This window comes from Alcaligenes aquatilis (assembly GCF_003076515.1).
In the GTDB taxonomy this organism is placed as follows: domain Bacteria; phylum Pseudomonadota; class Gammaproteobacteria; order Burkholderiales; family Burkholderiaceae_B; genus Alcaligenes; species Alcaligenes aquatilis.
In genome coordinates this window covers 1-115,343 of the sequence record NZ_CP022390.1, presented here as the reverse complement: position 1 = coordinate 115,343, position 115,343 = coordinate 1, and the positions used below count along the sequence as shown (strand labels likewise).

98 protein-coding genes, 3 tRNA genes and 1 pseudogene (1 of these 102 running past the window's edge) are annotated in these 115,343 nt (G+C 55.2%); 42 read left to right on the top strand and 60 right to left on the bottom strand.

The genetic code is table 11. From position 1 onward, the window contains the following. The 3 genes from CA948_RS00510 to CA948_RS00500 form a co-directional block, all read right to left on the bottom strand. On the bottom strand, nt 1-314 hold the 5' portion of the coding sequence (locus CA948_RS00510; RefSeq protein ID WP_094195179.1) for a TRAP transporter large permease. Its footprint begins 976 nt before the window's first position; only the first 314 of its 1,290 coding nucleotides appear in the window; its start codon is at nt 312-314; its stop codon lies off the left edge, out of view. 15 nt (nt 315-329) lie between these two features. After that, a complete protein-coding gene (locus CA948_RS00505; protein WP_094195178.1) occupies nt 330-833 on the bottom strand; it encodes a TRAP transporter small permease in 504 nt (167 codons plus the stop codon). Nucleotides 834-1,140: 307 nt separating this feature from the next. Continuing rightward, entirely contained in the window at nt 1,141-1,581 is a 441-nt protein-coding gene (locus CA948_RS00500) for a helix-turn-helix domain-containing protein (RefSeq protein ID WP_094195177.1), read from the bottom strand. A 68-nt stretch (nt 1,582-1,649) separates the two neighbouring features. On the opposite strand from CA948_RS00500, the gene CA948_RS00495 reads away from it, so the two are divergent. Next, entirely contained in the window at nt 1,650-3,071 is a 1,422-nt protein-coding gene (locus CA948_RS00495) for an MFS transporter (protein WP_108727032.1), read from the top strand. Nucleotides 3,072-3,109: 38 nt separating this feature from the next. Here CA948_RS00495 and CA948_RS00490 read toward each other — a convergent pair whose 3' ends face one another. The 16 genes from CA948_RS00490 to CA948_RS00415 form a co-directional block, all read right to left on the bottom strand. Beyond that, on the bottom strand, nt 3,110-3,841 hold the full coding sequence (locus tag CA948_RS00490) for an SDR family NAD(P)-dependent oxidoreductase (RefSeq protein ID WP_094195175.1): 732 nt from the start codon (nt 3,839-3,841) through the stop codon (nt 3,110-3,112). 21 nt (nt 3,842-3,862) lie between these two features. Beyond that, nucleotides 3,863-4,264 carry a Zn-ribbon domain-containing OB-fold protein gene (locus CA948_RS00485; RefSeq protein ID WP_108727031.1) on the bottom strand — a complete coding sequence of 134 codons (402 nt, stop codon included), beginning with the start codon at nt 4,262-4,264 and terminating at the stop codon, nt 3,863-3,865. After that, nucleotides 4,264-5,445, bottom strand: coding sequence for a thiolase family protein (locus CA948_RS00480; protein ID WP_108727030.1), 1,182 nt, complete (start codon nt 5,443-5,445; stop codon nt 4,264-4,266). The genes CA948_RS00485 and CA948_RS00480 overlap by 1 nt, the downstream gene beginning before the upstream one ends. Before the next feature lie 4 nt (nt 5,446-5,449). Next, nucleotides 5,450-7,081: an AMP-binding protein gene (locus CA948_RS00475; RefSeq protein WP_108727029.1), complete on the bottom strand. Its 1,632-nt coding sequence runs from the start codon at nt 7,079-7,081 to the stop codon at nt 5,450-5,452. Between the two features lie 19 nt (nt 7,082-7,100). Next, the gene (locus CA948_RS00470; RefSeq protein WP_094195171.1) at nt 7,101-7,583 is read right to left on the bottom strand and encodes an aromatic-ring-hydroxylating dioxygenase subunit beta; all 483 of its coding nucleotides are present in this window, start codon (nt 7,581-7,583) and stop codon (nt 7,101-7,103) included. 2 nt (nt 7,584-7,585) lie between these two features. Beyond that, nucleotides 7,586-8,920, bottom strand: coding sequence for an aromatic ring-hydroxylating dioxygenase subunit alpha (locus CA948_RS00465; protein ID WP_108727028.1), 1,335 nt, complete (start codon nt 8,918-8,920; stop codon nt 7,586-7,588). 23 nt (nt 8,921-8,943) lie between these two features. Continuing rightward, entirely contained in the window at nt 8,944-9,912 is a 969-nt protein-coding gene (locus CA948_RS00460; protein ID WP_108727027.1) for a PDR/VanB family oxidoreductase, read from the bottom strand. 329 nt (nt 9,913-10,241) lie between these two features. Further along, nucleotides 10,242-11,030: a cyclase family protein gene (locus CA948_RS00455; RefSeq protein ID WP_108727026.1), complete on the bottom strand. Its 789-nt coding sequence runs from the start codon at nt 11,028-11,030 to the stop codon at nt 10,242-10,244. A gap of 248 nt (nt 11,031-11,278) precedes the next feature. Then, nucleotides 11,279-12,307 (bottom strand): carbon-nitrogen hydrolase family protein, encoded by a 1,029-nt coding sequence (locus CA948_RS00450; protein ID WP_108727025.1) that lies wholly within the window; start codon nt 12,305-12,307, stop codon nt 11,279-11,281. A 15-nt stretch (nt 12,308-12,322) separates the two neighbouring features. Next, on the bottom strand, nt 12,323-13,246 hold the full coding sequence (locus CA948_RS00445; RefSeq protein ID WP_009463820.1) for a fumarylacetoacetate hydrolase family protein: 924 nt from the start codon (nt 13,244-13,246) through the stop codon (nt 12,323-12,325). A 95-nt stretch (nt 13,247-13,341) separates the two neighbouring features. Continuing rightward, nucleotides 13,342-14,466 carry a cupin domain-containing protein gene (locus CA948_RS00440; RefSeq protein WP_094195166.1) on the bottom strand — a complete coding sequence of 375 codons (1,125 nt, stop codon included), beginning with the start codon at nt 14,464-14,466 and terminating at the stop codon, nt 13,342-13,344. Nucleotides 14,467-14,487: 21 nt separating this feature from the next. Then, the gene (locus CA948_RS00435) at nt 14,488-16,824 is read right to left on the bottom strand and encodes a bifunctional salicylyl-CoA 5-hydroxylase/oxidoreductase (protein WP_094195165.1); all 2,337 of its coding nucleotides are present in this window, start codon (nt 16,822-16,824) and stop codon (nt 14,488-14,490) included. A gap of 130 nt (nt 16,825-16,954) precedes the next feature. Next, entirely contained in the window at nt 16,955-17,398 is a 444-nt protein-coding gene (locus CA948_RS00430) for an acyl-CoA thioesterase (RefSeq protein ID WP_094195164.1), read from the bottom strand. 95 nt (nt 17,399-17,493) lie between these two features. Continuing rightward, entirely contained in the window at nt 17,494-18,009 is a 516-nt protein-coding gene (locus tag CA948_RS00425; protein ID WP_009463824.1) for a MarR family winged helix-turn-helix transcriptional regulator, read from the bottom strand. 233 nt (nt 18,010-18,242) lie between these two features. After that, the gene (locus tag CA948_RS00420; protein ID WP_108727024.1) at nt 18,243-19,748 is read right to left on the bottom strand and encodes an indolepyruvate oxidoreductase subunit beta family protein; all 1,506 of its coding nucleotides are present in this window, start codon (nt 19,746-19,748) and stop codon (nt 18,243-18,245) included. Nucleotides 19,749-19,771: 23 nt separating this feature from the next. Beyond that, a complete protein-coding gene (locus CA948_RS00415) occupies nt 19,772-21,982 on the bottom strand; it encodes a thiamine pyrophosphate-dependent enzyme (protein WP_094195162.1) in 2,211 nt (736 codons plus the stop codon). A gap of 199 nt (nt 21,983-22,181) precedes the next feature. Between CA948_RS00415 and CA948_RS00410 the strand changes: the two genes are divergently transcribed. Continuing rightward, on the top strand, nt 22,182-22,640 hold the full coding sequence (locus CA948_RS00410) for a MarR family winged helix-turn-helix transcriptional regulator (protein ID WP_009463827.1): 459 nt from the start codon (nt 22,182-22,184) through the stop codon (nt 22,638-22,640). 217 nt (nt 22,641-22,857) lie between these two features. Here the strand turns inward: CA948_RS00410 and CA948_RS00405 are convergent, their stop codons facing one another. Together CA948_RS00405 and CA948_RS00400 are read right to left on the bottom strand one after the other, a co-directional pair. Continuing rightward, complete coding sequence (locus CA948_RS00405; RefSeq protein WP_094195161.1) at nt 22,858-23,841, bottom strand: Bug family tripartite tricarboxylate transporter substrate binding protein; 984 nt, start codon at nt 23,839-23,841, stop codon at nt 22,858-22,860. A 61-nt stretch (nt 23,842-23,902) separates the two neighbouring features. Beyond that, nucleotides 23,903-25,498, bottom strand: a complete 1,596-nt coding sequence (locus CA948_RS00400) for a sulfatase-like hydrolase/transferase (protein WP_108727023.1) — start codon at nt 25,496-25,498, stop codon at nt 23,903-23,905. Between the two features lie 252 nt (nt 25,499-25,750). Between CA948_RS00400 and CA948_RS00395 the strand changes: the two genes are divergently transcribed. Then, nucleotides 25,751-26,491: an IclR family transcriptional regulator gene (locus tag CA948_RS00395; RefSeq protein ID WP_094195159.1), complete on the top strand. Its 741-nt coding sequence runs from the start codon at nt 25,751-25,753 to the stop codon at nt 26,489-26,491. Nucleotides 26,492-26,625: 134 nt separating this feature from the next. On the opposite strand, the gene CA948_RS00390 is transcribed toward CA948_RS00395, so the two are convergent. Continuing rightward, a complete protein-coding gene (locus tag CA948_RS00390) occupies nt 26,626-27,621 on the bottom strand; it encodes a 5'-nucleotidase (RefSeq protein ID WP_094195158.1) in 996 nt (331 codons plus the stop codon). Nucleotides 27,622-27,837: 216 nt separating this feature from the next. Between CA948_RS00390 and CA948_RS00385 the strand changes: the two genes are divergently transcribed. The 3 genes from CA948_RS00385 to CA948_RS00375 all read left to right on the top strand — a co-directional run bounded on the left by CA948_RS00385 (nt 27,838) and on the right by CA948_RS00375 (nt 31,238). Beyond that, nucleotides 27,838-28,446: a glutathione S-transferase gene (locus CA948_RS00385; RefSeq protein ID WP_238988626.1), complete on the top strand. Its 609-nt coding sequence runs from the start codon at nt 27,838-27,840 to the stop codon at nt 28,444-28,446. Nucleotides 28,447-28,530: 84 nt separating this feature from the next. Continuing rightward, on the top strand, nt 28,531-30,051 hold the full coding sequence (locus tag CA948_RS00380) for an MFS transporter (RefSeq protein WP_238988625.1): 1,521 nt from the start codon (nt 28,531-28,533) through the stop codon (nt 30,049-30,051). Nucleotides 30,052-30,260: 209 nt separating this feature from the next. Continuing rightward, the gene (locus CA948_RS00375; RefSeq protein WP_094195156.1) at nt 30,261-31,238 is read left to right on the top strand and encodes a tripartite tricarboxylate transporter substrate binding protein BugD; all 978 of its coding nucleotides are present in this window, start codon (nt 30,261-30,263) and stop codon (nt 31,236-31,238) included. A 132-nt stretch (nt 31,239-31,370) separates the two neighbouring features. Here the strand turns inward: CA948_RS00375 and CA948_RS00370 are convergent, their stop codons facing one another. From CA948_RS00370 to CA948_RS00340, 7 genes are all read right to left on the bottom strand, one after another. Further along, on the bottom strand, nt 31,371-32,444 hold the full coding sequence (locus tag CA948_RS00370) for a zinc-dependent alcohol dehydrogenase family protein (RefSeq protein ID WP_108727022.1): 1,074 nt from the start codon (nt 32,442-32,444) through the stop codon (nt 31,371-31,373). A gap of 185 nt (nt 32,445-32,629) precedes the next feature. Beyond that, nucleotides 32,630-33,688 (bottom strand): CobW family GTP-binding protein, encoded by a 1,059-nt coding sequence (locus CA948_RS00365; RefSeq protein ID WP_108727021.1) that lies wholly within the window; start codon nt 33,686-33,688, stop codon nt 32,630-32,632. 68 nt (nt 33,689-33,756) lie between these two features. Next, nucleotides 33,757-34,581: a phosphonopyruvate hydrolase gene (locus CA948_RS00360; RefSeq protein ID WP_230019576.1), complete on the bottom strand. Its 825-nt coding sequence runs from the start codon at nt 34,579-34,581 to the stop codon at nt 33,757-33,759. Nucleotides 34,582-34,655: 74 nt separating this feature from the next. Further along, nucleotides 34,656-35,882, bottom strand: a complete 1,227-nt coding sequence (locus CA948_RS00355; protein WP_108727019.1) for a pyridoxal phosphate-dependent aminotransferase — start codon at nt 35,880-35,882, stop codon at nt 34,656-34,658. Next, a complete protein-coding gene (locus tag CA948_RS00350) occupies nt 35,879-37,537 on the bottom strand; it encodes an ABC transporter permease (protein WP_108727018.1) in 1,659 nt (552 codons plus the stop codon). Before CA948_RS00350 ends, CA948_RS00355 begins: the two co-directional genes overlap by 4 nt. Further along, entirely contained in the window at nt 37,534-38,598 is a 1,065-nt protein-coding gene (locus CA948_RS00345; protein ID WP_108727017.1) for an ABC transporter ATP-binding protein, read from the bottom strand. The genes CA948_RS00350 and CA948_RS00345 overlap by 4 nt, the downstream gene beginning before the upstream one ends. An 11-nt stretch (nt 38,599-38,609) precedes the next feature. After that, complete coding sequence (locus CA948_RS00340; RefSeq protein ID WP_108727016.1) at nt 38,610-39,593, bottom strand: ABC transporter substrate-binding protein; 984 nt, start codon at nt 39,591-39,593, stop codon at nt 38,610-38,612. 120 nt (nt 39,594-39,713) lie between these two features. On the opposite strand from CA948_RS00340, the gene CA948_RS00335 reads away from it, so the two are divergent. After that, entirely contained in the window at nt 39,714-40,595 is an 882-nt protein-coding gene (locus CA948_RS00335; RefSeq protein ID WP_108727015.1) for a LysR family transcriptional regulator, read from the top strand. A gap of 28 nt (nt 40,596-40,623) precedes the next feature. Here CA948_RS00335 and CA948_RS00330 read toward each other — a convergent pair whose 3' ends face one another. Further along, a complete protein-coding gene (locus CA948_RS00330; protein WP_108727014.1) occupies nt 40,624-41,550 on the bottom strand; it encodes a DMT family transporter in 927 nt (308 codons plus the stop codon). A 205-nt stretch (nt 41,551-41,755) separates the two neighbouring features. Between CA948_RS00330 and CA948_RS00325 the strand changes: the two genes are divergently transcribed. The 3 genes from CA948_RS00325 to CA948_RS00315 are packed head-to-tail and all read left to right on the top strand — an operon-like array spanning nt 41,756 to nt 44,275. Then, a complete protein-coding gene (locus CA948_RS00325) occupies nt 41,756-42,484 on the top strand; it encodes a GntR family transcriptional regulator (RefSeq protein ID WP_108727013.1) in 729 nt (242 codons plus the stop codon). A gap of 49 nt (nt 42,485-42,533) precedes the next feature. After that, entirely contained in the window at nt 42,534-43,502 is a 969-nt protein-coding gene (locus CA948_RS00320; RefSeq protein WP_108727012.1) for a Bug family tripartite tricarboxylate transporter substrate binding protein, read from the top strand. A 17-nt stretch (nt 43,503-43,519) separates the two neighbouring features. Continuing rightward, nucleotides 43,520-44,275, top strand: a complete 756-nt coding sequence (locus CA948_RS00315; RefSeq protein WP_108727011.1) for an arylmalonate decarboxylase — start codon at nt 43,520-43,522, stop codon at nt 44,273-44,275. A gap of 142 nt (nt 44,276-44,417) precedes the next feature. Here CA948_RS00315 and CA948_RS00310 read toward each other — a convergent pair whose 3' ends face one another. The 8 genes from CA948_RS00310 to CA948_RS00275 form a co-directional block, all read right to left on the bottom strand. Continuing rightward, a complete protein-coding gene (locus tag CA948_RS00310) occupies nt 44,418-45,185 on the bottom strand; it encodes a GntR family transcriptional regulator (protein WP_108727010.1) in 768 nt (255 codons plus the stop codon). Nucleotides 45,186-45,197: 12 nt separating this feature from the next. Next, nucleotides 45,198-45,605 (bottom strand): alpha/beta fold hydrolase, encoded by a 408-nt coding sequence (locus tag CA948_RS00305; protein WP_108727009.1) that lies wholly within the window; start codon nt 45,603-45,605, stop codon nt 45,198-45,200. A gap of 10 nt (nt 45,606-45,615) precedes the next feature. After that, nucleotides 45,616-47,211, bottom strand: coding sequence for an ATP-binding cassette domain-containing protein (locus CA948_RS00300; RefSeq protein WP_108727008.1), 1,596 nt, complete (start codon nt 47,209-47,211; stop codon nt 45,616-45,618). Then, nucleotides 47,208-48,188 carry a branched-chain amino acid ABC transporter permease gene (locus CA948_RS00295; RefSeq protein WP_108727007.1) on the bottom strand — a complete coding sequence of 327 codons (981 nt, stop codon included), beginning with the start codon at nt 48,186-48,188 and terminating at the stop codon, nt 47,208-47,210. The genes CA948_RS00300 and CA948_RS00295 overlap by 4 nt, the downstream gene beginning before the upstream one ends. Further along, nucleotides 48,185-49,042, bottom strand: coding sequence for a branched-chain amino acid ABC transporter permease (locus CA948_RS00290; RefSeq protein ID WP_108727006.1), 858 nt, complete (start codon nt 49,040-49,042; stop codon nt 48,185-48,187). The genes CA948_RS00295 and CA948_RS00290 overlap by 4 nt, the downstream gene beginning before the upstream one ends. Before the next feature lie 67 nt (nt 49,043-49,109). Then, complete coding sequence (locus CA948_RS00285; protein WP_108727005.1) at nt 49,110-50,267, bottom strand: ABC transporter substrate-binding protein; 1,158 nt, start codon at nt 50,265-50,267, stop codon at nt 49,110-49,112. Between the two features lie 391 nt (nt 50,268-50,658). Further along, on the bottom strand, nt 50,659-51,741 hold the full coding sequence (locus CA948_RS00280; protein ID WP_203226728.1) for a TRAP transporter substrate-binding protein: 1,083 nt from the start codon (nt 51,739-51,741) through the stop codon (nt 50,659-50,661). Nucleotides 51,742-51,815: 74 nt separating this feature from the next. After that, complete coding sequence (locus tag CA948_RS00275; protein ID WP_108727003.1) at nt 51,816-52,655, bottom strand: class II aldolase/adducin family protein; 840 nt, start codon at nt 52,653-52,655, stop codon at nt 51,816-51,818. A 169-nt stretch (nt 52,656-52,824) separates the two neighbouring features. Between CA948_RS00275 and CA948_RS00270 the strand changes: the two genes are divergently transcribed. The 7 genes from CA948_RS00270 (at nt 52,825) to CA948_RS00240 (ending at nt 60,742) form a co-directional block, all read left to right on the top strand. Beyond that, the gene (locus CA948_RS00270; protein ID WP_108727002.1) at nt 52,825-53,730 is read left to right on the top strand and encodes a LysR substrate-binding domain-containing protein; all 906 of its coding nucleotides are present in this window, start codon (nt 52,825-52,827) and stop codon (nt 53,728-53,730) included. A 119-nt stretch (nt 53,731-53,849) separates the two neighbouring features. Continuing rightward, the gene (gene ilvC, locus CA948_RS00265; protein ID WP_108727001.1) at nt 53,850-54,866 is read left to right on the top strand and encodes a ketol-acid reductoisomerase; all 1,017 of its coding nucleotides are present in this window, start codon (nt 53,850-53,852) and stop codon (nt 54,864-54,866) included. 34 nt (nt 54,867-54,900) lie between these two features. Further along, a complete protein-coding gene (locus CA948_RS00260) occupies nt 54,901-56,406 on the top strand; it encodes a Rieske 2Fe-2S domain-containing protein (RefSeq protein WP_094195131.1) in 1,506 nt (501 codons plus the stop codon). 51 nt (nt 56,407-56,457) lie between these two features. After that, nucleotides 56,458-57,468 carry a PDR/VanB family oxidoreductase gene (locus CA948_RS00255; protein WP_094195130.1) on the top strand — a complete coding sequence of 337 codons (1,011 nt, stop codon included), beginning with the start codon at nt 56,458-56,460 and terminating at the stop codon, nt 57,466-57,468. A 169-nt stretch (nt 57,469-57,637) separates the two neighbouring features. Continuing rightward, nucleotides 57,638-58,231: a TRAP transporter small permease subunit gene (locus CA948_RS00250; protein WP_108727000.1), complete on the top strand. Its 594-nt coding sequence runs from the start codon at nt 57,638-57,640 to the stop codon at nt 58,229-58,231. Next, nucleotides 58,228-59,997, top strand: a complete 1,770-nt coding sequence (locus tag CA948_RS00245; protein WP_108726999.1) for a TRAP transporter large permease — start codon at nt 58,228-58,230, stop codon at nt 59,995-59,997. The genes CA948_RS00250 and CA948_RS00245 overlap by 4 nt, the downstream gene beginning before the upstream one ends. A gap of 70 nt (nt 59,998-60,067) precedes the next feature. Next, entirely contained in the window at nt 60,068-60,742 is a 675-nt protein-coding gene (locus CA948_RS00240; protein ID WP_094195127.1) for a GntR family transcriptional regulator, read from the top strand. Between the two features lie 19 nt (nt 60,743-60,761). Here CA948_RS00240 and CA948_RS00235 read toward each other — a convergent pair whose 3' ends face one another. The 3 genes from CA948_RS00235 to CA948_RS00225 all read right to left on the bottom strand — a co-directional run bounded on the left by CA948_RS00235 (nt 60,762) and on the right by CA948_RS00225 (nt 63,145). Beyond that, entirely contained in the window at nt 60,762-61,229 is a 468-nt protein-coding gene (locus tag CA948_RS00235) for a GFA family protein (RefSeq protein ID WP_108726998.1), read from the bottom strand. Between the two features lie 79 nt (nt 61,230-61,308). Beyond that, complete coding sequence (locus CA948_RS00230) at nt 61,309-62,220, bottom strand: MBL fold metallo-hydrolase (protein ID WP_094195125.1); 912 nt, start codon at nt 62,218-62,220, stop codon at nt 61,309-61,311. Nucleotides 62,221-62,281: 61 nt separating this feature from the next. Next, the gene (locus CA948_RS00225; RefSeq protein WP_230019577.1) at nt 62,282-63,145 is read right to left on the bottom strand and encodes a tripartite tricarboxylate transporter substrate binding protein; all 864 of its coding nucleotides are present in this window, start codon (nt 63,143-63,145) and stop codon (nt 62,282-62,284) included. A gap of 670 nt (nt 63,146-63,815) precedes the next feature. Between CA948_RS00225 and CA948_RS00220 the strand changes: the two genes are divergently transcribed. The 3 genes from CA948_RS00220 to CA948_RS00210 are packed head-to-tail and all read left to right on the top strand — an operon-like array spanning nt 63,816 to nt 67,956. After that, on the top strand, nt 63,816-65,417 hold the full coding sequence (locus CA948_RS00220) for a GMC family oxidoreductase (protein ID WP_094195123.1): 1,602 nt from the start codon (nt 63,816-63,818) through the stop codon (nt 65,415-65,417). Nucleotides 65,418-65,443: 26 nt separating this feature from the next. Next, nucleotides 65,444-66,901 carry an aldehyde dehydrogenase family protein gene (locus CA948_RS00215; protein WP_108726997.1) on the top strand — a complete coding sequence of 486 codons (1,458 nt, stop codon included), beginning with the start codon at nt 65,444-65,446 and terminating at the stop codon, nt 66,899-66,901. Between the two features lie 47 nt (nt 66,902-66,948). Next, nucleotides 66,949-67,956: a Bug family tripartite tricarboxylate transporter substrate binding protein gene (locus tag CA948_RS00210; protein ID WP_094195121.1), complete on the top strand. Its 1,008-nt coding sequence runs from the start codon at nt 66,949-66,951 to the stop codon at nt 67,954-67,956. A gap of 61 nt (nt 67,957-68,017) precedes the next feature. Here CA948_RS00210 and CA948_RS00205 read toward each other — a convergent pair whose 3' ends face one another. The 5 genes from CA948_RS00205 to dnaA form a co-directional block, all read right to left on the bottom strand. Next, nucleotides 68,018-68,923: a LysR family transcriptional regulator gene (locus tag CA948_RS00205; RefSeq protein WP_094195120.1), complete on the bottom strand. Its 906-nt coding sequence runs from the start codon at nt 68,921-68,923 to the stop codon at nt 68,018-68,020. Nucleotides 68,924-69,302: 379 nt separating this feature from the next. Beyond that, a complete protein-coding gene (locus CA948_RS00200) occupies nt 69,303-70,004 on the bottom strand; it encodes a pseudouridine synthase (protein WP_060186789.1) in 702 nt (233 codons plus the stop codon). Nucleotides 70,005-70,446: 442 nt separating this feature from the next. Continuing rightward, the gene (gene gyrB, locus CA948_RS00195; RefSeq protein WP_108726996.1) at nt 70,447-72,900 is read right to left on the bottom strand and encodes a DNA topoisomerase (ATP-hydrolyzing) subunit B; all 2,454 of its coding nucleotides are present in this window, start codon (nt 72,898-72,900) and stop codon (nt 70,447-70,449) included. A 76-nt stretch (nt 72,901-72,976) separates the two neighbouring features. Continuing rightward, nucleotides 72,977-74,086, bottom strand: a complete 1,110-nt coding sequence (gene dnaN / locus CA948_RS00190) for a DNA polymerase III subunit beta (protein WP_162496888.1) — start codon at nt 74,084-74,086, stop codon at nt 72,977-72,979. A gap of 2 nt (nt 74,087-74,088) precedes the next feature. Beyond that, nucleotides 74,089-75,486, bottom strand: a complete 1,398-nt coding sequence (gene dnaA / locus CA948_RS00185; protein ID WP_094195116.1) for a chromosomal replication initiator protein DnaA — start codon at nt 75,484-75,486, stop codon at nt 74,089-74,091. Between the two features lie 224 nt (nt 75,487-75,710). Between dnaA and rpmH the strand changes: the two genes are divergently transcribed. The 6 genes from rpmH (at nt 75,711) to CA948_RS00155 (ending at nt 80,670) form a co-directional block, all read left to right on the top strand. Continuing rightward, nucleotides 75,711-75,845: a 50S ribosomal protein L34 gene (gene rpmH / locus CA948_RS00180; RefSeq protein ID WP_003800771.1), complete on the top strand. Its 135-nt coding sequence runs from the start codon at nt 75,711-75,713 to the stop codon at nt 75,843-75,845. 69 nt (nt 75,846-75,914) lie between these two features. Then, nucleotides 75,915-76,280 (top strand): ribonuclease P protein component, encoded by a 366-nt coding sequence (locus CA948_RS00175; RefSeq protein ID WP_094198220.1) that lies wholly within the window; start codon nt 75,915-75,917, stop codon nt 76,278-76,280. Further along, a complete protein-coding gene (gene yidD, locus CA948_RS00170) occupies nt 76,277-76,519 on the top strand; it encodes a membrane protein insertion efficiency factor YidD (RefSeq protein WP_021447161.1) in 243 nt (80 codons plus the stop codon). Before CA948_RS00175 ends, yidD begins: the two co-directional genes overlap by 4 nt. A gap of 107 nt (nt 76,520-76,626) precedes the next feature. Beyond that, nucleotides 76,627-78,294 carry a membrane protein insertase YidC gene (yidC, locus tag CA948_RS00165; protein WP_094198219.1) on the top strand — a complete coding sequence of 556 codons (1,668 nt, stop codon included), beginning with the start codon at nt 76,627-76,629 and terminating at the stop codon, nt 78,292-78,294. Nucleotides 78,295-78,733: 439 nt separating this feature from the next. Continuing rightward, nucleotides 78,734-80,176 (top strand): catalase, encoded by a 1,443-nt coding sequence (locus CA948_RS00160; RefSeq protein WP_094198218.1) that lies wholly within the window; start codon nt 78,734-78,736, stop codon nt 80,174-80,176. 104 nt (nt 80,177-80,280) lie between these two features. After that, nucleotides 80,281-80,670: a VOC family protein gene (locus CA948_RS00155; protein WP_108726995.1), complete on the top strand. Its 390-nt coding sequence runs from the start codon at nt 80,281-80,283 to the stop codon at nt 80,668-80,670. 97 nt (nt 80,671-80,767) lie between these two features. Here the strand turns inward: CA948_RS00155 and CA948_RS00150 are convergent, their stop codons facing one another. After that, nucleotides 80,768-81,280, bottom strand: a complete 513-nt coding sequence (locus CA948_RS00150) for an HPP family protein (protein WP_108726994.1) — start codon at nt 81,278-81,280, stop codon at nt 80,768-80,770. 107 nt (nt 81,281-81,387) lie between these two features. Here CA948_RS00150 and CA948_RS00145 point away from each other — a divergent pair, with 107 nt between their 5' ends. Next, nucleotides 81,388-81,942, top strand: coding sequence for a TetR/AcrR family transcriptional regulator (locus CA948_RS00145; RefSeq protein WP_108726993.1), 555 nt, complete (start codon nt 81,388-81,390; stop codon nt 81,940-81,942). A gap of 154 nt (nt 81,943-82,096) precedes the next feature. Here the strand turns inward: CA948_RS00145 and CA948_RS00140 are convergent, their stop codons facing one another. From CA948_RS00140 to argE, 4 genes are read right to left on the bottom strand one after another with little or no spacing between them, the layout of a single operon-like run. Continuing rightward, nucleotides 82,097-83,068 (bottom strand): tripartite tricarboxylate transporter substrate-binding protein, encoded by a 972-nt coding sequence (locus CA948_RS00140; protein ID WP_108726992.1) that lies wholly within the window; start codon nt 83,066-83,068, stop codon nt 82,097-82,099. Between the two features lie 30 nt (nt 83,069-83,098). Further along, the gene (locus tag CA948_RS00135) at nt 83,099-84,103 is read right to left on the bottom strand and encodes an ornithine cyclodeaminase family protein (protein ID WP_108726991.1); all 1,005 of its coding nucleotides are present in this window, start codon (nt 84,101-84,103) and stop codon (nt 83,099-83,101) included. Nucleotides 84,104-84,105: 2 nt separating this feature from the next. After that, the gene (locus tag CA948_RS00130; protein ID WP_108726990.1) at nt 84,106-85,080 is read right to left on the bottom strand and encodes a threonine ammonia-lyase; all 975 of its coding nucleotides are present in this window, start codon (nt 85,078-85,080) and stop codon (nt 84,106-84,108) included. A 30-nt stretch (nt 85,081-85,110) separates the two neighbouring features. After that, complete coding sequence (gene argE / locus CA948_RS00125; RefSeq protein WP_108726989.1) at nt 85,111-86,307, bottom strand: acetylornithine deacetylase; 1,197 nt, start codon at nt 86,305-86,307, stop codon at nt 85,111-85,113. Between the two features lie 160 nt (nt 86,308-86,467). On the opposite strand from argE, the gene CA948_RS00120 reads away from it, so the two are divergent. The 4 genes from CA948_RS00120 (at nt 86,468) to CA948_RS00105 (ending at nt 90,319) form a co-directional block, all read left to right on the top strand. Beyond that, a complete protein-coding gene (locus CA948_RS00120) occupies nt 86,468-87,019 on the top strand; it encodes a helix-turn-helix domain-containing protein (RefSeq protein ID WP_003800785.1) in 552 nt (183 codons plus the stop codon). 321 nt (nt 87,020-87,340) lie between these two features. Continuing rightward, a complete protein-coding gene (gene mnmE, locus CA948_RS00115; protein ID WP_108726988.1) occupies nt 87,341-88,714 on the top strand; it encodes a tRNA uridine-5-carboxymethylaminomethyl(34) synthesis GTPase MnmE in 1,374 nt (457 codons plus the stop codon). Nucleotides 88,715-88,864: 150 nt separating this feature from the next. Beyond that, nucleotides 88,865-89,794: a virulence RhuM family protein gene (locus CA948_RS00110; RefSeq protein WP_238988624.1), complete on the top strand. Its 930-nt coding sequence runs from the start codon at nt 88,865-88,867 to the stop codon at nt 89,792-89,794. A 135-nt stretch (nt 89,795-89,929) separates the two neighbouring features. Beyond that, a complete protein-coding gene (locus CA948_RS00105; protein WP_094198207.1) occupies nt 89,930-90,319 on the top strand; it encodes a DUF6180 family protein in 390 nt (129 codons plus the stop codon). Between the two features lie 130 nt (nt 90,320-90,449). Here the strand turns inward: CA948_RS00105 and CA948_RS00100 are convergent, their stop codons facing one another. After that, nucleotides 90,450-90,872 (bottom strand): hypothetical protein, encoded by a 423-nt coding sequence (locus CA948_RS00100; RefSeq protein WP_230019549.1) that lies wholly within the window; start codon nt 90,870-90,872, stop codon nt 90,450-90,452. A gap of 280 nt (nt 90,873-91,152) precedes the next feature. Here CA948_RS00100 and CA948_RS00095 point away from each other — a divergent pair, with 280 nt between their 5' ends. Continuing rightward, nucleotides 91,153-94,455, top strand: a complete 3,303-nt coding sequence (locus CA948_RS00095; RefSeq protein ID WP_108726986.1) for an autotransporter domain-containing protein — start codon at nt 91,153-91,155, stop codon at nt 94,453-94,455. 27 nt (nt 94,456-94,482) lie between these two features. Here the strand turns inward: CA948_RS00095 and CA948_RS00090 are convergent, their stop codons facing one another. The 4 genes from CA948_RS00090 to CA948_RS00075 all read right to left on the bottom strand — a co-directional run bounded on the left by CA948_RS00090 (nt 94,483) and on the right by CA948_RS00075 (nt 98,116). Further along, nucleotides 94,483-95,235: a DUF4880 domain-containing protein gene (locus CA948_RS00090; protein ID WP_094198204.1), complete on the bottom strand. Its 753-nt coding sequence runs from the start codon at nt 95,233-95,235 to the stop codon at nt 94,483-94,485. A 289-nt stretch (nt 95,236-95,524) separates the two neighbouring features. Further along, nucleotides 95,525-96,256: a hypothetical protein gene (locus CA948_RS00085; protein ID WP_238988623.1), complete on the bottom strand. Its 732-nt coding sequence runs from the start codon at nt 96,254-96,256 to the stop codon at nt 95,525-95,527. 459 nt (nt 96,257-96,715) lie between these two features. Continuing rightward, nucleotides 96,716-97,504: a PhzF family phenazine biosynthesis protein gene (locus CA948_RS00080; protein ID WP_108726984.1), complete on the bottom strand. Its 789-nt coding sequence runs from the start codon at nt 97,502-97,504 to the stop codon at nt 96,716-96,718. Nucleotides 97,505-97,762: 258 nt separating this feature from the next. Next, a complete protein-coding gene (locus CA948_RS00075) occupies nt 97,763-98,116 on the bottom strand; it encodes a MarR family transcriptional regulator (RefSeq protein ID WP_021447165.1) in 354 nt (117 codons plus the stop codon). Nucleotides 98,117-98,677: 561 nt separating this feature from the next. On the opposite strand from CA948_RS00075, the gene CA948_RS00070 reads away from it, so the two are divergent. Then, complete coding sequence (locus tag CA948_RS00070) at nt 98,678-99,595, top strand: pyridoxal-phosphate dependent enzyme (RefSeq protein WP_108726983.1); 918 nt, start codon at nt 98,678-98,680, stop codon at nt 99,593-99,595. A gap of 212 nt (nt 99,596-99,807) precedes the next feature. Here the strand turns inward: CA948_RS00070 and CA948_RS00065 are convergent, their stop codons facing one another. From CA948_RS00065 to CA948_RS00055, 3 genes are all read right to left on the bottom strand, one after another. Continuing rightward, nucleotides 99,808-100,809: an Lnb N-terminal periplasmic domain-containing protein gene (locus tag CA948_RS00065; RefSeq protein WP_234354363.1), complete on the bottom strand. Its 1,002-nt coding sequence runs from the start codon at nt 100,807-100,809 to the stop codon at nt 99,808-99,810. Between the two features lie 195 nt (nt 100,810-101,004). Next, the gene (asd, locus tag CA948_RS00060; RefSeq protein ID WP_108726982.1) at nt 101,005-101,853 is read right to left on the bottom strand and encodes an archaetidylserine decarboxylase; all 849 of its coding nucleotides are present in this window, start codon (nt 101,851-101,853) and stop codon (nt 101,005-101,007) included. A gap of 220 nt (nt 101,854-102,073) precedes the next feature. Beyond that, nucleotides 102,074-103,441, bottom strand: a complete 1,368-nt coding sequence (locus tag CA948_RS00055) for a diguanylate cyclase (protein ID WP_094198199.1) — start codon at nt 103,439-103,441, stop codon at nt 102,074-102,076. Nucleotides 103,442-104,907: 1,466 nt separating this feature from the next. Here CA948_RS00055 and CA948_RS00050 point away from each other — a divergent pair. Beyond that, nucleotides 104,908-105,966, top strand: a complete 1,059-nt coding sequence (locus CA948_RS00050; RefSeq protein WP_108726981.1) for a metallophosphoesterase — start codon at nt 104,908-104,910, stop codon at nt 105,964-105,966. A gap of 1,243 nt (nt 105,967-107,209) precedes the next feature. Here CA948_RS00050 and CA948_RS00045 read toward each other — a convergent pair. Further along, entirely contained in the window at nt 107,210-108,379 is a 1,170-nt protein-coding gene (locus CA948_RS00045) for a methionine aminotransferase (RefSeq protein ID WP_108726980.1), read from the bottom strand. Between the two features lie 855 nt (nt 108,380-109,234). On the opposite strand from CA948_RS00045, the gene mnmG reads away from it, so the two are divergent. The 8 genes and pseudogenes from mnmG to CA948_RS00005 all read left to right on the top strand — a co-directional run. Further along, entirely contained in the window at nt 109,235-111,151 is a 1,917-nt protein-coding gene (mnmG, locus tag CA948_RS00040; RefSeq protein WP_108726979.1) for a tRNA uridine-5-carboxymethylaminomethyl(34) synthesis enzyme MnmG, read from the top strand. Further along, nucleotides 111,148-111,819, top strand: coding sequence for a 16S rRNA (guanine(527)-N(7))-methyltransferase RsmG (gene rsmG, locus CA948_RS00035; RefSeq protein ID WP_108726978.1), 672 nt, complete (start codon nt 111,148-111,150; stop codon nt 111,817-111,819). Before mnmG ends, rsmG begins: the two co-directional genes overlap by 4 nt. Before the next feature lie 2 nt (nt 111,820-111,821). Continuing rightward, the gene (locus CA948_RS00030) at nt 111,822-112,637 is read left to right on the top strand and encodes a ParA family protein (protein ID WP_094198194.1); all 816 of its coding nucleotides are present in this window, start codon (nt 111,822-111,824) and stop codon (nt 112,635-112,637) included. Between the two features lie 29 nt (nt 112,638-112,666). Further along, a complete protein-coding gene (locus tag CA948_RS00025; RefSeq protein ID WP_108726977.1) occupies nt 112,667-113,605 on the top strand; it encodes a ParB/RepB/Spo0J family partition protein in 939 nt (312 codons plus the stop codon). Nucleotides 113,606-114,207: 602 nt separating this feature from the next. Continuing rightward, a tRNA-Tyr gene (locus tag CA948_RS00020) sits at nt 114,208-114,294 on the top strand. A gap of 56 nt (nt 114,295-114,350) precedes the next feature. Next, nucleotides 114,351-114,424, top strand: a tRNA-Gly gene (locus CA948_RS00015). A 38-nt stretch (nt 114,425-114,462) separates the two neighbouring features. Next, nucleotides 114,463-114,537 (top strand) — tRNA-Thr (locus tag CA948_RS00010). Between the two features lie 43 nt (nt 114,538-114,580). Further along, nucleotides 114,581-115,343: pseudogene (locus CA948_RS00005) on the top strand (elongation factor Tu); the annotation flags it as partial.

The window sequence follows — 115,343 nt, the reverse complement described above, 5'->3', positions numbered from 1 at the left end:
CCACAGGCAACAATCGTGGCCATCGCCAAACCACCACGCAAGTGGCCAATAAATGCATGGGCTGCTTTGTACAGGTCTTTGGACAGGCCCGACGCATTGACCAGATTACCCATCAGAATAAACAGCGGCAGCACCGTAAAGCTGTAGCTCATGGCAGTGTCAAAGCTGGTTTGCGCAGCCATGATCAGGGCCGCTTCCATGCCCGTGAACTGGGCAAAACCCACCGTTCCAACCAGCAGCATCCCCCACGCAATGGGCAAACCCATGAACAAGCTAGCCAACAGGACAAGCAGTCCGATAATAGAAATCAACATGAAACAACTCCGTCTTTATCGGCGAGGGGAGCGAAAAATCTGCAGCAAGGCAGCCAACGCTGCGATGCCGGTCATGATCGAGATGGCATAGGCAAACGGCGCAATAGGCACTTGCAGGGCATTGCTCATATCACCATATTCAGCCAGCTCATTGGCCCGGTGCCACAGATACACGGTCAGCACGGCCAACATGAGGGTAGAGAGAATATTGATCAGGCATTGCTGCACCCGTCGTGCCCACGGCCCCAGCCAGGCATCCAACAGACTGACAGTCAGGTGTTGCTGATGCCAGGTCACGCGGGGCAAGGCCGCAAAAATCAGCACGCCCAGCAAGATCTCGCTGGCCTCATAGGCTCCCAGCAAGGGGGCATGAAATACATACCGGCCAATCACGTCCACGGTCGTGACACCAGTCATCAGGATCAAGATGACCACACAGGCAGTATCCAGAATTGTCTCTACAACCCGTACTACTCCACGTGAACGCACCAGCTCCATTCCTGGCAGATCGTCGTTCATTACAGCTCCACTCTTTCTGGCCTGCGTAGGCCTGTTTTTTGGGTCATCATGCCCCCCGAAAAACCGGCGAGCATTGTTATATTTTTGTTCTAAATAGTTTATAGATGAACCAATGCAGGTAAATAGAAAGAAACCCTTAATTCCATCCAAAATCATGGATTTGGAGCGTCGGTCTCACATAGTAAGAAAGGTAGTCACAAACGAAAGCCCTTGTCCTGTGTAAAAACAAGGACTATCACGCTGGAAGTTAGATACCCATATCCCCCTTTTGAAGGGCCGGGCCAGATATTTTCAATAATGTGAAGGGTTACGCATCACTTTCTCTGACAGCGTGTCGCAACACGTCCCTGGCAGCCTCTGTAGGGCAAGCCGCGCGAAGCAACTTCTGAAATCTGGAGCACTCCAGATGAGATGGCTCGGGGCATTCTGCAACGTGCCGCAGCATGTTGCTCAAGGTCTTCAGTCTTTGTGCCTGACGATCGAGTTCATCGGCACGCTCACTCAATGTAGATCTGGGCAGGTTTGGCTTTCGATCCTTGTCAAACATGCTACCAATCTCTTCCAGCGAAAAACCCGCACTCTTGCCCAAGGCAATCAAAGCGAGCTGCACGAGTGTGTCCTCACGGTACTGCCGACGCAATCCGTTTCGGGTAACGGATCGGATCAGGCCGATTTCCTCGTAATAGCGCAGAGTCGATGTGGCGACACCACTGGTCTTTGAAAGTATGCCGATATCAATGAGGTTCATGCTTGACTTCAAGTTGACTTGAAGTTGGATACTAGCTGGCAACCAAGCCTAGATCAAGGGTCAGACACATGAAAGAACCGACGTTTCCACCTGGCAACAAGCTCGCTTTGGCCGCACTGGCGGGCTCCATTCTGCTAGCCTCACTGGGCATCAGTGTCACGACGGTGGCACTCCCAACATTGGCTTCCGTCTTCTCGGCCTCGGTACAACAGGTGCAATGGGTCGTGCTCGCCTATCTGGTTTCGCTGACGGTGGCTATCGTGTCCGCCGGACGCCTGGGAGATCTGTACGGAAGTCGCCGTGTACTGCTTTCCGGCCTGGTGCTCTTTGCCTTGGCCTCAATCACTTGTGCTGTAGCACCGAACCTGGGCTGGCTGTTCGCGGGCCGGGTGGGGCAAGGTCTGGCTGCTGCAGTCCTGATGGCATTACCCATGTCGCTTGCCAAAGCCCTGATCGCCAAAGAGCGCATGGGGGCGGTGATGGGGTTGCTAGGAACCATGTCGGCCATCGGGACCGCGCTGGGTCCTTCTCTTGGCGGCGGCTTGATTGAGCTTCTGGGTTGGCGCTCGGTCTTTGTTCTGTTGCTTGTGTGCGCCCTTGGCATGATCGCCATTACGGCGATCGGTATCCCCAAGCAGCAAGGACCGACCACCACGACGGCGCGTATGGACTGGATGGGCAGCCTCTGGCTGTGCCTGGCACTGCTGTTCTTCGCAATGTCCGCCACTGGCAGCAAGGTCGGAATGGCCATTCCGCTCTGGATGTTGCTCGCCGCAACTGCCATCGCGCTGACGGCCTTTGTCGGCTTCCAACGACGCGCCAGTCACCCACTGGTGCCCTTGGCCCTGTTGGGTAATCGAGTCCTTGCATCGTCACTGATCATGAACCTGATTGTCAGCGCCATCATGATGTCAACGCTGGTGGTTGGCCCCTTCTATCTGGCATTTGGCCTTGGCCTGAATGAACTGATGGCGGGCCTTGTAATGGCGGCCGGTCCTGCTGCCGCCGCGCTGTCCGGTGTACCCGCCGGCCAGCTCACGGACCGATTCGGCACCAATCGAATTGTGCTTGCTGGTCTGGTGCTTGCGACGGGCGGATTGATCTGCTTCGCACTGCTGCCCCTTCAAGTTGGAATTCCCGGCTACGTCATGGCACTGATACTAACAACGCCGGGCTTTCAACTGTTCTTGGCCGCCAACAACACCGCCACTATGGCAGCCGCTCCAGACGCTCAACGGGGCATGGTTTCCGGGCTGATAGGCCTGTCACGCAATCTTGGATTCATGACCGGCGCAGCACTGATGCCGCTACTTTTTGCCTCGCTCCTGGGTGATGAAGAGATGGCCTTAAGTTCCCGAGTCGCCATCGGCGAGGCCTTCTCCCACACGTTTCTCTTGGCAGCAGCCTCGTTCGGACTTGCCATGGTGACCTTCTTCGTGGGGAAGAAGCGACCGACATCCATCGCAATGTCATCAAAAGGTGAGCCATGACTGATGCAAGCGCAAGGGCGATCCGCGCTAGCCGACAATCAGATCGTCAACGTACCCACGCTGGCACCACCGCAAACATACAGGGTCTGGCCCGTAATGAAGCTGTTTTCAGGATCGGAGAAGAACAGGGTGGCGCGGCTGATGTCATCGGCACGGCCCAGGCGCTTCACAGGAATCGCCGCAGCCAACTTGGCTTCGCGCTCGCTACCGGCTTCAACCACGTCGTAGAACATATTGGTGGTGATGGGGCCAGGGGCAATCACGTTGACGGTTATGCCCTGATCAGCCAGTTCCAGCGCCCAGGTGCGGGCCATGCCCAACATGCCAGCCTTGGTCGCGGCATAGGCAGTACGGGTTTGCAGACCCAGCGCGCCCCGCGAGGACATCAGCACGATGCGACCAAAGTGGCGCTCGCGCATGCCAGGCACCACCGCCTGAGTAATCTGCAAGGCCGCGCCCAGATGGATCTGGGTCAGGCCCTGCAAGTCTTCCAGCTTGACCTCGTCCAGCAAGGCGGGCCAGATCACGCCTGCGTTGTGGATGAAGTGGGTCACTTCAAACCGTTCAGCAATATCCTTGGCGGCTTTCTCGGTTGCCGCCGCATCCAGCAAATCCACCTGCACGCAGTGCAGACGCTCGTGCGTCCAGGGCAGCACATTGCGCGCCATGCTGATCACGGTGTAACCCTGATCAAGCATCTTGCGGCAAATGTCTTCACCTATACCGGTGCTGCCGCCCGTCACAATGGCGGTGTAGTGAGCTTGTGTCATCTTGATTGTCTCCAGGCAAATTCAAGGCGCAGGGCGCGCCACCAGCACGGCTACGCCACCGGCATCCAGCTCCAGACTTAGGCGCACTTTCTCATCGGCCTGCCCGCCTTCGGGCAAGTGGGCGATGGCAAAAGGGCCGCAATCCAGTTGAACGGTGCCGATACGCCAGGGCAGTCGTGCCTGAAAATAGGGTTCGTTACTGTGATGCAGGGTCGTGGTGGCACGCAACACGCCTGTGTCCGCCACCGCCTTCCAGTTCAGCGTGGTGTGCAGGCAATGGCCGCACACATCGCGGGCGGGATACTGCACCGTGCCGCAGGACGGGCACACTTGCAGGGCAAACTCGCCGCGCTGGGCGGCCTCGGTCAGACCGGCTGCCGTGGCGCTGCGTGCGCCCGGTGGCAAGATTTGGGTATCGCTCATCACTGCCCCCGTTCCAGCAAGGCCGCGGCAGTACAAATGCCCCGGTCGTAATTAATCATGCCAAAGCCGGACACCAAACCGATGCGGGCATTGGCCACTTGCGTATCACCTGCGGTATCCGTCAGTTGGCGCAGCGCCTGGACCAGGCCCAGATAACCACCGGCTGCGCCGGCCTGGCCTACCGACAATTGGCCGCCGCTGGTGTTGAAAGGAAAAGTGCCATCCACGGTAAAGGTGTTCTTGCGAATGAACGCCGGGCCTTCGCCCTTGGCGCAGAATCCCAGGTCTTCAAACTGCAAGACGTTGATGACGGGGTAGTCATCGTAGGTTTCCATGAAATCCACGTCTGCCGGGGTAAGGCCCGCGTGTTCGTAGAACGCATCCTTGTCCATGGCCCAACCACCACGATGCTGTACCGCGTCTTCAGGGAAGGCATTGTGACGCTCGATAGTGGAGCGGATACGGGCATAAGGCAGGCCCAGTGCTTGGGCCTGTTCACGACGCATGACCAGATAGCCTTCGGCTCCGGCGCACGGCATCACGCAGTCAAACAAATGGATGGGGTCGGCAATGACGCGCGCCTCCATGTACTGTTCCAGCGTCAGCGGTTTTTTCATCAGGGCATGCGGATTGCGTAGCGCATTGTCGCGCTGGGCGACACACAGCTTGCCGAAGTCTTCACGCGTGGCACCGTAGTGGCGCATATAGTAGTCCGTCAGCAGCGCAAAGCTGGCGTTGGGGCCGCCGGCACCGTAAGGGTAGACGGCATCCTGCGAGAAACGCGAGAAGCCCGACACCGTGTTCTTGAAGGACTCACGGTGATTGGTATCGCCCGCAATACACGCCACGATGGACGCATCGCCACACTGCACCGCACGCGCCGCACGGCGCATGGCGACTACGCCGCTGGCCCCACCCATAGGGATGTGGTCCAGCCAGCGCGGGCTCATTTGAAAATGCTGCATCACACCGACAGCCGTGTCACTGCCCAGCGTAAAGCTGGACACACACACGCCATCGACATCGGCTTTTTTCAGGCCGGATTGGGCCAGCAACTGGCCCAATGCCGCACCCAGCCACCAATGCGCGGTCTGCTCGGAATGGCGCTCGTAGGCAATGGTCACCGGAGCAACCAGCACCACATCGTCATAGCCCTGGCGGGCTGCTTGCGGCAAGGCCATGGGTTCAGGCCTCCTGACGTTTTTTCAGGTGATTGGTGTTCACGCAGGCCGGGTTTTCCAAAGCGGCCAGAGCCACGGTTTTCAACTCACCGCGCTGAATCTTGTTGGTCGAGGTCAGCGGCAGGGCATCCACAAACAGAACGTAGCCGGGCACCTTGAAGTAGGCCAGTTGGGTCAGACCCCACTGCACCATTTCCTGGGCAGCCTGTTCGCGCTGTTCCTGGGTTTCGATGGGATTGTGCGGCACCACCAGCGCCATCACTTCGTCGCCACGGATGGCGTCGGGCACGGCCGCCACGGCAATGGAGCGCACCAGCGGGTGCTGCTGCATGATGTTTTCCACTTCCACGGCAGCGATATTCTCGCCACTGCGACGGATCACATTCTTTTTACGGTCCACAAAGTGCAGGTAGCCTTGTTCGTCACGGCAAACAATGTCGCCCGTGTGGAACCAGCCGCCTTCCCAGGCTTCATCAGTCGCCGCTGGATCTTTCCAGTAGCCGGAGAAAAAGCCGTAGCGTGGGTTGTCACCCGCCGAGCGCACCAGCAGCTCACCGTTTTCACCGGCCTGAGCAGGTTCGCCATCGTCCTTGCGCAGCAGCACTTCCACCACAGGCATTTCCTTGCCGAAGCAGGAAGTGCCAATAAAACGTGGCTCGTGATTGGCGATGATGCTGGCACCGGCGCCAGTTTCGGTCATGGCCCAGGCTTCCAGCAGCGGGAAACCAAAGCGTTCTTCAAACAGGGGATGCAGACCGCGATCCACACCGGCGCCAAAACCAAAGCGCACACTATGCTGACGATCTTTTTCGCTGGCCTCGGCCTTCATCAGAATGGCGGGCATCACGCCCAGGTAATGCACCACGGTTGCACCGGATTCGCGTACCGAATCCCACCAACTGCGTGGGTGGAAACGGTCCAGGGAGATCAGGCAACCGCCGGTCTTGATCATGGCCATGGTCGAGCAGGCCATCGCATTCATATGGAACAGGGGCAGCGGAGTCAGCATGCGCTCTTTGCCGTGCTCCAGCGAGGCCAGACCACCAATGTCGCGGTACCACTCACCGGCGTAGTGGAAGTACTGGTTGGCCAGCATGCAGCCTTTGGGGCGGCCTGTGGTGCCAGAGGTGTACAACAGGGCACATTCGCTGTTTTCATCAGGAATATCACAGGAGCGGCAAGCGGCGCGCTCTACCATCGGAGGCATGTCGCCATCGGCCATGATGGCAAAGGGCTGACCGGCTCGCTGAGCCGCTTCCAGCAGATCCTGGTGGCGGCTGGGCAGGGCAATGGCCATGATCATTTCCGAATGGCCGATCAGGTATTCCAGCTCGGCAGCGCGCAGGTCTGGATTGATCGGCACAATGGACACGCCCAGGCTGTTCAGTGCAAACCAGTGCAGGAAGAACACGGGGCGGTTCTCCAGCAGGATGCCGACGCGGTGACCGTGGCCGTAGCCAGCAACCGCGTAAGCACCGCGCAAGGCGTCGATACGCTCCAGCGCCTGACCATAAGTCAGCTCGCCCGCTTCAATACCGTAGATCTCAGCGGTCTCAGGCAGGGTACATACAAAGGGCTTGTCGCCCCATTTCTGGGCGGTGTCTCGAAAAGCCTGGTAGACCGTGGTGTTGGCCATCAAAAATTCTCCTGTCCTGTCACATAAACAACTGGATATTGCCGAAAGGCGCGTCGCAGTTAAGCAGATCCACTCGTTTCAGACGGATCTTCAAGGCGTCGTCCTGGCGCACCAGGGTGTAGGTATTCCAGCCTACGTAAATATCTTGGTTGTCGCCGCGCGTTTCCGTGTAATGGAAAGCGCAACGCACGGTGTATTCGCCTTTTTCCTCGTCCATGCTTTCCACGGTGGGTTGCTGGAGCAAGTGATGGCTGCGGCTCTTGGGCTGCTGGGAAAAGGTACGGCGGCCTGCCAGACGTTCCACACGGATACGCAGCAAGAGTTTGTCCTCGTGCATCAGGGACGCATGCAAACGAGCATCCTGCTGATCGTGAGCCAGAGGCATCCAGTAGTAGCCATCCTCGGTAAACAGGTCGAGCCACTGCTCGTAACGCTGTTCATCCAGCAGGCGGGCTTCCGCATACACAAAATCGATAAGGGCCTGACGGCTGATTTCGCTCATGGTTATTCCTCTTCTTGTTTGGCCTGCTGCTCGGGCAGCATGAACTTCAGCCAGGCACGGAACTGGGCGCGCATCTGCATTTCGCTGGTGCCGTTGATCACCACATTCTTTTGCTGGTCTTCGTCTTTTTCCACCAGACGGGCCAGATTCATCCAGTCGCGGCCACGCGACTGCAAGCCTTGCTGGGCACGCTCGTACATTTCCAGGTCATCGTGGCCGACCATGGAGGTCGGTGCGTTGATCAGGCGGTTGTACATCAGGGTGCGTTCCAGGAAGGTGTCAGGCGCACCCACCAGACGGAAGGTCCAGGACTCCACCAAGGTCTTGTCAGCGGCCAGCGGCTTGAACAAACGCAAGGTCTGGATCGGGCCCTTGACCATGATGTTGGGGAAGTAACAGGTGTTGTGACGCGTGTCGCCCAAAATAGCTTTGGCACGCTCTTCACCGTAGGCTTCGACCATCTGGTCCCAGTAGCCGGGGATCTCGGAGTAATCCGCATGGATGGAGTTGCTCACGCCGGTATGGCCGTGACCGTTTTCCCACACGCGAATACCCATGCCTTCGTAGAACTCGTAAGGCGACATGAACGGGGCGAACAGCTCAACCGCCATGGGCTTGGGCGTACCTGGAGGGGCCGCTTCCCAGGCTTTGACAGCCGTACCAGCCGAGGACTCGTGCGCCACCATGGGGTGACAGGTATCGGTCTGGTTATCGACCAGCATTTTCCAGTTGCACTGGTGCATGTAGCGCATTACGCCACCGGCCACTTCCAGACGACCTTCGGGGGAGCGATCCACCATATTGTCGATGGTGCTCAGGGACTCACCAAAAAAGTCCTCAAAGCTCACGCCTTCATCGGCCAGGCGACAGAACACGAAATCGCGGTACACCTTGACGTTCTGTACCGCCGCCATGCCCTTGCTGCCTTCGGTGCATTCAAAGCCGGTGTTTTCGTAGCCTTTCTTCAAAGGGATGGACAGCAACGAGCCGTCGGTCTTGAAGGTCCAGGCGTGGTAGGGGCAACGGAAGAATTTGCCCGTGTTGCCACAGGTCTCGCCCGCCACTTGCACGCCTTTGTGCGGGCAGCGGTTGTAGAGCACGCGGATGCTGTCATCGGTATGGCGCACCATGATGACGGACTCCGTACCGACCGTCGTGGTGTAGAAGTCGCCTTTATTGGGCACCTGACTGGCATGGCCAACGTAGACCCAGGTATTGACGAACAACTGCTCCATCTCCAGTTCAAACAGCTCCTGGTTGATGTACAAATCCTTGTGGACCTCGGCCTCGCGTACCAACTCGCGGATGGCCTGGGGATTATCACGATACTTTTCCATCATGTTCTCCGTCGCCCTTGGGCTTATAGATCCAGCACCAGACGCGGGGTCTTGGCGCGGGAAATACAGATCTGGATGACCTTGTTGCTGGCTTTTTCCGAGTCGCTCAGGAAGTAGTCACGGTGGTCAACCTCGCCTTCGATCACATCACAGGTACAGACGCCGCACTCGCCGCGCTTGCAGTCGATCATGGGGTCCAGGCCCTGCTCTTCCATCACGTCCACAATGGTCTTGTCGGCGGGAATGTGCAGGGTCACGCCAGTCTGGCGCAATTCCACTTCAAAAGGCTGGTCGCCTTCCTGGGGAGCGGCGGTAATGAACAGCTCGAAGTGAACATGGTCGCTAGGCCAGCCGCGTTGCTTGCAGGCTTCGATCACGGCATCAATCATGCCTTTGGGGCCGCAGACGTAAATGTGCTGGTCTTTGGACAGACCGTCGAGCAAAGTATTCAGGCAGAAACGGCCTTCGCTGTCATCCGCGTAGTGGCGCAGAGCCGGGCCGGACAGGGCCGTCAACTCGTCCAGAAAGGCCAGTTGTTCCACGCTGCGACCGGCATAGTGCAGTTGGTACGGGCGACCTTGATGATGCAAGGCAGCGGCCATGCTGGCAATGGGGGTGATACCGATACCACCGGCAATCAGCACGGTTTCGGTTTCGCCGGCAGCGGCAGCATGCAAGGGAAAATCGTTCTTGGGGCCAGCCACGCGCAGCGTATCGCCGACTTTGAGGCTGTGCATGAAGCGCGAACCACCCGAGCTGTTGTCCTCCAGGCGCACACCCAATCGGTAACAGGTCGGACCCTGTGCCGTGGCGGCGTCCAGCGAAATCAAGGAATAACAGCGGTGATCGTTCAGATCAGGGATCTGTACCTGCAGGTGCGAGCCCGGCGCAAACGCGGGCAGGGAACCGGCCTGGGCAGGCTCGAGCGTAAAACTGCGAATCAGCGGGGATGCGTTCTGGATGTCCCGGATGACGAGTTCAAAAGTATCCATCATGTGCCTACCATTGAGCATGACTACATCAATTACCCAGCCGAAAAGGCCAAGCCATGGCATCATGTAGCGCCGCAGGCGGCAATGGGACGGTATCTCGTAGCCGATCAAGGCTGCGTAAGGCTCGTCTACTGTCTCCGCTAAAACCGGCTGCCTGACATCCACACTGGCTGTACGGCTGGATCGCTATTCATTCTTTTGTGAATTTATTTTATTGATGAATAGTTTACGGATAAATATATACTGCCGAATATAATGGAAAACCACTAGGTGAGAAAACAGCAGAACCGTACTGTACACAATTCTGCCGTTGTCCCCCCTTTTTCTACTTATTGGGCAACCAGCGCAACGACGCGCAAGGGGCTGCCAGAGCCAGCTTCAATCTTCAAAGGGGCCGACATGATCAGCGCACCTTGAGGGGGCAGTTGATCCAGATTGCACAGACACTGCAGACCGTAGCGGTTGGCACCGTGCATCAGGGTGTGGCAAGGGTAGGCAATAGGCCAAGCGTAAGATTGACCTGCATCGGTGTTGATGGTTTCAACGCCAAAACCGTGAACCTTGCGCTCGTGAATCATCCACTCCACCGCTTCCTGTGCTGGGCCAGGCGTGTGAGCGCCGTCTTCACGCATGTTCAGGAACGCCTCGGCGTCGTTCACGCGCTTGGACCAGTCGGTGCGAAACAGTACCCAGGCGCCTTCAGGAATACGGCCATGCTTGGCTTCCCAATTCTGCAAAAACTCCGAGGTCAGGATGAAGTCTTCGTTCTGGGCCACTTCAGCAGAAGCATCCACCACCACGGCAGGGCGCAGGAAATTGTCCACCGGAATGGTATCGACGGTGTTGTCGGGATGATCCTTGCCGGAGATCCAGTGTGCTGGCGCGTCAAAGTGGGTACCTGTGTGTTCGCCACAGGTGAAGTTGTTCCAGTACCAGCCTGGGCCGTTTTCGTCGTATTGGCTGATGCGCTCAATCGAGAAGCCCACCGTCTGGCCAAACTGAGGGGGCAGTTGCAAGGCGGGGAAGCTGGGAGACAGAGTCTGGGTCAGATCCACGAAACGGACCTGCTTGCTGTCGATCGCCTGGATAAAGGCTGCCAATGGGTTCTTGTCGCTCATGTCATCTCCTACTTAGATCTTATGTCATCGTTATAAGTGCCTGCCCTGCAAGGCGCAGGATAGGGACCAGCCGTTAAAACAGCCCGCTCCTTCAGGCCCGGCGCTGCCCTTTTTTACAAAAGGCAGTGTGCATCTTGAACCGCTGCGGCCAGGCCACGGCGGTTTTTTTTGAGCCGGTCGCTTGAGCAAAGCGACCCGTCAAAAAACGGTCCCGATCCAATACTGGAAAGGGACCGTCTTGAACCTGCTTACACTTCCTTGTCGTCCAGAACGGAGAACTCGGCAGGATTCAGGTCTGGCTGGGACGCTGCATCGCCTTCGTAAAAGCGGGCAGGGGTCAGCGCCTTGCGATTCACACGCAGGTCAAACACGTCAAAACGGTTGTAGTGACCCGTGATGTCGTGCATTTGACGCGGCTGGATGCAGCGCGACAGATCGATGTCGGCGTAGGCAATGCCTTCCTTGTCGATCAGTGCTTCGCCCTGCACGCGGCCATCGGGACCAATAATGCCCGAGAACGCGCTGTTGGGACGAGCCAGCAGCTCACGTGCTTCTGGATGGCTGGCCGACATGGCTTCGATGATTTCCTCGGAAACCGTCGAGCAAGCCACCACCGTAAACACCTTGCCTTCAAAGCAGTGAGCCGCAGCCCGCAGGCGAATCGCTTCGGCCATGTCGTAGTCTTTTGGTGCCACGGGCAAGGCAATGTAGCTGGCAACGTGGACCAGTTCACCTTGCGACAACAGGCTGAAACGAGCCAGCGTGTTGGTGTTTTCACCGCAAGCCAAGGCACCCAGCGGGCCGATGGTAGTGTCATGCACACGCATCGAGGAGGCGTCACCGTTGGCCCAGGTCAGCTTTTCAGCCCAGGTTGGAACCAGTTTGCGGTGACGACCCAGAATGCGGCCATCGGCACCGATGGTGACCAGCGTGTTGTAAATGGTGCCGATGCCAACGGGACTGCGCTCGTTCACACCCAACACCACATTGACCTTGCGCTGGCGGCAAACCTGCGCAACCTTCTGGATCTCGGGACCGGGCACTTCGATGGCCGATTTGCACAGGCGCTCGAACCACGGGCTGCCCTCGATCGGGTTCATCACCCAGCTCCAGTAGGGGTAACCGGAGACGAACACCTCGGGAAAGGCGATCAGCTCGGCACCGTTGTCGGCTGCTTCATTGATCAGACGACATACTTTCTCGATGGTCGCATTCGTGTCCAGGAACACAGGCGCTGCCTGAACGGCGGCGGCCTTGAACTGACGCAATTCCAGCATCATGCTCTCCTTTACTTAGTTTTGGGGGGTCACGTCCACGATGGGGTGACGCAATTCGCCAATGCCTTCGACCACTGCGTGCACCACGTCACCAGGCCACATCCACTCTTGAGGATCACGGCCAGCGCCCACGCCTTCTGGGGTACCGGTAGCGATGATGTCACCGGGTTCCAGCGTGATACCGGCACTGATGTCTGCGATCAGGTCGTTCACGTTGAACAGCATGTGCTTGGTGTTGGAGCTTTGCTTGGTCACACCGTTGAGCGTCAGGCTCAGGTTCAGGTTGTGAGGATCGGTCAGCTCGTCGGCCGTCACGATCACGGGACCGAAAGGAGCGTAGGTGTCCTGGCCTTTGGAGTAAATCCACTGACCGGCACGACGGCAGTCGCGGGCGCTCACGTCGATCATGACGGAGTAACCGAACACGTACTTCAGGGCGTCCTCTTTAGCCACGCGCTGAGCACGGGTGCCCATGATCACGGCCAGTTCCACTTCCCAGTCCATTTGCTGAGTGATGTTCTTGTTGTGCTCGATAGCGTCGCCAGGGCCAACCACGGTGGTGGGTGGCTTGGAGAAAATCACGGGCTGTTTGGGCAGCTCTTTGGAGGTGTCCAGCGTACGGCTGGATTCGGCCACGTGTTCCACGTAGTTCAGACCGATACCAAAGATGTTCTTGCGTGGGCGTGGGATAGGAGCCAACAGCTTGACGTTGGCCAGGGGCAGCGCCACACCAAAAGGCATATCGTCGGCGTAGGTTTCCAGCAAGCGAGCCGTGGAAGTCACAGCGGCTGGGCCCAGGTCGATGAAATCGAGCATATTGTCAGGCAGCATGTGGCCTGTGGCGTCGCCCAGGTAACCCAGGTCAACCACCAGATCGCCCACAATGGCACCCAAGCGGCCAGCGGCAGCAACTTCACTACGGTACGTTACAAGACGCATTTCTATCTCCAGATTGGGCCATCTTGTGCAGATGGCTTGAATAAATCGGGTCGGCCCGCCTTGGCAGGCCGTCCAAATAAGTTAAACAAGTAGTCTTACAGCAGGACCTGGTGGCCGCCGTTCTCTGCCAGCGCTTCTTCGCGGTACAGATTCAGGGCGCGCATCACGGGCAGATCGTGGAACGAGAACAGGCAAGCGTCATCGGACGAGGAACCGTTCACGTGCTCGTGGAACATCCAGGAAGGTACGCAGAAAATGTCGCGTTCGCGCCAGTCAAAGCGTTTGCCATTGATGATGGAATACCCTTCACCTTTGGCGCATTGATACATGATGCTGCCCGTGTGACGGTGGGCCTTGGTGTGCTCGCCAGGACGCAGCATTTGCATGCTGGCGCCAATGGTAGACATGACAGGGCCGCCAGTCAGCGGGTTGATGTAGTCCATGATGACGCCATCAAACGGGCTGCCGTCCGTGACCTTGGCGTAGGCCGACAAGGCTTCGTAAGTAGGCTCCCACTCGTACTTGAGCAGGGGCGAGTACGGTTTTTGCCAGTCGTGCAAGGTTGGCTTCAGGCCACGGCCACCCCAGATACCCACCGCGTCATTGACGGGGTGCGTAATGGCTTGGGACAAGTCAGGGTGAACCGCGTAGAAACCGGCTTCCAGTGCGTTGACCAAGGGGATGTCCAGTCCGTCTTGCCAGATGCAAGGCAGGCCGTCCGCTTCAACGCCATGCTCGTGCCAGCAGCCGTTAGGCGTGAGCACGAAGTCATTGGCGCCCAGCGTCATCTTGTGGCCGTCCACGATGGTGTAGGCACCACGGCCTTCCATAATGAAACGCAGGGCCGAGGAGGAGTGAGCATGAGCGGAAGCCGCTTCGCCCGGTTTCATGACCTGCAAACCGGAGTACAGCCAACCCACCGCCGCCGAGACTTCCTGGCGACCGGGGTTGTTCAGGTAAATCACGCGACGACCGGCCTTTTCAGGGCTGACCAGATCGACCGAACGCAACACGTAGTCGCGCAGGTCGCGGTAGCGCCAGACCACTGGCACGGAGTCAGACTTGGGCTCCCAGGGCTCAATCTTGTTGGCCACGGTCCACAGGGCGCCGGCCTCAAACTGAGTCAAATCCTGGTAGTACTTCACCAATTCGGGCGTGTCCTCAACATCTGCACGACCGAGCACGCTTTCGCGGTGGGTGTCAAAACGTTCTTCCGACATGATGCTGTCTCCTTCTGTGTTTTATGACTTGGCAGGGCCGTCCTGGGCCACTGGCGCACGTTTGATTTGACGCTGCAACCAGTCCTTGCCCCATTCGTACTGAACGGGCCAGGCCAGGTCGGTGTAACCCAGCTCCGCAGCCTGACGCTGAGGCCAGTTTGCGTCGGCCAAAAAGCCACGCGACAGGGCACACAGGTCAGCACGGCCTGCAGCAATAATGCTGTTGGCGTGATCCGCTTCCATGATCGAACCCACCGCCATGGTGGCGATACCGGCTTCGTTACGGATACGGTCGGAGAATGGTGTCTGGTACATGCGGCCGTAAATTGGCTGCTGCTCCAGCACCACTTCACCCGAGGACACGTCGATCAGATCGGCACCGGCTTGCTTGAACAGGCGTGCAATTTCCACACCGTCGTCCGCCGTGTTGCCGCCTTCGGCCCAGTCGGTTGCCGAGATACGCACCATGATGGGCTTGTTCTCTGGCCAGACGGCGCGGATAGCCGCAAACACTTCCAGCGGGTAAGCCATGCGATTTTCCAGACTACCACCAAACTCGTCACTACGCTGATTCGTCAGCGGCGAGATGAAGCTGGACAAGAGGTAGCCGTGGGCCGCTTGCAATTCGATGCAGTCAAAACCGGCCTGATCGGCGCGCTTGGCCGCAGCCACAAAGGCGTCACGAATTTCGTCCATCTGGGCACGGGTAATCTCGGCAGGCACGGCAGTTACGCCCGCCTGATACGGCAGGGCGGAAGCCGACACCAAAGGCCAGTTGCCTTCAGCCAGCGGCTGATTGGCTTTTTCCCAGCCCAGTTGCGTCGAACCGCGACGGCCCGCATGGCCCAGTTGCACACCAATCTTGGCACCCTGTTCGTGGGCAAAAGCCACTACAGGTTTCCAGGCATTGGCCTGCTCGTCGTTCCACAGACCGGTACAACCGGGAGTGACACGGCCTTCAGGCGTCACCGCCGTCATTTCAGCCATGATCAGGCCAGCACCACCCATGGCGCGGCTGCCGTAATGCACTTGGTGCGTAGCACCGGGCATACCGTCCTTGGCGCTGTACATCAAGGTGGGCGAGAGCACGACACGGTTCTTCAACTGCATATCGCGCAGCTTGAAGGGCGTGAACATGGGCGAAGGGGCCTTTTCACCGTCGGCCAGCGTCATGCCGGCTTCGGTCGCCATCCAGCGCTCGTATTTTTCCAGCCAGGCGGCGTCACGCATGCGCATGTTCTCGTGCGAGATGCGCTGCGAGCGGGTCAGCATGGAGTAGGTGAACTGCTCGGGCTTCATATTGGCGTAACGGGCCACGTTCTCGAACCATTCGGTCGAGTTGCGGGCAGCATTCTGAATACGCAATACGTCCACGCTACGAGCGGCTTCGTAATCTTTCAGGGCCTCTTCCATGGACTCGTGGTCCATGTGCTGGGCCAGGGTGATGGCATCTTCCAGGGCCAGCTTGGTGCCGGAACCAATAGAAAAGTGAGCGGTGTGAGCAGCGTCGCCCATCAGCACCACAGGAACTTTCTTGCCGGTGCCGTAATCTTGCCAGTGCACCCACTTGTTGCAGATAACGCGTGGGAAACGGATCCAGATGGCCGAACCGCGCAGGTGGGTGGCATTGCTGATCAGCTTGTTGCCATCCAGATGATCGGCAAACAGCTTTTCGCAGTAGGCAATGGCATCTTCCTGCGACATTTCGCCAATACCGGCTTTCTGCCAGGTCTCTTCAGGCGTTTCCACGATGAACGTGGACAGGCCGTCCTGGAAGCGGTAGGCGTGAGCCTGGAACCAGCCGTGCTCGGTTTCAACAAAGATGAAGTTAAAGGCATCGAACACTTTTTCCGTACCCAACCACACAAAGCGGCAGTTACGGGTGTCGATATCAGGCTGAAACACGTCTTCGTAACGGGTACGCACAGCACTGTTGATGCCGTCAGAAGCGATCAGGATATCGGCGTTGTACTTGCGGGCCAATTCAGCTTCGTCCGTGACCACGGTCTCGAACACCAGCTTGACGCCCACTTCTTCACAGCGAGCTTGCAGGATGTTCAGCAGTTTCTTGCGACCAATCCCGATAAAGCCATGACCGCTGGAGCGCACGGCGCTACCTTTGAAATGGCACTCAATGTCGTCCCAGTGGTTGAACGCGTCACCGATGGTCTGCGCGGACACGGGGTCAGCTTCACGCAGGTTTTCCATGGTGGCGTCCGAGAACACCACACCCCAGCCAAAGGTGTCGTACGGTCGGTTGCGCTCGACAACAAAAACCTCGTTCTGAGGGTTTTGCAACTTCATCAGCAAACCGAAATACAAGCCGGCTGGGCCTCCGCCAATACATACGATATTCATGATATGTCCGTATGGTCTGAATACATGCTTTCGAGCATAGTATATTTATTAATAAATATTATACAAGTCAACTATTTAAATCAAAAAAAATAGCTGACCTGCACACTGCCTGCTACTACTTCAAACTAGATCAAGCCTTGCTGCTTTCTGGCTGGGCAATCACATACTCTTGCATGGGGTTGCGCAGAAAATCAGGGATAGAAATACCCAGGTGCGTCTCCAGCGAGGTGGTCACCACGGTCTGGCGCACTTGCATACGCAGCACACCATCTTTACCGATGCAACGCAACAGCAGCGTCAAGGAGCTATTGCCAATGCGTTCCACACCCAGGCTCATCACCACATCATCACCCATACGGCTGATGGACTTGAACTCGGCCTCAATATGCACCGAGGGCATGCCTACCCGTTTGCTGGCGATCATGTTGTGAAAACCCTCGGGGGTCATGGAGTCGATCCATGCTTCCATCAGGTCGTTAAACATCACAAAGTACTGCGGATAAAAAACGATACCCGCTGGATCGCATTCCGAAAAACGGATGCGATGTTCTTGTTCGTACAGCTTGGAAACCATGTTGTAGACACCTTTTTAGCAAGTGTTTTGTGCGCCTGTTCGTGACGCTATCCGCATCCTGCCCGGTTCACAGGCCTGGCAGGATGCACCTTATGCTAGCCAGCAGCGCTTTGCAGATGGACCCGCAACAGGCCCAGATGCTGATGGATGTGCACGACTTCCTCGGTACCCAGTCCTTCAAACATTTCTGCAATCCAGTCGCTGTGGGCCTGGGCCATCGCCTCAAAACTGCTTTTGCCCTTGGGGGTCAGTCGCAACACCCAGGCACGTCGATCTGTCGGGCTACTCTGACGAGACACCATGCCCTCGCGGGCCAGCTCGTCAGTCAGTCCGGTAATATTGCCGCCGGTCACCATCAGATAGCGCGACAACTCACCCATCTTCAGGCCCTGCGGGTAGCGGTACAACTGGGCCATATAGTCAAAACGGGCCAGCGAAATATCAAAATTCTGGCGCAGGCGGCGACGGATTTCGTCCTCGATCTGCTTGGTGCAGGTCAGCATGCGCAACCACAGTTTCAGGCTGGCCGGGTCCTTGGGACCGACGCGCCCTTCAAAACCGGCATCGGCCGGCTCTACCAAAAATTCGAGTGCTGCTTCGCTTTGATTCATATTGTTTTTCCCCCAAGCTTTGGCTAATTCAGTTTGACCAACAGGCGGGATATTCTTGCTTGAACAAGTGGCCAAGTAGACACAGGATCTATGGCTTTCAGGGCCTTGGTCACAGTGCCAATCCGAATTTATATTCTACTATGAATATTTTAGAAATAAAGTATTTGGGGGGTTAAATCCGTGTCCTCAAGGGTTTTCACCGAGGCCGCCCGAAAGCGGCCCGGTGTGACCCTTTACACCAGAGCGTACTGGCGCAGTGCCGCCTCCAGCTTGGTGCCGTGCTCGTCGGCCAATGCCGCATCACGCAAGGCACCCAAGATGGCAGGTGACAGGGTGCTGGGGTTACGCTCCAGCGCCGACATCACGGTCTGGTAATTACGCAAACCACGGGCATGCGTATCGCCATAACCTTTGACCAGACGCTGGCACTGAGCAATTTCCAGCGCCAAAGCCGGGTGGGCATCGGCAGCCTGTTCGATCTGCTTTAGCCAGCCTTCAATACGCTGCTGCTCGGCCTGGTAACGCAGCGTACGACGACGCCAACGCTTAAAGCCCGACAGTACGTACAAAGGAATGAAACCGCGCACCGAACTGGTTTGAATAACACGACCGGATTTGGTCTGCGACTTCACCAGCTTGTTGCCCCAGGTAGGACGCATCAACCAACGGCCCACACTGGCAAAAGGCAGGATTTCGCTGATTTCTTCCACACGGGGATGCATGTATTCATTGATCGCCACGATCTGGCCGTCAGTTGCACGCACTTCTTTATGTACACGATCAAAACGGCTGGAGCGGGTTTTCAGTTCGGCCACGCGAATGGCGTCCTCATAGGACATCCACAACGCCAGATAACGGCCTGTTTCACGGATCAGGGCCACATCGTCAGGACGGGCAAACTGGCTGATCTTTTTCAGGCGGTCCAGATACAGATTGGCGTAGGCCACGTCCTGGAAGTCCAGAACCCGACGCACCCCTTCCACCACGATAGGCTGGGCCTGCTCGGGCACTTCGGCACGGACACGGTCAATCAGCTTGGCCACTGCAGGATCGCGAGGGGCCAACGTAGCCATATCAACCGGCTTGGTTTCCGAATCGGATTTGCCTGCATCGCCTTCAGCAACACGGGCGTAAGCGGCACCAAAAGCCTTCAGGCTGGGTTTGACGCCCACACCACCGCGCTCGATGGTCTGCTCGAACTGCGAGCGGCTAAAGGGCAGCACGCCGGTGCTGGCCAAGGCGCCAAACAGCACGGCGGAAATCACGCTGCCCGAGTCCTCGGCCGCTTTTTCCATATTGAAGTACACAAAACGCTTGGCCGCCTGGCTTGCGTGCGCAATCAGAGCATTGTCGTCCACACGGCCATCGCCCATGGCCGATTTTTCGGCAATGGAATAGACACGGTGCGTAGAGGCAATCAGCGTGGTGCGGTCCTCGGTGACCAGCCCACGTTGTACAGCGCGACCGGCTTCCATCAGCTCGGAGGCCAGCACCACATCCACATCACCGGGCATAGGCATCAGGGCCAGCACCGGCTTTTTGCCATCCACAGCCGCCGAATGCGGGAACAGTTCCACGTAGTAAATCGTGGCGCCGGTACGCTGAGCCACGCCAGGCACCGAGGTGGTCTGTGCAAAGTAGCCGTTTTGTTCGCCCAGATTGACGATCCAGTCGGCCAACACGCCGCCACCTTCGCCACCCATGGCCAAAATAGCAATCTTGATTGGTTTGATCTGCATGATAAGAATCTCTACGGGTGTACTTAGAAGGCCAGACGATCACGACGAGCAGCGTCACGACGCTGCAACCAACCGATAAAGCCACGGCGGGTTTTTTCGCGGAACTTGTCCCAGCCTGTCGGGTTGCTGACCACTTGTGCACGGTAGAAAGACGGGCACAGAATCGCGGCGTGGGAAACCTCACCACACAGACCGCAACCCACACAACTGTTCATCACATTCGCTACGGGGTCCTGACGCAGGGCGTCCGGATTGGGGCGAATCGACAGCGAAGGGCAACCGGACAAACGAATGCAGGAGTGATCGCCGGTACATGTATCCGGGTCCACACCAAAGCGCTCGCGCACCACACGTTCGCCAGCAGCCACGGCTTTACGCACCTGGCCTTTTTCACGACGCTGACGGTTCAACATACATTCGCTTTGCGCCACCAGCACCTTGGGACCTTTTTCCTTGGTCGTCAGGGCTTCACGCAAGGTGGCCGTCATGGTCTTCAGGTCGTAGGTGCGACGAATCATGCGCAGCCATTCCACACCCACACCCCGCGCCGCTTTCTCGATCAGGTGACCGGTACTGCGGGTTTCGTTCTTGGCCTTGGAGGACAGAATATCCTGACCACCCGTGGCTGCGGTGTAGCTGTTGTCGATCACAATGGTCAGGTTGTCACTGCGGTTGAACACGGCGTTGGCAATACCGCTGGTCAAACCGTTGTGCCAGAAACCACCGTCACCCATGACCGAGATCGCGCGCTTGTCCGAATCCACATTCAAAGCAGCCGAACCGGCGCCACCCAGGCCGTAACCCATGGTGGTGTTACCCAGGTTGAAGGGCGGCAAAATGGAGAACAGGTGGCAACCAATGTCGGCCGACACGTGGTGTTCGCCCAATTCGCGCTCCACCAGCTTCAAGGCAGTAAAGATAGGACGCTCGGGACAGCCGGTACAAAACCCGGGGGGTCGGGCGTGGACGTTCTCGTCCAGGCTGCCCAAGGGTTTGATCTCAGCCGCTTCGACTTCCACCAGACTGGCTTGTTCAGCTTTAGGACGCTCCACGGTCTCGACTTTCATCGGAATCACGCGTGGCTTGCGAGGGGCCAGAGGCTCGACGCGGCCGTATTTTTCCATGAAGGCACGCAGGCCCTTCAACATGGTGGCAGTGTTGTACTCACCGGCCAATGGCAGCAGATCCTTGCCGTGCAGCGTCACATCCACATTGTGACGACGCACGATGTCGGAGATGTTCTGTTCCACAAAGTTGGGCTGACCTTCTTCCAGCACCAGCACCGCACGCTTGCCTTCACAAAAGCGAACGACTTCAGATTCAATCAAGGGGTAGGCCACGTTCATGACGTACATGGGCACTTTGGATTCGCCGAACACATCGGCCAGATCCAGATGCTCAAGCGCACGGATCACGGTGTTGTAGCCACCGCCCTGAACGATCAAGCCCACATCATCGGTGCCATCTGCAAAGAACTCGTTCAGCTGACGCTCTTCGATGAACTTGACGGCATTAGGCCAGCGCTGTTCGATCTTTTCTTTTTCGTGCATGAAGCTGGCAGGCGGCAACACAATGCGATTGATATCGCGTGTGGGTTGCTCCATGGCTTCTTTAATAGTGAACTTGGCGCGGCGGTTGTCCGAGGCCACAAACTGGCCATGCACGTGGCAGGCGCGAATCCGCAGCTGCAACATCACCGGGGTATTGGACGCTTCGGACAGATCAAAGCCGTCTTTAACCGCTTGCACAATACAGGGCAGGTTGGGGCGGGGATCGAGCATCCACATCTGGGATTTCATGGCAAAAGCGTGGCTACGCTCCTGCATGATGGACGAGCCTTCACCGTAGTCTTCGCCCACAATGATCAGCGCACCGCCCTTGACCCCACCCGAGGCCAGGTTGGCCAGCGCGTCCGAGGCCACGTTGGTGCCTACCGTTGCTTTGAAAGTAATGGCGCCACGCAGCGGGTAGTTGACCGACGCAGCCAGTGTTGCCGCCGCCGTCGCCTCGCTGGCGCTGTTTTCAAAACGGATTCCGTTCTCTTGCAAGATGTCCTGGGCATCGGCCAAGACGTCCATCAAGTGCGAGATAGGTGCACCCTGGTAACCGGCCACGTAGGACACGCCTGATTCCAGCAGGGCCTTGGTCACCGCCAGGATGCCTTCGCCACTGAATACGTCTCCATCACCCAGGCGCAGCTTTTTGACTTCTTCGACAAACGATCGCTCAGCCATTTTTCTTTCCTTACTTACCGCTCATTGTGAACATGGTATTTATTTTCATATGAATATGTTTATATCTCAACATATCCATCCTCATGGTTTTCCCTAGTAAAGTCAGCAAACTATTTGCGACACGCAAACGGACAGCTTGGTTATAGTGAGCCCTGTTGCCACCATGTGGCACCCACTAGCCCGTAATGACAATAAGCACATGAGCCCCACCGAACACGACACCGTCTTTGTCGAAAACTACCTGCCCGCCTTATTGGCCCAGGCCAGCCAACTGATCTCTGCCGAGTTCCACGAAGTGGTGCTAAGCAACGGTTTGTCCATTTCCGAGTGGCGTGTCCTGTCCACCCTGTCGGGCGCGGGCGAAGTCAGTATCGGCCACTTGGCTCGTATTGCAACGACCAAACAACCGACCGTCACCCGCTTGCTGGACAGACTGGAAAAACAGGGTTTGCTGCGCCGCGTGGCCCACGATGTGGACCGCCGTATCACGCTGGTCCGTATTACCGAAGAAGGCCAAACCCTGATCTCCGGTCTGATTGCCAAGGCCCGCCTGCACGAGCAGGAAGTGGTGCAGCGCCTGCAGCCACTGGATGTCGGTGCCCTCAAGACCACCTTGCGGCGCCTGATCTCCGAGCAGCACGACTACAACGATCAGTAAAACGCAGCGACACCCGTCACACTATTGGTTCAAACCCTGCAAGGGGCTGCTCTGACGGTTCGAGTCCGGTCTTTAACGGTCGCCAACGTCATGAAACACCACCCGCGCACCACTGGAACAGTGCGTGGGTGGTGTTTTTTTGTCCGCTCAAGCCATTCAGTCTCATCACACCCTGTCCGACCAACAGGCCGGCACAGGGTGCGATCAAACAACCCGCCTATTCAGGCTGAATACCCAGTGTAGGAATCAACTCAGCATAGACCTTGGAGTCATTTTGCACGCGCTCCAGAGTCTGGGCCGGGGTGGTGTAGAACTGGGCCAGTCCACGGCTCTTGAAAGCGGCCAGCATCTCGGGCGTTTTCAGGGCCGCATCGACCTGTTCCTGAATCTCCTTTACGGTGTCATCCGGTGTGGTACCAGGAGCGAACAGCGCAAAGGTGGTCGTGGGGATGCTGTTGGCATGACCGCCTGCTTCCTGCACCGTCGGCACGTTGGGCAGCAACTCCGTACGCTTGTCTGCCCCTACCGCCAGCACGCGCACCTTGCCACCATCCACGTGTTGCGAAGCCAGAATACCGCCAACCAGCATGGCATCGGTCTCACCGCCCAAAATGGCATTTGTGGCCGGGGCCATACCCTTATAGGGAATGTAGGTGAAGTTCACGCCTTCTTCACGGGCCAGCAAGCCCATACCCAGGTGCGTAACGTGTCCGCGACCACCTGTACCCACATTGGTATCACCATTGGCTTTCTTGGCCTGAGCAATGAACTCCTTGTAATCCTTGGCCGGGAAGTCATTACGCACCAGCAGGTACAGATTCACTCCGGCTACGGTGGTGACCGGCTTTAAGTCCTTTTCCCATTTGTAGGGCAGGTTACTGTAGAGCAGGGGATTGGTGGAGACCGCCAGACTGTCCACCATCAGCAAGGCAGAACCGTCACCCTTGGCTTTGGCAACATTATCAGTACCGATAATGGCATTGGCACCCGGGCGGTTTTCAATCACAAACACCTTGCCGGTGGCCTTGTTCAAATGCACACCCAGATCGCGGGCCAGAATGTCAGGCTCAGTGCCGGGTGGGTAAGGGACCACAATACGAACCTGATCCGTCGTCGGCCAGGCAGCCTGAGCCATCATCGGGGCCAAGGCCCCCACACCTGCCACCAACAGGGCCAGCGTCGTATTTTTAAGCTGCTTCATTGTCCACTCCTTATCGTTATTGATTGCGGTCCGCCACCCACTGGTAGCCCCCGCAGCGCATTTACCATCGTCCAATCAAGATATTCATCATGCGCTCGTGCGCATTGGTACGATCCTCTACCGCAGCCCAGCTCTCGCTGGCACGTCCTTTCAGGGTGTCGTGCCAGTCCAGCAGGCCTTCTTTCATACGCCGACAAACCGCTGCATACGCCGGGTCTGCGCCCAGATCGTGCAGCTCGTCAGGGTCTTGCCTCAAATCGAACAATTGTGGCCGGTAACCCTGCCAATGCATGTATTTATACTCGCCATCACGCAACATCAGGCCACGGCATTCGTCCACGCCACGACCCAGAATCTGGCGGGCTTCCCGATAGGCATAATCCAGGCTGGCCACGGTGTATTCACGTGCCCAGTCCGACTGACCGTGCAAAAGCGGAATCAGGGAGCGGCCCTCCACCCGGTGTTCCTGGGCGGGCAGATGCAAGGCATCCAGAATCGTGGGGGTGACATCCACACACTCCACAAAGGCATCGCTGCTTTGGCCGCGTGTGGCATTGGCCAAGGTCCGTGGGTCCACCACGATCAGCGGTACGCGAATGGCGTTTTCAAAGAAGTACTCTTTCTCGCCCAGCCAATGGTCGCCCAGTAAATCGCCATGATCGGAGCTAAAAATGATCAGCGTGTCTTTCAGGCGATCTTGCTGCTCGAGCATGTCCAGCAAACGGCCAACTTCATCATCAATCTGCTGGACCAGCCCCATATACACGGGCTTGATGGTGCGCCAGACCTCGTCCTGGGCAAAAGACTGGGACTCTTCATGCTGCTGATAGGCCGCATGCACCGGATGCGCATTCTGGCGCTCGTGTTCCGCACGCAAGGGGGTACAGGCGTCTTCCGGGCCGAAACAGTCGTGGTAGGGCGCCGGAGCTTTATAAGGCCAGTGCGGTTTAATGAAAGACAGGTGCAAGGCCCAGGGCTCTTCAGCTTTGGCCGTGATGAAATCCATGGCCCGCTGGGTGAAGTACGCGGTTTCAGAGTCCTGTGCCTGTACCCGTGCGGGCAGGCTGGCATTGCGCATGTACCAACCGGACGCAAACTGCCCCTGAGCATCCTGGCTGCCAATCACATAGTCTTCCCAGGGACGCTCGCTGTCGTAACCCTGGGCCTGCAAATACTGGCGATACTCGCTATCCGGGCCCATTTCAAAGTGGCCGTCATAACGCTCAATCGCGGTAAAACCACCTTGCCAGAAACGCTCGGCAGCCTCGGGCTGAACCTGAAAACGTCGAGCATTGGCGCCAGCTGGGTCCGGTACATGGTGCGTCTTGCCCAACAGATGGCAGTCCCTTCCCGACTGGGCCAGATAATCGCCCAGATACAGCTCGTCGATGGGGTGAGGGACGCGGTTCCAGGTGACCCGATGCGACAAGGGGTAGCGGCCGGTGTAGTACGAGGCGCGTGACGGTCCGCAGACAGCCGAGTTCACATAGGCGCGATCAAACCGCAGTCCCATCGCCGCCAAACGATCCAGATTCAGCGTCTTTAGCGCACCACCAGGGCGATAACAGGACAGATGATCGGCGCGTAACTGATCACACATGATGAACAGTACATTTTTAATTTCCAACGACACTTGGCTGTGCTGTGCCTGATCCATGTCCACCTCGTCAAACCGGGGCCGGGTCCATAAGGTGCCCAGCGTCACAAAAAGAGTAGGCCATGTGTAAGCAAATACAGAACAGACCCGCTTATATTCCCGATTATTACCGCAGTCTGAGAAAAATTTCCGAATAATCCGATTGTTTAGGTATAAACCAGTAGAGCGGAGTAAGGCTCGCTGTTGCTCCCCACTGACAGGCCTGAGCGTGGTTAGAATAGGGAATCAACCACTCCGTTTTTACGAGGGCACATGAATAGTCTACGACGCATGCTGCAAATTCTGGACTTGTACGGTGCACATACGCCGGTGCTGGATGTGGAGACCATCTGCACCCGCCTGGGCTACCCTCCCGCCACCACCTATCGCTATCTGAAAGAGCTGTGCAATAGCGGCCTGTTGATTCGCAGCCCAGAAGGCTACGCCCCTGGGCCACGGTTTATAGAAATGGATTTGCTGATCCGCGAATTTGATCCGCTGGTCAGCCGCTGTCGCCCCCTGTTGCGCTCGCTGGTCGAGCAAACCGGGCTGGACGTACTGATCGGCCAGCAATACGGCGAACGCATCTTGACCACCCATCAGGAAACCGGGCCGGGGCGTTTCGAGCTGCTGTTTGGCCGTGGCCGAACCATGGACATGTTCCGCAGTTCCACGGCGCGTATCGTTACCGCTTATCTGCCCACCCGCCACCTGCGTCGTCTGTACGAGAAAAATCAACATATTGACTATGTGCAAGGCCTGGGCAAGGAATGGCCGGTTTTTTCGGCCCATATGCAGGAGCTGCGCCGCGCGGGCTATTGCATTACCAAGGAGCAGATCAATCCGGGTATCGCCGGGATTTCCGCGCCTGTGTTTGACGATGCCAAACGAATCTTCGGCAGCCTGACCTTGCTGGGAAGCCTGGAGCGCTTTGAGGCCATCAATCCCGACGCCCTGGCCAGCCTGATTCAACCCGCTGCACGCGCTGTTAGCCGCGCTCTGGCCCAAGTCTGAGAACTGTGAGCCGACAAGAACCAAGCCGCGCCTGGTCCCGCATCAGCTCGCGGCTTTGTCTTGGGCGGTTTTAAAACCAAACGCACTTGGCACTAAGCCCGCTGCAGCCGCACTAGCCAATCACAGCACCTGATCTACGGCTTTGATTTCCGCTGCTCCTGTTTCCGACCCTTCTTTTTCTCCGGCTCCGCCACTTTCACCGGCGGATGGTTCACCACCCCAAACGGAATATGCACGGAGGGCAAGGTCTGCGCGGTCGGAATCAGGTGCGTGGTCTGATCATCAAAGAAGATATGCGGCTGCAAGACTTCCAGCACCCGCCGCTTTTCAATGCCGCCCAAAAAGAAAGCCTCGTTCACCTCAATGCCCCAGCTACGAATGGTATTGATGACGCGTTCATGGGCCGGGGCATTGCGCGCTGTCACAATCGCAATCCGCAAACGCGGCACATAGCTGGCATCCTGCTCCTGACGCTGCTGCTCCACTTCCTGAATATGCGCCAATTTCAGCAAAAACGCCTGCAACAGGCCCGGATTATGGGGCTTTTGCACCAAACGCACTTCGTGCTCGAAAAAGGCCGGTAGGCCGCCTTCTTGCTGATACACGCGCTCGGACTCGTCGTCCGCGATCACCCCGTCAAAGTCAAAGGCCACCCGGATAGGCTGGTCATCGTAGGCATCCTCGTAGGATGAATTCAACACTTGGCCTGCAGGATAACCTTGCTGCACCGCCCGGTGCACATCCTCCTGGTTGGCTGACAGAAACAGGCTAATGGACAGCGGCTGAATATAAGGGCTGGGGTCGCCCCCTTGCAAAAACACCGCCCGCGTAATGTCCAGATCATGATGGCGGATGGAATTCATAACCCGCAAACCGGTATTGGGATCGTTACGCGACAGCAACACGACCTCCACCAAGGGATCGTCGGGCGACAAATCATTCAAGGCCAGCAAACGCCGGATAAAGGAAAAGGCCACACCCGGCTTTAACGGTTCGTGCTCGCGTGCCAACTGGTAGTCGCGATAGGCCGCCTCCCCTTGCTCCAGAAAGACCTGATGAGACTGGCTCAGATCAAACAAGGCACTGGAGGCCAGGCCAATGACCAATCGTTTTTCCAGGTCATACGCCATGGACGACTCCACAAGTCAGTAAAAAAACCACGTACCAAAACGGCAAGACGGCGCCAGTACTACCCAAACAGATCAAAGCCAACTACAGTGCAACCACCATCCCCTTCGTAAACCCGTGCCACCATGCAAGCTTCCAGAAACTATACCCTTGTCCTGGGCAATCCCCACTACTCGTCCTGGTCTTTGAGACCCTGGTTATTAATGAGCCACTTGGGCATGGATTTTAACGTGCGCTGGTTCAACTTTGGCCATCCCTTTAGCACTGTGGCCTTTCACGAAATGGCCCCGACAGGCCAGGTCCCTGTGTTGCATACCAATGGGCAAACTATTTGGGACAGCCTGGCCATTGCTGAATATCTGGCCGAACAGCACCCCGGCGTCTGGCCGATTGACCCCATTGCACGCGCCTGGGCTCGCAGCGCCAGTGCAGAGATGCACGCCAATTTTTCCTCGCTACGTAATCTGTGTCCCTTTGCCGTTGCCTTGCGGGCCCATCACCATCAGCACGATATGCGCCTGCAAGGTGAACTGGATCGCCTGCAAACCCTCTGGCAAGAAGGTTTGAGCCGTTTTGGTGGCCCCTTCCTGGCCGGCGAGCGATTCAGCGCGGTCGATGCCTTTTACGCCCCCGTGGTATTTCGCTTGCAAACCTATGGTCTGACGCTGGACAAGACGTGCCAAAGCTACATGAGTCGCTTATTGGCACTGCCTGCCATGCAACACTGGCATCAAATGGCCTGTGAGGACACCTGGCGCGACCCGGACCACGAGGCCGAAGTCTTGCATGTGGCTGAGGTACATCTGGATTTGCGCCAGCCAACCTAGTGTCAGCTATTTGCCATGTAAGTACAGACACGAAAGAGTATCCTTGATGGTCCCGAATGATTTCGCTGTCAAGGATTGCGTCGCATGGGCGATACGTACTTTCGTACTACACACTACCATTTCACCGATTTGGATCTGCAAGCGCAGGATACCTATACAGGCTCGCTGGCTGAACAAGCCCGAGCCAACACCGCCTGTTTACGCTTCGATGTATTGCGCAAGGACCAGCCCCCCGGACACTGGGTGCTGCACGAAAGCTGGCAAGACGCCCAAAGCTGCAAGGACTTTCACGCCAGTGCCCCCGCCCAGACCCTGCAACAGGCACGAGTCGAACATCACCTGAACCACCCGAGCCAAGCAGCGGACGCTGACAAACCCGCAACGCCACGGCCCCCCTGCAAAAAAAACAAGTGGGACCCTTACGTGTGGATCAGTATCGCCATGTGTATCGGGGTAATGGGTACGGCCTTGGCCAGCCCGCTGTATCCGCTGTACCAGGATCGCTGGGATCTGAACGCCAGCCACATCACCCAACTCTACGTGGCGTATATGGCCTCCGGCTTGACGGGCCTGCTGTTTCTGGGCCGCTTAAGCGACATGAAAGGCTTTATGCCCGTGCTGCGTACCGGCTTGATTCTGGTCACCAGCGGCGTAACCCTGTCCGCCTTTGCCTGGGATGTGGGCAGCTTTCTATTCAGCCGCATCATGATCGGGATGGCCTCCAGCATGATTGTGACCTCGGCCTCCATCGGTCTGGGGCAATTTAACCGGGGCGGGGATGTGCAACGCGCTGCGGCCACTACCTCGCTGATGCTGGCCTTTGGATTTGGCCTGGGCCCAGTGGTAGGCGGCCTGATCGCACAATGGATACCGAACCCACTGTTCTCCAGCTATATCCCCTCCATGATCCTGGGCGTACTGGCCATCTATGCCCTGTTTCAAATCCGGCCCATTGCCAGCAAACAGCCTGTTCCGCAAAAGAACAGTTGGCGCACCTGGATGCCGCGCCTGACGCTGCCCGCCACCCATTTACGACGCCCCTATCTGATTGGCTGCTTGTCTGCCTGCTGCGCCTTTGCCATGTTCAGTCTGTTTGCCTCTCTGGCACCGAGCTTCATGGCGCAAATGGTGCCTTGGCACGGCCCGGCCACCAGCGGCTTTTCCATCGGGATTATTCTGTTTCTGTCCTCGGGTTTCCAGTTACTGATCCGCCGCTGGCCGGCCAAGCGCAGCGTCATTGTGGGGCTGCTGTCCTTCACCCTGGCCTGTATCGCCTTGCTGATCAATCTGTGGGCCAGCTCCTCGCTACTGTTCATTGTGTGCGTACTGCTGACCGCCTTTGGCCACGGCCTGTGCATGTACGGCGGCATGTCCATCGTGCAACGTGTCTCCCCCCCGCACCAGCGTGCCGGCCTGACCTCCACCTACCTGATCACGGGTTACCTGGGTGCCATTTTGCCTATTTTGGGCCTGGGCTGGCTGGCCGACCACTTGGGCCTGGATCAGGGTCTGATGATCTTTTGCAGCTTGGTCGCCACTGCCGCCCTGACGGTTGCCGTCATCGCCTACCTAACGCCGGTCCTGCATAAACCGACCTCTGCGTGACCCCGTCCCTGGACAAGCCACCGCCTTAGGTCGTGGCTTGTCCCCGTATATTCCCCTAGCCGATTTACGCCCCTTACTAGGGTTAGACCTGAACAAGAAACGCGTTTGCACTCAGTAGAATAAAGCCACTCCTGCAACGCTTCGCAACACCACGCGACCGGATCCAGGTATCTCCCAAAAGAATAAGCAATCCTTATCAAGGAGGCATTATGGCTGTTGCATTAAACAAGCTGTTTGTCAGTCTGGGCGCGGCCTTGGCCTGCTCGGTCACCGCGCAGGCAGCGGGTTATCCGGACCACCCCATCAATATGGTGGTCCCTTTTGCGGCGGGCGGCCCCACGGACAACGTGGCACGCGCTCTGGCCGAAGCCATGCGCCCAGCCTTGGGTGAAACCATCGTGGTCGAAAACAAGGGCGGTGCCGGGGGCTCCATTGGCACCTCCCAGGTCGCCCGTGCCAAACCGGACGGCTACAACATACTGCTGATGCACATCGGCTTTTCCACGGCTCCTTCGCTGTACAAGAAACCCGGCTACGACGCCATCAATGGTATGTCCCCCATCGGTCTGGTGGTCGACGTTCCCATGACCATCATTGCCCGCGAGGACTTCCCGCCCAACAACATTCAGGAACTGGTGCAGTACTTGAAGGACAACCAGGACAAGGTTTCCCTGGCCAACGCCGGGATTGGCGCAGCCAGCCACCTGTGCGGCACCATGCTCACCGAAGCGCTGGGTATCGAGCTGCTGACGGTCCCCTATAAAGGCACCGCCCCGGCCATTGCGGATTTGATGGGCAAGCAGGTGGACGTCATGTGTGACCAAACCACCAATACCACCCAACAAATCAAATCCGGCAAAGTGAAGGTCTATGCCGTGACCAGCCCGCAACGCGTCCCAACCTTACCGGACGTCCCCACCATGCAGGAGTCCGGTTTCAAGGACTTTGAAGTTGGTATCTGGCACGGTATGTGGGCACCGAAGGACACCCCCCAGCCTGTCGTGGATACCTTGGTGAAAGCCTTGCAGACCGGCATGGCCGACAAGGACTTCCGAAGCCGCATGTCCACCCTGGGAGCGACGGTCATGGACAAAGAAGCCAACCCGGCCGCCTTGCAAGCCAAAGTGGAACAACAGGTTCCCCAGTGGGCCGCCTTGTTCAAGAAAGTGGGCGTAGAGCCCCAATAACGTCTGTTAGCCCAACGGCTTTTGAAAAGGACGCTTAGGCGTCCTTTTTTTAAAACCTACCCCATCTGCATAACCACAAAAAAGCGCCTGCAATAAACAGGCGCTTTACGTGGCAGGGTCGGCATAAAACCGTCAGGCGAAGTCGACAATCACCTTCATTGCTTTTTCGTCAGCGGCATGTTTGAACACATCATAGGCTTTTTCAAGCTGATCAAACGTGAAGTGGTGGGTTGCCAGTTTCTCGATGGGCAACTTGCCCGAGCAGCATGTTTTGAGCAGCATGCCTGTCGTGTTGGCATTGACCAGACCGGTGGTAATGGTCAAATTTTTGATCCACAATTTTTCTAGCGAGAAATTCACCGATTTGCCATGCACACCCACATTGGCCAAATGACCACCTTCCTTGACCACTTGCTGGCACACATTCCAGGTCGCTTCAACGCCCACCGCTTCCATCGCGCAATCTACGCCGCGCTCATCGGTAATGGCCATAATACGAGCCACGGGGTCTTCCTTGGCCGAATTAATGATGTGCGTGGCACCGAGCTCTTTGGCCATAGCCAGTCGGTTCTCGTCCATGTCTACCACGATGATCTGGCTGGGCGAATACAACTGGGCGGTCAACAAGCACCCCATACCCACTGGGCCGGCTCCCACAATGGCAATGGTGTCACCCGGCTGCACATTGCCATACTGCACGCCAATTTCATGCGCAGTGGGCAAAGCATCGGATAGCAACACGGCCACATCTTCATTCAGTTCGGCAGGCAAAGGGTACAGGGACGTATCGGCAAAGGGGGTGCGCACGTATTCAGCCTGTGTACCGTCAATCATGTAGCCCAAAATCCAGCCGCCGTCATTGCGGCAGTGCGCGTACAGTTGTTTTTGGCAGTTCTCGCAGGTACCACAACGGCTCACGCACGACACAATGACCTTATCGCCCACTTTGACGTTTTTTACCGCTGAGCCAACCTGCTCAATAATGCCCACCCCTTCGTGCCCGAGAATACGGCCATTGAAACTGCCGGTTTTTTCTTCGGCCACACGACGGATTTCTGGATTTTTTCCCTTCCAAATACCCAGATCCGTACCACAAATTGTGGTTTTAACCATGCGAATAATGGCATCGGTAGGTGCTTGAAGGTCCGGTTTCTCCCGTTCTTCAAAGCGGATGTCATTTTCACCGTAATAAACCATTGCCTTCATGATCACTCCTTTCAAGGTGCTGGGCCGTTACAAGACAGGTGTATCGACTAAATGCATCTTAATCTTATTTTTATAAATAGAAATTACGGCACCCAGCCATATTCTTGGAAACACTGACGACCATCAAACTCACCAATCTCATGGGCTGTTTTCCATCAACGGCCAAAGAACGGGGAAAATGCACCTCACACCGCACGAACCGACGCATCCAACTGACACAGCCGCTGCCAAACTTGAGCTGGTTCCAGATCCTGCGTAATGAGTACAAGACGCCCTTGCCGTTGCGGCCAAGGCCACTGCGACAAGGATCCGAACGGGTAGACCCGATGCTGCACGGCATGCACTACCTGCGCCGTCTCCCGGCCCTGCACGGCCAAGACCGCTTTCAAACGCAACAAGCGCGGACCCGCCCAACGACACAGCTCATCAAGCCAATCCGACAGATGCTGCGCATTCAGTGCCTCCGGCACGGCTACGCTGATCGCACTGACAGCATGCCCATGCCGCGCTTGCCCGGACAGCGCACCACCGGCGCCATGGTCGTGATGATGGTCGTGATAATGCTCATGGAGACAATCATGGCTGGACGCCTCCCACGCAGCCCACTGGCCTTGCTGGTCGCCCAGTGCCAGCAAATAGGGCGCCATAGATTGCCCAACATCCAAAACCAGACGCTGAGCGGCCTGATTCAATCCAGCCAATTGCTGGCTGACCTCCTGCTCACGATCGGCATCGACGCAGTCGCGTTTGCTCAATACCAATAGATCGGCTAAGGCGACTTGCCGCCGGGCCAGCTCCTCGCGACGCAAGGTCTCGCTGGCATGCTCCAGGTCAACGACCGTGACCACCGCATCCAGACGATATTTGCCCGCCAATTGAGGCTCGCCCAGCAAGGTATGAATAATAGGGGCGGGATCAGCCAGCCCCGTTGTTTCAATGAACACCCGACTAAACTGTCGCTGACCCGCCCTGGAAAACCGCCAGGTAATATCGCGCAAGGTCTGCACCAGATCGCGCCGTATGGTGCAACACACGCAGCCATTGCCCATCTCCTGCACCAGATTTTCCTGGCTGTGCGCCACCAGCAGATGGTCCAGCGCCGTCTGCCCAAACTCATTGATGATGACCAGCGTGTCGGCCATCTGCGCTTCTTGCAAAGCGCGATTGATCAGGGTCGTTTTCCCACTGCCCAGAAAGCCGGTCAACAGCGTGACCGGGATAGGGCCTTGTGCAGATTGGGGCATCGCATTTATCCGGCTAAGGGCCCGCCATCGGGCCATCAGCCATTATACGAAGCCCAATGCTGCCCCTTCTAGCGCAGGAATCGGGCCTCGATCTGACGCATATGGGCATCACCTTGCAAACCAATAATGGTTTTGACGGAGGGCAGACTGGCATCCACATTCTGAATGCCGCCATCCTGGCGAATCTGGGCAAACACCGCTTGCATGGCCCCTACGGCCGCACGAATCGCATGATTGCCGTAAATCACCACGCCCACTTTGCCCAATTGGGCAATGTCGGCCTCAGTCAGTTGAGGGTAGGCCGTAGGCACCAACACCAACGGCACCTTGCCTGTCCAAGCTTCTACAAAAGACAGAATCTGATCTGGCGTGGCCTGTTTGGAGTGAATCAAAATGGCATCTGCACCCGCCTGCTCATACGCCAGGCCACGCTTCAGGGCCTCTTCTTGCCCCAGGCCGGCAATCAGGGCTTCTACCCGCGCAATAATCAGAAAATCCGGATCACGGCGTGCGGCACAAGCCGCTTCAATCTTGCCCTGGAACTCTTCAATTCGCACCAACTCCTGACGCCCATCCGCTCGCAAACTGGTGTCTTTCGGAAAGGTTTTATCCTCCATCACAATGGCACTGGCGCCCGCCGCCTCGTACTGCGGTATGACATAGCTGACATTCACTGCATTACCAAAACCAGTATCAATGTCGGCAATCAAAGGGATGTCCACGGTCGAGGCAATCGCCCGCATCATCTCCAAGTGCGTTCCCATCGACAGAATGTTGGCATCGGGCACGGCATAACTGGCAGACAACTCAAAACCGCTCCCCCAAATTGCCCCGAAACCGGCATCCTGAGCCAGACGAGCCGCCAACGGGTTATGAGCGGCCATTGCCGTCATCAATCGCCCTTGGGAGAAGGCTGCTTTCAACACCTGATTTTTTTTACTATTCACACTGTTTCTCCGTAAGGGGTTCAGCTCAGTCGAGCAATAGCTTGGGCAATGCGGCTCATGGCCTCTTCCAGCTCCTGGTCACTGGAGGCGTAAGACACCCGGAAGTGGCCAGGCAGTTCAAACGCCGAACCAGGCACAACGGCCACCCCAACACTACGCAGGAAATACATGCACAAGTCCTTATCCGTACTGATCAACTGACCTGACGGGTCCCGCAAACCCAATACGCCTTGGCAACTAGGGAACACATAGAACGCCCCCATAGGCAGATCACATTCAATGCCCGGCATCGCATTGAGCGCGGCCACCACCTTGTCGCGGCGGCGACGGAACGCTTCCACAAACTCAGGCAGAAAATCCATGGGGCCATCCAGTGCGGCCACCGCCGCCGCCTGGCTGATGGAACTGGTGTGTGAGGTTGCTTGCGACTGCACCAGATTCATGGCTTTGATCAGGTGCAGCGGACCCGCTGCAAAACCCACTCGCCAACCCGTCATTGCATAGGCCTTGGAGACACCATTGATGGTCAAGGTGCGCGCTGCCATGTGGGGCGACAAAGCAGCCGGCGTTGCAAAGGGTTCGTCGCTATAACGGATTTTTTCGTACACATCATCGGCCATCACCCAGACATGGGGGTGACGCAACAGCACTTGCTCCAGTGCTTCCAGCTCCTGACGCGAATACACCGCACCACTGGGGTTGGAGGGGGAGTTGAGCATCAGCCATTTGGTACGGGGGGTGATGGCCCGTTCCAATTGGTCAGCTTGCAGCTTGAAGCCGGCCTGTGCACTGCACCGCACAATGACCGGTTGGCCACCGGCCAACAGCACCATTTCAGGGTAAGACACCCAGGCGGGGGTAGGGATGATGACCTCGTCACCATCCTGTACCGTGGCCTGCAAGGCGTTGTACAAGGCTTGTTTGGCCCCGCAACCCACCTGGATCTGATCCGGGCTGAAGTGCAGGCCATTGTCGCGCTCGAATTTGCGCACCACAGCCTCACGCAAAGCCAGGGTGCCGGCTACTTCGGTATAGCGGGACTCATTGCGATCAATCGCTTCTTTGGCCGCCTGACGCACATGCTCGGGGGTCGCAAAATCCGGCTCGCCCTGGCTGAGGGTAATAACTGACTGCCCCTGTTGCCGCATTTGATTGGCCAGGCGTGTCATCTCTTTGGTGGCCGATGCCTTGGCTCCCAATACGCGCTGGGCCAGCGCGATCTCTTCCTGACATTGCACAGAGCTCATTGTGTCCATCCTACTTTTACTTTGAAAATGAAACGGGTCAGCAGCAGCGGCAAAAATATCGCCATCAACAGCACCAGGCTATACGCACTGGCCTGAGCCAAACGTCCACTGTCGACCAATTGAAAAACCTCGATAGGCAAGGTGCTCATCCCGCCGAAATACAGAACCACCGTGGCGGATAATTCCGACAAAGTCGTAATCCACATCAGTACCGTGGCCGCAATCACCGCGGGCCAGACCAGCGGCAAAATGACCTTCGCAAAAGTTGGCATCGGGGCCACGCCCAAACTGATGGAGGCCTCCTCGATGGAATTGCGCACGTTATGCAAAGGCCCCATGGCCGCCCGCACACTGGTGGGCACCCGGCGCAAAAAGTAGGCCAGCGCCATAATGACCCAACTGCCCGTCAGCACCAGCCAGCCGCTGTTAAACACGTTGATCAGGGCAATGCCCAGTACCGTGCCGGCAATCGTCAAAGGCAGCATGACCAGCGCGTCCAGACCTGCACTCAGTCCAGACGGACGTTTGACGATCAGATAGGCGGCCACGATAGAAAACACGGCACCCGCACTGGTTGCCGCTGCCCCCAGCAGCAAGGAGTTGTACAAAGGTCCAGGTGCCTGCACCAAGGCTTGCTGCATATGGCTTAAGGTAAAGCCGCCATACTTGAGAACCGGCCCGATAGAGGGCGTAAATGCGGTCACAATGACCACCAGCACCGGCAGTATCGACAAGACAACCAGGATCGACACCAGGGTGGCGCACACGGTTGCCTGCCACGCACGCAAAGGCACCCGCACAGGGGCCCGTCCGGACTCCATCTGGTAGGTGCGTCGGGCCACCACCCACTTTTGGATCAACAGCAAAACCAAACCCAGAAACACCAGCAAAGACGCCATGGTGGTCTGCATTTGCGGGTTACCGCCCATTTCACTGACAAACTCGTTATACGTCTTGACCGCCAACACGGGGGTACGGGCGCCCAGAATGGCTGGAACGCCAAAATCCCCGATAACGTGCATGAAAACCAGCACCGCAGCACCGCATAAAGCCGGCACCATCAGAGGGAAGGTCACAGTGCGCAACGTGCGCCCCGGTGAGCTGCCCAGACTGAGACCCGCCTCTTCCAGGTTGCGATCCATGGACTTCAAACCTACCAGCACAGCCACATAGGCATACACGTAGTTGTTCAAGGTCATCACAAAAACCAGACCCCACCAGGAGTACAAGGAAGGCAACTCCAGGCCAAAGGGAGCCAGCAGGCTATTGAGCACGCCTTGTTTACCCAACACCACAATCCAGGCCGCGGCCACCACCACATCCGGAATGACCAAGGTCAGCAAGGGCAACACACCCAGACAGGCGGCCAATGGGAAGGAAAAGCGCGCGGCTGCCAGGGCCAAACCGGCGCCCAGCACCAGACTGAGCAGGGTTACCGCACCGCCCAACCACAAGGTGTTGAACAGGCTCTCCCGGTACGCCGGTTCCGAAAAAAACTGCACGTAACCATGCAAACCAAACTGACCGTCCTGGTTGACCAGGGAACTGGCCAGCATGGACAAGACCGGCCACAGCAAAAAGTAGCCCAGCAAGGCCACGGCCCCCAGAGCCAGCATCAGCCAGGCTGGATCGCGTCGCAAAGAACCCAGCATCATGTCCGCTCCACCAAAAGAGCCGACTCGGGAACGCGCAAGACCACCGCATCCCCTCGCTCCCAACTCTGCACGGCGCCGGTGTTCCAAACCACCGCTTTCAGAAAACCAAATTCCGTGCGCAATTGATACGCCGTACTGGGGCCTCGGTAATCCACGCTTTCAATCCGCGCGGCAATGTCACCCTCATCCAGCGGACGCAAGGCATCCACACTCAGGGTTTCAGGCCGCACAGCCAACATCGTCTGCTCAGAAAAACGTCCGGCAGACTGGATACGCACTATGCAACCCGCTGTCCGGAAGCGGCGGCAGCCATCTGCAGCCTGACCGAGTTCCTCTTGAAGCTCGATCAGATTGGCCCCACCCACAAAATCGGCCACAAAGCTGTTGTCAGGGCAGCGGTAAATCTGCTCAGGCGTGCCGACCTGACGGACACATCCCCGGTCCATCACGGCAATGTAGTCAGACACGCTTAGCGCTTCTTCCTGATCATGCGTCACAAACACGGTGGTAATGCCGGCTTCCTGCTGCAAGTCCCGCAGCATTTCGCGCAAGTCCGTGCGCAGCTTTGCATCCAGGGCAGACAAGGGCTCGTCCAGCAAGAGCAGATCAGGCTTGATCACCAAGGCGCGTGCCATGGCCACTCGCTGTCGCTGCCCCCCGGACAGCGCGGACGGCAAGGCATCCGCTTTATCCTTCAAACCTACCCGCGCCAACATGTCCAAAGCGGGACCACGGGCTTGAGTGCGAGACTGACCACGCGCCAGCAAACCGTAGCTAACGTTATCAAGCACGCTGCGGTCCGGAAACAAGGCGTAATCCTGAAACACCATGCCCACATTGCGTTTGTGCACAGGCACCTGCGTCATCTCTTTCTGGCCGAACAGCACCTTGCCATGATCAGGGCGCACAAATCCGGCCAACATGCGTAGCAAGGTCGTCTTGCCACAACCCGACGGCCCCAACAGGGTAAACAAGGAGCCGCTGGGGATATTCAGATCCAAACCCTGAAACAAGGTCTGTGCGCCGTAGCTTTGCTGAATGCCTGATAAATGTATCTGCATAGGAGTCCTGCCTAGCGCTGCGAAACCAGATCACGCCAACGCGCCAGGAAAGCCTCACGATCGGCACCCATACGCTCATCGTCCAGTGCATGCACACGGATCTGATCCATGGCAGGCAGGCTTGTCAGCGTATTGACGGCAATATCGCTGCGTAAAGGACGGCGAAACGCACTTTTGAATACCTCTTCCTGTGCAGGACGCGAGGCCAGGAAGTCGTACAACTTGCGGGCAGACTCGGGATTACGCCCACCCTTAATCAAGGCCATCCCTTCCGGCGACAGGAAAGTGCCCTCTTTGGGGTAGACCAGATCAATCGTATCCAGCCCACCGGCCACATATTGATAGGCGGCATACTCCATCGTTACCGCAACCGCGAACTCGCCATTGGCAACGCCTTCGTAGGCGCCCGCTGTCGTGCCGACCACCACGGCATTGCGAGCCACTTTTTCAAACACGTCCTGACCCATCAACTCCTGCAAACCGTACAGGGCGACATAGGAGGAGCTGCTGCGTGCCGGATCAGGAATCACGATCTTGCCCTTCCAGGCAGGATCAGCCAGATCCGCCCAACTGGCAGGAGCCTGGAGTTTGCCCAACTGACGCTCATTGACCATCAACACCGTGACATGGGTATTGGTACCCAGCCAGCGTTGGTCTGGCCCCTGAAACTGGGCTCCTACCGCCGAGGCTTCAGGCGAGGAGTAGGGCGCCAGGTAATCGGCATACTGCGACAAGGTGGAAAACCCACCCGACCAGAACAAGTCACCCAAAGGTTGATCGGCCTCTGCCTTGATACGCTGCATCAAGGCACCGGAACCCGCCCGCACCACGGACACCGCTATCTCGGGATGAACCTGACGGAACTGCTCAATCACCGTGTTCACCACATCGATATTATTAGAGGAGTACAACACCACCTCATCGGCCTTGGCGGCGCCCGAAGCCAGGCAAGAAAGCATGAGCAAAGCGGATAGATAAGGAAAACGGTTTTGCATGATTATTTCCTGAAATTTAAATAAAATCGCATGGAAATCATGGTATTTATCGTAGATGACCGTTCTGTTACACCCTACCTCCACCCCCTATTAGTCGTGACCCTATCATGAGTTTTAATCATGCTTGAGACGGTTCCTCTGGTTCCACTGCGCGTATTTGTCGCCGTGGGCCGACAAGGCAATTTCACCCGTGCAGCCCAAAGCCTGGGGATCACCCAAAGCGCAGTCAGCCGACATATCGCCACCTTGGAAAAAGTCAGCAAACAGGCCCTGTTCATTCGACGAGGTCCCTATATTGAGCTGACGGCAGCCGGCCTGCAGTTGTATGACACGGTCAAAGATGCAATGGCCACCCTGGAGATGGCCATTCAGCAAATCGCCCATCAGCCGGATCAGCACGGACGGCTGCGAGTCCGCACGTCCATGCCCAGTTTTTCAATGACGGTGATGGTTCCCATGCTTGGCCAGTTCACCGCCCAGCACGCCATGCAGATTGATCTGATCACCAATCTATCGCCACCACGCCCTAATGAAGAATTCGATGTCCTGATCAGCCGGGATTTAAACCTGCCCGATAGCGAAAGCTGGGAGCTGACACGTGAAGAACTCGTCTGTGTGGCCGCACCGGCCTTGATTCAGCAACACAGCGGGCAAACGTGGGAGCACTGGCCTATGGTGACCGCGCGCTCACGCCCCGACATATTGGGTGTATGGGCTCTGGATCAGGGGATTGAGCCTTCGCGTCTGCTGATGAGCGCCACCTACGATCACCTGTTTTTCGCCATTGCCGGGGCCATTGCCGGATCAGGATTTCTGGTTGTGCCACGTTTACTGGTCATGGACCATCTACGCGATGGCGTCTTGCGGGAAGTGGGCCCTGGCCAGGTTGCCACAGGCGCAACCTACATGGCCTATGTCAACGCACAATCACCCCAACAACGTGATGCTCGCCAATTTTGCCGCTGGTTGAAAAGCAGCTTGCGGCAACGCCTTGCCCCTTAAGGGCGTTCGCATCGGATCGCTGACTCGCTCACGTTCTGCGACGTCGCAGCTGACTGATCCAGCTATAGGCACTGACCAGGGTAATGCCCATCAGCACCAGTAAAGCGCCCATCACAAAACGGGGTTCTATGGCTTCGCCCAGCAAGAAAGCACCAAATAACACACCGAACAGTGGAGTCGCAAAAGAGAACACCCCCAGGCGCGAGGCCTGATAATTACGCAGCAACCAGAACCAGACCAGAAAGCTTAGAAAAGCCACCACCACGGACTGAAATACCAGACTGGCGCCCAGCAAACCCGACCAATGCACCTGGGTTTGACCGCTGACCACCGCAGCCACCATCAGAATCACAAAAGCACTGAACAGTTGATACAGCAAGGCCTCCGAAGGCGGAACAGCAGACAGGCGCGTGCTGCGGATCAACACGGTGGTAAAGCCCCACAAGGCCCCGGCTGCCAAGGCCATCAAGTCCCCAATCAGCATGCGACCCAGATCAGTCCCATCCATGCTGGCCGGGCCTAAAAAGGTAATGGCGATACCCGCCACCGCCAGGCCGATGCCCACCCATTGCAGGCGGGCCAAACGCTCCGAAGGCAAAAGTATATGCAGACCCAAAGCCGCAAACACGGGCGCCGTGTATAGAAACACCACCACGTGCGCTGCCGAGGTAAAACGCAGGCTTTCGCCCAGCAGCAAATACTCCAGCGCAAACAGCAAACCGGCCATCAAGCCCGGCCTCCAGGCCCCTTCTGTAAAGGCCAGCTTGTGTGTCCGCACCAGAACCAGCAAAGCGACCAGCACGCAGGCCACGCCCGAGCGCAGACCAATCTGGAAGATGGGGGCCATGTCCTGTGCCGTCGCCTTGAGCAAGATCTGCTGAAAGCTCCAGATCAGGCACAACACCAGCATGGCACCACTGGCCAATGCGTCCAGTGGTTTACGTTCTTCGCTCATGGTTTTTTTATCCGAAAAATAGCGTGCTTTTCCCTATGACCGAACAGGGGCAGAGGGGGGCAAAAAATGATTATCCGCGAAATCAGCCCGAATCAAAACGGGACCACTCTTTCTTTACCCTCGGATAAGCCTTAATTGATATATCAAAAAGCCCTCCCTAGAATCATTTAAGCCTAAAAAATAGCAATAGGCATGGGAGACAGACATGACGCTTAGCAATACCGACCGGGTACGGATCGAACTGGAGCACCGCATTGCCAGCGGTGATCTGCCGCCAGGCAGCGCCATTGATGAATCCTTGCTGTGCACGTTTTTCCGGGTATCACGCACCCCGGTGCGCGAAGCCTTGCTGCAGTTGGCGGCCACCGGGCAAGTTCGCATCGCCCCCCGAGCTGGCATTTTTGTCACCCAGCACACCATTGAAGAACTGGAAGAAATGCTGGAAACCCTGGCCTTGCTGGAAGGCGCCTGTACCCAACTGGCGGCCTACCGCATCAGCAATGCGCAGATCCGCGAGCTGGAGCGTTTGCAAAAACGCGGTGCCAAGGCCCTGCAGGAAAAAAGCCTGGCTGACTACGCCACGTACAACGCCGAACTACACGCCCTGATTCACAGCATTGCCGGCAATACCTTCATGGTGCAGCAAATTGAACATCTGCGCCGTCTGACCAACCCTTACCGCCACCGCCATCTGGATCAGGAAAACCGCATGGAGCAGTCCTGGCATGAACATCAGGCCTTGACCCAGGCTCTGGCCCTGCGCGACGGCCCCAGCGCCATGCAGGCTGCGGCCAGCCATGTGCTGTCCGGTGCCGAATCCCTGCGCCGTGTCGCCCAAGCCCATCCCGAGAAATGGGAGTTCGACAAGCGCGAGCGTTATAGCTGGCTTCATGCCCAGCTCAACCCATTAGCCGGGTTCTATATGCGGCACTAAATAAATAATTCGCTAAAAAAACTACCACTCATACCGAGGAGACTTTCTCATGTTTGCAAGCCGTTTCACACGGCGTGCGCTGGCTGCGCTCGCCCTGACATTAACCCCTCTGGCTGCGGTACACGCGGCAGAACCTATTCGTCTGGTCGTGGGTTTTGCACCCGGCGGCGGGGTCGACACCCTGGCCCGCGTGACCGCCCAGGCGCTCAGCAAAGAGCTGGATCGCACCGTGATTGTGGAGAACAAATCCGGCGCCGGTGGCACCATTGCTGCCGACTACGTGTCCAAATCCCAGGCTGACGGCAACACGCTGCTATTTGCCGATACCTCCTTGCTGGTCGCTCCCTACATCTACCCGGCGCTGCGTTATGACTTGCAGCGCGATTTCACGTCGATTGGCATGGTGGGCCAGTCTGATCTGGCCCTGGCTGTTCCCGGTGACAGCCCCGTCAAGACCGTGGCCGAGCTCATCGAAGTGATCCGCAAGGCGCCCGCTCAAACTGAAACCTTTGCCTCGGTGGGTGTGGGCTCGGTACACCACCTGGGTGGCGAGTTGTTCGCCTTGAAAACCCAGACAGAACTGGTTCATGTCCCGTATCGTGGTGGCGCTCCCGCCAGTCAGGCTCTGGCCGCCGGTGAAGTATCCATGTCCTTTGCCAGCCTGGCCTCTTCAATTGGCCTGGCCAACTCCGGCCGCATCCGTCTGCTGGCCACCTTGTCCGAACGCCGCTTTCCCGGCATGCCCGATCTGCCCAGCGTCTCGGAAACCATTCCCGGCTACAGCGTGACACCGTCGCTGTTCATGCTGGCCCCCAAAAACGTAGACCCTGCCCTGGTCGCCACCGTCAGCAAGGCGCTGGAAAACAGCATGCAGCAAAAGCAGGTACAGGATGCTTTCCTGGCTCAAGGTTCAGTCGCCGGTTACCAGAATGCCCAGACCACCGAACAATGGCTGGGTGAAGAGACCGAACGCTGGGCCAACGTGATCAAAAGCGCCCAACTCGACTTTAAACAATGAAACAAGCAGTGACTGTTATGACGACTGACAACTCTGACACCAAACGCCCCGTCCTGGGCCTGATCGTGCCACCGGCCGCCGGTCTGGTGCCTCCGGAAGGCCCGGAAATGTACCCGGAAATTGACTTCATCGCCCAAGGTCTGGCGCTCAGTTCGGTAGACAAGGAGGGCTATGACCAGGTCATTGACCAGGTTGTACAAGCGGCTCAGCAACTGGCTGCCCGTGGCGCCCAGGCCGTGTCACTGATGGGCACCTCGCTCAGCTTTTACAGGGGCTCGGACTTTAACGACGAACTGGTCGCCCGCCTGCGTGAAGCCACGGGCCTGCCATGCTCCACCATGAGCCACGCCATCTTGCGCGGCCTGCGTGTCAGCGGTATCGAGCGGGTCGCAGTAGCCTCATCCTACATTGACGACGTGAACCAGCGTCTGGTCCGTTTTCTGGCACAAAACCAGATTCAAGCCGTGTGCGCTTATGGTCTGGGCGTCAATGACGTCACGGCCATGTCGCAAATCAGCACGCAGGAGTTGGTCAACCTTTGCCTGAAAACCTGGGACATCGCCCAAGAGCAGGCTCCCGGTCAAGCACAAGGCTTGCTGCTGTCATGCGGGGGGTTGGTGTCGCTGGAAGCCGTGCGTCAGGTGGAAGATAAATTGGGCGTCACCGTAGTCTCCAGTTCTCCCGCCGGCTTCTGGGATCTGGTGGCAACCGCTGGCCTGGATTTGTTTCCGACCAACATGGGACGTCTGGCACAAGCGCGCCAAACCGCCTGATACCAGGTAGAGGTGGCCCCTCTCCACAACGATGGAAGGGGCACCTGAGGCTCTGACTCAACGCATGGTCGCCCATCACCGTGACCGTCACGCTGCGGCCATCATTGCGTTTCATGAATGTCTGCCCAAAGGATCGGAAAAATCAGCTCAGTGAGCGGTGGCTCCCATCACTGCGCGACAGGCGCGTGACGTAGCGAAATTCATAAGGGGGGTAAAAGCTGACCGACACTTCCATGATCTTGCCCGCCTGATTGCGGAAAGTACGGATAATCAGCAAAGCCGGATCGACATCCTCGTACCCCAGAAAGCGCGCGACATGCGGTGGAAAACGCGAGGCGGAAATCTCCATATCAATGGTCTCCACTACGTCTCCACAGCGCTCCTCCAACAGCGGATATACACCGCCAGGCTGAGTAGCTATCTGATCAGCTACCACTTGGTACTCTTTACGCAAATAAATATCGGTCCAGGAAATGCCACGCTTGCTGCCCGGCACACTACGGTAGGTCTCCACTTTTACCCAGTCAGTCGGATCGCCATCCAGCTCGGTTTCGGGCGGCTGCTTGTCTACACAGACCGCTTTTTTATACACGTGTAGATCGGTAAACTCCAGATAGCGCTGCAACTGGTCCGTAGTGTCCAGTGCCAGGCCAAACTGCGGCTTGGGATGCTGGCGAATCACAGTGGTACCGGCACGGCGGCGCCGCTCGATCAAACCCAGATCGGTCAGTTTGCGTATGGCTTCACGGGCCGTGTGCCGACCAACCCCGTACATCTGGCAAAGCTCCATCTCGGTGGGCAGCTTGGAACCGATGGGATAATGGCCTGAACGGATCAGCTCCAACAAGCGATCGCTCATGTTCTGATACAGGGTGGGCTTGGCGCTGGACTGGGATTCGGTGTTTGCCATACGGTTTTCAGCTTAAAGAGACAGGCGGCGCATCGCAGCCAGGGTGTCACGGGTGAACGGCTCGGAACATTCACTTTGGGAAAAATGCCCAATGCTCGGCCATTCTATATATTCCACCGGAACTTTGCCTTTCTGCAGCACACGCTCGACCTCTCTGGCGAACTCTGGCGGCACCTCGCTACCGTCCACAATCACCACCGGACAGTGAATGTCTTGCAAGCTCTGTTGCAGGCGAGAATCGCCAACGGCACAGATATCCGCAAAGGCCACCGCCGGAATGCAACACCGGGCGTCCGTCACGACTTCCTGCGCACGGACGCAGAGCTGACCAAAAGGCAAAGCCTGACGCTCGTCCGAGACCACCACCTTGCCGGGGTGGCGCTGGGCATTAAACATGGCAACCTGGTAAATATTAGGCATGATGCGATGACTATGCGGCCCGGCCCAGATAGGCCGCCGCAATCTGCGGGTTGTTCAAAATGTCTTTGCTATCGCCCGCCAGACTCAAGCGCCCGGTTTCCAGTACAACAGCATGGTTGGACAACTTCAGTGCCAAGCGAGCATTTTGCTCCACCAGCACAATCGTGGTGCCGTCCTGACTGATCTGGCGAATCGCACGGATTACTTCCAAAATGACTGCCGGGGCCAGTCCCAGGGAGGGTTCATCCAGCAAGAGCAGGCGAGGCTGGGACATCAGCGCACGGCCAATCGCGCACATTTGCTGCTCGCCACCGGACAGGTGACGAGCCTGGCTTTTCTCGCGCTCCAGCAGGCGGGGAAAGTAGCCGTAAATACGCTCCAGGTCCACCGTAACCTCAACTTGATCGCGGCGCAGATACGCCCCCATCAAAAGGTTCTCGCGCACCGTCAGCTCCGGGAACAAGCGACGACCTTCCGGCGAGAGGGCGATACCCAAATTCACACGACGTTCGGCACTCATGTTCTGGATAGGCCGGCCTTCCAGCAGGATTTCTCCTGCGGCAACCGGCACCAAACCACTGATGGCTTTCATCAAGGTCGATTTACCGGCGCCATTGGCCCCGATCACGACGCACACACTGGCTTCTTCCACTGTAAAACTGACCTTGTCCAAAGCACGCACCGCGCCATAGGACACAACCAACTCCTTGAGCTCCAGCATGGGGGCAGGCTGGCTGGCCGTGGTCGCCACAACATCCTGGCTGGCAGCCGCTACCGAGGCCGAAAGTCTCGCTCCACTCTGGGCACTGGAGGAGCCCACAGGCGGTCTCAGCCTTGGCTCCCTGCCCAGGTCCGCGCCCAGATAAGCTTCAATCACCCGTGGATCCTGACGCATTTGTGCGGTCGGGCCTTCGGCCAGCAAACGGCCATTAACCAATACCACCAATTTTTGGCACAAACGCATCACCAGACCCATATCGTGCTCGACCACCATCACATCAATGCCGCTGGCGTGGATACGTTCAATCAGATCGGCCATCGCCACCGTTTCTACCGGGTTCAGACCCGCAGCGGGCTCATCCATTAAAAGCAGGCGGGGCATGGCCGTCAGGGCCATGCCCACACCCAACATCTTCTGCAAACCATAAGCCAGCGAATCGGCCTGCTCATCGGCGACAGACTCCAGGCCAATCAAGGCCAGGGCTTGCTCTGCCTGCCGCGCCGCTTCTTGGCGGCCACGGCGCACACTCCACGGGGTGAACAGCGACCAGGGCGAAGGAAACTGACGAAACAGTGCGACGCGATACAAGTTTTCAAATACCGTGTGACCCGCAAATACATGCGTCATCTGAAACGTATGTACCAGACCCTGGCGCGCCAAAGACTCCACCGGGTGACCCGTAATGGCGACGCCGTCCATGGTGACACCCCCCGCGCTAGGCTTGGTGGCACCGGCAATCAGATTGAACAGCGTGGTTTTACCCGCACCGTTAGGGCCAATCACGCCGGTAATCTGGCCGGGGACCGTGCTAAAGGACACCTCATCCACCGCACGGATGCCACCAAAATGTCGGCTAAGGCCATGGACACTCAATTGCACGCTCATGTAACCTCCTTGCGCGCGCCGCGCCTTTTGCGCCACACACCAGCCAGACCTTGCGGCATGAACAAGAGCAACAGAACCAAGGTCAGCCCATAGATCAGACGCTGGTACTGCAGCAAGTCGCGCAACAGCTCGGGCAGGGGGATCAAAATCGCGGCTCCCACCACGGCACCGGCCAGGGCACCCACACCACCGAGCACATTCATGATGACAACGTCCACGGCGGTCCAAAAGCCAAAGGCATCAGGCGAGATATACCCTTTGTAATGGGCGTACAGACTGCCCGTCCAGCCGGCAATCAGGGCGCTAAGGACAAACACGCTGACCCGAAAACGCAGCACATTCAAACCACCGGAGCGCACCAGTTGCTCGTTCTGATGCAAAGAGTCCGCCACCATACCCCATTCGCGGCGATACAAGGCTCGCAGCACGAAGTACACCACCAAGGCAAAGCTGACCGTCACCAGATAGATACCGTAACGCCCCTCAGGAATCGGCAAGCTGTCATGCAAGGACGGAATCTGCCCAAAGCCGTTATTGCCACCAAACAGTTCGTGGAACTCGACAAAGCACAGCACCACGGCTTCGCCCAGCGCGAAGGTCAAGAGCGCAAAATGCACACCCTTGATACGCATAAAAACAGGGCCGGTGATCACAGCTAACGCTGCCGTCAGTACTCCGGCGCCCAAAAACGCGGCTGGAAAAGACCAACCATAATCTCGACTGAGAATGGCCGAGGCATAGGCCCCCAACCCAAACAAAGCGCCATGCGCCAGCGAAAGCTGACCGATGCGCAAGACCAGATTCATACTCATGGCCAGGCAGGCGTACAGCGACACCATGATGGCCAGATGCAGAGCAAAACGCGGCTGTCCCGCCCATAACGGCCAACCCAGCAACACCACTACCACCACGACATGCCAGGCCCATTGCACAGCGCCATCGCGCGGATAAAAAGAAGCAGTTTTGATCGCGCTCATGACGACCTCCCCATCAAACCACGGGGTTTGACCAACAACACGGCCATCACAACCAGAAAGGACAGCATGGTGGCCACTGTCGCGTTATAGAAGGTGGACGCCACCGCCTCGGTAACACTCAGAATGAAGGCGGCAACCACCGCACCGGGCAAGCTGCCCAGCCCCCCCAGAACCACAATGATGAACGCCTTCACCACCACGGCTTCGCCCATATATGGATGCACGGTGTAGACCGGTGCCATCAAGGCGCCCGACAAACCGGCCAGGCCAGAGCTCAAGGCAAAGGTAAAAGCCATGATCTTCCAGGAGCTGACACCTTGCAGACGGGCCACTTCCCGGTCCTGCGCCACCGCCCGTATCGTCATGCCAATACGGGTCCGCTCGATCAGGAAGTAAAAGCCCGCCAACGCCAAAATACTCATGCCTACGATCAGCAATTGATCCTCGGCGAAAAAGGCTTGCCCAATTTGCAAGGCGCCTTCCACCGGGCGAGGGACCGACTGGTCATCCACCGAGAACAGCAACGAGATCCCGACCTGCAAGGTAATGGCCAAGGCCAGGGACATGATCATGCCGCCCATCTCGTCACCCACAAATCGCCGGAACAGGCCACGCTCGGCCAGCAAACCCAGGAGCCCCACCAATACGGCCGCTGCCGCGATAGAGGACAGGTAGGACCAACCAAACTGACCATAAAACACATACATGGCGTAGGCGCCCAGCATGTAGAACTCGCCGTGGGCGAAGTTCACCACCCGCAATATGCCAAACACCAGAGTGAAACCCAGGGCAACCAGGGCATACACAAACGTGGACATCAGGGCGATGATGGCGATTTGGATTGCGATCTGCATAATTGCTAACCATAGTAAAGTGCACTCCACCCCGGTGGCGCAGTGCGTACTGAAGCAAAACCGGGCACTAGGGGACGTCAAACTTGCTGATGACCTTGGCCTTGCCACCTTCGATCACACCCAGGTAGGCCGGGGTCGCAATCTGGTGGTTCACGCCATAAACATCCTTTCCACCCCAAACAATCGCGCCTTGAATGCCATCAAAGCTGCTATGCGCTTGAATGCGGGCACGTACGGCATCGGTATCGTCCACCGTGCCGGCCTCGTTAATGGCCTTGAACAGCAGGCGGGTGGCATCGTAAAAGTAGAAAACGAAGTCATCCATACTGTTGCTGTGGATCTTGGCGTACGCCTGGCTCAACTTCTGATAGGGCTCGCTGGACGGATCGGCAGACAAATACACCAAAGTCCCTTCCGCATTGTTCGCACCGGCAGACTTCACAGTTTCGGCCACGTTATTGCCACCAAACTTGGTGAACTGGCCCTTGAACCCCATTTCACGTGCCTGACGGATCACAATACCGGCCGGGCCTGGTGGCACTGTATCGAGCTCGATAAAGTCCACATTCTTGGCCACCATGCTGGTGAGCAAGGTGCGAAAGTCGTTTTGCGAACGCTCAAAGAACTTGGCCTCGGCCACGTCATAACCGGCGTCCTTATAGGCAGCGGTCTGGATCTTTTGTGTGCTCCAGCCGGTCGCATCGTTGGGCGACAAGATCGCCAGACGCTTGAGTTCCGGGCGTTCCTGTTTCAACCAGCCAATCAACTGGCGGTTGTATTCATACTGGGTGGGCAAAACGCGAAACATGTACTGTGTATTGGCATCCAGCACTTCGGTCGAGTAGCTGTTGGACAGCATGATGATCTTGTTGCGTTCGGTAAGAGGCTTCATGGCCATGACCGAGGCCGAGCCAATCGGCCCGATGATGTATTTCACCTCGTCCTGATCAATCAGGCGGTGGGTCGCCGTGACCGCATCGGCTGCTTTGTAATGGTCATCGTAGGTCAGCACTTGGACCTTGTATTTCTTGTCGCCCACGTCCAGACCACCGGCCTGATTGATTTCATCCACGGCGATTTTCACGCCACCATCAATGGCTAGACCCCAGGACGCCCCTGGACCTGTCATACCGCCCACTACACCCAGCTTGAGCGTTTCAGCCTGGGCGCCCAGCGCGGCCACCATCCCTGCTGCTGCCAGTACACCCCGAATCCTGTTTTTCATGGGTTTATCTCTATTAATTGACCGGACATAATTATTATTTAACTCGAGAAACATGATAGTGCGGCCATTCTTGTCTATGTGAACATGGTTAGATAATGATCTTAAAACCAGTATTCATGGGAGTTTACGCCTAAATTCTAGGGAAAATACCGACAAAATATGTCTTTTTAATTGTGCGGACTTTATGTTATACATTCATATAAAAAAGTAATGGCTTACCTAACTACCCAAGCAATCTTCCGCATCCACACAGCCTGCCAGCGGACAAAAAAAACCCCTACAGGGGCGTTTTTTGCCGGGGGCACCAAGCCTTGGGACGGCTACGGCGGACAAAAAAAACCGCTTTCCATCACAGAAAGCGGCCGTCAGTCCTACTACTGCTGCCTGTCATTTATAGAGACACGGACTGCATGTACTGGTCAAACCTTGCCTCAGCAAAGCGAAACCAAAGCAATTCATCTTTTTGAAAAGCACGATAATCGGCATAGATGGTGCGCCATTGCGGATTGCTTTCGTTCAACTCCGCATACAGTTCCTGACTAGCCTTAAATGAAACATCCAACACTTCTTTAGAAAACGGCAGCACTTTGGCTCCCATACCAACCAGCTCCTTCAAGGCTCCCGGATTACGGGCATCGTATTTCGCCTGCATATCCAGATGCGCATACGTGCTGGCTGCCGAGACAATATCTTTGTAGTGCTGCGACAAACCGTCATACGCTTTCTTGTTGATCAGTAGATCCAGTCCTACTGAACCTTCCCACCAGCCTGGATAGTAGTAATAGGGCGCCACCTTGTGAAAGCCCAGACGCAGATCGTCATAAGGTCCCACCCACTCAGCGGCATCAATGACGCCTTTTTCCAGAGCCTGGTATACCTCACCACCAGCGATATTTTGTGGAATGCCACCCAGCTTCTCGATAACTTTGCCCGGCAAACCCCCAATGCGAATCTTCAGGCCCCGGATATCCTCCGGGGTATTGATCTGCTTGCGAAACCAGCCCCCCATCTGCACGCCGCTGTTGCCACAGGGAAAGTTGACGATGTTGTAGTTGGCATAAAAGTCGCGCGTCAGCTTCAAGCCATTGCCGTGGTACATCCAGGCCGTCAGCTGGCGAGAGTTCATGCCAAAGGGAATGGCACAGCTCAAGGCAAACGCTTCATTCTTGCCAAAGAAATAGTAGGGCGCCGTGTGGGCCGCTTCCACCGAGTTTTGTTCCAGCGCATCGACCACACCCATGGCCGGCATCAACTCCCCGCCCGCATGCACGGAGATATTGAACTTGCCATCGCTTAGCTCACGCACTTTCTGCGCAAAGACTTCCCCGCCGCCATAGATCGTATCCAGGTGCTTGGGAAAGCTTGATGCCAGTCGCCAGCGCAAATTCTCTTGCGCCTTGACCACCGCAGGGGCCATGCCACTGGCCACAATGCCGGCCAGGCCGGTCAGTTTCAGCATTGCTCGTCGTTCCACGCTTGTGTCTCCTCGTTTTATTTATGCAAAGCCAGCAGCTTGCCCCCAACGGATCAAGCTGCCTGCGGGACGGGTCAATCAAACATATCGGGTTGGGTGCGCAACAGGTTTTCCCAGATAGGCTGAAAATGCAGCCAACCAATGTATTCGCTCCCTACGTGCTCGCGACTGTAGCGAGCGCGTTCGGGGGTCACCAATGTGGGTGTGATGCCCGTTGCGGCAATCATCAATTGCTGCTGGCAGCAACGCTCCAACGCAATAAACCAAAACGCGGCCGCTTCAATGCTGTGACGGCTGGCGGTCAGCAAGCCATGGTTCTGGTGAATGGCCGCTTTGACGCCCTCAAAAGCATTAGCCACTTTGTGGCCGGCTTTGGTTTCCACGGCAACCTGACCCGCTTCTTCACGAATGACGACATGGTCTTCAAAAAAGGCGGCGGCATCCTGCGTAATGGGCAGGATTTCCTGGCCCAGCGAGGCAAAAGCGGTGCCGTAGACGGTATGCGCATGACACATCGCCACAATGTCAGGATGAGCCTCATGCACAGCGGCATGGAGCACAAAACCAGCACGGTTCAGGGCGTAGTCTCCTTCCACAACCTTGCCTTCATGGTCAGCCAGGATCAGGTTCGAAACCTTCACGTCAGCAAAGTGCACGGCCATCGGATTGGTCCAGTACAAGCTGGGGTGCTCGGGGTCACGGATGGTCAGATGGCCTGCAAAACCATAGTCCAAACCATGCAGGGCGAAGGCACGGCAGGCAGCCACCAGGCGCTGCTTCAAATGTGTGCGTGCCTCTTCAAAAGAATCAAACTGGGGTTCTTCCGGGTAGATCAGGCCCTGCTGCTCGGGCTGATAAATCGACTTTCGGCCCGTCATGGCCAAAATTTCATTGATATCGGGTTTAGCGTTCATGGGAAGGTCTCCTTCGAGTTCGGCAAGGTGTTGCGTTGCCCGCACGCCAGCCCATCGAGCGCAACGTACGGGTGAAACGTAAAACCATGGTAGAGGTCGAAAACCATGAATGACAAACGAAGCTTTTTCAGCTATTGATTAAAAATATTCACCTTTTTAAGGCACCTTCATGCGAGCCATCCCTAATTTCGCCTGGCTACGAGCCTTTGAATCCGCTGCCCGGCTAGAAAATTTCAGCCTGGCCGCCGATGAGCTGCACCTGACTCCTTCCGCGATCAGCCATCAGGTCAAGAGCCTGGAAACTCATCTGGGGCGCAGCCTGTTCGTGCGACATAATCGGCGTGTCAGCCTGAACAGCCAGGGCCAGGAGTTCTATCGGGAATTGACCCCCTTGCTGGACAAACTGGCCCGGCTTTGCGAGGACACACAGGACGAGAACGGGGACACGCCCGCCTTGACCGTGCATTGCGCCCCTAGCCTGGCGGTGAAATGGCTAGGGCCACGTCTGCATGCCTTCATGCGGGAGCATCCTGGTCTGGCCATCCATCTGCGCACGGACGCCACACCGCCCGATCTGCACCAGTCCACCGACATTGATTGCGTGATCAGCTACGGACACGCCCCCAGCCACGATCCCCGGTTGGTGGTGGAGTCACTGCATCCTGAACCCTTGTTGCCTTTATGCTCGCCCAAACTCTATGCCGATCTGGCGTTGCACCAGCCCTGGTATCTGCATTTGCCCTTGATCGATTCCACCGTCAGCCCGGTTAGCTGGGCCGACTGGTTTGGCAGCAATGGCCTGGCTGCCTCACCCGGCCCACGCCTGTCCTTTGATCGCGGTGCCATGGCAGTCGCTGCCGCGGTGGACCGGTTGGGCGTCTGCCTGGAAACACCGCGTTTTGCCGAACGCGAACTGGATAATCGGGAACTGATTATCTTGCCCGCCCCCAATGGTCGCAGCCTGCAACGCGAGATGCATTTTCTCTACTACCGCAATCACCGTGACACGCTCAAACGCGTGGAACACTTGCGTGAATGGCTGCTGCGCGAGGCCAGCCTGACCCCGATGCGCTAAGCAATATTGCTGCCCTAGGGATTTCCCCCGACCTGCCAATTTTTCCTTGACACCTCGAATATTGCCCCACAATACTGAACTCTGTATACAGAACACAGAATTCATCAAAAGGAGGCAGTATGAAGGTGTTTTATGACAAGGACGGCGATCTGGCCCTGGTGCAGCAACGCCGGGTTGCCATCATCGGCTACGGCTCCCAAGGTCATGCACATGCATTGAATCTGCGCGATTCTGGCGTGAAAGTGGTCGTGGGCTTGCGCCCCAACAGTGCATCACGTCAAAAGGCCACCACTGCCGGTCTGGCTGTGGCCGATATCCCGTCTGCCGTTCAACAAGCCGACATCGTGATGATGTTGCTGCCTGACGAGGATATTGCCCGCGTCTATGAGCAGGACGTCGCCCCTCATATTCGCACCGGTGCTGCGCTGGGCTTTGCCCACGGTTTCAACATCCATTACGGCCAGATCCAACCCCGCGACGACCTGGACATCATCATGGTCGCCCCCAAGGCACCCGGCCACACGGTGCGCTCCACCTATGTGCAAGGCGGCGGGGTTCCCCACCTGATCGCCATTCATGCCGACCGTTCCGGCCAGGCTCGTGATTTGGCCTTGTCCTACGCCATTGCCAATGGCGGCGGGCGCTCTGGCGTCATCGAAACCGATTTTCGTGAAGAAACCGAAACGGATTTGTTTGGCGAGCAGGCCGTGCTCTGTGGCGGCATGGTGGATCTGGTCAAGTGTGGCTTTGAAACCTTGGTCGAGGCGGGCTATGCCGAAGAAATGGCCTATTTCGAATGCCTGCATGAACTCAAGCTGATTGTGGATCTGCTGTACGAGGGTGGCATCGCCAACCTGAACTACAGCATCTCCAACAATGCCGAGTTTGGCGAATACCAGGCCGGTCCGCGCATCGTGACCGAAGACACACGCCAGGCCATGAAAGCCTTGCTGCGCGACATCCAGGACGGCACCTATGCCAAGAATTTCATCCTGGAAAGCCGTGCCGGCCAACCCTCTTTGAATGCCCATCGACGTCTGAACCAGCGCCACCGTCTTGAAATCGTCGGCGAGCAACTGCGCGCCATGATGCCCTGGATCAGCGCCCAGGCGCTGGTCGACCGAAACGTAGCCTGACCCTTTCCACCATTGATCTGTACACGAGGACGACATGACCGAAAAGAAACTGATTCCCTACGGCGGCTATTACACCAACCGCATTCCTGATCACGACCCTGAGTTGACCGAAGTCGGCCCTGGCACGCCCATGGGCGAGTACATGCGCCGCTTCTGGCATCCCGTGTGCATGGCAGCGGAACTTACCGATACCCCGCGTTTTCTGAAAATCATGGGTGAAGAGCTGGTCGCCTTCCGCGACAAAAGCGGTCAGATCGGCCTGCTGCACGCCCATTGCGCCCACCGTGGCGCCTCCCTGGAGTACGGTGCCATCCAGGAAAAGGGCATTATGTGCTGCTATCACGGCATGGTGTTCGACGTAGACGGAACCTGTCTGCATGTCCCTTACCCCAAAGGCGAAGAGGCCGAGGGCGAAAAATACGCCTGCTCCATTCGCCAGGGAGCTTACAAGGCCTTCGAGCGCCATGGCCTGATTTTTGCCTACATGGGCCCGCCCGATGCCGAACCTCCTTTCCCCGAATGGGAGGAAAACTTCACCGTCATGCCCGGTGATGAGCTGGTGGCGTTCAGCAACTTCCAGCACTGCAACTGGCTGCAAGTGCAAGACAATGCTGCTGACAACTTCCACCCCACTGCCTTGCACGCTGCCAAGAACGTAGTAGGCGGCAACTACCAGGGCACCACCTTTGACGAAGTAGGCGCGGCCTCCATGGAAGTGGCGCCCGACATGCAGTTCATCCCTGTACATAATGGCCGCAGCCTGGCCTGCGCGGGTGCGCGTCGTGCCAGCAAGGACAATCTGTTTATCCGTGTTCAGCACCAGGTCCTGCCCAATCTGAGCCTGCATGCCTACACCTCCGAAGACGGTGCCCAGCAAAAGTTTTTCAGCCGCTTTCACATCGTGCGCTGGACCGTTCCTGTGGACGACCAGAACAGCAAGATGATTGGCTGGCGCGTCATGGGCCCTGGCATTGATACACGCGCAGTGGGCAACAAGGAGATGGTGGGCTACGAGACCATCGACTTTCTGGAAGGGCAGGTTGCCATGCGCCGTCCCGAACGCTTTGGACAATACAAGCTGGACGATCTGCCACCCATCCCGTCCGACCACCGTGCCCGTCACAACTACAAGGAATGCCAGCAGGCACCCGGCGATTACGAGGCCATCATCAGCCAACGCCCGATTGCCGTCCATGCCCTGGAGAACCCGACCAAGTTCGACGCTGGGCTGTACATGTTCCGCAAGATGTTGCGCGATGCCTTGCGTGGCTCCAACCCTGCGGCGACCCCTGAAGGCTTTGCCCAGTGGCTGAAAGATTGTGGTGGTGCACCCAACAGTTATTGCTCGGGCAATGTCCTGGCGATTCCCGAGTCCGAGGATTTGGCCCAGGAAGTCGCACGCCGTCGTCATGCCACCCGCGAAATCGTGCGCATCCTGACCTCGGCCGACAATCTGAAAGGCTCGGAACGCGAGGCTTTCGTCAAACAAAGCATGCAGGAACTTCAACAATCGCTCAGCGCTGTTGCTGCTGAGTCCTGATCGCCTGCGGCACCCGCTCCAACGGGGCGGGTGCCCCATACGGAGAGCGCCATGAACGCCATTGCAGAACCCGCCACTCCCGTCCAGGCGGCTACCAATCCGGACGGGCTGTTGTCACTGCGGATCCGGCAAATCCGCTACGAAGCGCAAGGCATCAATTCTTATGAACTCAGTTGTCCTCAGGGCGGCGAGTTGCCCGCCTTCGAGGCCGGTGCCCATATAGACGTACATATTCAGCCCGGCCTGATCCGCCAATACTCCCTGTGCAACTCGCCCCATGAGCGTCATCGCTACGTTATTGCAGTCCTGCGCGATGCCAACGGACGAGGCGGTTCACGCAGCTTGCACGACACCTTGCAGGTCCAGCAGCAGGTGACCGTCAGCACGCCCCGCAATCACTTTCGACTGGACTCGAACGCACGCCACTCCATTCTGTTGGCCGGGGGTATCGGTATCACGCCCATCAAGGCGATGGCCCACTTTCTGGAGTCACAAGGCCAGCCCTTTGAATTGCACTACTGCACTCGCAGCCACGACACGGCCGCCTTTGGTTCCGAACTGACTCAGTGGCAAGAGCAAGGCCGCCTGCATCTGCACCTGGACAAGGGCAACCCCGCACAAGGTCTGAATCTGCAGAACTTGCTAGCCAATGCAGTTGAAGGCACCCATGTGTATTACTGCGGTCCAGCCGGCTTTATGCAGGCCTGTGCCCAGGCCAGCTCGCACTGGCCTGCCGGTTCCGTGCATTGCGAACACTTCAAGGCACCTGAACCCGCCCCCAGTGCCCATACCCTGCCTCCCGGTGCCTTCATGGCACAAATTGCCAGTACCGGCCAGTGCATTGAGGTTGCATCCGATCAAACCCTAAGCGATGCCTTGACACAAGCCGGTGTGCCAATTGCCACCTCCTGTGTATCGGGCCTGTGCGGCACCTGCCGCGTCAACTACCTGCAAGGGGATGTTGACCACCAGGACTACATCCTCAGTGCCGACGAGCAAAGCCATTGCCTGACCGCCTGCGTTTCACGCGCACGCTCGGGCGTCCTGGTTCTGGACCTGTAAGCCCATCTCCGGGTCCTGGCTCCCGCCAGGGCACACCCCATTTACGTCGGGCCCGCTCGTGGCCCAAGGAGTCACCACAGCACCTGCTACAGAGCGGCTTGCACACGGCCGCCATCACACACTCCCCGGCAGCACAACGACGAACACAACAATATTCGCGGAGACAACAATGACTGCATTGAAAACCATGGTGGGGGGAATAGACCACCTGAACCGCTGTATCGGATTCATCATCAAATGGCTATTGCTGGCCACCACCATTCTGAGCGCCAGCAACGCCATTACCCGCAAGGCCTTTGACCTGAGCTCCAACGGCATGCTGGAAGCTCAGTGGTACCTGTATGCGGCTGTCTTTCTCTTGGGAGGAGGGTACGCATTTCTGCACAACAGCCATGTTCGGATCGACTTCATCTCCACCCGCCTGGGCGCGCGTGGACGCAACCTGGTCGATATCGTCGGGATCGCTGTCGTCCTGATCCCGTTCTGTCTGTTTGTCATCAACCTGAGCTGGGGATTTTTCACCACCGCCTGGCATTCGGGGGAAATGTCCGGCAACGCCGGAGGGTTGGTGCGCTGGCCTGCCTATCTGCTGATTCCTGCCGGCTTTAGCCTGCTCTTGCTTCAGGGCCTGGCCGAGCTGGTCAAACGACTCCTGTTCCTGACAGGCAAAGAGCCCGATAGCATTGCCGAAGAGGGCTCCCAGGACACGCCTATCCATGTGCCTGCCCAAGCGCTATCGACCGCCCAGGAGGGCTCACGATGATCACCTCCTTTATTACGGACTACTTCGTCCCCATCATGTTCCTGAGCCTGGTCGTGCTCTTGCTGACCGGCTTTCCCGTCGCATTCGGCCTGGCCGCAACAGGTCTGGCCTTCGGAGTCTTGGGCATCGCCCTGGAATTGTTCCCCACCAATCTGTTTCAGGTCCTGCCTTTACGTATCTTCGGGATCATGCAAAACGAGACCATGCTGGCCATTCCCTTTTTTACGTTGATGGGCATCATTCTGGAACGTTCGGGCATGGCTGAAGACCTGCTCGAGACCATGGGTCAGCTCTTCGGGGCGGTGCGCGGTGGTCTGGCCGTCTCGGTTGTCCTGGTCGGGGCCTTGCTGGCTGCCTCCACCGGTGTCACATCGGCTGTCGTGATCTCCATGGGCCTGATTTCCTTGCCCGTCATGCTGCGCTACGGCTACAAACCGGAAATGGCCACGGGCATCATCACCGCTTCAGGCGCACTGGTACAGATACTGCCGCCCTCGTTGGTCTTGATTGTGATGGCTGATCAATTGGGCCGATCCGTTGGGGACATGTACGCAGCCGCACTCGGACCTGGCCTCCTGCTTTTGGTGATCTATATTACTTTCATCATCGTCCTGGCCTTGATCCGTCCTTCCTGGATGCCAGCCTTACCAGAACAGGCCAGAAGTCAGGTCACAGCCACTGGCGCAAGCGGACGACGGTCGCTGGGCATGCTGGTCCTGCTTTGTGCCTTCATCGGCTTTACCTGGGCGGGCCTGCACAACGAAGTCATGGCCCAGGTCTTTTCCCAGCCGGCTCAGGCCCCCACTGATCAAGTTGCCATCACCGCTCTGCTTGTCGCCTCCATGAGCGCGCTGCTGTTTGCGACGGTGAATCGGGTTACCGGCTGGGGACTGCTCTCGCAACTGGCCGAACGCTTTGTATTCGCCCTGATCCCCCCCGTCGTCCTGATCTTTCTGGTGCTGGGCACCATCTTCCTGGGAATTGCCACCCCAACAGAGGGCGGGGCCATGGGTGCAATTGGCGCGTTGATACTGGCCTTGATACGCAAACGCCTTAACGGGGCCTTGCTTAGCCAGGCCCTGGAAAACACCGCCAAACTGGCTATTTTTGTGATGTTCATCCTGATCGGCTCGACCGTCTTTAGCTTCACGTTCAGCGCAGCAGACGGCCACGTGTGGGTAGAGCATCTGTTTGATGCCATTCCCGGTGGCGAACTGGGTTTTGTCATTGCCGTCAGTGCCATCATCTTTGTGCTGGGCATGTTTCTGGACTTCTTCGAGATTGCCTTTATTGTGGTCCCGCTGTTGACGCCTGTCGCCAACAGTTTGGGCATTGATCTGATCTGGTTCGGGATTGTCATCGCCCTGGTCCTGCAAACCTCCTTTCTGACCCCCCCATTCGGTTTTGCCCTGTTGTATTTGCGCAGCGTGGCACCCCGATCCGACTATATCGATTCCGTTAGCCGGCAAACTATTTCAAGGGTTCGTACCCAGCAAATATGGAAGGGCTCAGCCTACTTCGTCGTACTACAATTGCTGGTGGTAGGCATCGTCATCGCCTATCCGCAACTGGTAACGGGAGGCTTGCACAAGACAGTCAGCCTGAGCGAAGACGAAATCCTGCTCCAGCTGAACCGTCCCGCCCCCATGCTCAACCCAGGAGCGATACAGGCAGACGATCCGCTAAGCAACCCGTTCGAAGTACAAGCGACGTCAAACCAGGATCCCATGGCCGCGCTCTTGCACTCCATGCGGACCACACCCTGATGTCAATCCAGGGCCGCAGCCAGGCTGCGGCCTTAACTTGTTTTTTGTTTGTAGCGGAGTTCCAGACCCCATGCATGCCAAGCTTTCCGGTAAGTTGCAGGCCCGTCCACACTATGTTGACGAGGTCTATCGCATCCTGCTCGATGCCATCAGCGACGGCTCCCTGGCCCCCGGCTCACGCATCACTCAGGAAGACATTGCTGAGCAGCTCAAGGTGTCACGCTCACCCGTCTTGCAGGCCATCCAGTTGCTGAAAAAAGATGGACTGCTACAAGACGCTGAAGGGCGAGGCGTTATGGTGGCTCCGCTGAGTCTGGAACATATCGGGCATCTGTACCAAGTGCGGGGTGCCTTGGAAGCATTGGCAACCAAGCTGGCGGCACGTCAAGGCGCCGTGCTGGATCCGGACCTGATCCGTCTGGGCCGCAAAGTGGCTCGCGGCCACGACGTACGCGCCATGATCGAAGCCGACGAGGCCTTTCACAAAGCAATTTACGAAGCATCGGGCAACCCCATGATCGCCGAAAGCGCGCAGGTTCATTGGGTACACCTACGGCGTGTCATGGGTGCTGTACTGCAATCGGCAGAACAACGCCTGTCCATCTGGGACGAACACGAGGAGCTGGCTGCGGCCATTGCGTCGGGCGACGAAGCCAAAGCACTGACCATCTGTGAGCGACATATGCACAATGCCAGTGAAAAATTGCTAAGCCGCTTGCAGGAAATCCTGGAGCAGCCCGCCTGAAACCAACACCCCCCTTTTCTTACAAAGGGGGTGTTGGTTTCCGGTCCTCGGAATTAACTTCATAACGCAACCAGCCCGCAATCACAGAAGCACCATCTGCTCTATCCTTGGGATGAGTGCGACCTTCGTAAACAGGTATCTCCTTAAAGTCGAAGGGGCTCATCGCCTCGATGCACGCCACATTGACACCATATTGTTCGGGATTGGAGCGGCGTTGATGGAAAGTATAGATTCCGCAGTGCGAACAGAAGTAATGCCTGGCCTGCCCTGCGTTGAATTGATAAAGCGTCAGCGCATCCTGGCCTTGCTCGACCTGAATATCAGCCAGATTCGCCGACACAGCTACCGCCCCACGCATACGACAATAAGAGCAATTGCAGCGACGCGCGGATCTCAAGCCGTCACAAAGCCGCACGTTAAAACGGACCGTGCCACAGTGACAGGCGGCTTTGTAAATGGAGCAGGCATCAGGATAGGTTTCAATCATGGAAGGCCTCTCTAAACTGCAAGCCAGATTATTCGAATAAGTGCAGAACTGTATAAAAGTCACACCATTCTACCGATGGCTATGCAACCGGGGAGTCTGCAGTGAGAAACTTGAACTGAAATGCAGAGCCATGTGAAACGACGTGACCCGCTGTTGGGCCTGCAAAGTGGCCGGTCAACAATATCTTCGAGTTATCGGCACAACTCTCAAGCAGATTCAGTCGGGAACGCAGTGCGGCTGCTTCATTAAAATCAGCGGCATTAGACAAATGAGGGCGTGCGCACTGGATCGGATGATGGATGACATCTCCCGACATAATGGCGTGCTCATGGCCGTGGCAAATATGTACAAGCAAGTTTCCGGGAGTATGGCCAGGCGCACTTTCTACATACACATCGGTTCCTAACTCGGTCATGACCTGATCACCAGCATCCACGAAAATAGCCCGGCCTGCTTCGACTATCGGCAACACACTATCGACAAAGGAGCCACGATTGATCGGCGCGGTCGGATTATCAAGGTTGAGGCGGTGGTAATGATCGAACTCCTGCCGACCCATCAGATAACGAGCACGCGGGAAAGTCGGTACCCAACGACCATTGTCAAGCCTGGTATTCCAACCGACGTGGTCTGCATGCAAATGTGTACACAAGACCAAGTCTATGTCTTCGGGCCGCAGACCTAAGCGTCCAAGATTGTCCAGATAGCGTGTGTTCAAACGATGCCATGCAGGCATTGAAGGGCGTTCTTTATGGTTACCGTTGCATGTGTCGATAAGAATATTGCGGCTTGGCGTACGAATCAGGAAAGAATGAAAACTCAGCTTGAGCTTTCGGCTGACCTTGTCGATGCAGCTAGGGTCCAGCCAATCAATCTCAGCGTCAATATCCTTAGCTTGAATATTGGGAAAGAGCCAGTCCCCCGCCAGATCCATACTGGCGATCTCAATGACCTTTTCAATACGGGCCTTTCCTATGTCGATCGGTATCATAGAAAATAACTCTCTGTCTTTATTGTGGGTAACGAACGACTATCCGTAAAGGCATGGGCCTCTATTCAAGATTGAGCTTTGCGTTAGCGATGACCTGCCCCCAACGGGTTTTCTCATCTGCAATGAAGCGCGCCAATTGGGTGTTGTCGGCCAGAAACGGCACCATCGATTGGGCCTTTAACGAGTCGAGCATCGCAGGGTCCGCCAACGCTGTTTGGATGAAATCGCTTACTGCTTCGATCACGGCCGGTGATGTCTCTGGGGGGGCGGATACGGCGAACCAATTGCCAAGATCAACAGAAGGCCCGCCTTGCTCTTGAAGGGTAGGCAATTCAGGCCACAGTTGGCTGCGCTGTGCTGCGGCGTAACCTAGTGCCGTGACCGATCCCGAGCGGTGAGCCATAGCCAGTGGCATGGGAGCCAGGAATAGATCCACTTCGCCTTTTAGCAGGGCTTGCATGGCATTGCCGCCTCCTTGATAGGGAACATGCACCATTTCAGGGATCTTCATCTCCTGCTCCAAAAGCAATACGCCCAGGTGAGCGCTACAACCCATACCCCATGAGGAATAGGTGAGACTCTGGGTTTTGGCAAGTGCCGCCAATTGGGCCAGATCACGAACGGGTAAACCCGCACGAACCATAAGTACCGTACCAATACGGGCGATGGAGGCCACCGGAACAGCGGCTTCGATCTTTTGCCGACGACTTGGATACAGAAAGGTGTTGAGCACACTCGTATCAAGATTGGTAATTTGATACGTCAGCCCGTCGGGTTTCGAGGCATAGATGAGATCGGCAGCGATATTGCCTGCTGCGCCAGGACGGTTCTCAACAACCCAGGGTTGGCTGGAGATCCCTTGCAAGGCCTTGGCAAGAATGCGTCCCACAATGTCCGCACCACCACCCGGCGTGTAAGGAACCATCAATCTGACTGGCCTGTTAGGGACCCAGGTAGATTTCGCAAAGGAAACAGGTAAGTGTGCGATGAGAGGGATTGTCCCAAGCAGGCCGAGCAGTTGGCGGCGCGAGGATGAGTAGTGGTTCAACCTTGAGTGATGACGCATTGTTGTCTCCATATATGGATTGATGCGGTCGTGGTTCGACCGTCAATGTCTGCTTATCGTTGCCAGACCTGTTGCAAGCCAGCTCTGGCCCGCATGGTTACCGTGAAAAATTCGCACGGCAAACGCAAGCTCAACAGGGCGGAAACCTGCATTTTGCGAAGATTAAGTCGCCTGATTCATTTAAACAATCAATATTTTTATATTTTTATATATTTATTTTTTTAATGTATTTGAACTCATTGATTGCTCTGATCTGTACCAATCAGACGACCTAGGGCTCCGTTCTTATCCATACGGCAAGACCGTCAAAATTGCGTCGCAAATAGTGGACGCACACCTCCATGCGATCCCTGCTTATTGGGACGCAGGCCCAGATAGCCTCATTGAAAGTTGATTCATGGAGAACGTTTTAGCTCTAAAAACATTAATTTTATTGATGATAAACAATCAAAAATTGTCGATTGTTTTTATGTATCTACGGACTTAACCTACTGGCAATAAGCAAGAACAGAGGCATCGCGTAGGCAAAATGAATGAGTACGTAGACTACATAATTGTCGGCTCCGGGCCGGCTGGATCGGTTATCGCCAGACGGCTAAGCGAACAGACCTCTAACAGCATTTGCGTGTTGGAGGCCGGCCAAAACGACAACAATTTTTTCATCCGCGTCCCGGTCGGTTTCGTCAAAACGCTATACAGCGGCAAGTTCACCTGGAACTACCAAACGGAGCCTGCACAGGCAACGAACAATCGCATCATTGCGATGCCGCAAGGGCGAGTCGTGGGTGGGTCAAGCTCCGTTAACGGACTGGTGTACTCACGTGGCCAACGCGAAGACTTCGATGACTGGGAAAAACTGGGAAACTCTGGCTGGGGATACGCCGATGTTCTCTCTTATTTCAAACGCTCGGAGCGTCGGGTGGGAGAATGCGACCCTGATTTTCGTGGCTTGACGGGCGAGCTTCCTATTACCAACCCAGATTGGAGCTCACCATTGTGTGAGGCCTTTATTCGAGGTTGTGAAGAGTTCGGAATCCCGCGCAATACGGATTACAACGGTGCAGAGCAGCTCGGCACAGGGTACTTCCAACGCTACATTTACCAGAATAAACGTGTCAATTGTTCGGATGCTTTTTTACGTCCAGCACTCAAAAGTGGGCGGGTACAGCTTAAAACGAACGCCACTGTTTCGGAAATCTTATTTGAAGGTCGACGCGCCATTGGCGTCAAATATCTGCGTAATGGCCAAACGCATACGCTCTATGCCAACCGTGAAGTTATCCTCAGCGCAGGAGCGGTAAATTCACCAAAAATATTACAACTGTCGGGGGTCGGACCTCACGAACTGTTGGCAGGGCATGGTATTGAGGTCAAACATGCATTAGCCGGCGTGGGCGCCAATTTTCGTGATCACTATACCGTTCGCAGTATCTCGCGAGCCAAATCAGCGCTCACGCTCAACGAACTGTCCAAGGGGTGGCGATTAGGTAGAGAGATCGTGAGATGGTTTGCAGGCAAGCCCAGCATCTTGGGGTTGAGTCCCTCAATGGTGCATGTGTTCTGGAAAACACGTTTCAGCCCTCAGCGCGGCGATGTTCAGATCTTGTTTACCCCAGCCAGCTACAAGCCCGGCAGCAACTATGTCTTGGACGATATGCCAGGCATGAGTACCGGGGCGCGCCAACAACGGCCAGAGAGCAGCGGCTATGTACACATTCAGTCTAAAGACCCACTGCAGGCACCGTTGATCCAGCCCAATTTCCTCGAACATGAATTGGATCAGCGAACCCTTGTCGAAGCGCTCAAGCTTGCACGGCAGTTGATGACAACAACGGCGATGGCCCCCTATTTGGTCAACGAATTGCAGCCGGGCAAAGACGTGCATCGAGATGACGAATGGCTCGATTACGCACGTCAAAAAGGCACGACCGGCTATCACATGGTAGGCACATGCAAAATGGGACGCCAGGACGATCCCATGGCTGTTGTGGATGCCCAACTACGCGTCCACGGTATGGAAAATCTGCGCATTGCGGATGCGTCGATCATGCCGCAAGTCCCTTCTGCTAACACCTTGGCAGCCAGTTTGATGATAGGCGAAAAAGCCGCTGACATGATTTCAGCACAGTAAAGCACACTATTCTTGGAGGTACCACGATGCCCACAGATTTTCCCGACGCACTTGTTAACGTTTCTTCATTGAGTTTAATCGCCGGTGTCCGTGTGAACAGCGGCGCGACCTTTACGGTCTACAACCGCTACACCGGTAAAGCCATCGCGCAGATCGATCAAACTTCGCAAGAGCATATCCGGCAAGCCGTGATCGCAGCACGGCTTAACCTAAACAAAGCACCTGATGGCTATGAACGTTCGCGCATTTTGCGTAAAGCAGTAGAGCTGATTACGGCGAGAAAGCAGCAATTTATCGACGTGATGACCCTGGAGGCCGGCTTCACCGTGAGTGAAGCATCCAATGAGATCGCTCGGGGGTTGGATACGCTGGAAATCTCGGCAGAAGAGGCCAAGCGGATTTGCGGTGAAATGATCCCTATGGATGGCAATCCAGGTCAAAAGGACCGTCTCGCCTTTACGCTGCGTACCCCTGTCGGAATCGTGTGTGCCATTACGCCATTTAACGCGCCTTTCAACGCGTTGTTGCATAAAGTCGCCCCCGCGATCGCTGCTGGCAACGCTGTCATTATCAAGCCTTCAGGGTACACCCCATTGACGGCCAGCCTAATTTGCGACGTCTTGCTCGAAGCCGGTTGGCCGGCGGAATTGTTATCGCTGGTACACGGAGAAGGCGCACAGGCTGGCGAGTGGCTATTAGACGAGCAAGATATCAACTTCTATACCTTTACGGGCAGCACACGTGTGGGCCGCCTCATCCAGCAAAAGGCAGGCCGACGCCGTACGCAGTTAGAGTTGGGAAGTATTGCTTGCACAATCATCTGCGACGATGCGGATCTCGAGTTTGCACTGCCCCGCATTCTGCGTGCAACGTTCCGAAAGGCAGGCCAAGTATGCACATCTATTCAGCGCTTATACGTGGCGCAATCACGTGTCGCTGAGGTAACGGCAAGTTTAGAGAACGCGGTTCGCGCTCTCAAAAGTGGGGATCCACGATTGGGCGACACCGATGTGGGCCCGATGATCACCGAACAAGAAGCGATACGCGCTGAATCGTGGATCAAGGAGGCGGTCAATATGGGAGCGCAGCTCGTTGCAGGAGGGCAGCGCGACAAGTCTGTGTTGGCACCCACGATTCTGTCTAACGTGCATTCAGGCATGAGCGTATTTGACCAGGAAATTTTTGCGCCAGTCGTCACACTCTTGCCTTTTGAGACAGTCGCAGAAGTGATCGAAGGAATCAACTCCACCCCTTATGGCCTTGCGGCAGGCGTGTTTACGAACGATGTCAATACGGCCTTTCATCTGGCTCGTCATTTGCAAGTGGGCGGTCTGCACATTAATGAAACGTCCAGCTCTCGTAACGATGGTATGCCCTATGGCGGTGTCAAGGATAGCGGCTACGGTTTCGAAGGGCCGAAGTATGCAGTGCGGGACATGACTGACGAGAAAGTAGTGACATTCTCGCTGCGTCATCCTAAGTAACTCGTTGGTGTTGAGAAAAAAATTTCTAATAAAGAGGAGATAAAACCATGCAACCAAAACCTATTATCAAACGGCGTTGCAACCTGACCAGCCGTGTGTGTACGGCCATATTCGGCGTGATCTTGGGAGGCAGCGTACAAGCGGGTACCTATCCAGAGCGACCGATCAGTTTGATCGTTCCGTATACCGCAGGCGGGCCGACCGATGTGTTGGCGCGTGCGATCGGCGAAGGCTTGGCTAAAGAGCTCAAACAAGCCGTGGTAGTGGAAAACACTCCCGGCGCAGGTGGCATTATTGGCCAGTCTAAACTAGTCAGGGCCGCACCCGATGGTTATACATTATTGTTGGGTAACGTTGGCACATTGGCGGCGAATGCGTCCGTTTACAAGGATTTGCCATACAACAACCTGGAGGATTTCACTCCAATTGCTTCAGTTGGTGATGCCCCACAGATTTTGTCGGCACGTATTGATTTCCCTGCCAAGGATTTGGATAGCTTTGCCGCTTACGCGAAAGCCAATGCCGCATCCATGAATTTCGGGGATGCGGGCGTCGGGTCGGGTGCCTTTTTAGGGGCAGTCTTACTGAACGCAACATTGGGTATTAATGTGGGGGCTGTCCATTATCGCGGTGCGGCGCAAGCGACGGCAGATGTGATGGCCGGCCACATTGACTACACGGTGGAAAGCAGCAGTACCGCAGTGTCGTCGATTGCCTCGGGTAAGGTAAAGGGGCTGGCCGTGCTCAGTCCAGAACGGGTGTCGGTTTTGCCTGACGTGCCTTCGGCTGGCGAATCTAGCTATAAGAATCTGAACTACACCATCTGGAATATGGTGGTGGTCAAAAAGGGCGTACCAGAAGAGATCACCCAGAAACTGAACGTCGCCCTTAACCATGTACTGGCTCAACCCGACTTGATGGCGCGATATCAGAAAATGGGATTGACCGTGCCCAGCGAAAGTCATCGCTCCCTGGCGGGCTCACGTAAACTGCTGACAGATGACATCGCTCGCTGGCGTCAGTTGTTACGCGACGCAGGTATCAAGCCGGAATAAACAAGGGTCGGTCTTGATATCCGATGCAAACGCCTGTGGGCGGGATGGCGTCAAGACCGACTTAACGAAAGGTGGAAATTGTCTTGGCAATATCCACCAATTTGCGAATGACTGTCTGGCTTTGATCCATGCCCCAAGCCGCATTAAACGGAATAGGCGCAAAAGCAGGAGCATCTTTTAGTACTACTAATTCGCCGCGCTCCAGCTCAGACTCAATAAGAGGGGCGGTCATGAGTCCGACGCCCGTCCCTCTGCAGATCAATTCCTTCAAGGTCAGTATGCTGCTGCAAATATCGACCTTCACTTTCAGATTATGGTCTTTGATGAGCTGCATCAAGACCGGATGCAATGGCGACTCTTTTGAAAGCGACCATACAGGCTGACTTTGTAGAATCTGTAGCCAATTTTGGTCGGACTGTTTACCATTTCGCCCCACAAGGTCAGGCGCTCCTACCAGCAACACATCGGCAACACCGATCGGCTCGACATGAAACCGATGATCCGTGTGTAGGGAGTGAGTAGCCAGAAAGACCAAATCCAACTGCCCGTTCTCTAGTTTGCTGACGCTTAATGAGGTCTGTCCGACCTCTACTTCAAAGCTAAGCTGTGGCATCGTGGCTCTCGCCGTCTTAATGAACGTTGAAAACCACGTTTGCCCTATCAAGCCGGCAATACCCACACAGATCAAGCCGGATGCATGCGATGCATCATCGAGCGAATAAATGACGTCATCAATGGCAGCCAACAAGGGTTTAATCTGCTGAACAAGCTCACGCCCTTGTGTTGTGAGATCCATCCTACGTCCACGCTTATGAAACACAGGAAAACCTATACGGTCTTCGAACTCGCGCATACGCGCCGAGACCGTAGGTTGAGTGGTGTGCATATAATCGGCTGCCGCCTGAAAACTGCCCTGCTGGGCAATACGGCACAGCGTCTGAAGATGCAAGATAGTGATCTTAGTCATCAATTTCTTATGAAAATTAGCTTGTCAAAAGCTAGAGCAATGGCCCGTGACGCTTCAAACCCATAGTCTAACAGGGTCAATAGCTCCAAGCGTTGAGAGGATGGAGCCGCTATGGGCAAGCAGAGCGAGGCTTTCCGGGGGTGTCATCAATTCCGTATTCAAGGCAGGTTGAACATCCGACATCAGACACAAGGCGGTTAAATAAAGCAGGGCACCGCGCCACCAGCCCCTTTGACGATTGATGCAGGTACAAAAAAGCGCTCAAACAAGGTATGTTTGAGCGCTTTTTCATGACTGGTCTCCCAGAACTCAGGCATCCAAGCTCTGGACTTGATACGTCTTTGGCTTGCCACAGCAAGAACCAAAGGCCAGGAGAGCGTTAACCCTCTTCTACAAACTGCTGCACCTCGGCAGGAGTTAAGTAGCGCGACTCGCCTGGCTCCAGGCTGTCGTCCAAGGAAAGGGAGCCAATACGCTCACGATGCAAGGTCTGAACCAAGTTCCCCAAAGAGGCAAACATACGTTTCACCTGATGGTATTTTCCTTCCTGAATAGTCAGCCTTGCGGTGCGTTCATCAATGCGTTCCAGCACGGCTGGCAGCGTCGGTTTGTCCTCGCCATTCAACAAGATACCGGCCTTGAACAATTCTTCTGCATTGTCAGGCAAAGGCTCTGCCAACGTTGCCACATAGACCTTATCGCACTGATGGCGGGGCGAGATAATGCGATGCGTCCACTGGCCATCATCCGTAATCAAAATCAAGCCGGTGGTATCCACATCCAATCGACCGACAGTATGCAAACGCTCACGCTTGTCTACATCGATCAGCATCATCACGGACGGATAGGCGCTATTTTTAAGGCTGCACTCGTAACCAGCGGGCTTATTGAGCATGATGTAACGCAGGCCAATCAGGGCAAGCGGCTCATCATCCCAGCACACTACATCACCCTCTTGCACAACGTGAGTGCCTTTGGTCACTACCTCGCCATTGACGGTGATTTCTCCGCTTTTAAGCACTTTACGCGCGTCTGAACGACTCAGATCCGTACTCTCACCAAGAAACTTGTCCAGTCGCATTCCATTTCCACACAAATAGTTATTGAATAATTTACAGCGTCATCACGATCGATCAGGGGGCCTTGCAAGGCCGACACCAGATTTCACCATCAGATCCCCACGCCCCTTCTTTTTCGTTCATTATGAAGCAGGGTGAATCACTGCAAGTAGACCACATCAGCTTGATTTCGCGCTGTTCCCTTTCTAGAGCGCATGACTTCAAAGCGGCTAACTGACCCAGCCATTGATCAGCGGTGTGCGCGCTAGCAGATTCATTGAACCAGCCCAAAGACACCTAATCCTTAGGACTCAGAGCGCATCACCCATCACCAAAAAAATGAGCCCCAGCAAGCACGCCGGAGCCCATTTTATTCATCCGCATCACTGCGGGGTTTTTCACAAGTTCCTGAGGTCGGTTTTCATCAAACCGGGAAGCTTTCAGGAACGGTGAACACCGATAGCCTTAAATATCCAGGTTCCCCGCCTGTAAGGCATGGGATTCGATAAAGGCACGACGTGGCTCAACGTGATCACCCATCAAGGTGGTGAAGATTTGATCCGCATCGATCGCATCAGCGATCTGGACGCGCAGCAGGCGGCGCACGGTGGGGTCCATGGTGGTTTCCCACAGCTGGCTGGGGTTCATTTCACCCAGACCTTTGTAGCGCTGTTTGCTCAGGCCACGCTCGGCTTCGGTCAATAGCCATTGCATGACTTCACGGAAATCATCCACCTGGGTTTCACGACGCTTCTCGCCTTCACCACGGGCAACCATGGCACCATCACCGATCAGACCGGCAAAGATCTCGCCAGCACGGGCCAGGGTTTGGTGATCAGCGCCGCGCATGAAGTTGCGGTCAAACACCGTGACGCGGATATTGCCGTGGTGCAAACGTTGCACCACTACGCGCCAGGCTTGGCTGCCTTCATCGAAGGCAGCAAAAACTTTAACCACGTTAGGAAGGGTTTCATCAAACAGGACTTTTTCCAGATCCTGGGCGCTTTGTTCGGCCGCTTCCTGCGTATCCAGGTTCAGCTTCACGCCTTCGGCCAACGCCGATAAGGCATCGCCGTCCATATGACGCGACAGACGTTCAATCACGCCCTTGGCCTTCACGTAGCGGTGAGCGTAATCAGAAAGAGCCTCGCCGGTGATAGGCGCACCGCCTTCGGAGGGGGTCAACACCGCATCGCGCAGGGCCAGCTTCAGCATGAATTCGGCTTCCTCGGCGTCGTCCTTCAAGTAAAGCTCTTCACGACCCACCTTGACCTTGTACAGTGGCGGCTGAGCGATGTAGACATAGCCGCGCTCGATCAGCTCGGGCATCTGACGATACAACAGTGTCAGCAGCAGGGTACGAATGTGAGCACCATCCACGTCCGCGTCAGTCATGATGATGATGCGGTGGTAGCGCAGTTTGTCGATATCAAAATCCGGGCCGATGCTGGTGCCCAGAGCAGTAATCAGAGTGGTGATCTGCTCGCTGGAAATCAAACGATCGAAACGGGCTTTTTCTACGTTCAGCACCTTGCCACGCAACGGCAAAATGGCCTGGAACTTACGGTCTCGACCTTGCTTGGCCGAGCCGCCTGCTGAGTCACCCTCCACAATATACAGTTCGCACAGGGCAGGGTCTTTTTCCTGGCAATCAGCCAGCTTGCCCGGCAAGCCAGCGCCTTCCAGCACGCTTTTTCGACGTGTCATTTCGCGGGCTTTACGGGCCGCTTCACGCGCACGGGCTGCTTCTACAATCTTGCCGCACAACGCCTTGGCGTCGATAGGGTTCTCCAGCAACCAGGTTTCCAGGGTACGGCCCACGGCTTCCTCAACCGCTGGACGCACCTCGCTGGACACCAGCTTGTCTTTGGTCTGGCTGCTGAACTTGGGCTCGGGCACCTTCACCGACAGCACGCAAACCAGGCCTTCGCGCATGTCATCACCCGAGGTGTCGACCTTGGCTTTCTTGGCCAGTTCGTTGTCGGCGATGTACTTGTTCAGCACGCGGGTCATGGCCGCACGCAAACCGGTCAAGTGGGAGCCACCGTCACGCTGGGGAATATTGTTGGTGAAACACAGCACGGTTTCAGCGTAGCTGTCGTTCCACTGCATGGCCACTTCAACCGATACCGGTGTGCCACCGGCACTGGACTCGGTCGCCACGCTAAACACGTTAGGGTGCAGCGGAGTCTTGTTGCGGTTGATGAAATCCACAAAGCCTTTGACGCCACCCAGGAAGGCGAAGTCCTCTTCCTTGCCCTGAATTTCGTCAACCAAACGGATCTTCACGCCGTTATTCAGGAAGGACAGCTCGCGCAGACGTTTGGCCAGAATTTCGTGGTGATATTCAATATTATTGAAAATCTCCAGGTCGGCCAGGTAACGCACGCACGTCCCCGTGCGCTCGCCCGCCGGACCTGTTACCGCCAGGGGAGCTGTACGCTCGCCACGGCGAAACTCGACCTGGTGTTCATTGCCGTTGCGCCAGATGGTCAGCAACAGCCATTCGGACAGGGCGTTCACACAAGACACACCCACACCGTGCAGGCCGCCAGACACCTTGTAGGAGTTCTGGTCGAACTTACCGCCCGCGTGCAGTTCGGTCATGACGATTTCAGCGGCGCTGCGCTGGTGTTCGTCATCTTTGTGGATATCGGTTGGAATACCGCGGCCGTTATCGCACACCGAAATGCTGTTGTCGGAGTGGATGGTGACGACGATATCGTCGCAATGACCGGCCAAGGCCTCATCAATCGCGTTATCCACCACCTCGAACACCATATGGTGCAGACCGGTGCCATCGGAGGTGTCCCCGATGTACATGCCTGGACGCTTGCGCACGGCCTCCAGGCCTTTGAGCATTTTGATGGAATCAGCGCCGTAATCGGCTGGCTGGGCGGTCGTGGTTTGATCGGTCATAGCATAAAACCTTGTAATAGCCTGTCTGCTTCAAGCCGGTATGGCCCGGCGGGCCATACCTGTCGAACATGCCGCATTAGATGCGCATCGGCATGACCACGTACTTGAAGTCTTCTTGCTCGGGCAGCGTCATCAACACAGAGGCGTTGGCATCAGGCTGCACAGACCAGCGGACTGTTTCATCCTTGATGCTGGCCAACACATCGAGCAAGTAGCTGACGTTAAAGCCAACGTCCAGACTTTCGTGTTCGTAATCAATATCCAGCTCTTCAACAGCTTCTTCCTGCTCGGCATTGGAAGCGGAGATCTTGAGCTGGTTTTGCGACAGTTGCAGTCGCACGCCACGCAGTTTGTCCGTGGTCAAAATGGCAGCACGTTGCAAACTGCCTTGCAACACTTCACGGCTGACATCAAAGTGACGGGTGTAGTTGGAAGGAATCACACGCGCAAAGTCGGGGAATTTGCCTTCAACCAGTTTGGAGACCAGCTCCACATCGCCAAAACGGAAACGGATCTGACGGCTGGACACATCAATATTGACCAGATCGTCGGTATCGCCCAGCAGACGCTGCATTTCCAGCACGGTCTTGCGCGGCACGATGATGTCGTGGCGCTCCTGCACGCCATCAATTGCGGTGGCATTATGAGCCAGGCGGTGGCCGTCGGTGGTAACCGTACGTACAAGACCGGGTTCAAACACCAGCAACATGCCGTTCAGGTAGTAACGAATGTCTTGCTGGGCCATGGCAAAGTGCACCGTGTTGAACAGGTGCTTCAAGGTGCGCTGAGGCATGCTCAGCGACACGTCCCATTGCTCGGGCAGGTTCAGCACTGGAAAATCCGCCGCATCCAAGGTCTGCAACTGAAAACGGCTCTTGCCGGACTGGATAGTCAGCTTGCCGCTGTCCAGGCCCAGGCGCACATCACCAAAGTCGGGCAGGGCTTTCAGAATGTCGAGCAGCTTGCGGGCCGCCACCGTGGTGGCCGCATTGTCCTCACCCACGCCAAAGTCGGCATTGGTGGTGATCTGCACTTCCAGGTCGGTTGCAAGGAAAGAGACATCAGAGCCGTTTTTACGCAGCAGGATGTTGGCCAGAATCGGCAAAGTATGGCGGCGCTCCACAATGCCAACTACTGTGGATAAGGGCTTTAGCAATGCGTCGCGGGTAGCTTGAACGAGTTGCATGGTCATCCTTTGAGAGTTTGTTCCAGTACGTGTAATGCGTGATTCAGTTCGGCTTGCTTGGTGCGTGCATCCGAGATTTTACGCACCGCGTGCAGCACCGTAGTGTGGTCCCTGCCACCGAAAAGATCGCCAATTTCCGGCAAACTCTTTTGGGTCAGTTCCTTGGCCAGATACATGGCCACCTGGCGCGGCATGGCGATATTGGCGGGGCGGCGCTTGGAGTACATATCCGCGACCTTGATTTTATAAAAATCGGCCACGGTTTTCTGGATATTTTCCACTGTGATCTGCCCATTGGAGACCGACAGCAAATCCTTCAGGGCATCCTTGCACACTTCCACCGTCAGGACGTCGCGGCCATGGAAACGCGCGTAGGCCGAAACCTTGCGCAGCGCCCCTTCCAGCTCGCGCACGTTGCTGCGCAGATGCTTGGCAATAAAGAAAGCCACTTCTTCGGGCATGGCAATGCCTTCGGCCTGAGCTTTGCGCAGCAAGATCGCTACACGCATTTCCAACTCGGGCGGCTCGATTGCCACGGTCAGACCGGAGTCAAAACGCGAGATCAGGCGGCTATCAATATTAGCCAGCTCTTTGGGATACGTATCCGAGGTGATGATGATCTGCTTGCGCTGGGCCACCATCGCTTCAAAGGCGTAGAAAAACTCTTCTTGCGTACGATTCTTGCCAGCGAAAAACTGAATATCGTCAATCAGCAGCAAGTCCAGCGAATGGTAGTAGCGCTTGAACTCGTCAAACGCCTTGCGCTGATAAGCCTTGACCACGTCCGACACGTATTGGTCGGCGTGAACGTAACGGACGCGCACACCATTGCCATTGGCGACCAGCGCATTGCCAATCGCATGAATCAGGTGGGTCTTGCCCAGACCCACGCCGCCATACAGAAACAGTGGGTTATAGGAGACACCGGGATTCTCGGCCACCTGCAAAGCGGCCGCGCGTGCCAACTGGTTGGCTTTACCCGTAACGAAATTATCGAAAGTCAGTTCGGCGTTCAGTCGCGAGCGATCCTGTACCGCATCCACCACCGCCGTCATGGCCGGGTTGGCAACAGGCGGGGCCAGATTATCACCGGCCGGGCTGCCTGCAGGCACAGGAGCGGCACGATCGGCCAGGGCGCGACGCGGCGCCGCGCTAGCCGAAGGCAGCTCGAACTGAACCGTAACGGGACATTCGTAGAAATCCGAAGCCAGTTCCTCGATACGAGTGGCGAAATTCTTGCGAACCCAATCGAGCTTGAAACGATTGGGCGCAGTAACGCGCAACACCCCGGCTTCGCTGTCGAAGTCCAGGGGAACCAGTGGACGTATCCACGCACTTATTTGTTGTGGGGGAAGCTCCTGCTCCAATTTCTGAACGCAGGACTGCCAGAATTCATTCATCGGTCATCACTTCTGTAAACCTCGATTCTACCCTGAGCTGTACCAAGTTATCCACAGGCTAACAAATTTAGTTGCGTAATATCGGGCTAAATAATTGACACAACAGAAAGAATTTGCTGAAATGACGGGCTTAACACGATTTTCTGTTGCCAGATCCCAAGCCTTTGCGCAGTCGGGGTGGAGATTTTCTGCGATTTCTGGCGGCTCATTTTTTTGGATACACCATGAAACGCACCTACCAACCCTCTGTTACCCGTCGCAAGCGTACCCACGGTTTTCGCGTTCGCATGAAAACTCGCGGTGGCCGCGCTGTTTTGAACGCACGTCGCGCCAAAGGTCGCAAACGTCTGGCTGTATAAGCCATGTCGGGATGCGGGGCCCAGGGTGATGGATCTCTTATCTAAAGCCCGACTCCCACGATACGCATCATGCGTGCCTCCTTTCCAGCTACGGCTCGCTTACATAGCCCCACCGAATACGCGCAGTCATTAAAAGGACAACGCGTAGGTCGCGGGGCTTTGTTCGTGGTCACTCGCTCTCGTGGCGAGGACCCACACCAGACCGAAGGCGCCCGTTTGGGACTGATCGTCCCCAAGCGCTTTGCCAACCGCGCCGTCACCCGCAACACCATCAAACGTATCTTGCGTGAAACCTTCCGCCACAAACGCGAAGGCTTGCCCAATGCCGCCTATGTCTTTAGGCTGCACAGCAAGGTGCCTCTGGTGTCGCTGACCGCTTTAAAGCAACTGGTTCGCGATGAAGCCAACACCTTGTTTTCAAAGGTACGGCCATGATGCGCAAACTGGCTTCGGCACCGATCCGCTTTTACCAGTTTTTTCTGAGTCCCTGGATCGGTAGAAACTGCCGCTTTACCCCCAGCTGCTCCAACTATGCCTTGCAGGCCATTGAGATTCATGGCCCGCTCAAAGGCTTATGGCTAGGTGGTGTACGCATCTGCCGCTGCAATCCCTGGTGCAAGGGAGGGCATGATCCTGTGCCCGCTCGCACGCCCGAAGACCGCAACACTTTCTAAAACCGTCCTGGTCTGCGCCTTGTTTTTCAAGGCAACCCCCTGTTTGCTGACCAGCTACGTTAAACTGCTAAGCTTTTGCTCAGCTTTATAAATGTGATACAGGCGCTATGGATATCCGACGCACCATCCTATGGATGATCTTCTCCTTTGCACTGCTGCTGCTGTGGAACAACTGGCAGGAATATAACGGCAAGCCATCGCTGTTCGCTTCCACCCCAGCCACCACACAAGCGCCAGCAGCCTCCGACGAACCTGCCGCAAACGGTGGTGTTCCCGCTGCTCAAGAGCCGACTGCGTCTGCTGCCTTGCCTTCGAGCAACAGCGCGGTGTCTGCCACAGCGCAAACCATCGACATCACAACAGACGTCTACAAGCTGGGCTTTAGCACTGAAGGTGCCCAACTGATCAAGGCTGAACTGTTGAAGTACGGTTCGCCCGAAAACCCCGAGCAGCCCATGGTGCTGCTGGATAACTCGCCCGCCTCCACCTACCTGGCCCAGTCCGGTATTGTGGGTGCCGCCGGCCAGAATCTGCCCAACCACCTGACCCCGTTCACTCTGGTCTCGAGCCAGCACAACATGACGGGCGATACCTTGGATGTGGTGTTTGAAGCCACTTCGGACGACGTGAAAGTCACTAAGACCTACACGCTGCACAAAGGCCGCTACGACATCCAGGTTCGTCACGATATCCAGAACAATACCGGCTCGGCCATTGACCCACGCCTGTATCTGCAACTGACCCGTGACGGCAACAACCCACCCGATTCGTCCCGCCTGTACAGCACCTTTACCGGTCCTGTGGTCTATTCCAGCGGCGAAAAATTCCAGAAAATCACTTTCTCGGACATCGACAAGAACAAGGCCACCTACGCTCGCAGCGTGGATAACGGCTGGATCGGCATGGTGCAACATTACTTTGCAACGGCCTGGGTTCCTGCCCAGGACCTGCAGCGCACCAATGAAATCCTGAAGCTGGGCAACAATCTGTACGCCGTGCGCACGCTGGAGTCGGTCGGTTCGATCGCTGCCGGCCAAAGCAAGGCAGTGGACGCCGCCCTGTGGGTAGGCCCGCAAGACCAGAAAGCCATGTCGCAATTGGCTACCGGTCTGGATCTGGTTGTGGACTACGGCTGGTTGACCATTATTTCCAAGCCTTTGTTCAAGCTGCTGACCTGGCTGCATTCCTTGCTGGGTAACTGGGGCTGGGCCATCGTGGCGCTGACAGTGCTGATCAAGCTGGTGTTTTTCCCGCTGTCGGCTGCCAGCTACCGCTCCATGGCCAAGATGAAGCAATTTGCTCCACGCATGCAAGCCCTGCGCGAGAAGTTCGGTGACGACAAGGCCAAGCTGAACGCCGCCATGATGGAGATGTACCGCACCGAGAAGATCAACCCGCTGGGTGGTTGTTTGCCCATGCTGGTTCAGATCCCTGTGTTTATCGCCCTGTACTGGGTACTGCTGGGCAGTGTCGAGATGCGCGGCGCCCCTTGGATTCTGTGGATTCATGACTTGGCCGCACGCGACCCATGGATGATTCTGCCCGCCATCATGATGGGGACCATGTTCCTGCAGATCAAGCTGAACCCCACGCCGCCTGATCCAATGCAAGCCAAAGTCATGATGCTGATGCCTCTGGTCTTTGGTGGCATGATGTTCTTCTTCCCTGCCGGTCTGGTTCTGTACTGGTGCGTGAACAACATCCTGTCCATCGCTCAGCAGCGCTACATCATGGTGCAGATCGAAAAGAAAAGCGCGAAAGCGGCCAACAGCTAATTCGCTCTGAGACAAAAAACCCCGCTATATTTTTTAGCGGGGTTTTTTTTATGCCTGCTGCCAGCCAGATGACATGAAGCAGAGCAAGTAAACAATGTTCAAACGTAGCACTGAACACGGCTGTCATTTATCAGACTCAGGCACAGCCCTAGCCAGACAGCCAGGCCAATAAAACGCCCCAACACTGATTCAACACAGCTCGTGTTCTGGCCTTATAGAATTGGCCCGATCTTGCTGCCATATCCTGTCGCACAAGTTTCATGCATAAGTCCTGCACTTACCGCTATGATCGGGATGAGAATCCCTGCCAATAGCAAAAAACTATTCCTTCGCTAAAATCATTTGATTTAACTATTTTGAACAAGGCACGTAGACTGATCCTAACTTCTTAAAACGACCCGCCCCACTCGGTTCGGGTCAGCTTCAACGGAGAATCACAATGAGCAACAAAACCCTGACGACTGCCGCTGGCCGCCCTGTGGAGGAGAACCAGAACTCCATGACAGCCGGCCCTCGTGGTCCCGTCCTGATGCAGGATTATTGGCTGCTGGAGAAGCTGGCTCACTTTGACCGTGAACGCATCCCCGAGCGTGTCGTACACGCCAAAGGTTCGGGCGCTTTCGGCACGTTTACCGTCACGCACGACATCAGTCAGTACAGCATGGCCAAGGTCTTTAAACCAGGTAGCCAGACCCCCGTTTTCTTACGTTTTTCCACCGTAGCTGGTGAAGCAGGAGCCGCCGATGCAGAACGCGACGTTCGAGGATTTGCCATCAAGTTCTATACCGAAGACGGAAACTGGGACCTCGTGGGCAATAACACTCCTGTCTTCTTTATACGGGATCCACTGAAGTTCCCCGACTTCATCCACACACAGAAACGCGACCCGCGCAGCCACCTGCGCAATATGAGCGCCGCCTGGGATTTCTGGTCCTTATCGCCCGAGTCCCTGCACCAGGTCACCATCTTGATGAGCGACCGCGGCTTGCCCTGTAACCTTCGTCAACAGCATGGTTTCGGTTCGCACACTTACAGCCTGATCAACGACAAGGGCGAGCGCCACTGGGTGAAATTCCACTTCAAATCCCAGCAAGGCATTGCCAACTACACCAACGAAGAAGCGGCCAAAGTCGTGGGTCAGGACCGCGAAAGCTCGCAGCGCGATCTGTACGAGAACATTGAAAAGGGCAATTTTCCACGCTGGGCGCTGCGCATTCAGATCATGACCGAAGAGCAGGCGCGCACCTACCACATCAACCCCTTTGACGTGACCAAGGTCTGGCCACATGGCGACTTCCCGCTGATCGATGTGGGCATGCTGGAACTGAACGAGAACCCTACCAACTACTTCGCCCAAGTTGAACAAGCCGCCTTTACACCTGCCAACCTGGTGCCCGGTATTGGCCACTCGCCCGACCGCATGCTGCAAGGCCGTATCTTTTCCTACGGCGACACTCAGCGCTACCGTCTAGGCGTGAACCACGGCCTGCTGCCGGTGAACGCACCACGTTGTCCGTTCCACAGCTACCACCGCGATGGTGCCATGCGTACAGGCGACAATAACGGCGGCACGATCAACTACGAGCCCAACAGCCAAGGTCAATGGCAACAGGCTCCCCGCAGCGAACCGCCTCTGGCGTTGGACGGTCAGCCGGCAGATCACTGGGATCACCGCGTAGATGATGATTACTACTCGCAGCCCGGCAATCTGTTCCGCCTGTTCAACGACGAGGAAAAGCAGCGTCTGTTCAGCAATATTGCCGACGCCATGGCCGGTGTTCCCAAGGAAATCATCGAGCGTCAGCTGGGCCACTTCACCAAGGCAGACCCTGCCTACGGTGCTGGAGTAAAAGCAGAACTGACAAAACGCGGTCAGCTTTAAACCCTGATCGGGCTGTTTAAGCCATCCAAGAATCGGCTCCCCCTCTACAATCGGGGGGCCGATTTTTTTTGCACTGGCCCTGCGTTCTCCTACCGAGCCCCACTATGAAATTTGGCTATACCATCATCTACGTTCCCGATGTCGGCCAGGCACTGGACTACTTCAACCGTGCGTTTGGTTTGCCTACCAAAATGCTGCATGAAACCGGGCTGTACGGCGAGCTGGAAACCGGCCAAACCACCTTGGCCTTTGCGGGCGAAATGCTGGCCTACATGAACTACCCAAAAGGCCATTTGTCACCGCACGCGTCAGAAGTACCGCTGGGTATCGAAGTTGCCCTGGTCTGCGATGATGTACCTGCCGCTCATGCCAAGGCACTGGCAGAAGGGGGCACAGAACTGGCGCCGCCGCAGGACAAGCCTTGGGGACAGGTGGTGTCTTATGTGCAGACGCCGGAGCGCATTGTGGTGGAGTTGTGTACGCCGGTGAAATAAGCTCAACAGCCTGCTCGACAAATGTCTGTGGGCATCCATCTGTCGGCTCCCGAATGGAAGCCTTAAAACCAGTCGTGGTCGGCATGAGACAAGCCTATCAATACCAATACTTGGGCCAGGCTTTCTCGTGCCCCACGTTGTTGATCACCACAGCGATCGCCACCAACACGATAGAGCCCAGCAAAGAGGGCACAAACAAGTAAGACCACGAGACCTCACCGGCCAGCAAGATAACCAGCGGATCAGCACCAGCCGGGGCATGCAAGGTACGGCTGGCATGCATCAAGGCAATAGCCAAGCCCACCGCCAGTCCCATCTCGACAGGACCGGCACCCACATACTTGGCAATCACCACACCCACCAGGCTGGCAATGAAATGGCCACCGATCACGCTGCGTGGCTGCGCCAAGGGTGAGTCGGGTGCTGCGAACAGCAGAGCACAGGTCGCTCCGAAGGGCGCCATCATCAAGGGCAAGCCAAACTGCTGTGTCAAATAGGCAATCACCATGATGCCTATAGTTCCTCCCAGAAAACTGAGCAAAACCTGCTTGCTTTGTGGCCGAGGCGGCAGTACACCGCCCCCTTGAATTCGAGAAAATAGAAAGCGCATCCGAAGCTCCGAAACAAAATAGACCGATCGGTATATCTACCGGCGTGTACAATAATCATTCTGCTGGAGGCTGTCAAACTTTCCCAGGCTACCTTCTTGAGTCAACGATGATGAAAAACACGAAGCGCGATACGATTTTGGAAACGGCCCTGCGCCTTTTCAGCCAGTACGGCTACGGCAATGTCGGAATTGAACGCATCATTTCCGAATCCGATGTGGCCCGCATGACGGTCTACAAGCAATTTGGCACCAAAGATGGCTTGATCAAAGAGACGCTGGAGTTGCGACACCGCAATTTCATGGAAGACTTGCTGCAGTATCTGGAGCCGCATGAACGCTATCAGGACAAGATTCAGGCGCTGTTCCAGTGGCATCAAAGCTGGTTCCAGTCACCGGATTTCCATGGCTGTATGTTCATCAAGGCATCGGAAGAATTCGGGGCGGTGAACCCTCAGCCTTGCGCGATTGCACAAGAGCACAAGCTAGCTATCTTGGCACTGATAGAAGCGATTTTGCAGGAGCCTTTTGGTGACAAGGCCCACCAGCAAGCTTTGCTGGTTTTCATTTGCCTGGAAGGCCTGATCGTCCATGCCAATATGTTCCCCGGCAAGGATCTGACTCAAGACATTTACCAAGCCTTACAGCCTTTGCTGGCACCCTGAGCAGGGCGCTCAAGCCATGCATTCTCTCCAGCGACAGCGTTAGCCTCATGGGCCTGGACAACTTACCGTCGCCATCATGAAAAACACCCCAGCGCTTGAATAAAAAACCAAGCGTTGGGGTGTAATGACGGCATGTTTTTGGCCGCTTTATGCCTTACTGCTGCAAATACCCCGACTCCTTGATGATGGGTCCCCAAGTATCCAGATCATCCTGAACAATGCGCGATAGCTCCTGCGCATCGCCCGACTCGGGTCGGAAGCCAATCGGCACAATCGCGCTTTCAATGCGTGGCAGCTTGGCCACTTCATTGAAGGCATCCTGGAACTGTTTGACCATCTCCGGCTCCATGCCCAGCGGGGCAAAAATCCCCATCCAGCCCGACGCTTTCAGGTCGCCATAGCCCATTTCTGCAAAAGTAGGCACGTCCTTCAAAATAGGCAGGCGTTCAGCCCCGGTAATTCCCAGCACCCGCACCGAACCGGCGGCGACATGCTCGGTAATCATGCCCACCGCATCCACGCCAGCAGGGATATGGTCACCCAACAGGTCGTTGATCAGGGGGGCGCCCCCTTTGTACGGTACGGGGGACATCTGGATATCGTTCTTCTTGGCAATGCTATAGCCCATGAACTGGGGGGCGCTGCCAGGAGCGGGAATACCGTAATGGCCGTACTTCTCCGGTTCTTTACGGACCAGTTCCACGTACTCCTGCAAGGTATGGGCCGGCGTGGTTTTACCGACCACAAAGATATGCTCGAACTTGGCGATCACCGCCACCGGCGCAAAATCTTTCATGGGGTCGTAGCTGACGGTTTTCACCGTCAGGGGTAGGGTGGTCATCATGTGATTATTGGCAACCAACAGTACCGAACCATCCGTAGGCGAGCGCAAAAAACCTTGGGCAGCAACCTGCCCACCTGCGCCAGCGCGGTTATCCACCACCACATTCACACCCAGCTTTTCACGCAGTTGCTCGGCATATACCCGCGCAACAGCATCCGCAGTTCCCCCCGCCGGATAGCCCACGACCAAGCGTATGGTGTCCGGCAATTTGCTGGCAACAGACATACCTGCTGCCAATGCCAAGGCCGTTCCCAACACGACCTGCGCCCATTTCTTTTTCATTACTTGTCTCCCTACCTCTTGATGACGCGATTAAAGTTCTACTACTCGTCCATTGCCTTGTGCGGCATGACGGCTTAACAAGGCAGCCGCCGTCAATACATCCTCAAATGCCAATCCCAAGGATTTAAAAATCGTGATTTCTTGGTTGTCATTGCGGCCTGCGGCTTGCCCCTCCAGGACCGCCCCCAACTCGTTCAGCTCAGTATCGGCTGACAAGTAACCCTGTTTACACGCATTCAAAAATTCGCCCGACTCATTGCGAGTCGATTGCGCGCGGTCCACAAATAAACGGCCTGCCGTCATGGTGGGTCCATCCAGTTCACTGCTGGCAGGTGTGCTGGAACCCATGGCGGTGATGTGCGTTCCAGGGCGCAGCCATTCGCGCTGCAAAACAGGCGTGGCAGAGCTGGTGGCCGTCAGTACCATATCCGACTGGGACACGGCTTCCTGGGCCGAGACGCCCGCTATCAAGGGGCAGTTCAAAGATGCCTGGGCTTGCTCAATAAAATGCTGGGCCGATTGTGCAGAGCGGGTAAGCACAAACACCTTGCTCAAACGACGCACTTGCGCCACGGCGCGCAATTGCCACAAGGCTTGATGTCCGCCGCCAAACAAGGTCAGCACGCTGGCATCCGGACGCGCCAACATATCGGTGGCCAAGCCACTGACCGCCGCAGTGCGCAATGCCGTCACGCTGCTGGCATCCAGAATGGCACGCGTCTCGCCAGTCAAACCGCTCATCAAGAGCACGCAGCCTTGATGGGGGTCTTTACCCAAGCGCACATTGTCTGGAAACAGGGTGCCCATCTTGGCACCGTACAAAGGCTCGGGATAAATCTCCGGCATATCAATGCAGGCAGGCATCATGCCCAGAAAACCGCTGGACAAATGGCTGCGCACAATCGTACGCAAGGGCTGGTCAATACGCCCTTGCTGCATGGCGATAAAACCCTGGCGCATCAGATCAATCGCCGCCCCCATATCCAGCCCTTCATATACTTCCTGGGCCTTTGCTACATAAACGCTAAGCTGCATGGTTAGCCTTGCGCCAGTGGCGTGGTGATATGGCGGATAAAGGTATCGGTATCCGTGTTGGAACCACAAAACAACACGCCCACTCGTTGCCCGGCCAGATGTTTGCGCAAAGGGAACATCAAGGCGGCTGTGGCCACCGCGCACGCCGGTTCAGTGGCCATCTTGAATTCATTGAACAGGAAGTGCATGCCAGCGCGGATCTGGTCGTCGTTGACGGTCACCAGCGTGTCGATATTGTCCTGACACACGCGGAAGCTGAACTCGTCGGTATGGGGGGCCATCAGACTGTCTGCGATGGACTGCATGGCACCGATTTTTTGCGGCTCGCCTGCCTGGCGGCTTAGTGCCATGACGTTCGCGCCTACCGGCTCAATGCCATAGACCACGCAATCAGGCTGCCACAGCTTAACGGCAGCCGAGACACCCGCAGCCAAACCACCACCACCAATGGGCACCAGCACCGCATCCAGCTTGCCCGCTTGCTGCAACCACTCGTAGCCCAGCGTGGCGGTTCCCAGCACGGTGGGGTAGGTGCTGAACGGATGGATAAAGGTTTTCTGTTCATCCTTTTCAATCTGGCGCACCAGCTCAAACGCCTGCTCACCATTGTCTGCAAAGACAATCTCGGCCCCATATTCACGGCACAAGGCTACCCGTGCCGGGCTGGCGGTCTTGATCATGACAGTCTTGGCTTTCACCCCCATTTGATGGGCAGCATAGGCCACGGCCACGGCGTGGTTGCCTGCGGAGACGCAGGTCACCCCTTGCTGGCGAGCCTCTTCAGACAAGCTCAGCAAGTTATTGAAAGCACCACGTGCCTTGAAGGTGCCCGAGGCCTGCAAATGCTCGAACTTGAAATTGACGGCGCTATCCAGACGCCCGGTCTGGTAATCAAACACGGGCGTCTGGCGCACATAGGGACGCAAACGCTCGTGCGCCTGCACCACATTTTCCTGGGTAACTTTTTCTGTTGTCATGGGTTTGCGTTGAAACCTGTTTGTCTGTTTTTAATCGGTCACGGCCTGGCTGCGAATCAGAGCACGCAAGAACTGCTCGCACTGCTCCACCTGGGCCAATTCCACGTACTCATCGGGGCGGTGGGCCTGCTCGATATTGCCGGGGCCACAAATAATCGAAGGGATACCGGCTTGCTGGAACAGACCTGCTTCTGTGCCATAGGCCACTTTTCGTACCGTGTCGTCCCGCGTCAGTTCACGTACCAGCTTGGTAATGGCAGCTTGTTCTTCGGGATTCAGGCCGGGGGCGCTGGCCAGCTTTTCCAGCTCCACCACAGCATCGGGATGCTCGCGGCGCATGGCGGGCAGGACTTTCAGGTCGATGAATTCGCGGATCTCTTGCAAGATCGGCTCGGGGTCCACACCGGGCAGATTGCGGTATTCAAACTCGAATTCGCATAGGTCAGGAACAGTATTCAAGGCGATACCGCCCCGGATCATGCTGGTCTGCAAGGTGGTGAAGGGCACGTCGAAATCGTGGTCGTAAGGGCCCATGCTCTTGTAGTCGTCGGCCAGATCACGAATAGCCGTGATGATGCGTGCCGCATGTTCAATCGCGTTCACACCCTTGGGGGTCAGCGAGGAATGAGCGGCATGACCATGTACGCGGCAGCGATAGGCGTTAATGCCCTTATGTGCCACGATGGTACGCATGCTGGTGGGTTCACCCACCACGCAACCTTCGGGCTGAACGCCGCGACGGACCAGATCATCAATCATGACAGGCGCACCCACACAACCCACTTCTTCGTCGTATGAATAGGCCAGGTGGATGGGTTTGGCCAGCCTGGTCGCCAACATCTCAGGAACCAATTGCAGGGTCACACCGACAAAGCCTTTCATGTCGCACGTGCCACGGCCATACAGACGATCGTCACGAACCTCAGCCTTGAAGGGGTCGCTGCTCCAGTTCTGGCCATCTACGGGCACCACATCAGTGTGGCCCGACAGAACAATGCCACCGGTACGTGTGCCATCGGCTGCCGGAATAGTGGCAAACAGATTGGCCTTGCGGCCGCTGGCGTCATGCGTCAGCACGGTTTCCAGCCCTTGCTGCTGTAAATAGGCCTGTACGTCGTGAATCAGTTCCAGGTTGGATTCCCGGCTTGTCGTATCATAAGCAATCAGTTTTTTTATCCATTCCACCGAGGTAGAGGGATAAGCAGTAGGATCAAACAACGCAGTCATGCCTTCTTTCTCCCAACGTAAAGCGTGTAGTTCTATACAATAGGACAGAGTTTTCTTATAAGAAAATCAATAATATTTATAAGAATGTTGTTTATTACTTCTTTCGGTTATGACAAAAGACTTGGTTAACACCACCCCCAACTTATTAAGCAAGACAGCCATGGGGGCGCGCATACGTGATGAACGCAAGCGTCAGGGCCTGACCCTGCTCATGTTGGCACGTTTATCCAATGTGTCTTTGTCCACCCTGTCCAAGGCAGAGCGCGGCCTGATTGGCCTGAGCTACGAGAAATTCCTGGCCGTCAGCCGGGCCTTGAAAATGGATTTGTCCGACCTGTTCAAGACGCCTCGTGATCAGAACGAGTCCGGCATGGACATCCTGGTGGGACGGGCTTCACGCACCGTAACCTACCATGCTCACCGCTATGAATACGGCATGCTGGCATCGGAATGGATCAACAAAAAAATGACGCCCATGCACGGGCGCGTGCTGGCCGGTAAACCGCGCGATGCCAGCGACTTCAGCCAACACGAAGGCGAAGAATTTATTTTTGTCATTGAAGGGCAGTTGACCATGCAGTTCCAGGACGGCCGCCGGCATGTACTGCAAGCGCGCGACAGCATCTACTTCAAAAGCAATCTGGGTCACCTGTATCTGTGCGAACACGGGGAAAGCGTGGAGATTCTGGTGGTTTGTGTGAACAATCACTAGGCTCAAAGAAGCGCAGACGGCTGGCCTCAGTCGCTTTGATGACACGTCCAAAGGCCTTTTGTTTGCCCTGGCCCTTTTTAGGTTCTCCCACACGACCGATTGCCTGATTGCCTGATTGCCTGATTGCCTGATTGCCTGATTGCCTGATTGCCTGATTGCCTGATTGCCTGATTGCCTGATTGCCTGATTCTTAAGAGCCTAGGCCACAGGGACATAAACACAAGCGTTTCAGATACCAACAAGGCTTAGCGCCCCAAGCCCGAACCGTCTACCTGCTCCATTACAATACGGTTCTGTTCCGCCTCTTTGATCGATCTGACCATGTCCAGCTCTTCCCCTATTGTGGCTATTGCCACCGCCCCCGGCCGGGGTGGTATTGGTGTCATCCGTGTGTCCGGCAAAGAGCTTGATGCTCTGATCCACACCCTGTTTGGCCGTACGCTGCAAGCGCGTCATGCCCACTTTTTGCCCTTCAAGGATGCACAAGGCGAGGCAATCGACGAGGGCATTGCACTGTTCTTTAAAGGCCCGCACTCCTATACCGGCGAAGACGTGCTGGAACTGCAAGGCCACGGCGGCCCGGCTGTTCTGCGTCGCCTACTGGATCGCTGCCTGGAAGCAGGTAAAGATCAGGGCCTGCGACTGGCTGAACCGGGAGAATTCACCCAACGCGCCTTCTTGAATGACAGGCTGGACCTGGCTCAGGCCGAGGCCGTGGCCGACTTGATTGACGCCTCCTCGGAGGCCGCTGCCCGCAGTGCCGTCGCCTCCCTGTCGGGCGTGTTTTCCAATAAGGTCAACACCCTGGCTGACCGCATCATTCACCTGCGCATGCTGGTGGAAGCCACGCTGGACTTTCCCGAAGAAGAAATCGACTTCCTGGAAAAATACCAGGCGGCGGCCACCCTGCAAGGCATACAGGACGAGCTGGAACGCATCCTGCAGCATTCGCGTCAGGGGGCGATTCTGCGCGAGGGCCTGCACGTTGTACTGGCCGGTCAGCCCAATGTGGGCAAATCCAGCCTGCTCAACGCACTGGCCGGTGAAGACGTGGCTATCGTGACCGATATTGCCGGCACCACCCGCGACCGTGTCATGCAGCTAATCCACATTGACGGCATCCCGCTACACATCGTGGATACCGCCGGTTTGCGTGACACCGAGGACACCGTCGAGCGCATCGGTATCGCCCGTACCTGGGACGAAATCGCCAAAGCCAACGTGATCGTGCACCTGCTCGATGCTCGCAACCCGCAAGACGAGCTGGACAGTGCCATTACCACTCGCCTGCCATCACATGTACCCGTGCTGCGCGTCTATAACAAGATAGACTTGCTGACAGCAGAACAACAGGCAGCCTTGCCTGCACAGGAAAGCGGCGCCACCGTGCTACCGATTTCTGCCCGTAAGGATATAGGTCTGGACACACTGCGCCGCACCTTGCTGGATATCGCCGGCTGGAACCCCGGCAGTGAATCCCCCTGGCTGGCGCGGGAACGACACCTGCGCGCCTTGGAGCGCGCAGAATACCACCTGGGCCTGGCCGCAGAGCACGCTACGCACAGCGATCAAGTGCTGGACCTGTTTGCCGAAGAACTGCGCTTGGCACATCTGGATTTATGCTCAATTACCGGCGAGTTCAGCAGCGATGATTTGCTGGGGGAGATTTTCTCCAGTTTTTGTATTGGGAAGTGACCTCATCAAAAGACTGAGCCATTGATGTGCAGAGGAACTAGGCATGAGCGGCAAGAAGCTGATTCGAAATAGCACCACTGAATTTCTGATCTTTACTGGTCAGGCTGGTGAACAAAGCATCGAAGCTCGCTACAAAGACGGACTGTCTGGTTGTCTCAGAAGCTGATGGCGGAGCTTTTTGGCGTTGATGTACGCACGGTCAATGAGCACTTAAAAAATATCTTTGCCAGCAATGAACTGGCTTCCGAGGCAACTATCCGGAAATTCCGGATAGTTCAGCAAGAAGGTAATCGGGACGTAAAGCGTCTGGTGGACTTCTATAACCTCGACGCCATTATTTCCGTTGGCTACCGGGTCAACTCCATCCGTGCCACCCAATTCCGCCAATGGGCCACCCACATCCTGCGCGAATTTGCGATCAAGGGATACCTGATTGATCGTCAGCGCATGGAGAACGGCAGTTTTCTAAACGAAGACTACTTTGAGCAGTTGCTGGCAGAAATCCGCGAAATACGCCTACGCGAACGGCGCTTCTACCAGAAGATCACCGATATCTACGCAACCAGCGTGGACTACAACAAGAATGCCCCGACCAGTAAATCCTTCTTTGCCAAGGTGCAGAACAAGCTGCATTACGCCATTCACGGCCAAACTGCAGCGGAGCTTATTCATCAGCGTGCCGACAGCAGCCAAGCCCATACGGGACTTACCTCCTGGGCCAATGCTCCCAATGGAAAAATACTGAAAACAGACATCAGTATTGCCAAGAACTACCTGAAACAAGACGAGCTGGATGCCTTGGGGCGCATCGTCAATGCCTATCTGGAGCTGGCTGAAAACCGTGCCCGCCGCAAAATCCCCATGACCATGGAAGACTGGGCCAAACGCCTAGATATGTTTCTGGAGTTCGACGACCGGGAAATTCTGCAAGATAGCGGCAAGATTTCTGCCAAGCTGGCCCAGACTCATGCTGAAAGCGAGTTCGAGAAATATCGCGTCATACAAGATCGCTTGTTTGAGAGTGACTTTGATAAAGCAATAAAAGAACTAGGCTCCTCAAATTCGGAAGCTGATCACTAAGCTGATCACTCCCACACGGCTTGCCCCCACCTCAGTAAAAACCCGACATTCGTCCCTGAATTAAGCACTATCAAAGCCTGCCCTGATCAATCAGGACTATGCTGAACACTCCATTGTCTCCTGCGGGAGGGCATCATGCGCACACTCAACAAGTGGGTTTTGATGGCGGCTTTGATTCATGGCGCTGGGGTAGTACAGGCTCAAGAACTGATACCTCTGGAGCTGGAGGCAGAACAGCGTTCCGTCTCCCGTCTCAGCGTGGCCCAGTGCCTCAATACGGTTCAGCAGACAGCAGCGCGAGAGGGCTTCCAGCAGCACAATGACTCCACAGCCAGCGATCAGTTAGGCGTCTATATTGGCTCGGCTCCCTTGGGGGGCGGCTCGCTGGTGGTGTACTGCATTGATTTGAACCCCTCGACCGCCTACATCATTCGCACCAAGGCACAAGTCACCGCCAATTTGATGTCTCCGCATCAGCTCAACTGCAAAATTACGCGAGCTTTGACGGTGGCAAACCAGCCTTGAGCGTCAGCAAAAGCAGCCCCTGGCTGCTTAAAGTAAAAAAGGGGCGCAGCCCATGTCCATGCAGGCCTACCGCCTAGGCACACCCGCCTGCGCCCCCAAGGGCTCCCAAAACCAGTTGAACGGTTTTTTTTTACGCCATCAATAAATCCCCAACTTCCATACGGGCATCACCGTCCAACTCAATGTCGTCCATGACCTTGTTCAACATGGCATGCGCACTGGATAAAGCACCGTTCAAGCTATTGAGCTCGCTTTGCACACGATCCAATTCCTGCTTTTTTTCCGCTTCGCTGCTTTTGTTGCTGGCCTGGATACGCTGCAGCTCCATCAGTTTCTGTTGAATCTGCTCTTTCAGATCACGAATACGTTTAAGTATGTCCTTGATGCCATCGGGCAAAGAACTGCTATCAATATCCTTGTCACGACCCTTTTTCTGAGCTTGCTGACTGGTCAATGACAGATCTTTTCCCATGGGAGACAGGTGCACCTTGATACGTCCCGATGAGTCTATGGAGCCAGACTCTTCTTGCTCGGGCACCACAGGGGGCGTCATGGCCGTCGCGTTTAATGGCTCGGCCACAGGCATAGTTTGTCTATGTATTAAACCCTGTCCACTGATCTCTATGGTCATACTTTCCTCTCTTGTACACATCATCCCCTAGAGGGTTACGGCTGCAACCCGCTCGTTCTTTACCGTGATGTGTGCACTAGGTGTTGCGCCTTTTACTCAGATGTTCGGCACAGCTCAGAAATAAGTAGCAAGAAAAGACACTTTTATTTACTTTTATACAAAAAATGCCCCCTAACCATTGTCTTCACATTATCTGAATCACATGGACTTCAAAATCAAAGCGCTACTAGGCCACACCCTGCTGGCCTTGAGCTGGGCCAGCAGCGCCCATGCTTACCAGACAGAATCCATTTTGAACAAACAAGGCCAGCAGGCCTTTGAATTGCGGATCTATGGACCTGATGATGGGGGCTACGATACGTCGGATCAATCCGATCCACGCGTTTCCCCCTGGAATATTGACGAGAATGGTCGACTGAAAATTCGTGCCGCGCTGGAGCGCTGGGCCGAAATCATTAATTTGCCCGTAGGGTACACACCGGCTGTGATCAATCTGGGCACCATGAATGACCAGAACGCGAATGCCTACGGTGCTTCACTCTACAACCCTGACCATCCCAACTTCACCATCTCGGCCTTGCAAGCGCGCTTGCAGGGAATATTCCAGGGCGATCCGAATAACCCCGATGCCGTTATCAGCGTCGGCAAGCTTGATCTGGATACGGCTCCGGTCAACCCAAGCCAACTGCCCTTAACTGGCAAGGCTGACTACAACGCAGTGATTTTCCACGAGCTGGCCCATGCCTTGGGCATCAGCAACACGGTCACGGACAACCTGCCTGCAGACAGTTTCGATCCACCCGACCCCTTCTTCCAAAATGACCTCAGCCCCTGGGCCTTGGGTTTGCGCGATGATCAGGGTCGAGCCCCCAGCCCTGGGCAGAAAATCCTGTGTTCGGTTTGCACCAATCCGTATGACCCAGACGCTTTTGATCTGCGCCAGGACAAGGGCTACTTCACCGGCGATCACGTACAGGAAGTCCTGAATGGCGCCATGCCGGGCATTCCCGTCAGTATCCTGAACTTCCACGACCAGCCACAGTATGGAGTGGACCGCAACTACATGAGCCACACCGAGCTGCGCAACAGCCTGATGAGCCATCAGACCTATCGCAACTACGTGAATCTGATGGAAGCTGAAATTGCCGCCTTGCAAGACATCGGGCTGAGCATTGATCGCCGCAACTTCTTTGGCTATTCGGTCTATGGCGACGACGTCACCTTGAACAATACCAATGGCTACTTTGCGCGCAATGAAGACGGCACAGCCTACTTGCCCGGTCAGTACAACATGGCCACACAAGGCTTGGGTCTGCACATTTATGGCGAACGCAATACCATTACCCAAGCGGCGGATCTACTGACAGCCGGGCCAGGCGGGGTCGGTGTACGTGTGGATGGTAGCGAAAACACGCTCATCATTCCCGAGGCGACGCGTATTCATGCCCAGGGCTGGTATGGTCGTGGCCTGCAGTTCAGCTATGGTCGCCATCACCATATTGTCCAGCAAGGAGAGGTCCGGGCAGATGGCCAGGATGGCGTCGGAGCCTTATTCGATTTCGGCCAGAACGCCATGGGCAGCGACGATGAATATCACGGCTCCTGGATGCTCATGGCTAAAGGTCAGCTGCGCGCTGTACCGGAGATATTGCAAGGTGCCTTGATCAGTAATTACGATTTGTCCGGCACCTTATCGGGTCAGAAGGCGGCCATCCATATCGCGGACAATGCCTGGGTACAGAACATCAATATTTTGCAGGGTGCACAAATCACAGGTGACATTACCTCGGATTACAAGCGCCGCGACTCCGACCAGCAACCGCTGCTGACCCGCATCAGCTTTGGTCAAAAAGCTGATGAGAATGGGCGCGCGACCAGCGCTGCCGACTCCAGCTTCCAGATGCGTTATGACGGCAATATCAAGGGCCTGAACAGTCTGGCAGTCGTCATTGCCGGGGGCGCAACGTCCTTGAATGGCCAGCATGAGCTGTACGGCTTGCGCGTGGATCAGGGCGCGACCCTGTATGGCAATAGCGAATTCACCCTCAACCCTGAATACAACTTCACCAATAACGGCACACTCAGCCCCGGAAACTCCTACGGGAACATGACGATCAAGGGCAATTTTGTCCAAGGCGCCGATGGCCGGATTCTGGTGGAAGCCTCGACCACCCAGAATGATCATATTGATGTGCAGGGCCTGGCTCAGCTCGATGGCGAGTTGAACGTGGACCTGCAGCCAGACTGGTATCAAAACGGCTGGACCTTGAATCAGGACAAGGTGTTCACTGCCAGCCAGACACAAGGGCAGTTTGCGGTGCTCAGCGCCACGTTGGCATCCCCCACCCTGAATGTGGAAAGTACCGGTGATGGCTGGACTGTCAGCCGTCATCAGAATGCGTATGCCCAATACGCTGCATCGCCCAATGCCGCCGCTGTCGGTACCAGCCTGGCGCAGGCTTCCTCGGGTAATCAGTCCCTGGCAGCCGTGTATCAAGCCATGGACTTCTCGCGTGCAGATGGCAGCGATATTGGTCTAGCCCTGGATCAGCTAAGTGCAGGTGCCTACGCCGCCCAAACCGCCGCTTCCTTGCGCCGCGAACAGTTGGTGTCCGAACAACTGCGTCAAACCGACGGTATCGATAAGAGCGGCTGGCAAAGCTTCATCCAAACCTATGGTGGCCGCTACCACTGGCAGTTGGGCAGCAACGATGTTGACCACCGCAGCCAAACCTATGGGGTGATGCTGGGGGCAGAACATCGCGCTCAGGGCAGTGACTGGAGTCTGGGCGTACACGGCAATGCCAACGAACAGCGCGTCAATGTAGACGCCCCCTTCCAGGCCAAAAGCAAGCTGACTGGCTTGGGCCTGGGTGTCCATGCCCGCTATCGTGCCTACAGCCAGGAAGGCTGGAACGGTCTGGCTCAGCTACGTGTGGGTATTGAACAAGGCAAGATGAACCGCACTATCAGCTTTGCGGACTATCAGGCGCGTCCTGCTTCAGATTGGACAGGCCATACCTTCTCACTGGGGGTACAGACTGGCTACAACTGGGCGCTAGGTGAAAACGGCAGCATCGGCCCGGTTCTGGCTCTGGATTATCTCCATTACCGTCGCCCAGGGCTGGAAGAAAGTGGCGATGCCGCCAGCCGCCTGCGTTTGGATTCCAGCCGTCAACATGCCTTACAGGCTTCGCTTGGCCTGGCCCTGCGCCAAAACTGGAATTTAAGCCAGGATCGCCAATTGCAAACAGCCTTCTCCATCGCTTGGGAGCAGGCTTTGCTAAGCCGTCATCAGACTCAGGAAGCGGCTTTTGCCAGTGCCCAGTCTGTGGGTTTTGAAGGGCGTTATGCGCGAGTGGATCGTCATGCTTTATCGCTGGGAACCAGCATCAGCTTGCAACAATCCGAGCGCCTGCGTTTAGGGCTGTCGGCCAATACCCGTTTACTTGGGGATAGCCGGGCCGATATAAACGGTAAATTGTTCCTGAACTGGACGTTCTAAACGCGCTGGAATGTAAGAGGCCGACTTTTAGTCGGCCTCATTGGGAGATACAGGAGCGGGTTGAACCCGTTTCATGCCAGACCACCGGTCAACATCAAGATACTGACCCGGAATCAAGACCCGAATCTGTCGGCGCCACCATGTTCCACTGGAGACTTCGATCGAACCTGTATCCACCGCAAACGTCATTTGATCGCTGTTCAAAAAGGCCGAAAACTGCCCCTTGTTGCTGCGCGCCTGCGCAAAGCTGGAAAAGACCGTCACGCTCTTTGGTGTGGGGTCAGCCAGCAGCAAAGTGACCTGACCGCGTAATAGTTGCAGATTCAGCCTGTCCTCGTACTCGCGGATTTCGAGAGCGGAGTCGGGGCCCAATTGCACCACCGCGCCATCCACAAACCGCTGCTCCAGCGTTTGTGCCCCCGAAATCAGATGCTCTTGTCGTAGTACCCGCTCCGGCCAAAAGAAAAACACCGTCAGCGCCAAGGCTAAAACAAACAAACCGGCCAGCAGACCTCGGTGATAAGGCTTGAGCAACGCCGCCTTCTCACCCGAACTGGCCAATAAACGGCGGATTTCATGCTCGGGCGCATCCAGACTGGCGTCACAAAAATAGCAAATGTATCGATATGAACGTTCATTTTCTGGATTGTCACGACGCCAATCTTCAAACTCTCGTAATTCGGCTGCAGTCGCCTCGCCGGAGTTCAAGCGAGTAAACCAATAAGCAGCTTGTGCGTGAGCCTGCGTATGCTCCAGCAGCTCCCCTTGATATGTCGTCATAGCGGCATCTAACCTTGTTCAGTTACGCCAGCAATAGGGTGGTTTCAGCGTGGCGGCAAGTCCCTGCCGCTCGAGCCCAAAACCTCAGGAAAGGAAACCAGTAGCCACCAACTTTTTAGCTGTCTAGCTGTCAACGTTTGAAAACGTTACGTTTTTATTTTATACAAACGCTTCAAATGCTTACATTAACTCAAATTGAGCTAATCAAAACAAATTCGCCTTATTTAATTACACTCACTACAAAAAAAATGCAGATTACAGGTAAAAAAAGCCAAAATCAGGCCGTTAACTAGTGAAAATCGTCCAAAATTTGGCCGCTGAGCAGTTCGTGGAATTGTTCTTTACTGTGATCCGAACCCTCACCCGCCGGCAATACCATTTTCAATAAAAGGGGCCACTGCGGGTAAAAACGATAGTTGGGTGTAGACACACGCGTACCGGCCAAATAGGGAAATCCACCGAATTGAATTTCCTGGGCCAATCGCGCTTGGGAGAGATAAAGCAGGTCTTTATTCTTATCGACCGAGAAATAAGCGCGCTCCAACGGCAAGTTCCAGGCACGGACCTGCAAACCCTCTGCCTCAACGCGCACCATCCAGCGATCCTGATCCCGCTCTCCATTCGTATACAAGGTCCCAGCGGGTCTGGACTGCACCAAAGTACCCGCAGGTAGCTCCAGAACGAAGTCTGGAGCCGTACTCATATTGGCGGCCGCCGCATAAGGACTCCAGCCTGTAATTTGATTGCCTTTGGCCAAAAAACAGCTGACAAAACGAAAGCCGTTCATTTCCATAAGATCTTGTTCCATTTCAAGCACTTGATTGCCATCACACTGCCAACCCTCCAGCGTTGCATCGCCTGCCAGATGCAGTTTCCAACTGGAGTTTTGCAGATCGGGCCGGGGGCGCTCAAATGACAATACAAGAGCGTTGCCTATCTTCACAGCCTCTGGAAAACGGGCCCAGGACACGCTGTCTGGGTCGCCCCACACACTCAATTCCAGCTCTGTTCCGCTTGGCATATCCACCCCGGCAAAGCGGCCCGGCTCTTTTAAAACATGTTGCCGGCTAGCCAGCTCCTGTTGCTGCTTTTTTTCAAACCGATAGCTCTCCCATTGAAAAACGCTGTAGTAAGCCGCCAATACCAACAAGGGGAGCAAAAACAGGATTCGCGGCCAGGGGTTTTTCTTAAAGTTTGCCCGGCGTCGTGGCTGCACTAAAAGCGAAACCGCCCAGACCAACAGAAAAAACAGTGCGATCGGGCCAAGCGTAAGAATCAGCAAAAGTATCGAGGAGAAGGGCGCAACAGGAATCATAAGAGATCAAAAAAACATAAAAAGCCGTCATAAAGAAAACCGAACCAAAATACGCTGGCTTGTCTTTCTAACGGCTGTGCTGATAGCACGGTACTGCTGCAAGGAAAGGGCGTTACATACAGGGGAACAGCAATGCCAGGCCTGCTTATAACGCCTTAGGCCGTCTTAACCGACCTGGATATGGCCTTCCATATACATGACGGCCTGCCCCTTCAGAAACACGCGATCACCCTCTAAAGAGCAATCGAGCACCCCGCCTCGAGAAGAAGCCTGAAACGCCAGCAAATGGTTTTTCCCCAGAATAGGGGCCCAGTAAGGCAGCAAAGCACAGTGCGCCGAACCCGTAACAGGGTCTTCCTCAACACCGTGACCAGGCGCAAAAAAGCGGCTGACGATATCAAACTGGCCCGAGCCTGGCGCAGTCACAATACACCCTTCACAACCGCTGGCCAGCATGGCCGCCGTATCCACCTGCAGCTCTCGTACCTGCGCTTCCGTCTCCAACACGGCCAAATGGGTGAAGTCATTACGCCACAACTGCGCAACCTTGGTACCCAAGGCTTTTTCCAGCAACGGATTGTCATCCACACGGATAACAGGGCGCACAGGCAAGTCCATGACATAAGCCCCCCGGTCACGACGCACCGTCAACGCACCACTCAGGGTATGAAATACCACCTGGCTATCCTGGGGACGCACATGCTGCAGTACGACTGCCGCACTGGCCAAGGTGGCGTGACCGCACAAGGGCACTTCTACCGTAGGGGTGAACCAGCGCAGACCAAAGTCCTGGCCTTGTGGTACCAGAAAGGCGGTTTCCGCCAGATTGTTCTCTCCCGCAATCGACTGCATCAAGGCATCGTCAGGGAACTCGGACAACAACACCACGGCAGCAGGGTTGCCTGCAAACAAGGTGTCAGTAAAGGCATCGACCTGATAGATGGGTAAGCGCATTCTGCCTCCAAGCCTGGAAATTCAATATGAACCCTGAGTATAGAAAAATAGACTCTTTACAGGCAGGTAAATCTTGGAGCAAGCGTCTTGTTTTTATCCCTTCTTTTTTGTGCTGGGCATGCGGACTCGTTGGATAAATGCGTGTTTGCATTCCATTGCCTGGACCCGAACGCGTCCAACGCATTAGCTTCAAGCCAAAAGCTTATTGTCTACAGATACTGGAATTACACACAATGCATCACCGTATTATTGGTGAAATCAGACATTGGCGGCTTCTAACAGGCAGGCAGAAAGACGGTCAAAATGCAGCAAGGCCGCTTGGCTCAAATCAACTTGTTTGCGGCGCGTGTCCTCCGTATCACTGAGAACGATCCAGCCTTTCTCGCGCATGGACTTGAGCCGGGTGTGTATGGTCGCTGGCGATCCCAGCCGCTCTACGGCCATGACATCGCGTACCGACAAACGCAAACAATCTTTTGACGCCTTGGCAACCAGCACCAAGATACGCTCTTCAAGAGGGTCCAGGCAGGGCAAGCAAGGCAGGGTATGCAGCGAATCGGCGAGCTGCAAAAAACGCATATATATATCAGCAGGTCTGGTAGCAGTTTTCATAACAAAATCTTTATTCCTTTAAGAGCCGCTACAACAGCGCCTTTTCTAGAAATAAGTTCTGGTTATTATTGTTTTTATTCCGATCAGGCAAAGCAAAAAACAACCCTGCTTTATGGCCGGAGTGATTGGAATGGTTTTTTGTGCGTATCACGCATCTAAAATTAAACGCTTGAGACCGGGCCTGCATCCTATGTAGAAAGAGGTCTTGAGTCGGGCAGTTTGGCTAGCATTTTATCAGATAAGCCCTTGATTTAGCTTGGACACTACGGTTCCGAAGAAGCTAAATTGTAAGAAGGTGCAGACTATCAGACAGATAGTAAGCTGCCTCACATTAAACGCTAATAAAGAGACTGGGTGCAAAGAACGAGGGCAGTTACCGAACCCAGGCTCTTTGCTATAAACATCCTTACCAAATCGTTTCCCGCACGCTTGACCTGACCGCCACCAGACACTGCTCAATATTTTCAGCCACATATGTTTCAGACCGATAAAATGGGGTGAACAGGGCCTTGAGCACTTATCATGCCCCACAGATCACTATAAAATCTGGAACGATAAGAAATGATTCTTCACCTTGAGACACCACTTATTTACTCACATGCCTTGAGCGAACCACTAGGCAAACAAATCTGGTTGAAAATGGATGCATTGCAACCTAGCGGATCATTCAAAATTCGCGGTATTGGGCACCTATGCCAGCATCACGCTGAACAAAACAAGAAACGCTTTATCATTTCCTCGGGTGGCAATGCAGGGATTGCTGTCGCTTACGCCGGGCGCCGGCTCACCATACCCACCCTTGTCGTCGTTCCCGAAAGCACCAGCGAACACGCCAGACGCCTGATTCAACGGGAAAAAGCCGAACTACACGTGGTCGGCAAGAACTGGCAGGAAGCCCATGAATATGCGCTGACCCTGGTGCAAGAAGATGATGCCTTGATCCATCCCTTTGACGACCCTTTGCTTTGGGAAGGCCATGCCAGCCTGATTGCTGAAGTGGCCCAAATGGGCGTGCAGCCCGATGCCGTCTTGCTGGCGGTAGGGGGAGGAGGCTTGCTAAGCGGCGTCGCCCAAGGTCTGCGAGAGCAGGGTTGGGACAAGACCACCATTATTGCTGTCGAAACCGAGGGCACAGCCAGCCTGGGCGAATCAGTGCGGCAACGCCGGCACATCACACTAAGCCAGGTCAGCGGGGTTGCCACCTCGCTGGCAGCTCCTCGTGTTTGCGATCAGGCATATGCCGTTAGCCAGTCCCAACCCACCACCTGCATTCAGGTCAGTGATGCCCAGGCCGTCAGCGCTTGTTTACGTTTTCTGACCGACCATCGTGTTCTGGTGGAACCCGCATGCGGCGCAGCGTTATCGACCTTGTATCTAGATCACGAGGCCTTAGCCCCTTACAAAAATATTCTGGTTGTTGTATGTGGTGGCAACACCATGACGCTAGAGCAACTAGTGCAGTGGCGGGCAACTCCTTAAGCCGCCTCAGGAAAAAGATCTCACGCAGTAAGATTTATTTTTTTCAAGCCAATCTTATTCCTTAAGCCGGAGATTTGAAATAAAAAACCCCATCATATGTTTTTTTACATGATGGGGTTTTATTTACTTCTTTGTTTTTGAAACGATCTAATTATTAGATCATAACAAGAAAAACATATGTTTCACGTGGAACAAAAGCACCTAAAACAGCCTTAAAAGGGCTTTACGAGAGGCAAACCCTGTCGAATTAGGGCTGAGAAATCCTGCCCTTCCCGCTGTGACAAGGCTCTTGGATTGATGTAACCCAGTTGCTTCAGTTCCTGAAAACTATGGTCGGGTGCCAAAGCATTCAAACCATACACATACTCGTCCAGATAGCCCGACGCCAGCACACGCCAGTCCCACGGTACGCCATCCACGATCCTGGAGACCATGTCATAAACAATGGTGGTGCAGTTAGCCGTCAACGTGTTGTAGAAACGGGGAGTAGTCTGCAATTGCTGGCCTTGCTTTACATACGACAAGAACAAGGCCTGCATAGCGGGTTTAGCTAAATCCACGCTGTACATGTATACGTCTTCGCCGCGAATATTACTGCGAGTACGCACAATATCCTGCTCTGTTGCCGCGACCAGACTTAACTCAAAGTCTTTGAAAAAACCGCCTATTGCAGAAAAAGCCTCATGCTTTTCCTTGCGTATCTCTACCGAAAACACCACATGACGGCCATCTTCAAACCCGAAAGACACCAGGGTATGGGCAATCACTGGCCCCATCCAGTACGAAAGAAACATATCTACCGATTTGAGTGTCTGCAAATCATAGTCCTGGCTTATCCAATGCTCGTCAAAATCGGTCTCACTGCGCCAGGTAAAGTCACGCACATTGTGCAAAGTCACAATCGAACCATTGACCTGTCCATCGCTTATTCTGGCGACATCAGGAGCCCATTCCCGGTCATTACTAGGCACAATACTGCTCCACCAGCCCACCAGCACCAAAAAGCCCAGCGCCTGAGGCACAAAGAGCCAGTTCTTGCCCTTACCCAAGGCGTACAGACTCAGTACAGCCACCGCGACCCAGCCGGCCAATGCCAGCCAGCGTCCAAGGCTTGCCGAAAGCTGAAATTGCAGTGCAAGCGTCCCCCAGACCGCTACTACCAAGACCAATAACAAGACCAAAATCTTGATCACCATCGCCCCCCACCTTTTCATACCTACTCCACCTACACCTTAAATACAAATTGATTTTTAAGCGCTGAACCGTCAACCATGCCCCCACGCTACGCCTTCGGCTTGCTACCCCTCAGGGGGAGTTTTTTGCCGAGGGCACCGAGCCTTGGGGCGGCCCGACGACAAAAAAAACCTGTGTCCACTTGAACACAGGTTTTACTCATTAGAAAACAGGGTTTAGCCCTGATAGCCCATCGCCTGACCTTGACGAATGATGCCTTGCGGCTGCCAGCCAGGATCAAAGCGGTATCCGCTTTCTTTAGGAAACAGCATCACAACAGTAGAGCCCAGCAAGAATCGACCCATTTCCTGCCCCTTTTCCAAGGCGATACCCTGGCCGTCATAATTCCATTCGTGAATCTTGCCATCACGCGAGGCATTCACCACACCGTGCCAAACCGTGACCATACTGCCCACCACCGTCGCCCCCACCAGCACCAGTACGAAAGGGCCTTGCTCGGAGTCAAAAAAGCAGACCACACGTTCGTTACGCGCAAACAGGCCAGGGACACCACGCGCTGTCGTAGGATTGACCGAGAACAAGTCACCAGGCACATGAATCATGCGCTTGAGAACACCCGCGCAAGGCATATGCACCCGGTGATAGTCGCTGGGACTCAAATACAGGGTTGCGAACACCCCATCCTGATAGCGAGCAGCCTCCTTGGCGTCACCACCCACCAAAGCGATGGTTGAATAGCTATGGCCTTTCGCCTGGAACACCTCGGCGCCCTGAATAGGCCCCAGTTGGCTAATAGCACCATCGACAGGGCTGACCAGTGCCGTATCCGCGATAGGGCGGGCGCCCGGGCGCAAGGCGCGGCCAAAGAACTCGTTAAACGTAGTGTAGCTAGCTGGATCGGAGTTTTCCGCCTCACTCATATCGACCTGGTAACGGTCAATAAAGCGCTTGATAGCCCAGGTCGTACGCCCGCCCAAGGGCTTAGAGGCCAAGCCGCCTAGAAACTCGGTCAGAGCCTGTTTAGGAAGGAGATACTGGGGTAGAACAGCCAAACGGGGATGCATAAAATCAGCTCGCAAACAAATCCTGCTTCAACCTGAGGCCAAAGCATTGATGCCATTCAATGTAATTGTGTTTATCGCACCACATCCGGCCCGGGACAAGCACTTCACAGGCCACACACAGTCAGAAATCAGGCGGCAAACACTGGCAAGAACAGAACAATACGCACTTGTAGCACAGGTTGCTGCCATACGACATAAAAGGGTGGGCAAGCGTGCCCGGTCAAATGTACACAACCCGATCGCGGCCTTCTTCTTTGGCTTGATACAAGGCGCGGTCAACCCGGCGCAACGTACGCTCGTAATCCGGGTGGCCATCGTACAGGGCCACGCCAATACTGGCAGTGATATTCATGCTCTCCCCATCCACAACCCGGAAGGTTTCCGCATGAATGCGAAGACGCAAATTGCGGGCAGCACGCACTGCTCCATCCCCATCCACATCGACCAATACCAGGAGGAACTCCTCGCCGCCAAGACGGAATACATAATCACCGGCACGAGCACTATTGCTGAGCAGCTCGGCAAACTGACGCAAGATGCGGTCGCCCGCATCATGTCCGTAGGTATCATTGACACGTTTGAAAAAGTCTATATCCACGGCCAGCAGCGCAAAACGCGATCCCCGCTGCTGGGCATAGCCCACTTCACGGCTAAGCACTACAGGTAGGTATTTGCGGCTTAACAGGCGGGTCAACACGTCCCGGCCAGACTCCAGCTCGTTTTGCTGCTCAAACAAGCGATCCAGGTGCAAACCAATCGCCCGGGTTCGATCACGCAGCTCGTGCAAGCGCGAAATCTGTCCTTTCGTGTCCCCTTGTTCGAACGCGGGCATCAACTCGGTATCAATCAGGTTCATCAGATCCAGGATCTCACGGCTCTCTACCGTGCCCTGAAACGCATGAGCGCCCTTATGTTTGAACCAAATACCGAAGTCCGAATCTCCAATTCGCGGGGCAGGCGTCACGCCATTGTTGACCGCCATCGCAAACATAAAGAGATTTTCCCAATCCAGCAGTGCGGCACGCTGTCGCCCACGCTCGGCTGCCGCGTTCTGCACAATGGCAAACAGGCGATAAGACTCTTCAGCACGGGATTTACGCTCACGAGAATTGGCATAGGCATGGCTCATCAGCTCCATCGCCAAGTCAATAAAGCTCTGAACGTAACGAAAGCACTCCCACGCTTGCTCAGAGCTGACAGTCGAGGACTCAAACAAAAAGCGGGCATAACGCCCCTTGAGCAAGCGTGCGCCGCGCAGCACCAGATGAACAGGTACCCCCACCCGTGCGTGGACCTCGCCAACCTGATTTTGCAGCCTGACCTGGTCCTGCATATCACTGTGCTCATCTACCGAAAACAGCTGAACCAACCAACTGCGCAAGGAACGATGCAAACGCTTGTGCACCTGTTCATGTGACAGATACACCTGCGCAGCAGGATGCTTGAGCATATGCGTATAAAAGTGGGTCGCAAGCTCGTCCTGGTTATCTTGAGTGATAGTCAGCACATGAGCACGGACTGCCAGGGGCACTTTCTGGAGCAAGCCATGCCAATCCTGAGCGGCTTCTTCGATATTCGGTTGAGACATGAAGTACGGGGTGAGTAGCGAGACGATACTTAAGGATTAAACAGCCTTGGCGGCAATTGTTACATGAGGGGAGGTTTCGCGCTATTTCTTATAGCGATACAAGCCACAGGCTAGCAGGAGAATACCCTTGCTATTGCCAAGGAAAAAACATACCCCTTAAAGATAAGTGGGTGATACCACCCGCCACGACAGCAGCATAGTGTCTATGCACTCAAGCAAGCCCCTGTTTTGCCTTACTGTGGCGGCGATCTGTGCTTCAAACTCAAGGCTTTGTCGCCCCAATGCCCTGGAAGTTCCACGGTGAGCAGATTGTCCTATCAAAGCAGATAGCTGACTAAACAAATTACCCGCTATCGCCAAAAAGCCACGCTCGGCATCCAGGCTGAGAACGGTCGATCAAGCATGCCCAGGCTAAAGAAGCTGAAGCAGGCCGAGACAGAATCTGGGTTTATATCCAATACAGAGAAAACATCCAGATCTACATGGCCACAGCACGCCGGGTCGGGTCGGGTCGGGTCGGGTCGGGTCGGGTCGGGTCGGGTCGGGTCGGCAGATAGGTTCCACCGTTAAACCTGATCATTCAATGTTTATTGCTCTGCTCCAAGCCATTCTTTTATTTATCTACAAAGCGAAGAAAGAAATCAACTGATAATCAAAGCAAATAACTGGAGGACAGGGATAAACAGATTCAAATTATTGATTAATTTCTTTTTTTTAAAAAAATATTAATCAACAAAAAAACTGTCTATATAAAGGAAAGACGAATAGCAAGAAAACAATCCAACTAACAATTAAAAACAATAAATCGGACTGCTAATTTTTTATTTCCTGTAGATAAAAATAAAAACTAGGGTGAAAAACAAAACCAATATATTGAATCACAAAGATAGGAGTTTGTTTGGGCCAGAGAAACTAATAACGGTCGTGATAGGCCAACTTATCCACAGGCTTGCATAACAAAGAAATCCACAATTTTATTAACAAAATAGATTAAGCCAAAAATGAAAATATGGAATCTATTAAAAATAACCGTTAATAAGAAAGTGAATAGTTTGTGGATATTATAAAGGCTTAATTCTTGCTCAAACAGGGTACGGGTACAAACACCGACCTCAGCTCACCCAGACGCTCCCTGAAGGGGGGATCCAGCCAGAAAATCAGTCAAGGATTGGGCAAAAAAGCTATATTTAAGGCCACGACTAGCCTTGAAGCCCTGTGGATAAGCTCCAAGAAGGCCTGTTGTGGACGTGCTGTGGATGAAAGGGGGATAAGTCACCTATCTTTGTAGACCTCAAAATTTGTCCAGTTTTGGTCCACCGACTCCATCAAGGTGGTACACAGGCAAAAATGTTCAATAAGTCACTGAAATTAAAGGTAAATTTTCATCTATGCGACTTATCCACAGACACCCATTATCCATTACCAGTTATATATATAGTTATTATTAAATAAAGATATCTTCACCCATGCCCAACTTTCTTGTACAGCCCTTACCTTCAGGTTCTTTAGACATCATCGGCGATGTACATGGAGAACTTCAGGCCTTGCAACAACTGATCCAAAATTTGGGCTACCAAGAAAATGGCTCTCATCCAGAGCAACGTAGTCTGATATTCGTGGGAGATTATTGTGATCGAGGTCCAAACAGTCCGGCAGTCATTGAATACCTTAAGTTCTTGATAAATAAAAATAAAGCAAAAGGAATATTAGGTAATCATGAAATCAATCTGCTGATAGACGATGCAAAAGATGGATCAGGTTGGTATTTTGACCAACGATATCAGTCAGATTTAAAAAATTACTCGCCATTTACGCGTGTAAAACCAAAGAATAAAGATGAAATTAAAAAATTTTTAAGCTCATTACCTATCGTATTAGAAAGAAACGACCTCAGAATTGTGCATGCCGCCTGGAATAATTCAGCAATTGATGATATTCGATCGGTTAAAAGCGAAAATTTTCTTGATTTTTTCTTCGAATGCGAGCGTAAAGCGGATACTTATGCAGAAAAAGAAGGAATTCTGGATAAATATCTAGCTGCAAAACAGGAATGGAAAGAAAAAATCGAAGATCCAGAGGCGTTGGTGCCGTTATTGCAGGCCTACATTGACTACGATTTGATCAAAAATGACTTCAACCCCATCCGTTTGCTCACTTCCGGGACTGAAGGACCGGCAAATCGTCCCTTTTTTGCGGGTAACCGATGGCGTTTTTCCGACCGTACCCCTTGGTGGGACAGTTATCAGGACGATATTCCGGTGATTTTTGGTCATTATTGGCGCCAGCTTTTTCCTCAGCCGACAGCGAAAATGTCTAAATACTCCTTGTTATTCAAGGATATAGATCCTTTTTCCTGGCACGGAGCGAAGAAAAACACATTTTGCGTGGATTTTTCCGTTGGGGCTCGCTGGCGTGATCGCCGTAAAGATCAGGAGCCCGAAGACTCCGCCTTTCACCTGGCCGCTTTGCGTTGGCCTGAGAAAATCATCATGACGGACACCGGTTTTACGTATCCAACCCGCTAAATTCACTTTTCTGCTCGCTGTTACAATTTTCTTTTCTGTGGATAAGCTCTAGGAAGGGCATTGTGAACAGGGTGTGGATACATAAGGCATAAGTAGGTGCTTCTTTGTGAAGTATAAAAGTTGTACCTAAACCATCCACCGGTAAGCGTTAGATCTATCCCCGGAAAAAAAAGGTCTAAGTTCTTGTTTTATCGTTGTTAAAGACACTTGTTCGACTTATCAACAGGCCTCCATCCATTAATTCTAATAAAAGATTTAAGTGCTTGTTATATAAGATAAGTTCAACTCCTTGCAGGCCAGGCCCCAACCCTTTGCAAGCCAAAAGTTCTCGACTAAGATGCAGTCCATGAACAAAAATCACGATCTTGCTCGAAGCTGGCTTATGCGACTTTTGCATGCAGGAATTTGAACCGCAGAAGTTGAAAATTCATTTTCAGCATCAAGCAAGGTCGACTTTGCTATCAAGTCACTTGGGGTTTTCGTCAGTATGAGAAAAACTCAAATAAAGGGTCTGATAGCAAAAGAGGGGAGTTCTATCTGGAAGATTTGTTTGGCCAAGTATTAACTATGGTTTCAGGGATTGTTGCGCCTGGAGCTTGTACTAGGCCAATCTTGTTTGAATTTTTGACTTATCCACATTTTGTGGGTAAGGCGTGTGTTGATGCTCACACTCGTCTTACGTTGTTGGAAAGGGTTTGATGAACTGTGTATTTTCACAGATAGACAGTAAGTGAAAAGTACGTAGTTTTGTAATAAGTCCTTGTTTTATATCTATATTTTTCTTTATTTTAATGTTGAAGTCGTTTTCTTTGCTGATGGTGGGGACTGAAGCGCAGAAGCTGTAGCGTTGGCTTGTGCTTGTTTTTATCAAAAGAAAAGAAGTGATAACTGGGCAAAAAATCAGGTTTACCCCCAAAGTTATCAACAGGATGACTCTTGAAGACTGAATTGCTTGTTTCACCTTTGACGCTTTGCGGGGTGCAAAACACGGGTTTTGTGGTCCGTGTTCCATGTTTTGGGTCTCAAAACGCTTGCGATGTTTTGCAGTGCAGCGATCCGTCTTTTCTGGCTGCGAAAGGACAGATTAGCGCTGTCGTACTTGTCCACAAAAATCGGGAACAAAAAAACCCCACGCTGCGCCTTCGCGCTTGCTGCCCCCCAAGGGGAGCTTTTTGCCTTGGGGTGGCCCGGCGGCAAAAAAAACCGCCTATCGGCGGTTTGAAAAACAAGATGAAGAGAGGCTCTAGACCTTTTTTAAGCGTTCAATAGCCTGATCTAAGGTGTTGTGCTGCTTGGCAAAGCAAAAACGCAGTAAACGATGGTTAGCCTGTGCAGAATTGGGTTCCAGATAAAAGGCTGAGACAGGAATCGCGCCTACTCCGTAGTTCTGGTTCAGGTACTTGGCAAAATCCAACTCGGACAGCTCCGAAATATTTTCATAGCTGGCCAATAGGAAAAAAGTCCCTTCACTGGGCATAGGTGTGAAGCGGGTGTTTTGCAGACCTTGGTGCAAATGATCGCGCTTTTCCTGGTAGAAAGCAGGTAGGCGCTCCCAGGTAGCAGGATCCTGCATATAAGCGGCCAAACCGGCCTGTAAAGGGCTGGGAACGGTAAAGACAGTGTATTGATGGACCTTACGGATTTCCGTGCTGAGAATGGCTGGAGCACAGCAATAGCCTACTTTCCAACCTGTAGCGTGGAAGGTCTTGCCAAAGGAAGAAACAATCACTGCTCGTTCTGCCAGACGGGGACGGGTAGCCAGACTTAAATGTTCTTTCTGATCGAAGGTCAGATGTTCATAGACTTCATCGGACAAGATGATCAAAGGATGCTTTTCTACAATCTGTTCCAACGCATCCAGGTCCTGGGGCTGCAATAGGGTACAGGTCGGATTGTGCGGAAAGTTAATCACCAGCATGCGAGTCTTGTTGGTGATGGCTTTTTCCACACGCTCCCAATCCACGCGGTAGTAAGGTACAGACTCGCTAGGCGCTGTCATGGGCACGGTAACAGGAATACCTCCTGCTAGCTCGATGGCGGGGATATACAAGTCATAGAAGGGCTCGATGACAATGACTTCATCGCCTGCATGCACAAAGGCTTGAAAACTGGCCATCAAGGCCTCGGTCGCGCCACTGGTAACGGTAATCTCCGTATCCACGTTATAACAGTGGCCATACCGAGCGAGTGTCTTGTTGGCAATAGCTGCCCGCAGGGCAGGGTAGCCAGCCATGGCGGGATATTGGTTAATACCATCGAGCATGGCTTGGTGTACGGCCTCAATCAGAGCCGGATCTGGATTGAAGTCTGGAAAGCCTTGTCCGAGGTTGATCGCTTTGTAATCCAGGGCCAATTGGCTCATGGTAGTAAAGATGGTGGTGCCCACAGAAGGGAGCTTGGATGTGATCTGCATGGGTCAACGGATAGGAATAATAAAAATGCACCCGTGCTTCAGATTTGAGCAAAAGTTGGGCGGCGTAGTATCAGATAAATTCTTGACGAAAATACCATAGATTCCACGCTTTTCCGTTGATCGTGGAACCCTGGGTTCAGGACAGTTTCTTACATCGATATAGCTGTTCCCTATATACAGTCCGAACTTTGTTTTTCTGGTGTGTCTGGCAGCCCCGTTGTGACTGCAGGAATTTTTCTGATAGACCTGTGTCTTAAACCTGAGCGTCTAATCAAGCTTCATATTCTCAGACAGACCGGAGATAAAACGGCATTTTTAAAGCACTGCCTGGTCTCGCCCACAAGCCTGGTCTTGTCTGAAGGATCTCTTTTTGTTAATTGATTTTGTCTGCAGACAAAGTAGTCAGATTGGCAAATTGGGAGCTATCCCTTCTCCTTCTCAGCGCAAATTCCCTTGTCACCTGACTGTTGCGCTGTGCTCCTATTTATCTGGCAGTGTTTTTTTGATTGTTCTGTTATCCACAATTTTGCTCTCTACTTGGATTGCCTTTACCCACTTGCTGGAGGGTAGCCGCTTAGATAGCTACTTTTATGGGGTTTAAGGGTGATAAGCGCGCCTTTTATAGCTTCGCTCCTGGGCGTGTTATGGTCAAAAAAAACCTTTGAAAGCATAACCCACGCGCCGTAGTCGGGCCTGGGGATAAAAAACGGTCTGTTTCTCCACAAAGTTATCCACAGTGGTATTTACGCAAAAAACTGTGTTCCACGTGGAACAGATATTGGTTTCATGTGTTTCACGTGGAACATCCAGTGCAGGTAATCGTATAATTGATTTTTATTTTTTAGCTGTTCTGACATGATTTATCCCGAAGAGTTTGACGTTATTGTCATAGGCGGCGGACATGCTGGTACCGAAGCGGCTTTAGCGGCAGCTCGAACCGGTGTGTCTACCTTATTGTTAACCCATAATATGGATACCTTGGGGCAGATGTCCTGCAACCCTTCTATTGGGGGGATTGGCAAGGGGCATTTGGTTAAAGAAGTGGATGCGCTGGGCGGGGCGATGGCTTTGGCCACCGACCATGCTGGTATTCAATTCCGCACCCTGAATAGCTCCAAAGGGCCAGCCGTGCGTGCAACGCGTGCACAGGCAGACCGCTCTTTGTATCGCAAAGCTATCCGCGAGGTTCTGCAGAATCAGCCCAACTTGATGGTGTTCCAGCAGTCGGTCGAAGACCTGATTGTGGAAGGTGATCGGGTGGTAGGGGCTGTCACCAAGATTGGTTTGGAGTTCAAAGCCAAATCCGTGGTTCTGACGGCAGGTACCTTTTTGAATGGCTTGGTCCACGTAGGTCTGAATAATTACTCGGCAGGCCGGGCAGGGGATCCCCCCTCCATCAGTTTGGCCCACCGCCTGCGGGAACTGCAATTGCCACAAGGGCGATTGAAGACAGGGACCCCTCCACGCATTGATGCCAACACAATCGATTTTTCTCGTCTGGAAGTTCAGCCAGGCGATAGTGATCCGATTCCGGTGTTTTCCTATATGGGTGATGTTTCCATGCATCCCCAGCAGATGCCTTGCTGGATTACGCACACCAATGAGCGTACCCACGATATTATTCGCTCGGGCCTGGATCGCTCGCCCATGTATAGCGACCAGGGCACCATCGAGGGTATTGGCCCACGTTACTGCCCATCGATTGAAGACAAGATTCATCGCTTTGCAGACAAGAGCAGCCACCAAGTGTTTCTGGAGCCTGAAGGCTTGAGCACGACTGAGATTTACCCTAATGGTGTCTCCACCAGTCTGCCTTTCGATATCCAATTAGCAATGGTGCGCAGTCTGCCTGGCTTGGAAAATGCCCGTATCATGCGTCCCGGCTACGCGATTGAGTACGATTATTTCGATCCCCGATCTCTGTATCCGACTTTGGAAACCAAACAAATTCGTGGCTTGTTCTTTGCCGGCCAGATTAATGGCACGACGGGTTACGAAGAAGCAGCCGCACAGGGCTTGTTGGCTGGGGTGAATGCCGCCCGTTTGGCGCAAGGTAAAGAACAGTGGTACCCACGCCGTAACGAGGCTTACCTGGGTGTGTTGGTAGACGATTTGATTACCCGTGGGGTGACCGAGCCGTACCGCATGTTTACCTCTCGCGCGGAGTATCGTTTAAGCCTGCGGGAAGATAATGCCGACCAGCGACTGACGGAAATGGGTCGCGAATTGGGGCTGGTGGATGATGTCCGCTGGGATCAATTCAACCGTAAGCGCGATGCTGTCGCACGTGAAATTGAGCGCTTGAAGGGCACCTGGGTGAACCCTCGTAGCTTGCCCGCTGACCAGGCCAATGCACTGTTAGGCAAAAATATCGAACGGGAATACTCTTTCTTCGATTTGCTCAAGCGTCCCGAAGTGGACTATGCAAAGCTAATGGCTGTACTCAATGATCAAGGTGTCCCCGTAGCAGGCCCCGGTCTGGACGATCCGGTGTATGTTGAACAGGTTGAAATCCAAGTGAAGTATGCAGGCTATGTGGCGCGTCAACAGGACGAGGTGACTCGTCAGGCAGCGCTGGAAGAGCAGGGCATTCCGGAAGATTTGGATTACGACGATATCAAAGGATTGTCGATTGAAGTGCGGCAGCGCTTGAAGGCTGCAAAGCCTTTGACCATTGGCCAGGCCGGACGTGTTCAGGGTGTGACACCTGCGGCGGTGTCTTTATTGCTGGTTCACCTGAAGCGCAAGCAAAAAAACAAACAAACGGTATGAGCGACATTTTTTCAAAACGCCTGAATCAGGCCCTGCTGGATTTGGGTCTGGATCAGGATCCTGCCTTGGTGCGCAAGCTACTGGATTATATTAATCAGTTGCAGCGCTGGAACCGTACCTATAATCTGACTGCCCTGCGTGACCCAGATCAAATGCTGGTGCAACATATTTTTGATAGCCTGTCTATTGTGCGCCCGTTTCAGAATTACCTGGCCGGCCGCAATCAATCGGCTCAAGAATCGGTTCGGATTGTGGATGTAGGGTCAGGGGCTGGTTTGCCGGGGGTTGTTTTGGCAGCATCATGTTCCACGTGGAACATTACTTGCATTGATGCTGTTGAGAAAAAAATGGCATTTGTTCAACAAATGGTGGGGGCTTTGTCCTTGCCTAATTTGTCGGCAATGCATGTGCGTGTAGAGCAGCAGGAACCCATGCAGGCAGATATTGTGGTTTCCCGAGCTTTTTCTTCGCTGCTTGATTTCGTGAATTTGGCAGGCAGGCATGTTCTACCAGGTGGGCGCATTGCAGCTATGAAGGGTAAAGAGCCTGACTTGGAAATAGCCGCATTGCAATCGGAAAGTAACTGGCAAGTCGAACGAATAGAATCATTAACCGTACCGGAGCTAGAGGCACAGCGTTGTCTAGTGTGGTTGGTGCAGCAAGGATAATCATGAGTAAAAACGACGAAAAATCTCCCCGTGCCTATGTGTTCTGTATTGCGAACCAAAAGGGTGGGGTAGGCAAGACAACCACCGCGATCAATTTGGCCGCTGCACTTGCGGTACTGAAGAAAAAAGTTTTGTTGATTGATCTGGATCCCCAGGGCAATGCCACTATGGGTAGCGGTATTGATAAGAACAACCTGTCTGGCAATTTGTACCAAGTACTGATTGGTGATGAAAGCATTGCTAATGTAAAGATACATTCAGAAACAGGTGGTTATGACGTCTTGCCTTCCAATAGGGAGTTGTCGGGCGCGGAAATCGACCTGATCCAGATGCAAGAGCGCGAGCAACAACTTAAACAGGCTCTGGCACAGGTGCTGGACGATTACGATTTTGTGCTGATCGACTGCCCACCTACCTTGTCGCTGTTAACGCTCAATGGCCTGGCTAGCGCGCATGGGGTCATCATCCCCATGCAGTGCGAGTACTTTGCTCTGGAAGGGCTCTCGGATCTGGTCAATACGGTTAAACGGGTCTATCGCAATATCAATCCGGATCTGCAGTTGATTGGTTTGCTGCGGGTGATGTTTGATGGTCGTGTCACCTTGCAGCAGCAAGTCTCCAATCAGATCGAGACCCATTTTGGCGATAAGGTATTCAAGACGGTGGTGCCACGTAATGTGCGTTTGGCTGAAGCGCCAAGTCACGGTATGCCAGGTATTGTCTATGACAAGAACTCCCGGGGTGCCAAGGCCTATATGGACTTTGGCAAAGAGCTGATCAAGCGCTTGAAGAAAGACTCCCGCAGCGATAAGGCATAAGGCACACAAGAATCAATAGGAATGTAAGCATGGCTACACGAAAACCAAAAGGTCTAGGTCGAGGCTTGGATGCCTTGCTCGGCGCAGACACAGGCGCTATCGCAACTATAGGGAAAAAGGGCGAAGCGGCGGTAAGCGATGGCCCGCCTTCCAACCTGCCCGTTAAGCTGCTGAAGGCAGGGGTATATCAGCCGCGAACTCGAATGGACGAGGGAGCCTTGAATGAGCTGGCCGAGTCCATTCGCGCCCAAGGTGTGATGCAGCCAATTTTGGTGCGTCCCTTGTCGGGTAAGGATAAAGGCAAGTACGAGATCATCGCTGGTGAGCGTCGTTTCCGCGCGTCGCAAATTGCAGGTCTGGAAGAAGTCCCCGTCCTGGTGCGCGAAGTTGGCGACGAAAACGCCGCCATCATGGCTTTGATTGAGAACATTCAGCGTGAAGATCTGAATCCGCTGGAAGAGGCACAAGGCGTCAAACGTCTGCTGGACGAGTTCGGGCTGACCCACGAGCAGGCTGCTCAGGCTATTGGCCGCTCGCGCTCGACCACCAGCAACCTGCTGCGTCTGATTAACCTGGCAGAGCCTGTGCAGATTATGCTGCTGGCCGGGGACATCGATATGGGGCACGCCCGTGCCTTGCTGGCTATGGACGCTGCTCGTCAGATCATGCTGGCCAACGAAGTGATTGCCCGCCGTCTGTCGGTACGAGAAACCGAGAAACTGGTTGCCCGTGCCCTGCATGAGGATGACGAACCTGCCAACAAACAGGCTCAGAACAAGGCCAGTCGCAATGGGGACGTACAGCGCTTTGAAAAAGTGTTGTCTGACCACTTGGGGACTAAAGTGACCTTGAAGGTGGGGGCCAAGGATAAAGGTCAGCTGCAGATCGCGTTTCATGGCTGGGAGCATCTGAACGCCTTGTTGGAAAAGCAGGGCTTGTCATCCCTATTGGAGCAAACGAACGATTAAGCCAGGCCCGCATTAAGCTGCAAACAATGTGATTGCCATTGAAAGAGCCGACCACAGGTCGGCTTTTTCGTTGTTATGAGCCGCGTTTTGTTAATGGTCCGCAGCTTCCTGTAAAAAAGAAGCGGCAAGAAGGAGATGGATTAGAAAAACTTCTGAAATGATGGATTTCCCCTTCCTAAAGCTGTTGGACAATCCAACCTTGTTTGCGGGACTGCTCATGGTTGCATGATTATTCAGATTGCTTGCTTGTGCTCCAGCCAGTAGAAAACAGCAAGATAAGGACCTTAAGGAGGAGAAGGAAAGAGTAGGGAAGATGCCTGAAAGCCGGATTAAAAGCAGAAAACCTGATGTCGTATCTTTTGCTTACAAAAATAAGCCCTGAAAACAAGAAAAAATCTATGTGTTTACCCGCATTCCGTCCTGTTTGTCTGGTTTTGAATGCGCTCAAAAATGGTATCCCCGGCGCCCCAAGACAGTGGCAAAACCAGTAAGGAAACCGGTCAAAATCAGTTTTTTTTTAGATTTTCATCGAATTATTCGGTTTTATTCGTAAAAGACTTGACGACTTCGCAAAACATGCCCATAATTCGATTTTCGCTTCGGGTGGGATGTCCGAGTGGTTAAAGGAGGCAGACTGTAAATCTGTTGGCCCTGCGCCTACGTTGGTTCGAATCCAACTCCCACCACCAGCACTTTTCTAAAGTCAGCCAGCAAGGCGGCTTTAGGAGAGGGTGAAGAAAAGTCTGCGGGTGTAGCTCAATGGTAGAGCAGAAGCCTTCCAAGCTTAAGACGAGGGTTCGATCCCCTTCACCCGCTCCAGGTTTAAAATCTTTGGCCATTCTGGGCTGAAGTTGAATGCCCATGTGGCTCAGTGGTAGAGCACTCCCTTGGTAAGGGAGAGGTCACGCGTTCGATCCGCGTCATGGGCACCACATCTCTCTTCTCTCTATCGTTCTATCCCTTCAGGAGTCTGCCATGGCTAAAGGCAAGTTTGAACGGACTAAACCGCACGTCAACGTCGGTACTATCGGTCACGTTGACCACGGTAAAACCACTCTGACCGCTGCAATCTGCACGGTTCTGTCCAAGGCATACGGCGGCGAAGCACGCGATTACTCGCAGATCGACAACGCCCCTGAAGAAAAAGCACGTGGTATCACCATCAGCACCTCGCACGTTGAGTACGAGACGCCTAACCGTCACTACGCACACGTTGACTGCCCCGGCCACGCTGACTACGTCAAGAACATGATTACGGGTGCTGCCCAGATGGACGGCGCTATCTTGGTTTGCTCGGCCGCTGACGGTCCAATGCCCCAGACTCGCGAGCACATTTTGCTGAGCCGTCAGGTTGGCGTTCCTTACATCATCGTGTTCCTGAACAAGGCCGACATGGTCGATGACGAAGAGCTGATCGAACTGGTTGAAATGGAAGTTCGTGAGCTGTTGTCCAAGTACGACTTCCCCGGCGACGACACCCCGATCATCAAGGGTTCGGCCAAACTGGCTCTGGAAGGCGACGAAGGCCCATTGGGCAGCCAAGCTGTTCTGGCTCTGGCCGAGGCGCTGGACAACTACATTCCTACGCCTGAGCGTGCCGTTGACGGTACCTTCTTGATGCCTGTTGAAGACGTGTTCTCGATCTCTGGCCGTGGTACGGTTGTGACCGGTCGTATTGAGCGCGGCATCATCAAGGTTGGCGAAGAAATCGAAATCGTGGGTATCAAAGACACGGTCA

What these genes read in the sequence shown, in the direction of transcription:
- CA948_RS00505 (WP_094195178.1), bottom strand. Translation starts at nt 833, where the DNA reads ATGAACGACGATCTGCCAGGAATGGAGCTGGTGCGTTCACGTGGAGTA.
- CA948_RS00500 (WP_094195177.1), bottom strand. Translation starts at nt 1,581, where the DNA reads ATGAACCTCATTGATATCGGCATACTTTCAAAGACCAGTGGTGTCGCC.
- CA948_RS00495 (WP_108727032.1), top strand. Translation starts at nt 1,650, where the DNA reads ATGAAAGAACCGACGTTTCCACCTGGCAACAAGCTCGCTTTGGCCGCA.
- CA948_RS00490 (WP_094195175.1), bottom strand. Translation starts at nt 3,841, where the DNA reads ATGACACAAGCTCACTACACCGCCATTGTGACGGGCGGCAGCACCGGT.
- CA948_RS00485 (WP_108727031.1), bottom strand. Translation starts at nt 4,264, where the DNA reads ATGAGCGATACCCAAATCTTGCCACCGGGCGCACGCAGCGCCACGGCA.
- CA948_RS00480 (WP_108727030.1), bottom strand. Translation starts at nt 5,445, where the DNA reads ATGGCCTTGCCGCAAGCAGCCCGCCAGGGCTATGACGATGTGGTGCTG.
- CA948_RS00475 (WP_108727029.1), bottom strand. Translation starts at nt 7,081, where the DNA reads ATGGCCAACACCACGGTCTACCAGGCTTTTCGAGACACCGCCCAGAAA.
- CA948_RS00470 (WP_094195171.1), bottom strand. Translation starts at nt 7,583, where the DNA reads ATGAGCGAAATCAGCCGTCAGGCCCTTATCGATTTTGTGTATGCGGAA.
- CA948_RS00465 (WP_108727028.1), bottom strand. Translation starts at nt 8,920, where the DNA reads ATGGAAAAGTATCGTGATAATCCCCAGGCCATCCGCGAGTTGGTACGC.
- CA948_RS00460 (WP_108727027.1), bottom strand. Translation starts at nt 9,912, where the DNA reads ATGGATACTTTTGAACTCGTCATCCGGGACATCCAGAACGCATCCCCG.
- CA948_RS00455 (WP_108727026.1), bottom strand. Translation starts at nt 11,030, where the DNA reads ATGAGCGACAAGAACCCATTGGCAGCCTTTATCCAGGCGATCGACAGC.
- CA948_RS00450 (WP_108727025.1), bottom strand. Translation starts at nt 12,307, where the DNA reads ATGCTGGAATTGCGTCAGTTCAAGGCCGCCGCCGTTCAGGCAGCGCCT.
- CA948_RS00445 (WP_009463820.1), bottom strand. Translation starts at nt 13,246, where the DNA reads ATGCGTCTTGTAACGTACCGTAGTGAAGTTGCTGCCGCTGGCCGCTTG.
- CA948_RS00440 (WP_094195166.1), bottom strand. Translation starts at nt 14,466, where the DNA reads ATGTCGGAAGAACGTTTTGACACCCACCGCGAAAGCGTGCTCGGTCGT.
- CA948_RS00435 (WP_094195165.1), bottom strand. Translation starts at nt 16,824, where the DNA reads ATGAATATCGTATGTATTGGCGGAGGCCCAGCCGGCTTGTATTTCGGT.
- CA948_RS00430 (WP_094195164.1), bottom strand. Translation starts at nt 17,398, where the DNA reads ATGGTTTCCAAGCTGTACGAACAAGAACATCGCATCCGTTTTTCGGAA.
- CA948_RS00425 (WP_009463824.1), bottom strand. Translation starts at nt 18,009, where the DNA reads ATGAATCAAAGCGAAGCAGCACTCGAATTTTTGGTAGAGCCGGCCGAT.
- CA948_RS00420 (WP_108727024.1), bottom strand. Translation starts at nt 19,748, where the DNA reads ATGCAGATCAAACCAATCAAGATTGCTATTTTGGCCATGGGTGGCGAA.
- CA948_RS00415 (WP_094195162.1), bottom strand. Translation starts at nt 21,982, where the DNA reads ATGGCTGAGCGATCGTTTGTCGAAGAAGTCAAAAAGCTGCGCCTGGGT.
- CA948_RS00410 (WP_009463827.1), top strand. Translation starts at nt 22,182, where the DNA reads ATGAGCCCCACCGAACACGACACCGTCTTTGTCGAAAACTACCTGCCC.
- CA948_RS00405 (WP_094195161.1), bottom strand. Translation starts at nt 23,841, where the DNA reads ATGAAGCAGCTTAAAAATACGACGCTGGCCCTGTTGGTGGCAGGTGTG.
- CA948_RS00400 (WP_108727023.1), bottom strand. Translation starts at nt 25,498, where the DNA reads ATGGATCAGGCACAGCACAGCCAAGTGTCGTTGGAAATTAAAAATGTA.
- CA948_RS00395 (WP_094195159.1), top strand. Translation starts at nt 25,751, where the DNA reads ATGAATAGTCTACGACGCATGCTGCAAATTCTGGACTTGTACGGTGCA.
- CA948_RS00390 (WP_094195158.1), bottom strand. Translation starts at nt 27,621, where the DNA reads ATGGCGTATGACCTGGAAAAACGATTGGTCATTGGCCTGGCCTCCAGT.
- CA948_RS00385 (WP_238988626.1), top strand. Translation starts at nt 27,838, where the DNA reads ATGGATTTTAACGTGCGCTGGTTCAACTTTGGCCATCCCTTTAGCACT.
- CA948_RS00380 (WP_238988625.1), top strand. Translation starts at nt 28,531, where the DNA reads ATGGGCGATACGTACTTTCGTACTACACACTACCATTTCACCGATTTG.
- CA948_RS00375 (WP_094195156.1), top strand. Translation starts at nt 30,261, where the DNA reads ATGGCTGTTGCATTAAACAAGCTGTTTGTCAGTCTGGGCGCGGCCTTG.
- CA948_RS00370 (WP_108727022.1), bottom strand. Translation starts at nt 32,444, where the DNA reads ATGAAGGCAATGGTTTATTACGGTGAAAATGACATCCGCTTTGAAGAA.
- CA948_RS00365 (WP_108727021.1), bottom strand. Translation starts at nt 33,688, where the DNA reads ATGCCCCAATCTGCACAAGGCCCTATCCCGGTCACGCTGTTGACCGGC.
- CA948_RS00360 (WP_230019576.1), bottom strand. Translation starts at nt 34,581, where the DNA reads ATGACGGCAATGGCCGCTCATAACCCGTTGGCGGCTCGTCTGGCTCAG.
- CA948_RS00355 (WP_108727019.1), bottom strand. Translation starts at nt 35,882, where the DNA reads ATGAGCTCTGTGCAATGTCAGGAAGAGATCGCGCTGGCCCAGCGCGTA.
- CA948_RS00350 (WP_108727018.1), bottom strand. Translation starts at nt 37,537, where the DNA reads ATGATGCTGGGTTCTTTGCGACGCGATCCAGCCTGGCTGATGCTGGCT.
- CA948_RS00345 (WP_108727017.1), bottom strand. Translation starts at nt 38,598, where the DNA reads ATGCAGATACATTTATCAGGCATTCAGCAAAGCTACGGCGCACAGACC.
- CA948_RS00340 (WP_108727016.1), bottom strand. Translation starts at nt 39,593, where the DNA reads ATGCAAAACCGTTTTCCTTATCTATCCGCTTTGCTCATGCTTTCTTGC.
- CA948_RS00335 (WP_108727015.1), top strand. Translation starts at nt 39,714, where the DNA reads ATGCTTGAGACGGTTCCTCTGGTTCCACTGCGCGTATTTGTCGCCGTG.
- CA948_RS00330 (WP_108727014.1), bottom strand. Translation starts at nt 41,550, where the DNA reads ATGAGCGAAGAACGTAAACCACTGGACGCATTGGCCAGTGGTGCCATG.
- CA948_RS00325 (WP_108727013.1), top strand. Translation starts at nt 41,756, where the DNA reads ATGACGCTTAGCAATACCGACCGGGTACGGATCGAACTGGAGCACCGC.
- CA948_RS00320 (WP_108727012.1), top strand. Translation starts at nt 42,534, where the DNA reads ATGTTTGCAAGCCGTTTCACACGGCGTGCGCTGGCTGCGCTCGCCCTG.
- CA948_RS00315 (WP_108727011.1), top strand. Translation starts at nt 43,520, where the DNA reads ATGACGACTGACAACTCTGACACCAAACGCCCCGTCCTGGGCCTGATC.
- CA948_RS00310 (WP_108727010.1), bottom strand. Translation starts at nt 45,185, where the DNA reads ATGGCAAACACCGAATCCCAGTCCAGCGCCAAGCCCACCCTGTATCAG.
- CA948_RS00305 (WP_108727009.1), bottom strand. Translation starts at nt 45,605, where the DNA reads ATGCCTAATATTTACCAGGTTGCCATGTTTAATGCCCAGCGCCACCCC.
- CA948_RS00300 (WP_108727008.1), bottom strand. Translation starts at nt 47,211, where the DNA reads ATGAGCGTGCAATTGAGTGTCCATGGCCTTAGCCGACATTTTGGTGGC.
- CA948_RS00295 (WP_108727007.1), bottom strand. Translation starts at nt 48,188, where the DNA reads ATGAGCGCGATCAAAACTGCTTCTTTTTATCCGCGCGATGGCGCTGTG.
- CA948_RS00290 (WP_108727006.1), bottom strand. Translation starts at nt 49,042, where the DNA reads ATGCAGATCGCAATCCAAATCGCCATCATCGCCCTGATGTCCACGTTT.
- CA948_RS00285 (WP_108727005.1), bottom strand. Translation starts at nt 50,267, where the DNA reads ATGAAAAACAGGATTCGGGGTGTACTGGCAGCAGCAGGGATGGTGGCC.
- CA948_RS00275 (WP_108727003.1), bottom strand. Translation starts at nt 52,655, where the DNA reads ATGAACGCTAAACCCGATATCAATGAAATTTTGGCCATGACGGGCCGA.
- CA948_RS00270 (WP_108727002.1), top strand. Translation starts at nt 52,825, where the DNA reads ATGCGAGCCATCCCTAATTTCGCCTGGCTACGAGCCTTTGAATCCGCT.
- ilvC (WP_108727001.1), top strand. Translation starts at nt 53,850, where the DNA reads ATGAAGGTGTTTTATGACAAGGACGGCGATCTGGCCCTGGTGCAGCAA.
- CA948_RS00260 (WP_094195131.1), top strand. Translation starts at nt 54,901, where the DNA reads ATGACCGAAAAGAAACTGATTCCCTACGGCGGCTATTACACCAACCGC.
- CA948_RS00255 (WP_094195130.1), top strand. Translation starts at nt 56,458, where the DNA reads ATGAACGCCATTGCAGAACCCGCCACTCCCGTCCAGGCGGCTACCAAT.
- CA948_RS00250 (WP_108727000.1), top strand. Translation starts at nt 57,638, where the DNA reads ATGACTGCATTGAAAACCATGGTGGGGGGAATAGACCACCTGAACCGC.
- CA948_RS00245 (WP_108726999.1), top strand. Translation starts at nt 58,228, where the DNA reads ATGATCACCTCCTTTATTACGGACTACTTCGTCCCCATCATGTTCCTG.
- CA948_RS00240 (WP_094195127.1), top strand. Translation starts at nt 60,068, where the DNA reads ATGCATGCCAAGCTTTCCGGTAAGTTGCAGGCCCGTCCACACTATGTT.
- CA948_RS00235 (WP_108726998.1), bottom strand. Translation starts at nt 61,229, where the DNA reads ATGATTGAAACCTATCCTGATGCCTGCTCCATTTACAAAGCCGCCTGT.
- CA948_RS00230 (WP_094195125.1), bottom strand. Translation starts at nt 62,220, where the DNA reads ATGATACCGATCGACATAGGAAAGGCCCGTATTGAAAAGGTCATTGAG.
- CA948_RS00225 (WP_230019577.1), bottom strand. Translation starts at nt 63,145, where the DNA reads ATGGTTCCTTACACGCCGGGTGGTGGTGCGGACATTGTGGGACGCATT.
- CA948_RS00220 (WP_094195123.1), top strand. Translation starts at nt 63,816, where the DNA reads ATGAATGAGTACGTAGACTACATAATTGTCGGCTCCGGGCCGGCTGGA.
- CA948_RS00215 (WP_108726997.1), top strand. Translation starts at nt 65,444, where the DNA reads ATGCCCACAGATTTTCCCGACGCACTTGTTAACGTTTCTTCATTGAGT.
- CA948_RS00210 (WP_094195121.1), top strand. Translation starts at nt 66,949, where the DNA reads ATGCAACCAAAACCTATTATCAAACGGCGTTGCAACCTGACCAGCCGT.
- CA948_RS00205 (WP_094195120.1), bottom strand. Translation starts at nt 68,923, where the DNA reads ATGACTAAGATCACTATCTTGCATCTTCAGACGCTGTGCCGTATTGCC.
- CA948_RS00200 (WP_060186789.1), bottom strand. Translation starts at nt 70,004, where the DNA reads ATGCGACTGGACAAGTTTCTTGGTGAGAGTACGGATCTGAGTCGTTCA.
- gyrB (WP_108726996.1), bottom strand. Translation starts at nt 72,900, where the DNA reads ATGACCGATCAAACCACGACCGCCCAGCCAGCCGATTACGGCGCTGAT.
- dnaN (WP_162496888.1), bottom strand. Translation starts at nt 74,086, where the DNA reads ATGCAACTCGTTCAAGCTACCCGCGACGCATTGCTAAAGCCCTTATCC.
- dnaA (WP_094195116.1), bottom strand. Translation starts at nt 75,486, where the DNA reads ATGAATGAATTCTGGCAGTCCTGCGTTCAGAAATTGGAGCAGGAGCTT.
- rpmH (WP_003800771.1), top strand. Translation starts at nt 75,711, where the DNA reads ATGAAACGCACCTACCAACCCTCTGTTACCCGTCGCAAGCGTACCCAC.
- CA948_RS00175 (WP_094198220.1), top strand. Translation starts at nt 75,915, where the DNA reads ATGCGTGCCTCCTTTCCAGCTACGGCTCGCTTACATAGCCCCACCGAA.
- yidD (WP_021447161.1), top strand. Translation starts at nt 76,277, where the DNA reads ATGATGCGCAAACTGGCTTCGGCACCGATCCGCTTTTACCAGTTTTTT.
- yidC (WP_094198219.1), top strand. Translation starts at nt 76,627, where the DNA reads ATGGATATCCGACGCACCATCCTATGGATGATCTTCTCCTTTGCACTG.
- CA948_RS00160 (WP_094198218.1), top strand. Translation starts at nt 78,734, where the DNA reads ATGAGCAACAAAACCCTGACGACTGCCGCTGGCCGCCCTGTGGAGGAG.
- CA948_RS00155 (WP_108726995.1), top strand. Translation starts at nt 80,281, where the DNA reads ATGAAATTTGGCTATACCATCATCTACGTTCCCGATGTCGGCCAGGCA.
- CA948_RS00150 (WP_108726994.1), bottom strand. Translation starts at nt 81,280, where the DNA reads ATGCGCTTTCTATTTTCTCGAATTCAAGGGGGCGGTGTACTGCCGCCT.
- CA948_RS00145 (WP_108726993.1), top strand. Translation starts at nt 81,388, where the DNA reads ATGATGAAAAACACGAAGCGCGATACGATTTTGGAAACGGCCCTGCGC.
- CA948_RS00140 (WP_108726992.1), bottom strand. Translation starts at nt 83,068, where the DNA reads ATGAAAAAGAAATGGGCGCAGGTCGTGTTGGGAACGGCCTTGGCATTG.
- CA948_RS00135 (WP_108726991.1), bottom strand. Translation starts at nt 84,103, where the DNA reads ATGCAGCTTAGCGTTTATGTAGCAAAGGCCCAGGAAGTATATGAAGGG.
- CA948_RS00130 (WP_108726990.1), bottom strand. Translation starts at nt 85,080, where the DNA reads ATGACAACAGAAAAAGTTACCCAGGAAAATGTGGTGCAGGCGCACGAG.
- argE (WP_108726989.1), bottom strand. Translation starts at nt 86,307, where the DNA reads ATGACTGCGTTGTTTGATCCTACTGCTTATCCCTCTACCTCGGTGGAA.
- CA948_RS00120 (WP_003800785.1), top strand. Translation starts at nt 86,468, where the DNA reads ATGGGGGCGCGCATACGTGATGAACGCAAGCGTCAGGGCCTGACCCTG.
- mnmE (WP_108726988.1), top strand. Translation starts at nt 87,341, where the DNA reads ATGTCCAGCTCTTCCCCTATTGTGGCTATTGCCACCGCCCCCGGCCGG.
- CA948_RS00105 (WP_094198207.1), top strand. Translation starts at nt 89,930, where the DNA reads ATGCGCACACTCAACAAGTGGGTTTTGATGGCGGCTTTGATTCATGGC.
- CA948_RS00100 (WP_230019549.1), bottom strand. Translation starts at nt 90,872, where the DNA reads ATGACGCCCCCTGTGGTGCCCGAGCAAGAAGAGTCTGGCTCCATAGAC.
- CA948_RS00095 (WP_108726986.1), top strand. Translation starts at nt 91,153, where the DNA reads ATGGACTTCAAAATCAAAGCGCTACTAGGCCACACCCTGCTGGCCTTG.
- CA948_RS00090 (WP_094198204.1), bottom strand. Translation starts at nt 95,235, where the DNA reads ATGACGACATATCAAGGGGAGCTGCTGGAGCATACGCAGGCTCACGCA.
- CA948_RS00085 (WP_238988623.1), bottom strand. Translation starts at nt 96,256, where the DNA reads ATGCCAAGCGGAACAGAGCTGGAATTGAGTGTGTGGGGCGACCCAGAC.
- CA948_RS00080 (WP_108726984.1), bottom strand. Translation starts at nt 97,504, where the DNA reads ATGCGCTTACCCATCTATCAGGTCGATGCCTTTACTGACACCTTGTTT.
- CA948_RS00075 (WP_021447165.1), bottom strand. Translation starts at nt 98,116, where the DNA reads ATGAAAACTGCTACCAGACCTGCTGATATATATATGCGTTTTTTGCAG.
- CA948_RS00070 (WP_108726983.1), top strand. Translation starts at nt 98,678, where the DNA reads ATGATTCTTCACCTTGAGACACCACTTATTTACTCACATGCCTTGAGC.
- CA948_RS00065 (WP_234354363.1), bottom strand. Translation starts at nt 100,809, where the DNA reads ATGAAAAGGTGGGGGGCGATGGTGATCAAGATTTTGGTCTTGTTATTG.
- asd (WP_108726982.1), bottom strand. Translation starts at nt 101,853, where the DNA reads ATGCATCCCCGTTTGGCTGTTCTACCCCAGTATCTCCTTCCTAAACAG.
- CA948_RS00055 (WP_094198199.1), bottom strand. Translation starts at nt 103,441, where the DNA reads ATGTCTCAACCGAATATCGAAGAAGCCGCTCAGGATTGGCATGGCTTG.
- CA948_RS00050 (WP_108726981.1), top strand. Translation starts at nt 104,908, where the DNA reads ATGCCCAACTTTCTTGTACAGCCCTTACCTTCAGGTTCTTTAGACATC.
- CA948_RS00045 (WP_108726980.1), bottom strand. Translation starts at nt 108,379, where the DNA reads ATGCAGATCACATCCAAGCTCCCTTCTGTGGGCACCACCATCTTTACT.
- mnmG (WP_108726979.1), top strand. Translation starts at nt 109,235, where the DNA reads ATGATTTATCCCGAAGAGTTTGACGTTATTGTCATAGGCGGCGGACAT.
- rsmG (WP_108726978.1), top strand. Translation starts at nt 111,148, where the DNA reads ATGAGCGACATTTTTTCAAAACGCCTGAATCAGGCCCTGCTGGATTTG.
- CA948_RS00030 (WP_094198194.1), top strand. Translation starts at nt 111,822, where the DNA reads ATGAGTAAAAACGACGAAAAATCTCCCCGTGCCTATGTGTTCTGTATT.
- CA948_RS00025 (WP_108726977.1), top strand. Translation starts at nt 112,667, where the DNA reads ATGGCTACACGAAAACCAAAAGGTCTAGGTCGAGGCTTGGATGCCTTG.